The organism is Embleya sp. NPDC050154 (genome assembly GCF_044460165.1).
GTDB lineage: Bacteria > Actinomycetota > Actinomycetes > Streptomycetales > Streptomycetaceae > Embleya.
On sequence record NZ_JBITJP010000010.1, the window covers coordinates 54,766 to 167,844 of the forward strand.

At 71.6% G+C, this 113,079-nt stretch carries 105 protein-coding genes and 1 pseudogene (1 of these 106 only partly in view); 51 read left to right on the top strand and 55 right to left on the bottom strand.

Annotated elements, in window-relative coordinates:
* From ACIBSV_RS21740 to ACIBSV_RS21750, 3 genes are all read right to left on the bottom strand, one after another.
* Window positions 1–94, bottom strand: the start of a protein-coding gene (locus ACIBSV_RS21740; RefSeq protein ID WP_395865398.1) for a VOC family protein. It extends 263 nt beyond the left edge of the window; the window shows 94 of its 357 coding nt (coding positions 1–94); its start codon is at window positions 92–94; the stop codon falls past the left edge of the window.
* A gap of 58 nt (window positions 95–152) precedes the next feature.
* Window positions 153–851, bottom strand: coding sequence for a hypothetical protein (locus ACIBSV_RS21745; RefSeq protein WP_395865400.1), 699 nt, complete (start codon window positions 849–851; stop codon window positions 153–155).
* Window positions 852–1,005: 154 nt separating this feature from the next.
* Window positions 1,006–1,773 carry an SDR family oxidoreductase gene (locus ACIBSV_RS21750; protein ID WP_395865402.1) on the bottom strand — a complete coding sequence of 256 codons (768 nt, stop codon included), beginning with the start codon at window positions 1,771–1,773 and terminating at the stop codon, window positions 1,006–1,008.
* A 204-nt stretch (window positions 1,774–1,977) separates the two neighbouring features.
* Here ACIBSV_RS21750 and ACIBSV_RS21755 point away from each other — a divergent pair, with 204 nt between their 5' ends.
* Window positions 1,978–2,808, top strand: a complete 831-nt coding sequence (locus ACIBSV_RS21755; RefSeq protein WP_395865404.1) for a helix-turn-helix transcriptional regulator — start codon at window positions 1,978–1,980, stop codon at window positions 2,806–2,808.
* A gap of 44 nt (window positions 2,809–2,852) precedes the next feature.
* On the opposite strand, the gene ACIBSV_RS21760 is transcribed toward ACIBSV_RS21755, so the two are convergent.
* Complete coding sequence (locus tag ACIBSV_RS21760; protein WP_395865406.1) at window positions 2,853–4,022, bottom strand: winged helix DNA-binding domain-containing protein; 1,170 nt, start codon at window positions 4,020–4,022, stop codon at window positions 2,853–2,855.
* A 150-nt stretch (window positions 4,023–4,172) separates the two neighbouring features.
* Here ACIBSV_RS21760 and ACIBSV_RS21765 point away from each other — a divergent pair, with 150 nt between their 5' ends.
* Window positions 4,173–4,715, top strand: coding sequence for a hypothetical protein (locus ACIBSV_RS21765; protein ID WP_395865408.1), 543 nt, complete (start codon window positions 4,173–4,175; stop codon window positions 4,713–4,715).
* On the opposite strand, the gene ACIBSV_RS21770 is transcribed toward ACIBSV_RS21765, so the two are convergent.
* From ACIBSV_RS21770 to ACIBSV_RS21785, 4 genes are all read right to left on the bottom strand, one after another.
* Window positions 4,652–6,001, bottom strand: coding sequence for an acyltransferase (locus tag ACIBSV_RS21770; protein ID WP_395865410.1), 1,350 nt, complete (start codon window positions 5,999–6,001; stop codon window positions 4,652–4,654). The genes ACIBSV_RS21765 and ACIBSV_RS21770 overlap by 64 nt on opposite strands.
* Window positions 6,002–6,383: 382 nt before the next feature.
* Window positions 6,384–7,433 (bottom strand): hypothetical protein, encoded by a 1,050-nt coding sequence (locus tag ACIBSV_RS21775; RefSeq protein ID WP_395865412.1) that lies wholly within the window; start codon window positions 7,431–7,433, stop codon window positions 6,384–6,386.
* Entirely contained in the window at window positions 7,430–9,124 is a 1,695-nt protein-coding gene (locus ACIBSV_RS21780) for a prenyltransferase/squalene oxidase repeat-containing protein (protein ID WP_395865414.1), read from the bottom strand. The genes ACIBSV_RS21775 and ACIBSV_RS21780 overlap by 4 nt, the downstream gene beginning before the upstream one ends.
* A gap of 274 nt (window positions 9,125–9,398) precedes the next feature.
* Window positions 9,399–9,692: a YciI family protein gene (locus ACIBSV_RS21785; RefSeq protein WP_395865416.1), complete on the bottom strand. Its 294-nt coding sequence runs from the start codon at window positions 9,690–9,692 to the stop codon at window positions 9,399–9,401.
* Between the two features lie 372 nt (window positions 9,693–10,064).
* On the opposite strand from ACIBSV_RS21785, the gene ACIBSV_RS21790 reads away from it, so the two are divergent.
* From ACIBSV_RS21790 to ACIBSV_RS21800, 3 genes are all read left to right on the top strand, one after another.
* Window positions 10,065–10,331 (top strand): hypothetical protein, encoded by a 267-nt coding sequence (locus ACIBSV_RS21790; protein ID WP_395865418.1) that lies wholly within the window; start codon window positions 10,065–10,067, stop codon window positions 10,329–10,331.
* A 378-nt stretch (window positions 10,332–10,709) separates the two neighbouring features.
* A complete protein-coding gene (locus ACIBSV_RS21795) occupies window positions 10,710–11,189 on the top strand; it encodes a MarR family winged helix-turn-helix transcriptional regulator (RefSeq protein WP_395865421.1) in 480 nt (159 codons plus the stop codon).
* 179 nt (window positions 11,190–11,368) lie between these two features.
* Window positions 11,369–11,902 (top strand): DinB family protein, encoded by a 534-nt coding sequence (locus ACIBSV_RS21800; RefSeq protein ID WP_395865423.1) that lies wholly within the window; start codon window positions 11,369–11,371, stop codon window positions 11,900–11,902.
* A 242-nt stretch (window positions 11,903–12,144) separates the two neighbouring features.
* Here ACIBSV_RS21800 and lipB read toward each other — a convergent pair whose 3' ends face one another.
* Together lipB and ACIBSV_RS21810 are read right to left on the bottom strand one after the other, a co-directional pair.
* Window positions 12,145–12,816 (bottom strand): lipoyl(octanoyl) transferase LipB, encoded by a 672-nt coding sequence (lipB, locus tag ACIBSV_RS21805; protein ID WP_395865425.1) that lies wholly within the window; start codon window positions 12,814–12,816, stop codon window positions 12,145–12,147.
* 12 nt (window positions 12,817–12,828) lie between these two features.
* On the bottom strand, window positions 12,829–13,533 hold the full coding sequence (locus tag ACIBSV_RS21810; RefSeq protein ID WP_395865427.1) for a methyltransferase domain-containing protein: 705 nt from the start codon (window positions 13,531–13,533) through the stop codon (window positions 12,829–12,831).
* Between the two features lie 264 nt (window positions 13,534–13,797).
* On the opposite strand from ACIBSV_RS21810, the gene ACIBSV_RS21815 reads away from it, so the two are divergent.
* From ACIBSV_RS21815 to ACIBSV_RS21840, 6 genes are all read left to right on the top strand, one after another.
* Window positions 13,798–14,601, top strand: coding sequence for an enoyl-CoA hydratase (locus ACIBSV_RS21815; protein ID WP_395865429.1), 804 nt, complete (start codon window positions 13,798–13,800; stop codon window positions 14,599–14,601).
* Window positions 14,602–14,913: 312 nt separating this feature from the next.
* Complete coding sequence (locus ACIBSV_RS21820; protein WP_395865431.1) at window positions 14,914–17,736, top strand: AAA family ATPase; 2,823 nt, start codon at window positions 14,914–14,916, stop codon at window positions 17,734–17,736.
* A 722-nt stretch (window positions 17,737–18,458) separates the two neighbouring features.
* Window positions 18,459–19,364, top strand: coding sequence for a hypothetical protein (locus ACIBSV_RS21825; RefSeq protein ID WP_395865433.1), 906 nt, complete (start codon window positions 18,459–18,461; stop codon window positions 19,362–19,364).
* 216 nt (window positions 19,365–19,580) lie between these two features.
* Window positions 19,581–20,330: a response regulator transcription factor gene (locus tag ACIBSV_RS21830; protein WP_395865435.1), complete on the top strand. Its 750-nt coding sequence runs from the start codon at window positions 19,581–19,583 to the stop codon at window positions 20,328–20,330.
* On the top strand, window positions 20,327–21,883 hold the full coding sequence (locus tag ACIBSV_RS21835; RefSeq protein WP_395865437.1) for a sensor histidine kinase: 1,557 nt from the start codon (window positions 20,327–20,329) through the stop codon (window positions 21,881–21,883). The genes ACIBSV_RS21830 and ACIBSV_RS21835 overlap by 4 nt, the downstream gene beginning before the upstream one ends.
* A 451-nt stretch (window positions 21,884–22,334) precedes the next feature.
* Window positions 22,335–22,583: a hypothetical protein gene (locus ACIBSV_RS21840; RefSeq protein ID WP_395865439.1), complete on the top strand. Its 249-nt coding sequence runs from the start codon at window positions 22,335–22,337 to the stop codon at window positions 22,581–22,583.
* A gap of 360 nt (window positions 22,584–22,943) precedes the next feature.
* On the opposite strand, the gene ACIBSV_RS21845 is transcribed toward ACIBSV_RS21840, so the two are convergent.
* The 3 genes from ACIBSV_RS21845 to ACIBSV_RS21855 form a co-directional block, all read right to left on the bottom strand.
* Window positions 22,944–23,588, bottom strand: a complete 645-nt coding sequence (locus ACIBSV_RS21845) for a response regulator (RefSeq protein ID WP_395865441.1) — start codon at window positions 23,586–23,588, stop codon at window positions 22,944–22,946.
* A gap of 195 nt (window positions 23,589–23,783) precedes the next feature.
* Window positions 23,784–25,076, bottom strand: coding sequence for a sensor histidine kinase (locus tag ACIBSV_RS21850; RefSeq protein WP_395865443.1), 1,293 nt, complete (start codon window positions 25,074–25,076; stop codon window positions 23,784–23,786).
* 337 nt (window positions 25,077–25,413) lie between these two features.
* Window positions 25,414–26,721, bottom strand: a complete 1,308-nt coding sequence (locus ACIBSV_RS21855; RefSeq protein ID WP_395865445.1) for an aminotransferase class I/II-fold pyridoxal phosphate-dependent enzyme — start codon at window positions 26,719–26,721, stop codon at window positions 25,414–25,416.
* Window positions 26,722–27,061: 340 nt separating this feature from the next.
* Here ACIBSV_RS21855 and ACIBSV_RS21860 point away from each other — a divergent pair, with 340 nt between their 5' ends.
* Entirely contained in the window at window positions 27,062–27,718 is a 657-nt protein-coding gene (locus ACIBSV_RS21860; protein ID WP_395865447.1) for a pyridoxamine 5'-phosphate oxidase family protein, read from the top strand.
* A 102-nt stretch (window positions 27,719–27,820) separates the two neighbouring features.
* Here the strand turns inward: ACIBSV_RS21860 and ACIBSV_RS21865 are convergent, their stop codons facing one another.
* The 5 genes from ACIBSV_RS21865 to ACIBSV_RS21885 form a co-directional block, all read right to left on the bottom strand.
* On the bottom strand, window positions 27,821–28,498 hold the full coding sequence (locus ACIBSV_RS21865; RefSeq protein ID WP_395865449.1) for an ABC transporter: 678 nt from the start codon (window positions 28,496–28,498) through the stop codon (window positions 27,821–27,823).
* A complete protein-coding gene (locus tag ACIBSV_RS21870; RefSeq protein ID WP_395865451.1) occupies window positions 28,495–29,322 on the bottom strand; it encodes an ATP-binding cassette domain-containing protein in 828 nt (275 codons plus the stop codon). The genes ACIBSV_RS21865 and ACIBSV_RS21870 overlap by 4 nt, the downstream gene beginning before the upstream one ends.
* Window positions 29,323–29,614: 292 nt before the next feature.
* On the bottom strand, window positions 29,615–31,201 hold the full coding sequence (locus ACIBSV_RS21875) for an alpha/beta hydrolase (RefSeq protein WP_395865453.1): 1,587 nt from the start codon (window positions 31,199–31,201) through the stop codon (window positions 29,615–29,617).
* A gap of 624 nt (window positions 31,202–31,825) precedes the next feature.
* Window positions 31,826–32,587, bottom strand: coding sequence for a group II truncated hemoglobin (locus tag ACIBSV_RS21880; RefSeq protein ID WP_395865454.1), 762 nt, complete (start codon window positions 32,585–32,587; stop codon window positions 31,826–31,828).
* A 1,808-nt stretch (window positions 32,588–34,395) separates the two neighbouring features.
* Window positions 34,396–35,322, bottom strand: a complete 927-nt coding sequence (locus tag ACIBSV_RS21885) for a zinc-binding dehydrogenase (protein WP_395865456.1) — start codon at window positions 35,320–35,322, stop codon at window positions 34,396–34,398.
* A gap of 218 nt (window positions 35,323–35,540) precedes the next feature.
* On the opposite strand from ACIBSV_RS21885, the gene ACIBSV_RS21890 reads away from it, so the two are divergent.
* The gene (locus tag ACIBSV_RS21890; protein ID WP_395865458.1) at window positions 35,541–36,140 is read left to right on the top strand and encodes a TetR/AcrR family transcriptional regulator; all 600 of its coding nucleotides are present in this window, start codon (window positions 35,541–35,543) and stop codon (window positions 36,138–36,140) included.
* Between the two features lie 49 nt (window positions 36,141–36,189).
* Here ACIBSV_RS21890 and ACIBSV_RS21895 read toward each other — a convergent pair whose 3' ends face one another.
* On the bottom strand, window positions 36,190–36,837 hold the full coding sequence (locus tag ACIBSV_RS21895) for a nitroreductase family protein (RefSeq protein WP_395865459.1): 648 nt from the start codon (window positions 36,835–36,837) through the stop codon (window positions 36,190–36,192).
* A 650-nt stretch (window positions 36,838–37,487) separates the two neighbouring features.
* Here ACIBSV_RS21895 and ACIBSV_RS21900 point away from each other — a divergent pair.
* The 3 genes from ACIBSV_RS21900 to ACIBSV_RS21910 all read left to right on the top strand — a co-directional run bounded on the left by ACIBSV_RS21900 (window position 37,488) and on the right by ACIBSV_RS21910 (window position 38,918).
* Window positions 37,488–37,955 (top strand): MarR family winged helix-turn-helix transcriptional regulator, encoded by a 468-nt coding sequence (locus ACIBSV_RS21900; protein WP_395865460.1) that lies wholly within the window; start codon window positions 37,488–37,490, stop codon window positions 37,953–37,955.
* A gap of 82 nt (window positions 37,956–38,037) precedes the next feature.
* Window positions 38,038–38,409: a VOC family protein gene (locus ACIBSV_RS21905; protein ID WP_395865461.1), complete on the top strand. Its 372-nt coding sequence runs from the start codon at window positions 38,038–38,040 to the stop codon at window positions 38,407–38,409.
* Window positions 38,406–38,918 (top strand): GNAT family N-acetyltransferase, encoded by a 513-nt coding sequence (locus tag ACIBSV_RS21910; RefSeq protein WP_395865463.1) that lies wholly within the window; start codon window positions 38,406–38,408, stop codon window positions 38,916–38,918. The genes ACIBSV_RS21905 and ACIBSV_RS21910 overlap by 4 nt, the downstream gene beginning before the upstream one ends.
* 593 nt (window positions 38,919–39,511) lie before the next feature.
* Here the strand turns inward: ACIBSV_RS21910 and ACIBSV_RS21915 are convergent.
* On the bottom strand, window positions 39,512–40,534 hold the full coding sequence (locus tag ACIBSV_RS21915) for a helix-turn-helix transcriptional regulator (protein ID WP_395865465.1): 1,023 nt from the start codon (window positions 40,532–40,534) through the stop codon (window positions 39,512–39,514).
* Between the two features lie 62 nt (window positions 40,535–40,596).
* Between ACIBSV_RS21915 and ACIBSV_RS21920 the strand changes: the two are divergent.
* A pseudogene (locus tag ACIBSV_RS21920) lies at window positions 40,597–41,049 on the top strand (nuclear transport factor 2 family protein); the annotation flags it as partial.
* Window positions 41,026–41,607: a nuclear transport factor 2 family protein gene (locus ACIBSV_RS21925; RefSeq protein ID WP_395865905.1), complete on the top strand. Its 582-nt coding sequence runs from the start codon at window positions 41,026–41,028 to the stop codon at window positions 41,605–41,607. The pseudogene ACIBSV_RS21920 and the gene ACIBSV_RS21925, both read left to right, overlap by 24 nt.
* A gap of 146 nt (window positions 41,608–41,753) precedes the next feature.
* Here ACIBSV_RS21925 and ACIBSV_RS21930 read toward each other — a convergent pair whose 3' ends face one another.
* Window positions 41,754–42,512 (bottom strand): dienelactone hydrolase family protein, encoded by a 759-nt coding sequence (locus ACIBSV_RS21930; protein WP_395865468.1) that lies wholly within the window; start codon window positions 42,510–42,512, stop codon window positions 41,754–41,756.
* 226 nt (window positions 42,513–42,738) lie between these two features.
* Here ACIBSV_RS21930 and ACIBSV_RS21935 point away from each other — a divergent pair, with 226 nt between their 5' ends.
* Entirely contained in the window at window positions 42,739–43,680 is a 942-nt protein-coding gene (locus ACIBSV_RS21935; RefSeq protein ID WP_395865470.1) for a helix-turn-helix transcriptional regulator, read from the top strand.
* 167 nt (window positions 43,681–43,847) lie between these two features.
* Here the strand turns inward: ACIBSV_RS21935 and ACIBSV_RS21940 are convergent, their stop codons facing one another.
* On the bottom strand, window positions 43,848–45,605 hold the full coding sequence (locus ACIBSV_RS21940; RefSeq protein ID WP_395865472.1) for an amidohydrolase: 1,758 nt from the start codon (window positions 45,603–45,605) through the stop codon (window positions 43,848–43,850).
* Window positions 45,602–47,143 carry an APC family permease gene (locus ACIBSV_RS21945; RefSeq protein ID WP_395865474.1) on the bottom strand — a complete coding sequence of 514 codons (1,542 nt, stop codon included), beginning with the start codon at window positions 47,141–47,143 and terminating at the stop codon, window positions 45,602–45,604. The genes ACIBSV_RS21940 and ACIBSV_RS21945 overlap by 4 nt, the downstream gene beginning before the upstream one ends.
* A 244-nt stretch (window positions 47,144–47,387) precedes the next feature.
* On the opposite strand from ACIBSV_RS21945, the gene ACIBSV_RS21950 reads away from it, so the two are divergent.
* Together ACIBSV_RS21950 and ACIBSV_RS21955 are read left to right on the top strand one after the other, a co-directional pair.
* Window positions 47,388–48,089 carry a TetR/AcrR family transcriptional regulator gene (locus tag ACIBSV_RS21950; RefSeq protein WP_395865907.1) on the top strand — a complete coding sequence of 234 codons (702 nt, stop codon included), beginning with the start codon at window positions 47,388–47,390 and terminating at the stop codon, window positions 48,087–48,089.
* A 124-nt stretch (window positions 48,090–48,213) separates the two neighbouring features.
* The gene (locus tag ACIBSV_RS21955) at window positions 48,214–48,924 is read left to right on the top strand and encodes a lysophospholipid acyltransferase family protein (protein ID WP_395865476.1); all 711 of its coding nucleotides are present in this window, start codon (window positions 48,214–48,216) and stop codon (window positions 48,922–48,924) included.
* Window positions 48,925–49,041: 117 nt separating this feature from the next.
* Here the strand turns inward: ACIBSV_RS21955 and ACIBSV_RS21960 are convergent, their stop codons facing one another.
* Both ACIBSV_RS21960 and ACIBSV_RS21965 read right to left on the bottom strand, forming a co-directional pair.
* Window positions 49,042–49,758 (bottom strand): hypothetical protein, encoded by a 717-nt coding sequence (locus ACIBSV_RS21960; protein ID WP_395865479.1) that lies wholly within the window; start codon window positions 49,756–49,758, stop codon window positions 49,042–49,044.
* A gap of 92 nt (window positions 49,759–49,850) precedes the next feature.
* Window positions 49,851–50,750, bottom strand: coding sequence for an NAD(P)-dependent oxidoreductase (locus tag ACIBSV_RS21965; RefSeq protein ID WP_395865481.1), 900 nt, complete (start codon window positions 50,748–50,750; stop codon window positions 49,851–49,853).
* 155 nt (window positions 50,751–50,905) lie between these two features.
* On the opposite strand from ACIBSV_RS21965, the gene ACIBSV_RS21970 reads away from it, so the two are divergent.
* Window positions 50,906–52,027: a GlxA family transcriptional regulator gene (locus ACIBSV_RS21970; RefSeq protein WP_395865483.1), complete on the top strand. Its 1,122-nt coding sequence runs from the start codon at window positions 50,906–50,908 to the stop codon at window positions 52,025–52,027.
* A 108-nt stretch (window positions 52,028–52,135) separates the two neighbouring features.
* The gene (locus ACIBSV_RS21975) at window positions 52,136–52,531 is read left to right on the top strand and encodes a nuclear transport factor 2 family protein (RefSeq protein WP_395865485.1); all 396 of its coding nucleotides are present in this window, start codon (window positions 52,136–52,138) and stop codon (window positions 52,529–52,531) included.
* Window positions 52,532–52,726: 195 nt separating this feature from the next.
* Here ACIBSV_RS21975 and ACIBSV_RS21980 read toward each other — a convergent pair whose 3' ends face one another.
* On the bottom strand, window positions 52,727–53,614 hold the full coding sequence (locus tag ACIBSV_RS21980; protein ID WP_395865487.1) for a spermidine synthase: 888 nt from the start codon (window positions 53,612–53,614) through the stop codon (window positions 52,727–52,729).
* A gap of 144 nt (window positions 53,615–53,758) precedes the next feature.
* Between ACIBSV_RS21980 and ACIBSV_RS21985 the strand changes: the two genes are divergently transcribed.
* The gene (locus tag ACIBSV_RS21985; protein WP_395865489.1) at window positions 53,759–54,418 is read left to right on the top strand and encodes an MBL fold metallo-hydrolase; all 660 of its coding nucleotides are present in this window, start codon (window positions 53,759–53,761) and stop codon (window positions 54,416–54,418) included.
* A 54-nt stretch (window positions 54,419–54,472) separates the two neighbouring features.
* Here the strand turns inward: ACIBSV_RS21985 and ACIBSV_RS21990 are convergent, their stop codons facing one another.
* Together ACIBSV_RS21990 and ACIBSV_RS21995 are read right to left on the bottom strand one after the other, a co-directional pair.
* Entirely contained in the window at window positions 54,473–55,129 is a 657-nt protein-coding gene (locus ACIBSV_RS21990; RefSeq protein WP_395865491.1) for an enoyl-CoA hydratase-related protein, read from the bottom strand.
* A gap of 6 nt (window positions 55,130–55,135) precedes the next feature.
* Window positions 55,136–55,807, bottom strand: a complete 672-nt coding sequence (locus ACIBSV_RS21995; protein WP_395865493.1) for a helix-turn-helix domain-containing protein — start codon at window positions 55,805–55,807, stop codon at window positions 55,136–55,138.
* Between the two features lie 140 nt (window positions 55,808–55,947).
* Between ACIBSV_RS21995 and ACIBSV_RS22000 the strand changes: the two genes are divergently transcribed.
* Window positions 55,948–57,057: a hypothetical protein gene (locus ACIBSV_RS22000; protein WP_395865495.1), complete on the top strand. Its 1,110-nt coding sequence runs from the start codon at window positions 55,948–55,950 to the stop codon at window positions 57,055–57,057.
* Window positions 57,058–57,297: 240 nt separating this feature from the next.
* Here the strand turns inward: ACIBSV_RS22000 and ACIBSV_RS22005 are convergent, their stop codons facing one another.
* Window positions 57,298–58,443, bottom strand: coding sequence for a winged helix DNA-binding domain-containing protein (locus ACIBSV_RS22005; protein ID WP_395865497.1), 1,146 nt, complete (start codon window positions 58,441–58,443; stop codon window positions 57,298–57,300).
* A gap of 61 nt (window positions 58,444–58,504) precedes the next feature.
* Between ACIBSV_RS22005 and ACIBSV_RS22010 the strand changes: the two genes are divergently transcribed.
* Window positions 58,505–59,533, top strand: coding sequence for a helix-turn-helix transcriptional regulator (locus ACIBSV_RS22010; RefSeq protein ID WP_395865499.1), 1,029 nt, complete (start codon window positions 58,505–58,507; stop codon window positions 59,531–59,533).
* 113 nt (window positions 59,534–59,646) lie between these two features.
* Here the strand turns inward: ACIBSV_RS22010 and ACIBSV_RS22015 are convergent, their stop codons facing one another.
* Entirely contained in the window at window positions 59,647–60,006 is a 360-nt protein-coding gene (locus tag ACIBSV_RS22015; protein WP_395865501.1) for an MmcQ/YjbR family DNA-binding protein, read from the bottom strand.
* A gap of 227 nt (window positions 60,007–60,233) precedes the next feature.
* On the opposite strand from ACIBSV_RS22015, the gene ACIBSV_RS22020 reads away from it, so the two are divergent.
* The 3 genes from ACIBSV_RS22020 to ACIBSV_RS22030 all read left to right on the top strand — a co-directional run bounded on the left by ACIBSV_RS22020 (window position 60,234) and on the right by ACIBSV_RS22030 (window position 63,388).
* Entirely contained in the window at window positions 60,234–60,818 is a 585-nt protein-coding gene (locus ACIBSV_RS22020) for a TetR/AcrR family transcriptional regulator (protein WP_395865503.1), read from the top strand.
* Between the two features lie 150 nt (window positions 60,819–60,968).
* Window positions 60,969–62,549 (top strand): MFS transporter, encoded by a 1,581-nt coding sequence (locus tag ACIBSV_RS22025; RefSeq protein ID WP_395865505.1) that lies wholly within the window; start codon window positions 60,969–60,971, stop codon window positions 62,547–62,549.
* A 77-nt stretch (window positions 62,550–62,626) separates the two neighbouring features.
* Window positions 62,627–63,388, top strand: coding sequence for an SDR family NAD(P)-dependent oxidoreductase (locus ACIBSV_RS22030; protein ID WP_395865507.1), 762 nt, complete (start codon window positions 62,627–62,629; stop codon window positions 63,386–63,388).
* Window positions 63,389–63,684: 296 nt separating this feature from the next.
* On the opposite strand, the gene ACIBSV_RS22035 is transcribed toward ACIBSV_RS22030, so the two are convergent.
* Complete coding sequence (locus tag ACIBSV_RS22035; RefSeq protein ID WP_395865508.1) at window positions 63,685–64,302, bottom strand: TetR family transcriptional regulator; 618 nt, start codon at window positions 64,300–64,302, stop codon at window positions 63,685–63,687.
* Window positions 64,303–64,414: 112 nt separating this feature from the next.
* Here ACIBSV_RS22035 and ACIBSV_RS22040 point away from each other — a divergent pair, with 112 nt between their 5' ends.
* A complete protein-coding gene (locus tag ACIBSV_RS22040; protein ID WP_395865510.1) occupies window positions 64,415–65,350 on the top strand; it encodes a zinc-binding dehydrogenase in 936 nt (311 codons plus the stop codon).
* Between the two features lie 97 nt (window positions 65,351–65,447).
* On the opposite strand, the gene ACIBSV_RS22045 is transcribed toward ACIBSV_RS22040, so the two are convergent.
* Both ACIBSV_RS22045 and ACIBSV_RS22050 read right to left on the bottom strand, forming a co-directional pair.
* Complete coding sequence (locus tag ACIBSV_RS22045) at window positions 65,448–66,272, bottom strand: alpha/beta fold hydrolase (protein WP_395865512.1); 825 nt, start codon at window positions 66,270–66,272, stop codon at window positions 65,448–65,450.
* A 328-nt stretch (window positions 66,273–66,600) separates the two neighbouring features.
* Complete coding sequence (locus ACIBSV_RS22050; protein WP_395865514.1) at window positions 66,601–67,320, bottom strand: SDR family NAD(P)-dependent oxidoreductase; 720 nt, start codon at window positions 67,318–67,320, stop codon at window positions 66,601–66,603.
* A 68-nt stretch (window positions 67,321–67,388) separates the two neighbouring features.
* On the opposite strand from ACIBSV_RS22050, the gene ACIBSV_RS22055 reads away from it, so the two are divergent.
* Window positions 67,389–68,015, top strand: coding sequence for a MarR family winged helix-turn-helix transcriptional regulator (locus tag ACIBSV_RS22055; protein ID WP_395865516.1), 627 nt, complete (start codon window positions 67,389–67,391; stop codon window positions 68,013–68,015).
* Window positions 68,016–68,067: 52 nt separating this feature from the next.
* Here the strand turns inward: ACIBSV_RS22055 and ACIBSV_RS22060 are convergent, their stop codons facing one another.
* Window positions 68,068–69,057, bottom strand: coding sequence for a helix-turn-helix domain-containing protein (locus tag ACIBSV_RS22060; protein ID WP_395865518.1), 990 nt, complete (start codon window positions 69,055–69,057; stop codon window positions 68,068–68,070).
* A 139-nt stretch (window positions 69,058–69,196) separates the two neighbouring features.
* Between ACIBSV_RS22060 and ACIBSV_RS22065 the strand changes: the two genes are divergently transcribed.
* Window positions 69,197–69,736, top strand: a complete 540-nt coding sequence (locus ACIBSV_RS22065; protein ID WP_395865520.1) for a VOC family protein — start codon at window positions 69,197–69,199, stop codon at window positions 69,734–69,736.
* A 57-nt stretch (window positions 69,737–69,793) separates the two neighbouring features.
* Here the strand turns inward: ACIBSV_RS22065 and ACIBSV_RS22070 are convergent, their stop codons facing one another.
* Together ACIBSV_RS22070 and ACIBSV_RS22075 are read right to left on the bottom strand one after the other, a co-directional pair.
* Complete coding sequence (locus ACIBSV_RS22070; RefSeq protein WP_395865522.1) at window positions 69,794–70,201, bottom strand: VOC family protein; 408 nt, start codon at window positions 70,199–70,201, stop codon at window positions 69,794–69,796.
* Window positions 70,202–70,289: 88 nt separating this feature from the next.
* Window positions 70,290–70,823: a DUF6817 domain-containing protein gene (locus ACIBSV_RS22075; protein WP_395865524.1), complete on the bottom strand. Its 534-nt coding sequence runs from the start codon at window positions 70,821–70,823 to the stop codon at window positions 70,290–70,292.
* Between the two features lie 264 nt (window positions 70,824–71,087).
* Here ACIBSV_RS22075 and ACIBSV_RS22080 point away from each other — a divergent pair, with 264 nt between their 5' ends.
* A complete protein-coding gene (locus ACIBSV_RS22080) occupies window positions 71,088–71,633 on the top strand; it encodes a hypothetical protein (RefSeq protein WP_395865526.1) in 546 nt (181 codons plus the stop codon).
* 135 nt (window positions 71,634–71,768) lie between these two features.
* Here ACIBSV_RS22080 and ACIBSV_RS22085 read toward each other — a convergent pair whose 3' ends face one another.
* Complete coding sequence (locus ACIBSV_RS22085) at window positions 71,769–72,986, bottom strand: cytochrome P450 (protein WP_395865528.1); 1,218 nt, start codon at window positions 72,984–72,986, stop codon at window positions 71,769–71,771.
* 135 nt (window positions 72,987–73,121) lie between these two features.
* Here ACIBSV_RS22085 and ACIBSV_RS22090 point away from each other — a divergent pair, with 135 nt between their 5' ends.
* Window positions 73,122–74,018 (top strand): helix-turn-helix domain-containing protein, encoded by an 897-nt coding sequence (locus ACIBSV_RS22090; RefSeq protein WP_395865530.1) that lies wholly within the window; start codon window positions 73,122–73,124, stop codon window positions 74,016–74,018.
* 18 nt (window positions 74,019–74,036) lie between these two features.
* Window positions 74,037–74,531 (top strand): GNAT family N-acetyltransferase, encoded by a 495-nt coding sequence (locus ACIBSV_RS22095; protein ID WP_395865532.1) that lies wholly within the window; start codon window positions 74,037–74,039, stop codon window positions 74,529–74,531.
* Window positions 74,532–74,615: 84 nt separating this feature from the next.
* Here the strand turns inward: ACIBSV_RS22095 and ACIBSV_RS22100 are convergent, their stop codons facing one another.
* The 3 genes from ACIBSV_RS22100 to ACIBSV_RS22110 form a co-directional block, all read right to left on the bottom strand.
* Window positions 74,616–75,131, bottom strand: a complete 516-nt coding sequence (locus ACIBSV_RS22100) for a hypothetical protein (RefSeq protein WP_395865534.1) — start codon at window positions 75,129–75,131, stop codon at window positions 74,616–74,618.
* A gap of 429 nt (window positions 75,132–75,560) precedes the next feature.
* Window positions 75,561–75,752 (bottom strand): DUF397 domain-containing protein, encoded by a 192-nt coding sequence (locus ACIBSV_RS22105; RefSeq protein ID WP_395865536.1) that lies wholly within the window; start codon window positions 75,750–75,752, stop codon window positions 75,561–75,563.
* A gap of 12 nt (window positions 75,753–75,764) precedes the next feature.
* Window positions 75,765–76,625, bottom strand: a complete 861-nt coding sequence (locus tag ACIBSV_RS22110; RefSeq protein WP_395865538.1) for a helix-turn-helix domain-containing protein — start codon at window positions 76,623–76,625, stop codon at window positions 75,765–75,767.
* Between the two features lie 409 nt (window positions 76,626–77,034).
* On the opposite strand from ACIBSV_RS22110, the gene ACIBSV_RS22115 reads away from it, so the two are divergent.
* Complete coding sequence (locus ACIBSV_RS22115; RefSeq protein WP_395865540.1) at window positions 77,035–77,325, top strand: hypothetical protein; 291 nt, start codon at window positions 77,035–77,037, stop codon at window positions 77,323–77,325.
* A gap of 241 nt (window positions 77,326–77,566) precedes the next feature.
* Complete coding sequence (locus tag ACIBSV_RS22120; RefSeq protein WP_395865542.1) at window positions 77,567–78,355, top strand: phosphotransferase family protein; 789 nt, start codon at window positions 77,567–77,569, stop codon at window positions 78,353–78,355.
* Window positions 78,356–78,929: 574 nt separating this feature from the next.
* Here ACIBSV_RS22120 and ACIBSV_RS22125 read toward each other — a convergent pair.
* The 3 genes from ACIBSV_RS22125 to ACIBSV_RS22135 form a co-directional block, all read right to left on the bottom strand.
* Window positions 78,930–80,234: an MFS transporter gene (locus tag ACIBSV_RS22125; RefSeq protein WP_395865544.1), complete on the bottom strand. Its 1,305-nt coding sequence runs from the start codon at window positions 80,232–80,234 to the stop codon at window positions 78,930–78,932.
* Window positions 80,231–80,803, bottom strand: coding sequence for an ArsR/SmtB family transcription factor (locus ACIBSV_RS22130; RefSeq protein WP_395865546.1), 573 nt, complete (start codon window positions 80,801–80,803; stop codon window positions 80,231–80,233). Before ACIBSV_RS22130 ends, ACIBSV_RS22125 begins: the two co-directional genes overlap by 4 nt.
* Window positions 80,804–80,915: 112 nt before the next feature.
* Window positions 80,916–81,185, bottom strand: coding sequence for a hypothetical protein (locus tag ACIBSV_RS22135; protein WP_395865548.1), 270 nt, complete (start codon window positions 81,183–81,185; stop codon window positions 80,916–80,918).
* Between the two features lie 96 nt (window positions 81,186–81,281).
* On the opposite strand from ACIBSV_RS22135, the gene ACIBSV_RS22140 reads away from it, so the two are divergent.
* The 4 genes from ACIBSV_RS22140 to ACIBSV_RS22155 all read left to right on the top strand — a co-directional run bounded on the left by ACIBSV_RS22140 (window position 81,282) and on the right by ACIBSV_RS22155 (window position 86,865).
* A complete protein-coding gene (locus tag ACIBSV_RS22140; RefSeq protein ID WP_395865550.1) occupies window positions 81,282–82,787 on the top strand; it encodes a sensor histidine kinase in 1,506 nt (501 codons plus the stop codon).
* A 79-nt stretch (window positions 82,788–82,866) separates the two neighbouring features.
* Window positions 82,867–83,544: a response regulator gene (locus ACIBSV_RS22145; RefSeq protein WP_395865552.1), complete on the top strand. Its 678-nt coding sequence runs from the start codon at window positions 82,867–82,869 to the stop codon at window positions 83,542–83,544.
* 193 nt (window positions 83,545–83,737) lie between these two features.
* Window positions 83,738–85,447, top strand: a complete 1,710-nt coding sequence (locus ACIBSV_RS22150; RefSeq protein ID WP_395865554.1) for an FAD-dependent oxidoreductase — start codon at window positions 83,738–83,740, stop codon at window positions 85,445–85,447.
* Window positions 85,444–86,865: an ATP-binding protein gene (locus ACIBSV_RS22155; RefSeq protein WP_395865555.1), complete on the top strand. Its 1,422-nt coding sequence runs from the start codon at window positions 85,444–85,446 to the stop codon at window positions 86,863–86,865. Before ACIBSV_RS22150 ends, ACIBSV_RS22155 begins: the two co-directional genes overlap by 4 nt.
* 69 nt (window positions 86,866–86,934) lie before the next feature.
* Here the strand turns inward: ACIBSV_RS22155 and ACIBSV_RS22160 are convergent, their stop codons facing one another.
* Window positions 86,935–87,252, bottom strand: a complete 318-nt coding sequence (locus ACIBSV_RS22160; protein WP_395865557.1) for a type II toxin-antitoxin system PemK/MazF family toxin — start codon at window positions 87,250–87,252, stop codon at window positions 86,935–86,937.
* 412 nt (window positions 87,253–87,664) lie between these two features.
* Between ACIBSV_RS22160 and ACIBSV_RS22165 the strand changes: the two genes are divergently transcribed.
* The 3 genes from ACIBSV_RS22165 (at window position 87,665) to ACIBSV_RS22175 (ending at window position 90,246) form a co-directional block, all read left to right on the top strand.
* Window positions 87,665–88,888 carry a sensor histidine kinase gene (locus tag ACIBSV_RS22165; protein WP_395865559.1) on the top strand — a complete coding sequence of 408 codons (1,224 nt, stop codon included), beginning with the start codon at window positions 87,665–87,667 and terminating at the stop codon, window positions 88,886–88,888.
* Entirely contained in the window at window positions 88,888–89,559 is a 672-nt protein-coding gene (locus ACIBSV_RS22170; protein ID WP_395865561.1) for a response regulator, read from the top strand. Before ACIBSV_RS22165 ends, ACIBSV_RS22170 begins: the two co-directional genes overlap by 1 nt.
* Before the next feature lie 264 nt (window positions 89,560–89,823).
* Window positions 89,824–90,246: a hypothetical protein gene (locus ACIBSV_RS22175; protein ID WP_395865563.1), complete on the top strand. Its 423-nt coding sequence runs from the start codon at window positions 89,824–89,826 to the stop codon at window positions 90,244–90,246.
* Window positions 90,247–90,310: 64 nt separating this feature from the next.
* On the opposite strand, the gene ACIBSV_RS22180 is transcribed toward ACIBSV_RS22175, so the two are convergent.
* The 4 genes from ACIBSV_RS22180 to ACIBSV_RS22195 all read right to left on the bottom strand — a co-directional run bounded on the left by ACIBSV_RS22180 (window position 90,311) and on the right by ACIBSV_RS22195 (window position 95,040).
* Entirely contained in the window at window positions 90,311–91,186 is an 876-nt protein-coding gene (locus tag ACIBSV_RS22180) for a hypothetical protein (RefSeq protein WP_395865565.1), read from the bottom strand.
* Between the two features lie 231 nt (window positions 91,187–91,417).
* The gene (locus ACIBSV_RS22185) at window positions 91,418–92,074 is read right to left on the bottom strand and encodes an ester cyclase (RefSeq protein ID WP_395865566.1); all 657 of its coding nucleotides are present in this window, start codon (window positions 92,072–92,074) and stop codon (window positions 91,418–91,420) included.
* Window positions 92,075–92,449: 375 nt separating this feature from the next.
* The gene (locus ACIBSV_RS22190) at window positions 92,450–93,337 is read right to left on the bottom strand and encodes a TIGR03854 family LLM class F420-dependent oxidoreductase (RefSeq protein ID WP_395865568.1); all 888 of its coding nucleotides are present in this window, start codon (window positions 93,335–93,337) and stop codon (window positions 92,450–92,452) included.
* 380 nt (window positions 93,338–93,717) lie between these two features.
* Complete coding sequence (locus tag ACIBSV_RS22195; RefSeq protein WP_395865569.1) at window positions 93,718–95,040, bottom strand: nitrate/nitrite transporter; 1,323 nt, start codon at window positions 95,038–95,040, stop codon at window positions 93,718–93,720.
* Between the two features lie 292 nt (window positions 95,041–95,332).
* Between ACIBSV_RS22195 and ACIBSV_RS22200 the strand changes: the two genes are divergently transcribed.
* Window positions 95,333–96,772 (top strand): FAD-binding oxidoreductase, encoded by a 1,440-nt coding sequence (locus tag ACIBSV_RS22200; protein WP_395865572.1) that lies wholly within the window; start codon window positions 95,333–95,335, stop codon window positions 96,770–96,772.
* A 58-nt stretch (window positions 96,773–96,830) separates the two neighbouring features.
* Here ACIBSV_RS22200 and nirD read toward each other — a convergent pair whose 3' ends face one another.
* Together nirD and nirB are read right to left on the bottom strand one after the other, a co-directional pair.
* The gene (gene nirD / locus ACIBSV_RS22205) at window positions 96,831–97,232 is read right to left on the bottom strand and encodes a nitrite reductase small subunit NirD (RefSeq protein WP_395865574.1); all 402 of its coding nucleotides are present in this window, start codon (window positions 97,230–97,232) and stop codon (window positions 96,831–96,833) included.
* Window positions 97,229–99,739, bottom strand: a complete 2,511-nt coding sequence (gene nirB / locus ACIBSV_RS22210) for a nitrite reductase large subunit NirB (protein ID WP_395865909.1) — start codon at window positions 99,737–99,739, stop codon at window positions 97,229–97,231. The genes nirD and nirB overlap by 4 nt, the downstream gene beginning before the upstream one ends.
* Window positions 99,740–100,055: 316 nt before the next feature.
* On the opposite strand from nirB, the gene ACIBSV_RS22215 reads away from it, so the two are divergent.
* Together ACIBSV_RS22215 and ACIBSV_RS22220 are read left to right on the top strand one after the other, a co-directional pair.
* Entirely contained in the window at window positions 100,056–101,183 is a 1,128-nt protein-coding gene (locus ACIBSV_RS22215; protein WP_395865577.1) for a uroporphyrinogen-III synthase, read from the top strand.
* A 474-nt stretch (window positions 101,184–101,657) separates the two neighbouring features.
* Window positions 101,658–101,882, top strand: coding sequence for a hypothetical protein (locus ACIBSV_RS22220; protein ID WP_078974137.1), 225 nt, complete (start codon window positions 101,658–101,660; stop codon window positions 101,880–101,882).
* 827 nt (window positions 101,883–102,709) lie between these two features.
* On the opposite strand, the gene ACIBSV_RS22225 is transcribed toward ACIBSV_RS22220, so the two are convergent.
* Window positions 102,710–104,260 carry a PucR family transcriptional regulator gene (locus tag ACIBSV_RS22225; RefSeq protein WP_395865579.1) on the bottom strand — a complete coding sequence of 517 codons (1,551 nt, stop codon included), beginning with the start codon at window positions 104,258–104,260 and terminating at the stop codon, window positions 102,710–102,712.
* Between the two features lie 232 nt (window positions 104,261–104,492).
* Window positions 104,493–105,446 carry a helix-turn-helix transcriptional regulator gene (locus ACIBSV_RS22230; protein WP_395865581.1) on the bottom strand — a complete coding sequence of 318 codons (954 nt, stop codon included), beginning with the start codon at window positions 105,444–105,446 and terminating at the stop codon, window positions 104,493–104,495.
* Between ACIBSV_RS22230 and ACIBSV_RS22235 the strand changes: the two genes are divergently transcribed.
* Both ACIBSV_RS22235 and ACIBSV_RS22240 read left to right on the top strand, forming a co-directional pair.
* Window positions 105,440–105,772, top strand: a complete 333-nt coding sequence (locus tag ACIBSV_RS22235) for a TetR-like C-terminal domain-containing protein (protein ID WP_395865911.1) — start codon at window positions 105,440–105,442, stop codon at window positions 105,770–105,772. The two genes, ACIBSV_RS22230 and ACIBSV_RS22235, sit on opposite strands and share 7 nt — an antisense overlap.
* Window positions 105,773–105,925: 153 nt before the next feature.
* On the top strand, window positions 105,926–106,774 hold the full coding sequence (locus ACIBSV_RS22240) for a helix-turn-helix domain-containing protein (RefSeq protein ID WP_395865583.1): 849 nt from the start codon (window positions 105,926–105,928) through the stop codon (window positions 106,772–106,774).
* Between the two features lie 71 nt (window positions 106,775–106,845).
* Here ACIBSV_RS22240 and ACIBSV_RS22245 read toward each other — a convergent pair whose 3' ends face one another.
* From ACIBSV_RS22245 to ACIBSV_RS22255, 3 genes are all read right to left on the bottom strand, one after another.
* Window positions 106,846–107,529, bottom strand: a complete 684-nt coding sequence (locus tag ACIBSV_RS22245; RefSeq protein WP_395865585.1) for a L,D-transpeptidase — start codon at window positions 107,527–107,529, stop codon at window positions 106,846–106,848.
* 437 nt (window positions 107,530–107,966) lie between these two features.
* Window positions 107,967–109,415: an MFS transporter gene (locus ACIBSV_RS22250; protein ID WP_395865587.1), complete on the bottom strand. Its 1,449-nt coding sequence runs from the start codon at window positions 109,413–109,415 to the stop codon at window positions 107,967–107,969.
* On the bottom strand, window positions 109,412–109,828 hold the full coding sequence (locus ACIBSV_RS22255; RefSeq protein WP_395865589.1) for a cupin domain-containing protein: 417 nt from the start codon (window positions 109,826–109,828) through the stop codon (window positions 109,412–109,414). The genes ACIBSV_RS22250 and ACIBSV_RS22255 overlap by 4 nt, the downstream gene beginning before the upstream one ends.
* Window positions 109,829–109,975: 147 nt before the next feature.
* Between ACIBSV_RS22255 and ACIBSV_RS22260 the strand changes: the two genes are divergently transcribed.
* Both ACIBSV_RS22260 and ACIBSV_RS22265 read left to right on the top strand, forming a co-directional pair.
* A complete protein-coding gene (locus tag ACIBSV_RS22260) occupies window positions 109,976–110,668 on the top strand; it encodes a TetR/AcrR family transcriptional regulator C-terminal domain-containing protein (RefSeq protein ID WP_395865591.1) in 693 nt (230 codons plus the stop codon).
* 465 nt (window positions 110,669–111,133) lie between these two features.
* A complete protein-coding gene (locus tag ACIBSV_RS22265; protein WP_395865593.1) occupies window positions 111,134–112,915 on the top strand; it encodes an LCP family protein in 1,782 nt (593 codons plus the stop codon).
* Window positions 112,916–113,079: the final 164 nt, after the last annotated feature.

The following is a 113,079-nucleotide window of genomic DNA, read 5'->3' on the forward strand; positions in this document are numbered from 1 at the left end:
CGGTGAGGTTCCAGCCGAGCACTCGGCGCCAGAACTCGGCGATGGCGGGCACGTCGTGCGCGTCGACGACGAGTTCGGAGAACACGGCGGGCATGACGACTCCTCGGTGCGGGCGGGGAGGGAGGGGTGGGAGGGGTGGGACGCGTCCCCAGTCACTGGGGCGGCAGTGCGCGGACCACCTGCCCGAAGCGGGCGGACCCGGTCAGGGACGCGTGCTCGGGTCCCCGCCAATTGACCTCGAGTTCCTCCAGGATGCCCTCGTGCCACCAGAACATGCCGGTGGACAAAGGCTGCTGATCCCGCGTCAGGCCCTGGGCGGTCTTCAGCACGAAGCCCGCCATGCCCAGTGTGCGCTGCGAGTTCAGCGGCAGCGCGAGCAGTCCGTTGTCGATCGGCGGGACGACCAGCGCGCCCGCGCGCAGCGGGTCGCCGAGCGCCTCACCGAGCCGGAACAACTGCGCGGAGCCGGGCCAGCTCTGGCCGAGCAGCGAGTGCAGGGTCGTGCCGGTGGAGATCTCCATCGGCGTGCCGCTGAAGCTCTCCATCCGCAGGTTCGTCGCGGCCTGGAGCCAGACGTCCTCGACCGCCATCCCCCAGTGCTGCACCATCGGCGTCTCGATCGTCACGGCGGTGCCGTCCGGGCCCTTGACGCACGCCACCGCGAGGATCTCGCCGCGATCGCCCAGCGGCCACACCATGCCCTGCGTGCCCAGGTGCGGACCGGGCCGGCTGATCATCAGCCGCAGGTCCTGCCGAATGCGATCCGGCGGCGCGCTCATCAGGACGCCGCGCACGTCCTGCCCCCAGGCGGCGTTCTGCTGGTTGCGGGACTGGCGACGAAACAGCGCCACGGAAGGCTCCTCGTACGGGGTGGCGGGCGGGCCTGACAAGTCATAGTCAACACCCCCCGGCCCGCGCAACATCACGCCGTACCGCCGGCGTCCGTACGACGGGCCGGACCGGGGTCACCGCCCGGGTGCGCGGGCTCCGTCCGCGCCGTCCGGCTCACGCCTGGCGGGTCGGCAGGATCACCATCTGGCGCAGGTTCACGTGTCGCGGCCGGGTCGCCACGTACGCCACCAGGTCGGCGACGTCGGTCGCGGCGAGGCTGCCGATCGTGTCGAACATGGCACCCAGTTGGCCGGCTTCGCCCAGCTCCGCGTTGTCGATGTGCGAGCCCAGCTCGGTGTCGGTCAGGCCCGGCTCGATGTTGGTGACCCGGACGTCGCGCGGGCCCAGTTCACTGCGCAGGGAAGCGGACAGGTGGGTCAGCGCGGCCTTGGTCGCGCCGTACACGGCGTAGTTCGGGAAGGTCACGTGTGCGCCGATCGAGGAGATGTCGACCAGGTCGGCGGTGCGTCCGTCGGCCGCGGCGGCCACCAGGTCGGCGGTGAACGCGCGGATGATCCGCAGCGCGCCGGTGATGTTGGTGTCGATCATCCGGGTCCACTCGTCGATCCGGCCGTCGTCGACCGGGTTGGGCAACATCACCCCGGCGGAGTTGACGACCAGGTCGACCCGGCCGAGTTCGGCGTGGATCCGCGCCGCGCCGGCGTCCACCGAAGCCTGGTCGGTGACGTCGACCGCGACGGCGAGCGCGGTGCCGCCGGCGGCGGTGATCTCGGCGGCCAGTTCCTTGAGCCGATCCTCGCGGCGGGCGAGCAGCGCGACATGCGCGCCGTGGGCGGCGAGCAGGCGCGCGGTCTCGGCGCCCATGCCGCTGGCGGCTCCGGTGACGACGGCGATCCGACCGGCGAGTGCGGTGTAGCTCATGGGAGGACTCCTGTGGAGGCGGTGCGCGAAAACCAGGCGCGGAAGCGATGCGGGGAGACGATCCGGGGCGGGTGCCCCGTCGACGGCACCTACCTTGCCCGCGTTCGGCGAGGGCACCCAGAGCTCACGTTTTCCTGGGTCTGCCCGTACCACCTTCGGGCGGTCCGCGCCGGCCGCCGATACGTCGGCGGCTAGAGTCCGGGCATGAGTGACGCGTCCTTCGAACAGCTCGGCGACTTCCTCCGTGCGTGTCGGGCTCGGGTCGGGCCCGAGGATGTCGGGCTGCCGGTATTCGGTCGCAAGCGGCGCGTGGCCGGGTTGCGGCGCGAGGAGGTCGCGCAGCTCGCGGGGGTGAGCGTCGACTACTACGTGCGACTGGAGCAGGGTCGGGGGCAGCATGTCTCGGACGCCGTCCTGGACGCGATCGGACGCGCGCTGCGGCTGGACCCCACCGAGTACCAGCACATGTGGGATCTGGCCCGGCCGACCCGGACGAGTGCTCGGCAGGTCGCGCCCTCGACGGCGCGGCCGGGCGTACAGGTGCTGCTGGACCGGATCGACGCGCCCGCGTTCGTCCTGGGCCGGTGCATGGACGTGTCGGCATGGAATGCGGCCGCCGACGCGGTGATGGGGCTGAGCGCGATGGCACCGCACGAGCGCAACATGGCGCGGCACACGTTCCTGTCCGCCGACGCGGCTCGCTTCTACCCGGATTGGGAGCGGGTCGCCGCCGACACGGTCGCCTTCCTGCGTCTGGACGCCGCGCGCCACTCCCCGGACACGCGGATGGCCGCGCTGGTCGAGGAGTTGTCCGCCGGCAATCCGCGCTTTCGGCCGCTGTGGGACGCCCACCAGGTGGCCGAGAAGACGCACGGCACCAAGCGGCTACGCCCCGCCGACGGCAGCGTGCTGGACACCGCCTACGAGACGTTGTCCTTTCCGGGCGACCCCGATCTGCTCCTCGTCGTCTACACCACGGCCCCGCGGGTCCGGACCGCGCCCGCCGAGTTGTCCGCGACGGCCGCCCGGAACTGAGTCCCGCCCGGCCCCGAAGGCCCGCGCGAATCCGTGGATCCGCTTCACTCGCTCAGCTCCCGTTCCAGGGGGACCCTGAAGCGCGGCGTCACGCACGTCCCGGACAACCACGACGTATGCCGGGCCGCCTCGGCCTCGATCGCCTTGACCGCCTCCGGCGGGAGGTCGACCAGCGCGCGCCAGACGACTTCACCGTCGGCACGCGTGGCCCACCCGCCGACGACGCGTCCGTTCCACCACACGGTCGGGCCGATGTTGCCCATCCGGTCGAACAGGCGCTCGCGCAGTTCGGGGGTGATGTACCAGTCCCGTTCCTTCCAACCCATCGGCGTGGCGTCGAGCGCGGGCAACATCACCGCCCACGGCTCCGGTGTCGGGCCCGGCGCCTCGTCGCCGGGCAGCACGTACCCGACGCTTCCGTCGTCCAGGCGCACCTCCGTCGCGCGCACCGCGGCGAGCGCGTGTCGGGTGTCCGTGAGCGTCCATCCGGTCCACCACTTGAGGTCGTCCAGCGTCCCGGGCCCGAACGCGGCCAGCCATCCGCGCACCAGTTCGGCCTTGGCCTCGGTCTTGCCGATCTCCGGCAGCGGCGGCGCGATGGTGTATCGGAACCGGCTGGACAACCACGACCCCTGCGGCCTGGCCCGCACGATCCTGCCCTCGCAGGAGAGCGTGAACAGCAGCCGTGTGGACACCCCTTGGTTCGCCTCGTACGGCTTGCCGACCGCCACTCGGATCTGGGTGCGCAACAGCGGGACCACTTCGCCCAGTTGCATCGCGGTGGCCTCGCCCATCCCGGTGAGCGCGGCCACGGTGTCGGCCTCGACCTTGTCCAACCACGCCTCGTCGTAGCCGCCGGACGCCAGGAACTGGAGCATCACCCGGCGCTGGGTGATCGCGACCGCGTCGGTGCTGGAACGCTGGACCACGTGCACGATCTCGCGCGGAACCACGTAGACCGTGCGCCGCATGCCGGGCATCCGCACCAGCGTCCGGTCCTCGTACAGCGCGCGTTCCACCTCGGCCGACGACGGCTCGACCAGGCGCGCGCAGGTGGACACGTACACCGTCGCGGGGTCGGTGGCGTGCAGCAGGAGCACGGCGCGGGCCGCGTCCTCCGCCCTCGCGGCTCGCGCGCCGGGCGCCAGGCGATGCCGAATGCCCAAACGCGCTCGTCGTTCGTCGTCGGTGATCCGTGGCAGCGCAGAGGTCATGCGCCGACCATAGGGGTCCGAGACGACATGTGGCCGGGAATCATACGGCGCGGCGATTCGGGATCGCTTTACCGTGACGGGGTCGATACACGGAAGAATCGAGTATCGGGTTCCGCCCGTACCACCGCACGTTTGCGTGAAGGAGTCACCATGCCCTCTGGGGGATCGTCCCGGTTCGATTGGCGTCGTATGACGCTCGCCCGTCGGGCGGCGAGCCCGGGTGGTCCGCGCCCCCCGAAACCCGGGAACGGGCTGGTGATCGGGGCGGTGATCATCGGGGCGATAGTGATCCTCGCGTGGTGGCTGCTCTCCTCCGACGGGAGCGACAACGGCAAGAAGTCCGCCTCGGCGACGGCGCTGCCCAACGCGTCCGGATCGGGGAACCCGTCCGCGAGCGGCAGTGGCACCGCGGTGCCCTCGCCCACCTCGACGGCCAAGCTGGCGGTCATCGCACGCCAGGCGATCGGCCTGGAGATACGCGAGAAGCCGGGCAAGGGCAAGACCATCGCCGAGGTGAGCGCGGGCACCGAACTGACCGCCACCTGCCGGGCCAAGGGCTCGAACGTCTACGGCTGGCGTGGCGGCAAGAGCGATCAGTGGGTGCTGGTGACCACCGGACAGGGCGCCGGCTATGCGCCCGAGGCCTGGTTGGAGACGACCGGCTCGGCGAAGGACCTGCTGCCCGTCTGCTGACCCGAGGGTGCCGGTACGGACCGCCGGATCCGGTGGGCCGGCCGCCGACCCCGCGCGCGCTCGCGGCCGATCAGCCACGGGCTCAGCGGGGTCCGCGAGACCAGCCAGGCGAATCCGGCGGATCCGATCGCGACCACGGCGACCAGCGCGGCGGTGTCGGCGACGGGCGACCACGGCAACGCGGCGGCGAACCCGCTCAGTTCCAGCAACCGCAGGATCATCGGGTGCACCAGGTAGACCCCGAAGGCCAGTTGCGCACCGAGCGCGGCGGCAGCGCGTCCCGGGAACGGGGTTCGGGCCCGCTCCCAGCGGGTGGCGACGGCGTACAGCGCGAGCACCGCGAACGGCCCCCACAACAGGCTCACCGGCTGGGTGGCGATCGAGGCGGTCGCGGTGTCCCGACCCGCGGCCACGGTGTGTCGGTACCACGCGTAGGTCAGCGCGAGCATCGCGAGCGTGCCGACGCAAATGGTCCGGGTGTGCCCCAGGATCCACGCGTGGAAGGCGTCCAGGTGCACCGCGGCCAGCGCGCCGGCCATCACGAAGAAGCCGTAGGTCGGCAACAACATGCCGCCGTGCACGCGATACCACTCCAGCGGCCCGCTCAGCGGCATCTCGTGGAACAGCACCACCAGCGCCGCAAGTTGCACCACGCCGGTGACCGCGAGCAGCAGCACGTGCCGGCCCGCGCAGGCGCGGACCAGTTTGACGAACAGCGGCAGGAGCACGGCGATCTGGAGCGAGACGAGCAGGAAGTAGAGGTGGTACCAGGATCCGCCCCAGACGATGCCGCCGCGCAGGTCGGTCAGCGCGCCGGGCAGGTCGTGCCGGATCCGTTCGTGGTCGCCCAGCACCCAGTAGGCGGTGGACCACAGCAGGTACGGGACGCCGAGCAGCTTGAACCGCTTGGTGAGGAAGGCGCCCACCCGCAGCGGGCGTCCGTAGGCGCTGTGGAAGAGCACGAACGTGCTGACGAAGAAGAACACCGCGCGGGTCGAGTGCAGCACGAGCTGGGTGAACGCGGGGCCTTCGCCCGGGAAGGGGTACGTGACGCCGATGACGTGCACGACGATCACGCACAGGAAGGCGATGTCTCGCATCAGGTCGACCCGGTGCAGGTGCGGCCGACGGCCGGCGGCGGCGCGCGGGCCGGTGCGGGACGACGGGGTCGGATCGGTCCCGCCGGGTGCCTGCTCGCGCCCCGGGGTCTCGGCCGCGCGCGCCGGCGCGGGAGCCGGGCGCAGGTCCGCTGTGCGCTTGTCGGAGGTGCCGAAGGAGAGTGCCATCACCGGGCGCCTGCCCCGAAATCGGCGACCACCTCGCCGTCGGCCCGTCGTTTTCTCGGCGGTGCGACGAGGGTGACGAGGGCGACGGGCGGTCGCACCGTCCGTACGGGGGTCGAGCCGGATCGAACCGCAGGACGCGGGGTGCCACAACGCGGAAAGTCCATGTAGGCAGCATGGACGCGCTTCATGAGTGAATGATTAAAGCCGCCCCGGAGCAGGATTGACGTTACGTCAGGTTCCGGCAAAGCCCGCCGGCGCACCGAGGGGTGCGCCGGGCGGTGGGAGGGGCGGTGGGTCGTGCGCGAGCCGGGACGCGTGTCGGGTCGCGAATCGGGACGGGTACCGGGTCGGTAGACGGGTGGAGTACCGGATCGACCGTCCGCTATGTGACGGATTGCGGGTCGGGAACGAAGACCGCGCGGTCCCGGTGGAAGGTCATCGTGCCGGCCGTCGAGCCGTCCCAGCCCAAGCCGCCGGGTTCGTAGCGTTTGCTGACGGTGGCCCACCACAGGTTGGACGTCATCACGTGGCCGACCTCTTCGAGGTACGCCCGCATCCCCGGCTCGCCGCCGTGCGGGCCGGCCATGATCCGGTCGCGCAGGTCGAGGAACTTGCGTTCGGTGGCGTCTATCAATCCGCAGATCTTGTTCATCGCGCCTTCGAGGTCGAGCCCCTCCGCCTCGCCGAGGTAGTAGACCAGGTTCACCCGGTCGTCCATGACCAGTTCCTTGCGATACGAGACCAGGTCGTTGATCAGCGTGTAGCCGTCGATCGCGGTGTCGTGGATCGCCACCATGTCGGCGGTGCGGAACGTCTCCTGGGACAGCGCCACACCCGGAACGCCCTCCTCGGCGAAGCCGAACAGCCAGCGCACGCCCAGGCTGTGCCGGCGGTCGTCCATGTAGGTGTCGTAGTCCGATATCCCGGCGTCGCGCCAGTTCTCCAGTTCGGTGGTGAAGCCGTGGGCGAAGTCCTCCATGTAGGACACGAAGCGGATCCAGCGCGCGGGCGGCATGCGCTCGCGCAGCCAGGAGAAGTCCTCACGCAGGGGGGTCGAGCCGTCCCCCCAGCCAAGCAGATCGGACATGAATCGACCGAACACGTTGCGGGTGGCGAACGAACTGCCGCCCAGGCCCGCCTTGTCGACGAGGCTGTTCTCGATGCCGATCAGATAGTTCATCACCTTGGCCGTGGTCAACGCGAGTTCGTAGTCCGCGTGCGGAACGGACAGCGAGACCAGCAGCGTGCCGTCCACGTTCTTGTCGATCCGAGCAGCGTCGCCGCCGTACGCGAAGCCCAGGTGCCGGTGCGCCCACCAGCGGGATTCGCGCATCAGGCGATCGGTCTCGGGATGGAACGTCATCGGCAACAGGTTCGCGAGCTTCGGCAGGTGGAAGCTGATCGGGAGGTCGACGACGGTGGGAGTGCTCACGCCGGGCTCCTTTCGCCGGTCTGCGTCGGATGGTTCCTGCCCCCACGCGTTCCGGCGGTGCCGGGCGCCGGGGCGCGCAGAGGTGCGGGATGCGCCGCCGAGGCGCCCGGGCCGGGTGGCACACCCGGCCGGCGGTGCGATCGGGCGGTCAGTCGATTGCCCAGATGACCGAGGGCCAGCAGGGAGAAGTGGTCGGCCAGGCACGGGATCACGTACAGGAACGGTCTGGTGCCGAGCATGTCCGGTACGGACTCGATACCGCCGTCCGCGCGTTGGGCCCGCAGCAGGTGTTCGACGCCGCGTGCGACCGGGCGCGGGTCGTTCTGTCGGCACAGCGCGATCAGGGCGTACGCGGTACTGATCGCGTCGCTGGGGTCGCCGGGTTGCTGGCCCCAGCCGCCGTCCGGGTTCTGCCCCTCGCGCACCGCGGTCAGCGCCCGTTTGACGGTGGCCCGGTAGGCGTCCGGGCCGAACGCGTCGGTCGCCAGCAGGGCGCGGAAGATCGCGTGGTAGCGGCTGCGGCTCCAGTCCGGGTCGAACGTACCGTCCGGGTGCTGGGCGCCGGCCAGGAACCGGCGTGCGGCGGTGATACGTTCCACGTGCCGCGGCGCACGCACACTGAGCGCGTTGACGGCGGCGGCGGTCATGCACGCCTCGGACGGCGCGCCCGCGATGTAGGTGGGGAACCCGCCGTCGGGGGCCTGGTAGGACCATAAGGTGCGTAAGCCGAAGTCGATGTTGCGCCGGTAGCGCACCGGGTCGGTGGCGTGCAGGAACTCGATCGCCACCGACGTGTCGTCCACGTCGGCGAGCGCCGCCGCTTCGGTGTACGACCAGCCGCCCTCCGCGCGTTGGCCGGCCGCGAGGTAGTCGGCGATCCGCCGGCGGACCTCGTACGGTGCACCGGCCGCGTCCAACGCGACGCCCGCGGTGACCGCGCACCATGTGTCGGTGTCGGTCACGAACGGTACGCCGCCGTCCGCGCGTTGGTGGGCCAGCACCTTGGCCACGCCGTTGACGATCAGGCCGTCCAGGTACGGCCGGTCGGCAAGCGCGTGCAGCACCAACAGGTGCACGAGGAGGTTGCCCTCCCAGATTCCCGACGCCTGCTGGGTATCCAGGAGCAGGCGCAGGTCGGCCGGGTCGATCTCGTCCGCATGACCGGTGAGGTCGGCGAGGGCGACCTTGAGCGCGACGGTCTGCACGTGCGCCCACGGGTGCAGGTTGCCGGTGTCGAACGCGTCCGGGTCGAACGGCCGGCGGGCGGCGCGACGCGGTGGGCCGAGCAGCGCGAGGACGGTCTCCAGCATGACCCGCTTGCGGGCGTTCAGAAACGCCGGCGCGCGCTGGAGGAACCGGTCGAGCAGGTCACCCGAGGCGTGCTCCACGGTCTCGCCGGAGTGGCGTAAAGCGATCGTCGCGAGCAACCGATCCAGAGGTTCGACACTGTCGAGGCGATCGGCCAGGAACCCGGCGAGCCGGCGGTGGTGATCGGCCTCGAGACCGGCCCGCTCCAGCAGCCGCAACAGCAGTGCCGATTCGAGCACGCGACTGCGGCACGGGCCGCGGACGGCTCCGTCGGGACGGACCGAATCGGCGACCCGCCGACGCAGCCTGGCGGTCGCCACGGGCAGTTCGGGCGTGAACATTTCCGCAGGCCACGGCGGCATCCGGGTATCTCGCACGCGCATCGGTCAACGCCTCCCCACACGTCCTGTCGCAAGCTGTGCCGTCGTATCCGGTGTCGCCGGGTATGGCGCCGAGCGGGGAATGGGTGCTGCGGTTGGGGTACCCGGCGTGCGATGCACGTCCCGGCAGGTGAGCGACCCCCATCGCCCGGACCGGTGTGTTCCCAACACGAAATCACCCGAAGGCGTGAATGCGGAAGCCTGTACTCGTTTGTTGTCTGAATTAGTGAGTAATCGCCATCAAATGTGCTGGAAATGAACGGCTATTGACGGCACTTCAGACCGTCGGGAGCAACCCTTCCAGCCCGGGAGCGGTCCTGGTGGGTGCGAATTCGACAACGTCGTACGTTGCCACGCCCTCGCGCCGGAACGGGTCTTCCGCGAGCACGGCGTCCAGTGCGGCCCGGTCGCCGGCATGCGCCAGGATCACCCCGCCGGTACGGGGGACGCGGCGGCCGGAGGCGAGGAGGGTGCCGGCGGCGTAGTGCCGGTCGAGCCATTCGAGGTGGCCGGGCATGAGTGCGTCGACGTCCTCGATGGGGGCCACGTAGGTCAGCGTGATCACGAACATGCCCCGATCGTAGGGCGTGCCGGGGGTCGGGGGTGGGGGGTTGTGGTCACCGGGCCGACGGGGCTGGTCAGGGGTGGTCCGAGGCGGTCGGGACCGGTCGGGACCGGTCCCGGGACGGGGTGGGGCGGGGCGGGGCGGGTCCGGGCGTTGGATCCGGGGGTTGGGTTCGGGGGTTGGGTCCGGGCGTTGGGTTCGGGGGTTGGGTCCGGGCGTTGGGGTCGGCGGTCGGGTTCGGGCGTCGGGTTCGGGGGCGGGTCTCGCCGATCGGGGCGACGAAGGTAGCGGCCCGGGGTTGAGGTTCTCAACTTTGGTCGGCGGAATATGACCGCTTGGCCGTGTCGCGGGTCAATTGCTGTCAGTAGATTGACGAATATGCGAAAGATCCTCGACATATTCGGATTGCTCCTGGTTCTCCAGGGCGTCGGGGGCATGATCCACCACTTCTTCGGCTGGTTCCGTCTGTGGACACTGCTCACCCGGCAGTCCTTTCTGCACGGGCACGATGTGGCCGCGAGCATCGCCCTGATCGTCCTGGGCTTCGCGGTGTGGATCGTCGCCGAGAAGCTTTTGCCCACCGAGAAGGAGGAGAACAAAAGAGGCTCGATATCCGGAGCACAAGCCGAGCGGGACAAGCGATAGCCGACCGGCGGGCTCGGGCGGCGCCGGGCCGGTTTCGTTGGGCCGGTTTCGTTGGGCCGGTTTCGTTGGGTCCGTTTCGTTGGGTCGGTTTCGCGAGGCCGTTCCATTAGTCGGTTTATCGACCTGAGTGCGGGGCGGGATTTCGGGATTCGACCACCGCTCGCCGAGGCTCGCCCGGCCCGGTCGTCGGCGAGGTCGAGTGCGCGGTCGCGGTCGCGGCTCCCGCCCCGGTTCCGGCTCCGGCTCCGGCTCCGGCTCCGGCTCCGGTCGAGCGCACACGTGGTTCTACGGATTCGGTCCTCTCCCCTGCGGCCTAGCCTGATGATCACCACCGGATGATCAACACGATGATCGTCAACGGCCGGAAGGGAGCCTCCGATGACCACCGAAGCCACGACCACGACCGCCACGGACGCCGAACTCGCCACGCAGCCCGTCGGCTACTGGACCGGTCTCGCGCACCGCGAGGTCATCGCCTACATTCGCGGCCGACAGGCGGAGCTCGGCATCACCCAGCCGCAGTTCTGGCTGTTGCGTCACCTCTCCACCGACGACCTCTCGGTCGACGGCAAACCCCGATCCGTGGCCGAACTCACCGAGGCGATGAGCGAATACCTGCTCCCCGAGGATCGGCTCGGCCCCGAGTCGGCCGCGCTGGTCGACCGGGGTTGGCTCGCCGAAACGCCTGATCACCGTCTACGGATCACTGCCGAGGGCGAAGCGGCGCGGCTGCGGGTGAAGGCCATCGGTCCATCCGTTCGTGCCCACCTCCACGACGGCATCTCCGACACCGACTACGCCACCACCGTGCGCGTCCTGCAACGCATGATCACGAACGCCACCGCCGCCGGGCACTGAGCCCGGGTCGGGGGCTGATTTCGGGGGCCTGGTTTCGGGGGCCTGGTTTCGGGGGCCGGCGTCAGGGGCGCCGGCGTCCGGGGCGCCGATGTCGGGGGCCTGATGTCGGGAAGCCGTTGTCGGGGGCTTCGAGCGGAAATGCCTTGTTGGGGCGGGGGCGGGTGGGCCATTCTCGGCGCATGATCACTCCCGAGACCAAGAGCTGGACGTGGGTCCTGGACACGGCGTGTCCCGACTGTGGGCTGGACACCCCGACCGTCCCGCGTACCCGGATCCCCGCGATGACTCGCACGAACGCCGCCGCGTGGCACGAGTTGCTCGTCTCCGGCGGCGACGAGCTGCGCATCCGGCCGACCCCGGACACCTGGTCCCCGACCGAGTACGCGTGCCATGTGCGCGACGTGTTCGTCCTGTTCGACGAGCGGCTGCGGCTGATGCTGACCCAGGACGCCCCGGAATTCGCCAACTGGGACCAGGACGCGACAGCGATCGAGTCCCGCTACGCCGAACAGGACCCGGTACGGGTCGCCGCCGACCTCGCGGCGGCGGGCGCCGAACTCGCCGACCACTTCGCGGCGGTGACCGAGGACCAGTGGGCGCGTACCGGCACCCGCAGCGACGGCACGGTCTTCACCGTCGAGTCCTTCGCGCGCTATTTCATCCACGACCCGGTCCACCACCTCTGGGACGTCACCGGCCTTCGCGCGACCTGACCCGCCCGCGACCGCCGACCGTCGACACCCCCGGCCGACGCGGCGGCCCCGGCCGTACCCGATCGGGCACGAGGCGATCCGAGACGCACACGAGGCCGCCCGCCGGCCGGACGGCCGGGTGCGCCTCGGTGCGCCCCGGCGAGCCGAGAACCGCGGCGGCCACGCGAGCACTCCGTGTCGCGTCTTCCCACCTCGCCGGGAGACGCGGCGCGTTGCCGGATGTACCCGATGCGCCCTCGCGTCTAGCGGCGGGTGAGTTGCTCGGTGAGGGCCGTCGCCACCGCGTCGCGGACGGCGGCTTCGGTGGGGGTCGCGCGGCCGGTCTCGGCGGCGAGTTCGGCGAGTGAGGTCATCGTCGTGTCCGGGAGGGCGCAGGCGGTGAAGGTGGTGAACGCGCTCAGGTCGGGGTCGATGTTGAGCGCGAAGCCGTTGCTGCTGACGCCTCGTCGTATCCGCATGCCGATGGACGCGAGCTTGCGGTGGTCGGGCGTCCAGATGCCGACCAGGCTCGGTGCGCCCGTGGGGGTCTCCCGCCGGATCGCCGGGAAGCCGAGCGTGTCCAGCGCGGCGAGTAGGCCATCCTCCACCCGGCGGATCAGGTCGCCGGGGCCGAGCGCCCGTACGTTCACGATCGGGTAGCCGATCAGTTGACCCGGCCCGTGATAGGTCGCGTGGCCACCGCGGTCCACCTCGACCAGCGGAATCGGCGACGCCGGATCCGGGAGGTCGGCGAGCGGCGTGCGCGCGCTGTACGTGATCACCGGCGGGTGGGTGAGCAGGAACAGCCGGTCGGGCGCGAGATCCTGTTGCCGCTCGGCGACCCACCGCGCCATGTCGGCCTGCGCCGCCGGGTACGCCACCGCACCCAGGTCGACCCGCACCGGCGCGCCGGGATTCGCGGTCTGCTCGCGCACTCGTCCGCTCCCCTACCCGACCGGCAGGCCGTCGGCGCGGCGCCAGCGCATCGCGGTGGCGAAGGACAGGTCCACGAATTCGGCGTCCGGGAAGACCTCGGCGTAGCGGGCCCGGTACTGCGCGCGGGTCAGGTAGTGGTCGGACATCAGATGGTCCAGCCACGCCGCGCCGGTACGGAAGCGGTACAGCCACCACGCGTCCCGGATCCGCAGCCGGCGCACGTCACGACCCAGTTCACGGGCGGCGCACACGATGTACTGCCGGCGCGTCGCGGCGGGCACGGTGGCCACGTTGTCGACCAGCACGATCTCCCCGCCCGGTCGGAGCAGCGACTTCAGGTGCGCCAAGGCCGCGCCCAGGTCCGGGAGGTGGTGCAGCGTGCCCATGCTCAGCACCAGGTCGAAGCCCTCGGCGTCGTGTACGTCGGTGAGCGAGGCGACCTCGTAGCGCACCCGCTCGTGCGGGCGCCGTACCCGCGCGACCTCGATCAGCGGCGCGCTCACGTCCGCGGCCAGCACCTCGGCGTAGGAGCCGGCCAGGGCGAGTGCGTGTCGGCCGGAGCCGCACCCCGCGTCCAGCGCTCGGTCGCCGGTCAGTTCGAGTTCGGCGAGCCACTCGCCGAGGGGGTCGCACAGTCCCGCATAGCGGTCGTAGTCGCCCGCGAAGGCGTCGAAGAGTTCCGGGGCGGCCTTGAGCGGTTTCGTTGACTTGGTCAAGAATGGCTTGCGTGTCCCGAACCACGTACGGGTACCGAACCAAGTGCGCGCCGCGGACCAGGCACGCGCCCCGAACCACCGACGCGGCACCGAACGTTCCCCGTCGGCCGGCGCGCGGCCGGTCGCCCGATCGACCATTGGGCGATTCGTTCCGATTCGCGGTGGCGGGACCGGATTCGCGTTCTTTGGTCCCCCGGTCGCCCGGTCCGACACCGTGCGACTCGAAGCCCTTCGCCCCTCAATCATGCCGAGGATGACGCCCCCATGTCCTTCGTACTCGTCGACAAACCCCGCCCCCATGTCACGCTCATCACCCTCAATCGTCCGGACCGCATGAACGCCATGGCCTTCGACGTCATGGTCCCCTTTCGTGAGGCTTTGGAAGCCGTGAGCGCGGACAACGATACGCGTGTCGTCATATTGACAGGTGCCGGGAGTGGATTCTGCTCCGGTGCGGATCTGGAGAATTCCGGTCGGATCCCCGGCATCAAGGGCCTGACCCGAACCAGCATCGCCCGCCGATCGATGGAGATCCTGGACGACGTGATCCTGGGGCTGCGCCGGATGCACCAACCGGTGATCGGCGCCATCAACGGCCCGGCGATCGGCGGCGGCTTCTGCCTCGCCACCGCCACCGACATCCGAATCGCCGCCGACACGGCGTACTTCCGGGCCGCCGGCATCAACAACGGGCTCACCGCGAGCGAGCTCGGAATCAGCTATTTGCTCCCCCGGGCGATCGGGTCGTCTCGGGCATTCGAGATCATGTTGTCCGGGCGGGACGTGGACGCGACCGAGGCCGAGCGGATCGGACTGGTGTCGCGCGTGGTGTCGGGCGAGAAGTTGCTCGACGACGCGTACGAACTCGCCGAACGGATCATCGGGTTCAGTCGAGTGGGGGTGGAAGTGACCAAACGGTTGCTGTGGTCCGGCATGGAGGCAGGCAGCATGCACTCGCACATGGACCACGAGGGGCACGCCCAGTTGTATGTGCGACTGACGACGGAGAACTTCGAGGAGGCCATTCGGGCCCGCAAGGACAAGCGGCGACCGGAGTACAAGGACTGACGGACTTTCAGACGGATCCACGGACCTACGGACCCATGGGGCCACCGGCCTTCGGGGCTTTGGAGCGTTGGAGTCACGAAGCTTCAACCGAAAGACTGACGGATATTCAGCCGGATGCCGGCGTGATGTCGACGCGATGCCGGTGTCACATGTCCGTAATTACTTGGTCCGGACTTCACACGTTGAGTGAATGTTGAACATGTGTTGACCGGGAACGGGCAAGCTCAGGCTCATAGTGCGGCGGTCCGGCCGGATCCGGCGGGGCCGCCGGCCACACCACGGGGGTGTGAGCGAGATGCGAGGAGAGTTTCCGTGCTGCACGGAAGGAACGACGAACTGGCCGCCGTCACGGCACTGCTGCAACGGACGCGCGCCGGTGACGGCGGAGCGGTCGTGCTGCGTGGGGCCGCGGGGGCGGGCAAGACGACGCTCCTGGCGGAGGCGGTGTGGGAGGCGAAGGGCATGACCGTCCTGCGGACGGCGGGCCCGCGCGGGGGCGGTGCGCTCCCCTATACGGCGCTGCGCCAACTGCTGGCGACGCTGCACCCCCGGATCGGCCGCCTGCCGCACACCCGGGCCCAGGCCCTGCGCATCGCGCTCGGCCTGGCTCCCGGCGCGGCGGACCGAGGCGTGGTCGCCGCGGCGGCCTGCTCTCTCGTCGTGATCGCCGCCCGGGAACAGCCGGTCCTGATCCTCGTGGACGACGCGCACTGGCTCGACGCGGCCTCGGCGGCGGTCATCTCCTACATCGCGGGCCGCGCCGAGGGCCTCCCGATCGCGGTCCTGCGCGCGACACGGGAACGCGTCGACGCGTCTGCGAACGGGGGGAATTCGGCGTCGGGGGCCGGAACGGGCCTGGCGGGCACGGGTGATGTGGGCGGCACGGACGGGGTTGCCGGCGTTGCCGGGGCGGAAGCCGCGGATGTGGCTCCGGCTCCGGCTGCGGATGTCGCCGTCGCGTCGGTCGAGGACGAAGCGAGCGTGAAGGCCGCGAATGCGTCGGTCCACGGCGACGAATCCGTGGCGCACTCGACCGAGTGGCCTGCCTCGGCGGGCGTGTTCGAAGACGGCGCGGCGGCGGAAGCCGCCGGTACCACCACCGACCTGTCATCGAACACCGCGGCCGACGCCGACTCGACCACGAACGGGCAGGGTCGTCATGGCGACCTCCGGCCCGACGCCACGAACCGGGCCGCGGCGGAGGCCGCCCGGTTCGACACGTCGGCCCAGGACGCTACCCGAGTCGCCCACGTCGACGGCGACTTCGGTACGCCCACCACACACGAACCGGTGGCGCAGACCGGGCGAGAGGTGGGAGTCGGCGAAGGCATCGGCGAGTTCGTCCGCGAGGCGTGCCCGGCGTCGGCGGCCGAGCGTGATGCCTGGTCGGCGCGGGCGGGTCTCGGCGATGCCGACGCGGGTGTGAGCTACGCGCGATGCACACCGACTGCCGGCGAGCACACGAAGCCGGAACATGCTTCCAACGAACGCGAGTTCGACAACCTTGACGAAACGGCTGCCGCTGAGCGCGCATCAGCGCACGCGAACGCCTTCGACGTCGGACCGGGACGCTCCCGGGGCACCGCCGCGTCGGGTGCGCGTCGGGCGGGTACGGGTGCCGCCGTCGCGGGTGGGGACGTACCGTTCGCGGCGTTGCCGGAGGACGCTCGCCGACTGCTCGCGTTGGCCGCGCTCGAACCTGCCGCCGACCTGGACCAGTTGGCTGTCGCCGGGCGCCGGGTGGGCATCGGACGTGGCGCTCGGCTCGCGGTGTTGCGGGCCGGTCTCGTCGACACCGCCGAACACCGGGTGCGGTTCCGGAACGCGTCGGCTCGCGAGGAGGTACGCCGCTCGCTTACCTCCGCGGAGCGCCGCTCGCTTCACGGAGCACTGGTCTACGCCGCGAGCGGTGCTCTCGCCTACCGGCGACCGTGGCACCTGGCCGCGCTCGCCACCGGGCCCGACGCGGAACTCGCCGCCGCCCTCGAAGCCGGGGCCGGCCGCACCCGCCGCGAACTCGGCGCGGGCGCCGCCGCCGCGACCTGGGAGCAGGCCGCCCGGCTGACCGCCGACCGCCCGGCGGCTCGCCGCCGCTACGTCGCCGCCGCGTACGCCGCGTGGGAGGCCGGCTTCCCGACCCGCGCCCGCACCCTGCTCGACACCGCCGACGCCGCCGACCTCGACGGCGTCGCCGACGAAGGCACCTCGGCCCACTCCTCCGGGACCGCGATCCGCCTCCGCGCCGCCCTGCGGCACGCGGAAGGGCACCGCTCCGAAGCGGGAGCACTGCTCTTGGACGCCGCCCACGGTCGCGCCGCGCTCCTGCTCGCCGCGACCGGCGCCGCGTGGGAGGCCGGCGACCGCGCCCGTACCACCCAGGCCCGCACCGCCCTGGCCGCTCTCCCCCTGGCCGACGACGACCCGCTGCGCACCGTCGTGGCCGCGCTGGGCGCCGACGGCGTCTCGCCCGCGATGGTGGCGCCGGCCACCCGGGCCCGGCTGTACGGCCTGGGCATCGCGCTGTGGGAGGTCACCCCGCTGGCGGTGCACGCGGCGGCGACCGACCAGGCCGCGTACGACGTCCTGCTGGACGAGGCCGCGGTCCTTCGCACACACGGCGCCCGAGGCGCCCTCGCCGCGGCCCTGATGCCACTCGCGGTCGCCGGCGCGCTGTCCGGACGGGCCGTCGAGGCCGAGACGCACGCCGCCGAGGGCCTGCGCCTGGCCCGCGCCACGGGACAGGGCACGCTGGCCGCCTGGTTCCTGGCCGCGCTCTCGATGGCCGCGACCACCCAGGGCCGAATCGCCGAAGCCCGCGACGGCGCCTGGCAGGCCCTGCGCCTGACCGGCACCAAGGGCCTCACCCCGGTCGGCGCCTACGCCCTGTACGCACTCGCGGTCGTCGAACGCGCCGAGGGCCGCACCGAAGCCGCCTGCGAACTCCTCGCCAAGGCGCTCGCCGCCCCGGCCGGCGCCCTGATGGAGGTACGCATCCGCGCCGAACTCGCCACCGCCGGCCCGAACCGCTCCGGCGTAGCCGCCCTCCCCCCACGCCCCACCCACCCCCAACTCCCCACCCTGGCCCTGACCGGCCGCATCACCCGAACCCCCCAGCTAGCCGCCGGCACCGCCTGAACCCCACCCACGCGCCCGCCACCCAAGGTGCACACCACTCACGACATCGGCATCGGCACAGCGCGCCCCGCCACCCACCCTCCCCCGCCGATCCCGCCCACCACTGACGGCGGGGGCGACACGTGACGCGCTCGGCCGCCGAAGGGGACACCTCATCGGCGATCGCCGACACCCCTCCCGGCTGCACACGACATCGCGTCCTACCCACACCCCCCGGGCTGCACACGACATCGCGTCCCACCCACTGCCCTCCCGGACCACACGCCGCGTCGATCGAGTCCTCGATACTCCCGGGCGTCCCTACACCCCGGCCGGATCGGGCGGCCACGCGAGGCTTGGGCGGCGGTGGCATCGGCGCGGCTCACTCGGGGCGGGCCGCGATCCGGCGCCCGCACCTCGGCATGATGACCAGGCCGGGCCACCGTGCCTCCGCGCGAGGACCCGGCCTGACCACACGGCCCACCGGGCGTGGCGCCGGGTGCCCGATCAGGCCGAACCACCCGGCCGCGCAAGGCAGAGGGTGCCTGTGGCGCGGGGTCTCGACGAAGCGCGGGGTGAAGCGTGCGCGCTGGGCCCGTCCGGGTCTACGCAATGGCGCGGGATTACGTACAGCAACCGGACGATCACCCTGCCGTCATGGGTGGCTTCGATGGGGGGATTCGGTGGGCGGGCCGGGGGATGGCGGACTTGTTCGGGGGACTCCTGGGTAGATCGTCGGCGTGATGGAACGCGGCGCGATCGAGGACTGGGACACCCGGCTGGGCTGGATGCGCGCGCTCGTGTCGGACGACGAGATCGCACATCGGCGCGCCCTGGACCGGTATCTGCGGGTGACCCGGGACACACGCGAAGCGCGCGAGGCGTACGACACGATCGTGTTGCGTGTGCCGCGCTCGGTCTCCGCCGAGGAGGCGGCGTGGCAGCGCTTCCGTGCCGCGTGGCTGCGTACGCCCGCCGCGGCCCTGCTCACCGAGCAGCTCGCGCCGGCCGACGTACCCGATTGGGGCGGACTGCCGTACGCGCTGATCTATCTGGAGTGGGAGGCCCATTACCCGATCGAGTGGACCCGGCACGCCAAGGTGTGGAGCACCAAGCAGCGGCTGATCCGGCTGCTCGCCGTGCCCGGGCACCACGACGAGGTCCGGGCCCGCCTGGTGGACCTGGTCGAACTCGTGGTGTATCGCCGGCACCGGTGCAAGGACCGCGAGTACTCGCGGATCGCCCGTGCGGTGGACGGCGATGACCTGCGCGCCCGACTGGCGAAGGCATGCGACTCCGGCGAGCCCTGGACCCGGGACCAGGCCGGGCACGTGTTGTGGCTGCTGCGCAACCCGCAGATCCCGATCAACCGCACGAACTGGTTCCGCTGGCTGTCCGCGAAGCTACCGACCGGCGACCCGCTCGATACGGACACAGGCACGGACAGAAGCACGGGCACCGACACGGACACGGACAGGGACACGGACACGGACACGGACAGAGACTCGAACGCGAATGTAAAGGCGAACGCGGACGCGGACGCAGAAGGCGCGGACCCGGATGCGGACACGGATTCGAACACGGGCCCCGACGGTGGCCCCCACAAGCCCACCACCACTCCCGCCGACCCGCTCCCACCCGGCCCCTGACGAGCCGTCATTCCGCGTACAACACACCGCCTCCCGCCATAGGTTGTGCACCGACAACGCCGACGGCGACACGCACGCACGTCGGCGACTTCGCGACATCGGCAGCAGCCATCCGGGGGACGACATGGGTCGAGCCGACGACATGATCACCACAGGGAAGTCGAGCCGGTTACGGATACCGCGCCCGCCGGTCCCGGAGCCGGAGGCCGCGATCCGGTGACCGCGGAACCGGAGACCGACCGCCCCCCGCACGTGCTGGTCGTGGACGACGACCCCTCGATCCGGCGTGCCCTGGAGCGCGGCCTGCGCCTGGCCGGCTACCACGTCACCCTCGCCGCCGACGGCACCCGCGCCCTCGAACTGATCGCGCCCGCCGAGCCGATGACGCCCATCGCGCCCGCTCCGGCCCCGCAGGTCGTGGTCCTGGACGTGGCGATGCCCGGCGTCAGCGGCATCGACGTGTGCTCCACGCTGCGCGCGCGAGGCACCGAGACGCCGGTCCTGATGTTGTCCGCTCGCGACGAGACCGCGGACCGCATCGCCGGCCTGGAGAGCGGCGCGGACGACTACCTGGTGAAGCCCTTCGATCTGCGCGAACTCGACCTTCGATTAAGGGCGTTACTGCGCCGACGACCTAGCGCGGGGGCCGGCGAGCCGCTGCTGCGGGTCGGCCCGGTCGCGGTGGACGTGGCCGCGCACATCGCGACCTGTCACGGCGTCGCACTGGATCTGACCCGTCGCGAGTTCGCGCTGCTGGAGGTGTTCGCCCGCAATCCGGGGCTGGTGCTGACCCGGGATCAGTTGCTGGACCGGGTCTGGGGCTACGACTTCGACGTGCGCACCGACGTGGTCGACACGTTCGTCTGCTACCTGCGCCGCAAGTTGGAGGCGGGCGGGCGCCCCCGCGTACTGCACACCGTGCGCGGGATCGGCTTCGTGCTGCGGATCTCGGGCGGTCCCGGATGAAACTCTCCACGCGGGTCGCGCTGTCGGTCGCCGTCCTGGTCCCGCTGCTCGTACTCGGCGCGGGCACGCTCGTGGTGGGTTGGGCCCGGCACGATCTGACCCAGCGCCAGGATCGGCAGTTACAGGAGCGGGCCGAGCGACTGACGCCGCCGGCGCGGGCGTTGGTCCGCACCGATCTGGACGACCGCCAACAGGCCATCCGCACACGGCAGTACCGGATGCTCGGGATGGCCCTGGACGTCGGCGTGCGGGTGGACACCCCGGACGGGCCGCTGCGGATGGGCCCCCAACCGCCGGACGGAACGCCCCTGCCCACGCACGCGCCGTACCCGGTGACCGTGCACACGGACAGGCGTTCGTGGCGGATGGTGACCCGGCCGCTGCCGACCGGCGCGCTCTACGTGTTCGTGCCTTCGGGCGAACCGGACGCGCAGGCGGCGCTGTTGCGTCGGCGCGTGTATGTGGTGACGGCGTTCGCGGTGCCGCTGTCCGCACTGGCCGGTCTGGTCGCCGGTACCGCGGCCACCCGGTCGCTGCGCGTGTTGCGCCGCCGGGCGGCCCGGCTGGATCCGGACGGCGGCGCGCACAACGCGGTGCACGTACCCTCCGGCGTGGTCGAGGTGGACGAACTCGGCCGCACACTCGACGACGTGCTGGGCCGGTACGCCGCGCAGACCGCGCGCACCCGCGAGGCGTTGGAGACCGCACGTTCGTTCGCCGCCACCGTCGACCACGAACTGCGCGGCCCGCTCACCGGGATGCGTACCGATCTGGACGTGCTGGCCACCTATCCGGACCTGGCCTCGACCGAGCGCGAGGACGTGGTCGCGGACCTGCGGATCGGCCACGAACGGGTGTTGGCGGTACTGACCGCGCTGCGCGCACTCGCCCAGGGCGACCTGGTGGACGCGGCGGCGTTCGGTCCGGTGGAGCTGGCCGAGGTCGCGCACGCGGCGGTCCGGGCCGCGCCCGCCCGCCGTCCGGGCGTCGAAGTGCGGGCCGCGGTACGGGTCGAGGCGCCGCACGAGGTGGTCGTGTACGGGCTCGCGGCGGGGCTGCGGCTGCTCGTGGACAACCTGATCGGCAACGCGCTGGTGCACGGCGCCAATCGGGTGCTGGTGAAGGTGCTGCCCGGGCTGGATTGCGGCGTGGTGTGCGTGGACGACGATGGGCCCGGGATCGCGCCGGAGTTGCGCGAGGTGGTCTTCGAGCGCTTCCACCGCGGGCCGAACAGTCCCGGCGCCGGGCTGGGACTGACCCTGGTGGCCCAACAGGTCGCGCTGCACGGCGGTCGGGTCACCGTGGGCGTGCCACCGTCCGGACGCGGCACTCGGATCGAGGTGGTGCTGCCGCTGCGCGCGGATCCCCAGGCGGCGCGCGAGCGCGCGTGGCTGGGCGTCCGGGCCCAGGAACCGCCGAATACGCCTGCCCGGGCCGCACCGGTGCCCTCGGTGCGCGCCGACGTACCGAAATCCCGCGCGGCGCCCCGCCCTGTCGGGAAAATCCCTTCCCAGGCCGCCCATTCACAGGAAACCCACAAGGATCGTCCCTAGCCTCCCGGTACGCCGTGCCCGCCCGGGGTGGGGCGGGCCCGGCGTTTTTTGGGGGGAGGCCGTGCATGCGTGTGTCCGACCGCATGGGGGGCGCGGACCTCACCGACCCGGTGTCCATGGGGGTACGGCTTGCCGCGCCCCTGGCGTATGCGGGAACGCCCGGTGGCGGCGGCCACCGGGCGCCCGCCCCGTGCCCACGACTGTCGCGGCGGGACCCGCGGCAGGCCGAGGCGCCGACTCGATTCGACGGCGACCGTAGCGGCACGGGTCACATGGCGCGCATCCGGCGGCGGAGCGCGACGGACGAGCGGCACATCCGGCCGGAGGTGGCGACCCGCCTCGGGAACAACCGGGCCACGCCTGGGTATCCGACGCCGGAGTGGCGGCGGCGGAGCAGCCCTTCGACGGTGCGCCGGGCGTGGCGTGCCGCCCGACCGGAGAGACCGATCGGGTGAGCCGCGGACTCGCGCTGCCCGGAGCGGCGGCGGGCGTCCTGGCGGCGGTGGTGTCGGCGATCGTCGCGCTGACCGCGTGCGGTGCCGACGAAAACGACCCGGGCACCCACGAGTTGGGCACGATGGCCCCGGCGGCCGCCCCCGGACCGACCACACCGGGATCGCCGTTCACGTCGACTGTCGTCGGCACACGGAACACGATTCGGCACGCGTGCGTGGACGTGGAGAAGCCACTACAACCCTGAACCGAGCCGCGCCGGGGGCCGATGCCGTGGTCGGCCCCGAGGAACCGGTGTGGGATGTTCGGATCACGGAGGGGGCGATCCGAACATCCCACACCGGTCCCACCTCCCACCTCCCGCCGGCCACACCAGGCACCGGACCACCGCTGGCCACCCGCAATCGGCAGCGCCGCAACCACCGCCCCCGCCGCGTGACGCCGCACCCGCAGCCGCGCCACGGCACGGGCCGGACCCGCCTCACGCGCCCATCCGCGCTCCCGCACCGACCCGGCCGGCGCACCACGAAGCCGCGCCACGGCCACAGTGCGAACCGCCTCGCAAGGCCGCACCGCGAACCCGCATCGCCTCGACCGCTCCCCCGCCTCAGAGCTCGAGGAAGCGCAACACCGCCATCACCCGCCGGTGGTCGGTGTCCGAGGGCGGCAGGTCGAGCTTGGTGAAGATGTTGCCGACGTGCTTCTCCACCGCCCGCTCGGTGACCACCAGCTTCTTCGCGATCGCCGCGTTCGTCCGGCCCTCGGCCATCAGCCCGAGCACCTCGTGCTCGCGCGGGGTGAGGGTGCTCAATCCGCCGCTGCGCAGTCCCGCACCGAACAGTTGGGTGACCACCTCGGGGTCCAACGCGGTGCCGCCGGCCGCGACTCGCTCCAGCGCGTCGGTGAAGTCCCGCGTGTCCACCACACGTTCCTTGAGCAGGTAACCGACGCCCGCCGCGTTGCCGCCGAGCAGTTGTGCCGCGTACCGGGTCTCGATGTACTGCGAGAAGACCAACACCCCGATGCCGGGGTAGTCCCGGCGGATGTCTATCGCGGCGCGCAGGCCCTCGTCCGTGTGCGTCGGGGGCATCCGGATGTCGACCACGCAGACATCCGGCTTGTGTTCGGCCACCGCCGCGCGTAGCGCGTCGGCGTCCGCGACGGCGGCCGCGACCTCGTGGTCGCGGTCGAGAAGCAGTTGAACCAGGCCGTCCCGCAGGATCGCGGCGTCTTCGGCAATGACGATGCGCATGGGCCCGATCGTCCCATGATCCGACCGCATCTCGGACCCAATCGTCTCGGGCCTGATCCTCTGGGCGCCGATCCTCTCGGAACATATCGTCTCAGACAAGATCGTCTTAGGTCAGATCATCTCGGACCAGCCCCTCCGGCCGCTCCCCCCTACCCCCAACGCCTACCGGCGCCCACCGCGCTAGCATCCCGACCCTCACTCCCGGATCGGCAGTTCCACCGTCACCTCGGTCGGCCCACCCAACGGGCTGACGATGCGCAGTACGCCGTCCACCGTGCGCACCCGCTCGACCAGACCGGTAAGACCGCTGCCCTTGCCCGCGTTCGCACCGCCGCGCCCGTTGTCGGTGACCGACAGCCGCAACCGGCCGTCCCGGACCAGCACGTCGACGGCCGCCGATGTCGCGCCCGAGTGGTGTGCGACGTTGGTGAGCAGTTCGGCGGCGCAGAAGTACGCGATGGTCTCGATCGTGGCGGGCGGGCGTACGTCGATGTCGGTGCGGACCTCGACCGGGACCGCGCTGCACGCGGCCAGGGTGGCCAGCGCTGCGTCCAGGCCCTGGTCCAGGACCGGCGGATGGATCCCCCTGGCCAGGTCGCGCAGTTCCACGATCGCCTCGCGGGCGTTGCCGAGCGCGCTGTCCACGAGGGTGCGGGCACGGTCCACGTCCATCGGGCGCTCGACGTCCTCGGCGTCCAGCTTCTCCTTGGCCATGCTGAGGTTCATCGCGAGCGCGACGAGCCGGGCCTGCGCGCCGTCGTGCAGGTCGCGTTCGATCCGGCGCAGCGTCGCGGCCGAATCATCGACGGCGATCGCCCGGGTCTCCTCCAGATCGGCCACCCGCTGCGCGGACTTGGTCGGCCCGAGCAGGGCCGGGATGAGCAGCCGGTCCAGGTATACGACGGCGCGTACGGCCCAGGGCGCGAGCAGGACGAGCAGGATTCCGGACGCGGACGCCGCCAGTTTGAGCGGCCAGGTGTCGAAGTACACGTCGCCCATCTGCATCCCCGAGTGGCGCACGACGCCGTGCGAGTCGGTGACGGTCGGGTCGAACACCGCCACGAGCAGCGGATAAACCACCATGATCAGCCCGTAGCTCCAGAACGCGCCGGTCACGACGGCCATGACGACGCCCAGCGGGAACTTGATCACGTGGTACGCGATCGCCCGCCAGCCCTCGGCGTTGCCCAGCGAGGAGCCCAGCAGTCCGAGCGGGCCGCGCTTGGGCCGGAATTTGCGCAGTGGCGGCGTCTCGACCCCGAGCATGGCGCGCGCCAACCCCCGATGGACCCCGCCCCACGCCCGCGCGCCCATCACCGTCAGGGCCAGGATCGGCAGACCGATCAGCGTGATGGTCAGTGCGACGCCGAAGGCCGTGAACACGAAGGTCACGCCGAAACCGATCACCGCGAGCGGGAGGGTGAGGATCGCGTAGCCGGTCTCGGCCCACGTTCGTCTCGTGAACGGCGCCTTCAGGAAGGGATGCATGGGGGACGTCCTCGGGGCAAATCGGGTGCGGCGGTGGACTGGTCACGACGGTGGAGCGTCACGGCGGTTGGGCCGTACCGGCGGATTCGTCATGGTCCGGTCGAGACCGTATCGGTGGAGTGTGTTCATGCTCCACGCGGCGGGGGTGTGCGGGCGAGGGTGACACCCCCCGACCTCACGGTTCGGCTAGCCCCACCTTTCCGCCACCCCTGCCCGCCTCTCCCCCGCCTTTCCGCCGCCCCTCCCCGCTTCTCCGCCTCTCCGCCTCTCCGCCGACACGACGAGCCACGACGAGCCACGATGCCTCCCAACCCACCGCTCGAAATCCCGGGACGCATCACCGCGTCTGCCGCGCGGCTCCCACGCGCATCGCGGCGGCCACCGCGTCGGCCAGTCGCTCGGTCTCCTCGGCGGTGAGGGTGGCCACGGTGATCCGCAGGCCGGGCGGCGAGCCGATCCGGTAGCGCGCGCCGGGCGCGACCGCCCAGCCGCGCGCGAGCAGGGAGGCGACGGCGGCGGTCTCGTCCGGGGCCGGGACCCATACGTTGATGCCGGTCCGGCCGATCGCGACGACACCGCGTGCGCGCAGGGCGTCGATGAGTCGGGTACGGCGTAGCCGGTAGGTCTCGCGCGCGACGTGGATGCGCTCGGCCACGTCCGGGTCGGTCCACGCGTGGGCGACCGCGAATTGCAGGATGTGGCTGACCCAGCCGGGGCCCAGCCGTTGCCGGCCGCCGATCCGGTCGATGGTCACCTCGTCGCCGGTCGCCACCGCGCAGCGCAGGTCCGGTCCGTACGCCTTGGCGGCCGAGCGGATGTGCGCCCAGTGAGTGGTGACGCCGGTGAGGGTGTGCAGGTCCAGGCCGGAGATGTCGTTGCCGTGGTCGTCCTCCAGGAGCACCACGTGCGGGTGGGCGGCCAGGATCGGGCGCAGCGCGGCGGCCCGTTCGGCCGACACCGAGGCGCCGGTGGGGTTCTGCGCGCGGGTGGTGACCACGAACGCGCGGGCGCCCGCCCGTAGCGCGGCCTCGGTCGCGGCCGGGTCGGGGCCCTCGTCGTCGACCGGGATCGGCTGCGGGGTCAGATTCAGCGCGGCGAGCAGGTCGAGCAGGTTGGCCCAGGTCGGGTCCTCGACCGCGACCGGATCGCCGGGGCGCAGGTGTGCGACGAGCGCGCGTTCCAGGCCGTCCAGCGCGCCGGAGGTCGCGGCCAGGTGCGCGGTGTCGATGCCGCCCGCCCTCAGCACCGTGCGGGCGGCATCGGCGAACGGTTCGTACAAGGCGCCGTGTTGGTAGAGAGTGCGCCATTCGGCCGGGTTCGGGAACGCCGGCGACGGCAGCAGATCGGGGTCGGGTTCGCCGGTGGACAGGTCGCGGGTGCCGGGCGGCATGGACGGGCCCAGGTCGTTGCGCCGGATGGTGGCCGGTCGGGCTCGGATCCGGGTACCGGCCCGGCCGTGTGTCTCCACGATGCCGCGTTCGCGCAGGGTGCGGTACGCGGCGGCGACGGTGTTGGCGTTGACGCCCAACTCGGCCGCGAGTGTGCGCACGGGCGGCAGTGCGTCGCCGGGGGCGAGTTCGCGGGCGTGCAGGTCGCGCTCGACGGATGCGGCGATGTCGGCGGCGGTGCGACCGGTGGTGGCCATGTCTCTCCTGCATCCGGGCACGTTCGGTGCCTGCTGCCCGGCGGGGTCGGTGGTCGGGGCGTCGGTGGTCGGGGCGTCGGGGACTGGGGCGTCCGGTGCGGGCCGTGCTCGTTCATGGGCTGCGGGGCTGCGGGTCTGTGCGGCCACGCCGAACTCGCCGGTCTCGCGGCGGGCCGGGTGGCTCATCGGTCGGGCGGTCGGGCGGTCGGGCGGTCGGGCGGCAGATCGGTCGGCGGGTTGAGCGACAGGTCGTCGGATTATGCCGTTGACAGCCTCCCCGACCTCGCCTCTATCGTACTACTCCAATGAGTTCTTTGAACTAGTACAAAGGATCTTCGCGATGACCGAGTACCCCGCAACCACCGCCACCACCCCGTATCGGCACCGCGACCGGATGCACTACGACGTCGCAGCCGTGCACGCGATCCTGGACGCGGGCTTCCTGGCACACGTCTCGTTCACCATCGGCGGTCGCCCCCAACTCATCCCTCTGGCGTTCGGTCGCGACGGCGAACGCCTGTACCTGCACACCTCCAGCGGCGGCCAACTCGCACTGGCCGCGCGGGCGAGCGGCACCGAGGGCCTCCCGGTGGCGGTCTCGGTCACCCACGTGGACTCGGTGGTGCTCTCCCGCTCGGCGATGCACCACTCGATGGACTACCGCTGCGTGATCGCGCACGGCCCGCTGACCTACGTCGCCGACCCGGACGAGCAACTGCACGCCTACCGGGTGATCATCGACCACCTGGTCCCGGGCCGCGCCGACGACGTGCGGCAGCCCTCCCCGAAGGAGAACGCCCAGACGGCGGTGCTCCGCCTGGAGTTGGACCAGGTCGCCGCGAAGATCCGCGACCACGGCCTGGCCGAGGACCCCGACGACCTCGACCTGCCGACCTACGCCGGTGTGGTACCCCTGACCACCACGCGGGGCCCGATCCGCCCGGACCGAGAGCAGGAGATCCCGGCCTACCTCGCCAAGTGGCTCGGCGCGTCCTGAGCCGACCCCGGTGTGCACGGCCGGCACGGTGCCCGAGGGGTGTTCCGGCTCGGTCGTCCTGGTGGATCAGGGGCGTTGCGGCTGCTCGGTCGACCTGGGGGGTCAGTCGTGTTCGACGCGGGCCGCCAACCGACAGACCGCGGCGACCGCGACGACGAACACGCCCGCCACGATGGCCAGTTGGGTGGTCGGGAGGTCCACGCTGTCGTTCCTGGCGGCGTCGGTGACCACCTCTAGGACGCGCGCCGCCGGGCTACCCGGGACGATCAGGGCCGCCAGGGTGGCCAGCGCGGCGAGCGGGACGGCGTACGCCGGGCGACGCAACAGCGGGCGGTTGGTCAGCGCGCCGATCGCCACGCCGGCCAGGATGGTGACGAGTTGGGCCACCGCTCCCGCGGCGATCGCCTCGCCGCGATCGACGCCGTGCGTCGCGTGGTCGGCGATACGATCGGTGGAAGCGGCCAGCACGCCGGTGCACAGCGCGGCGAGCACGCCCGACAGGACCAGCGCGACCAGCAGCGCCGCCAGATGCGAGCGGCCGGGTCCGACCGCCGCCGACGCGGTCTGCCGGGCCGCGGCGGGCTCGACCGTGACCGACACGCGGGTGAGCCACACCGCGATCGGCATGATCGCGGCGGCGGCCCACGCGAACGAGCCGAGCAGCGGATCGCCGCCGGCCACGCCGATGGCCATCACCGCGGCGTAGACCAACACCGGCGGCACCCACCGGTAGGAACGCAGCACCAGGGCCGCCTGATAACGCACCACGGCGGAGATCACGCGCCGTCTCCTTCCCGGCGGACCGAGCGCACGCCGACCCCGGGCACGCTGGTGAGCAGATGGCGCAGCAACGCGTCGGAGTGCGCCGTGGTGGTGTGCAGCCGCAGGACGCCCGGGCGGGTCTCCTCGCGGTCGGGATCGCCTGGGAGGCGGTCGAGTTCGGGGCGGTGGCCGCTGTCGATGTCGATCACCACGCGGATCGCGTTCACGGCGGAGATCGCCGGGGTGACTGCGCCCGACTCGACCCGATACGTGTCGGTCACCTCGTCGGCCAGCCGGCGCGCGTCGTGGTCCACGAAGACCACCGTGGCGCCGGCCTCGACCCGTTCGACGACACAACCGTCCAGGACGTCCCGCGAGCGGCCGTCCAGTCCGGTCCACGCCTCGTCCAGGACGAGCAGGTCGGGTTCGGCCATGAACGCCTGTGCCACGGCGACCTTTTGACACGTGCCTTTGGACAGTCCGCGCAGCGGCGCGCGGGTCTTGTCCGCGAAGTCCAGGCGTTCGGCCCACTCCTGGGCGCGTCGCCTGCTCTCCCGTCCGGTCAGGCCGTGCAGCCTGCCCAGGTGGGTGAGGTAGCGCAGGGCGGTGAGCGGGAGTTCGGGCGGGAATCGTTCGGGGACGTAGGCGGCCGAGCCGCGTTCGGTGACGCTGCCGGTGGTCGGTTCGCAGACCCCCGCGAGGACCCGGAGCAGGGTGGACTTGCCGCTGCCATTGGCGCCTTCGACCCGTACCAGGCCGCCGCGCGGCAGGTGCAGGTCCACCGCGCGCAGCACCCATGGTCCGCGCAGGGCGTATCGCTTGCCGACACCCGTCAGGTGCACCGCCGTCCCCCTTCACCGGAACCTCGGCAGCAGACCTTACGGCAGGACGAGATCGCGCACACGGCGCCCTCGGTCGGCGTCGGGTACGAACTGCCATGCCGCATAAGGCTCCGAACCGGCTCAGGGCTTCGAACGTGATCACGGCTCCGGACGGGCAGACGGCTCCGGACGGGCTGACGGCTCCGGACGGGCTCATCGCCCCGGACGGACGCGCAAGGGCTCGAACACGCGCAAGGGCCCGCCGCCGAGGCGACGAGCCCTGCGTACGTGCTTGTGGTGCGGTTGCGCGGATCTACATGGCGGTCTTGGACGTCTTGGGCGCGGCGGCCTTCAGCTCGGCACCGGCCGCGTTCGGCACCGGGTCGGGGAGCTTTTGGCAGACCGCGTCGGCCGGGCCGTGGCCCCTGCCCTTCGGGGTCTTGCCGGTGACCAGGTACTCGTTCAGGTAGTTGTCCAGGCAACTGCTGCCGCTGAGCGAGATGCCGTGGTTACGGCCGCCCTGCTCGACCACCAGGGCCGAGTCGCGCAGCAGCCGGTGCATCGTGACGCCGCCCTGGTACGGGGTCGCGGCGTCGTTGGTCGCCTGGAACAGCAGCGTCTTGGGCAGCTTGTCGTTGGCGACGTTCACCGGCTTGAGGCCGGACGTCGGCCAGAACGCGCAAGCCGCGTTGAACCAGACGTTGTTCCAGGTCAGGAACGGTGCCTTGGCGTAGGTCTTGACCGCGTCACGGTGCCAGGTCGCCCAGTCCTTGGGCCAGGACGCGTCCCGGCACTGGGTGGCCAGGTAGCCACTGTTGACGTTGTCGTTGGCCGGGCTCGGCGCCGCCAGGTCCTCGTACGCCGTGCGCAGCGGACCCGTGACGTTGTCGACCACGTAACCCGAGAAACCCTCGGCCAGTTCGGCCCAGGTCGAGTCGTTGTAGCCGCCCTGCGCGAATGCGTCCTCGAGTTCCGAGCCGCCGACGACGCCCTCGGCCGGGTTCTTGCTCAGCTTCTCGCGCATCGTGTACCAGGCGCTCTCCACCTTGGCGGGGTCGGTGCCCAGGCGGTAGTTCGCGTCGTACTTGGCGACCCAGGCGAAGAACGCCTTCAGGTTGCTGTTGAAGGCGACGTCCTGGCTGAGCTGGCTGCCGTACCAGATGCTGTCCTTGCTCGGGTCGACGATGCTGTCCAGCACCAGTCGCTTGACCCGGTTCGGGAACAGCTTGGCGTAGACCGAGCCGAGGTAAGTCCCGTACGAATAGCCGAAGTAGCTGATCTGCTTGGCCCCGAGGGCGGCGCGAATGGAGTCCATGTCCGCCGCCGAGGCCGGCGTGTTCATGTGCTTGAGGAAGTCGCCGTACTTGGCGCCGCACGCCTGGGCGTAGTCGTACACCCGCTTGATGTTGGTCAGTTCGTCCCCGAAGTTGTCCGGGACGGTGTCCGGACGGACCGGGTTGTTGAAGCCCGGTACGCAGTCCAGGTGCGGTTCGCTGGCGCCGGAGCCGCGCGGGTCGAACCCGATCACGTCGAACTGCGCGGCCACCTCGGGGCGCAGGTTCTTCGCGACGTAGCCGGCCAGACCTCGGCCGGGGGCACCGGGACCGCCGGGGTTGACCAGGAGTGGGCCGAGCGACTTCGCGGCGGTGTGCGGAATCCGCGACACCGCGATGGTGATCTGTCGGCCGCCGGGGTTGCTGTGGTCCATCGGGACCTGGAGTGAACCGCATTCCAGCGTCGGATAGTTCGAGCTGCCGCAGTTCTTCCAGGCAATGGGGGTGGATGCGGACTCGGCCGAAGTTGCGGGCGAGTCGTCCGCCAAAGCCGGTGGGGCGAGGGTCAGAAGCCCGCCCACCAACGTCGTGGCGGCTGCGAACGCGACGAGAGTGTGTCTCTTCACGTGGGTGTTCCTCCATGTGACGGAGCTGTCACGAGTGACATCGACGCCGGAGATGCTGCCGTGCCGACGACGGGTGCGACGAGGGGGCGGTCGGGTCGGAGTGTGAATCCTTGCCAAGGGGAGAGGTAACCATTACCCAAATTTTGGGTTTGGCATACGCGAAAGCCGTTTCATCGCATTTGCACCCGATCGATCGGAAAACCGGATGATCGCACTCCGTAGCCGACGCGCGTAGTTGACGCCACGTCAGCCCAGCACGCGGCGCGGTGCGCGCGGCGGCATGTGGCACGAGTGGTGATGCGGCGATACCGGGGCGGGGCGGTGAAGTAACGGCGGCCCGGCGGAGGCACAGCCGTGGCGAAACGCTCGGGCACATCGGCCTACCGGGAGGAGGCAACCGAGGCAAAGCGGCGGCGCGACCGTGGCACAACGGCAACGCGACGCTCGGGCGCCCCGACGGCCGGAACGAAGTCAGCAACCGCCGCGAGGCCGGGGCGAAGCCGCGAGGCCGGGGCGAAGCCGCGAGGCCGGGGCGAAGCCGCGAGGCCGGGGCGAAGCCGCGAGGCCGGGGCGAAGCCGCGAGGCCGGATCGGGCCGCGGCGCGGGCCCGATCCGGTGTGTCGCTCAGCCCAGGTAGGGCGGGGTCTGGCCCCAATCCCAACGCGGCATCGGAGTCTCCGGCAGCGGCGGCGGGTTGGGGCCGGAGTAGATGATCGCCATCCGGGTGCCCCACTCCAGGTAGTACGCGAGCACGCCGCGGAATTCCGGGTCGGCGGGCAGGCCCACGTCGTCGGCCGTCTCCAGCAGCAGCGCGACCCATCGGCGCCGCTGCGTCTCGGTGATCCCCCGGCCGAGGTGCTTCGAGGCCATATGCCGATGCCCGCCCAACTCGGTGCTGTAGCGGGACGGCCCCCCGAACACCTCGCCCAGCCAGGACGCCACGTGCTCGGCGTGATGCGAATCCATGTCCGCGAACACCGGAGCGAGGATCTCGTCCTTGGCCACCCGCTCGTAGAACGTCCCGAAGAGCCGCTCGAACGCGGGCGCCCCGCCGGCCCACTCGTACAGCGATGGAGTCGAACCGCCCTTACCCACCACGTCGGTCACCGCGTAGTGCCGCATCTCCTCGATCGCGGTGACGTACGGGCGGATCGCGGCGAAGAACGCGGCGAAGTGCTCACCCTTGCGGAAGCCGTTCAGATGCGCGTCCGTCGACGTCCAGCGAATGCGCAGGATGTACGCGGACGGCTCCTCCTGACATCGGCTCAACTCGTAGTCCACGCACTCCGGCGCCGCCGCGAGCGACTCGGCGGCCCGCGCGTACGCGGCCTCGAATTCGGTGCCGTCCGCTTCGGCGATCGTGTAGCGGATGTATTCGACGATCATGAACGGTCCCCCATGCAAGACGCTGGTTCGATCGCGTCAACCATAGGCATGATCGCCCGCCCGGCGATCATCGACGCCAGCCGATTTCGCCATCCGCGTAAGCGAATCCACTCACTCAACCAGACACCACCGAGGCCCCGACCAGGGAAGCCCACCCGGGTGGCATCGGGCGTCGGGCCAAGCGGGGACGGGGGGGTCGGGCCGAGCGGAGACGGAGACCCGGCCCGGTGGAGGCCCCGCCCGAGCGGCGGCACGGGTCCGCCGAGCGACTACGGAAGTCCGGCCGAACCCGGCACAGGAGCCCGGCCCGATGGAGGCAGGAACCCGCCCGAGCGGCGGTAGGGGTTCGGCCGAGCGAGTACGGGAGCCCGACCGAACCCGGCACAGAAGCCCCGCCCGATGGAGACAGGAACCCGCCCGAGCGGGAGCGGTTCGGCCGATCTGGCGTGGGAGCCCGCCCAAGCGGGGAGCAAGAACCCGGCCGAGCGGGAAAGCCAGAGCCCGCAACAGCGGGTGCAAGTACCCAGCCAAGTACGGGAGTCCGCCGAGCGGGGGCAGGAGCCCGGCTGATTGGAGGCAAGAACCCGCTGGAATGAGGGCAGGAGCCCGCCCCAATACCCGCAAGAGCCCAGCCGACCGGGTACGGGAGCCGGAACTCGGCCAAGCCGAGGGCAAAAACCTATCCGAGCGGAAGGCAGGAACCTGCCCCATCAACGGCAGGAGCCCACCCGAACAGGTACAAGATCCCAGCCGATCGAATGCGGAAGTCCGACCGAGCGGGAGCACGAGCCCGGGCCGGGGGCAAGAACCCACCCCCGCCGATGGCAGGAGCCCTCCCGAGCAGGAGCAAGAGCCCGGCCGAGCGGGAGGAGGAGCCCGGGCAAGGCGGCCAAGACCCGCCGGGCCAAGGACAGGAGCCTGCCGCCGTATCGGTGAAAGAGCCCGACCACGCGAAGGCAAGAGTCCAGCCGGGCGGGAGCAGGAGGGGCCCGGGCAGATCAGATGGCAAAGCCCGGCCAAGCTGGGGCTTGGGCTCGTCCCACCAAGAACAAGAGCCGCCCCAGTCAGTGCAAGAGCCCAGCCGACCCGCGGCGGGAGCCCGGCCAAGCCAAGCAGGCGCAGGAATCCGGTAGACCAGGCACGGCAGCCCCGCCAGGCAGGCACCAAGAACCCACCGGACCGAGGGCAAGAGCCTGTCCGAGCGGGAGCAGGGGCCTGCCCGACCAGGTGGCAAAGCCTCGGCCAGGCCAGGGGCGAGGACTCGCCCCACCGAGAACCAAGAGCCGCCCGAGCGAGAGCAAGAGCCCGCCGAGCGAGTGTGGGAGCCCGACCGAGCGGGCGTGGGAGTCCGGCCAACTCGGAGGCAAGAACCCCCCGGGCCAAGGACGGGGAGCTTGTTCGCGTCGGTTCAAGAACCCGGCCGGGCGGGCGTGGGAGCCCAACCAAGCGCCCGGGCGGGCGTGGGAGCCCGACCGGGCACCCGGACGGATGTGGGAGCCCGACCGGGCACCCGGGCGGATGTGGGAGCCCGACCGGGCACCCGGACGGGCGTGGGAGCCCAACCAAGCACCCGGACGGGCGTGGGAGCCCGACCGGGCACCCGGGCGGGCGTGGGAGCCAACCGAGCCGGCCGGGCGGGCGTGGGAGCCCAACCGAGCAGCCCGGGCGAGTGCAATCCGGCTCGCGCCGCAGCCGGTGTGCACTCCGTCCGGTGAGCGCCGTCCGGCCCGCACCGACAGTCGGTGTGTTCCCCGGCGCCCTCGCCGGCGGGCCGAACTCCGTCCAGCGCGCGGACGGCCGGCGAGGCTTCAGTCCGTCGCGCTCGGCCCGACGTCGAGCACCACCTTGCCCGCGACGCGTCGGCCCGCGAGGGCCTCGAACGCTCGCGCCACCCGCTCCCACGGCTCGCGCAGGCCGACCTCGACCACGAGTTCCCCGGTGGCCACCAGCGCGACCAGCGTGGCGAGATCGGCTCCCGGACTGCTCGCGTCGCCGAACGAACTCAGCGTCCGGGTCGCCCCCAGCGCGAACGTCGAATACGGCGGGAACACCGCAGGCTCCCCCGAAGCCCAGCCAACGCTCCGGATACCGCCTCCGGGCGCCAACAGCCCCCACGCGGCAACCAGTTGCGGCCCGCCGACGTTGTCGAGCACCAGGTCCAACGGCTCCTCGACACCCTCCAGGCCGGTGACGACCTCGGACGCGCCGAGGTCGACCAGTCCAGCGGCACGCTCCGGCGCACCGACGGAGGCGATCACGTACGCACCCGCCCGTGCGGCGAGTTGCACCGCCATGCGCCCGACACCGCCCGACGCACCGGTGATCAGGACACGTCGACCCGCCACCGGACCGCTTTCCCGCAGCACCCGCAACGCCGTGACGCCGGCCACGGGCAGTGCCGCGGCGGTCGCCGAGGCCACCGAGTCGGGCAGTTCCGCCAAGGCGTCGATGTCGACCGCCACCCGCCGCGCCCAAGCACCCGGCACACAGGCCACGACCCGCCTGCCCACCTCGGGCCCACCGCCGTCGGCCGCCGCCCGCACCACCACGCCCGCCGCGTCGAAGCCGAGCACCGTCCCCGCCGGACGCACATCCGTACGCAGATCGCCATGGTTGACCGACACGTGCCGCACGTCGACCAGCACCTGCCCGGGCCCCGGTTCCGGCTCGGGTATCTCCGCCGCCCGGACCCCGGCCGGCGCCTCGGGATCCACGACCAGCGCTCGAACAGTCATATCCGCTCCCTCGATTGATCGATCCGGCGGCCGTGCCGGATGAGCCCGGCGCTCGGGCTCGGGCGCTCGGGCAACCGGGCAACCGGGCAATCGGGCAACCAAGCGATCGGTAATCGGCTCCGGCCGCACACAGCACGCCACTTCGCCATACGGACCGCCAGTCCGGATGGTTCTCGGGTAATATACGGACCGTCAGTCCGATTGTTCAAGGAGGCCCCGTGTCGTCCCAGCCGGTCCACGAACGCGCCGATGCCACGCGCAACCGCCGTGCGATCCTGCGTGCCGCCGAGGACCTCCTGGCCCAACACGGCTTCGAGCACGTATCGCTGGACAAGGTCGCGGCGGCGGCGGGCGTCGGCAAAGGCACGGTGTTCCGCCGCTTCGGCAACCGCACGGGCCTGCTCCGCGCGCTACTGGAGGAACGTGCCCGCCTGCTCAGCGAGGCGATCGTCACGGGCCCGCCGCCCCTGGGCCCGGAGGCTCCCGCCGAGGTACGCCTGCCGGCCTTCCTCGACGCCCTCGCCGAACTCGCCGCCGGCAACATCGTCCTGCTGGCCGCCCACGAACGCGCCTGCGCCGAGGACAAGTACGCCGACCCCACCTACCTGCGCTGGCACGACCACATCACCGGCCTGCTCGCCCAATCCCACCCCGACCTGGACGTCGACTTCGTCGCCCACACCCTCCTGGGCATGTTCGACGCCGACCTGGTCCGCCACATCACCGACAACGGCGGCCCGGCCCGCCTCACCACATCGGTCCGCTCCCTAACCGCAGCCCTCCTGCAACCGGCCACCCACGCCGCCCGGCCGGATTAGCTCCGAGTCCACCCACCTCCGACCCCGACTCCGGCGAAGCCCGGGCTTCTCACCACGTGTCCCAATGCAGCACCTCCGAACTCGGGACTCGCGGGCCCCGCTTGAAGTCCGTCCCGATCGTGTGCGCCAGCGGGATCAGCGCCACGGGCATCACGTCGGCCGGCAGCCCGAGCAGTCGGGTGCCCTCGGGGCCGTAGAAGAGGTCGGGCGTGGTCCACGTCGTACCGAGCCCCCGGGCTCGCGCCGCAAGCATGAAACTCCACACCGCCGGCAGCACCGAACCCCACGTCCGGGCCTGCTCCGGCACCCCGACCGCGTCCGTACGACCGGTGATGCACGGAATCACGTGCACCGGCACCTCGTGCAGGTGGTCGAACAGGTAACCCGCACCCGCCATCACCCGCTGCATGGACTGCGGATTCGCCCAAGCCCGCGCCGCGTCCGCCGCCGGCACCGGCGTACCCGGCACCTCGCGCAGGCCCTTCCACACCAGGTCGGCCACGGCCTGCCGCCGCTCGGGATCGGTGACGACGACGAAGCTCCAGCGCTGTCGGTTTCGACCGTTCGGGGCCTGGAGCGCGAGTTCGACGCACTCCTCGATCAACCCCCGATCAACCTCGCGCCCCAGATCCAACCGAAACCGCACGGCCCTTGTGGTACCGAGCAGTTCGTCGGGCGAGAGAGGAAGAACGGTCATGATCAAACTCCTTCGAGAGGGAGCCAACCTGCACGGGAGAGCGCTTCGCCCATGAGTTGGCCACAGATGATTCGGGCAAAGATGGTTCGGACGCAGACGAGTTGAGGGCAGCCAAGTCGAGCGCAGAAGAGTCGGATCCAGATGCTTTGCACCCAGACGATTCGAACGCAGATGCGCCGCACCCAGATGTGTTGAGCCAAGACGAGTCGGACGCAGATGCATTGAGCGCAGACGAGTTGCGCCCAGACGAATCGGACGCAGACGCTTTGCGTCCAGACGAGTCGGATGTAGATGAGTTGAGCGAGGACGAATCGGACGCGGATGCACTGAGCACAGACGGATTGGACGCATAAGGACCGAGTACAGATGATTTGCATCCAGACAAGTTGGATGAACATGATTCGGGCGCTGGTGCGTTGGGCCCAGACGAGTTGAGTGCAGACGAGTCGGACACAGATGCTCTGCACCCAGACGATTCGGACGCAGATGCGCGGCGCCCAGATGCGTTGGGCACAGACGAATTGGCCACGGACGAGTTGGGTGCAGAATGATTTTGTGCAGATGATCTGGGGCCAGATGATTGAAGGAAAACGTATGCCTACAGATCGTCTTGCGTCAAACAATCTTTCGGCGTGCGATAGCCTTGCGCCATGAAGAAGGCCGCCGTCGAGCACACCACCCAGGCCAAACCTCACTACTTCCCGCGGCTCGCCGAGGAGCGCGTGGACATCGCGCTGTGTCGCGCCGCCGCCGCGATGGCCCGCGCGGCCGACGCGCACGCCGCCGGTCAGGAGGTGGGTGTAGGTCAGCACCTCGTCCTGAAGATGCTCGACGCCGTCGGGCCGAGTGCACAGCAGGCGTTGGCCGAGGAACTGCGCATCGACCGCAGCGTCATGGTCGGCATCGTCGACTCGCTGCAAAAGGCCGGGCTGGTCCGCCGTGACCGCGACCCGGTCGATCGCCGCGCGTACGCCGTCACGATCACTGCCGCCGGCACCCGCGTACTCACCGAGGCAGAGCGCGACATCCCCGACTTCCTCGACAGCAGCTTCGCCGCACTGACCGCCGCCGAGCGCCGGCAACTCACCACCCTCCTCGGCAAACTCCTCGCGAAGTAGGACAACGAGTACCGGGAGGACGAGGAGCCCAGGACCGCAGGACCGGTAGGACCCAAGGACCGGACGGACCGGAAGGACGCCGATGGTCGGCAGGTTGCAGTGCGTCGTGTTGGACTGCCCGGACGTCCACGAACTCGCCCGGTTCTACGCGGCGCTTCTCGGCGGCGCCGTCGACCGACCCGATCCGCGCTGGGCGGTCGACTCCGACTTCGCGACCGTTCATACCGAGGCCGGGCTCGTGTTGGCGTTTCAGCGCGTCGCCGACTACCGGCCGCCGCAGTGGTCCGACGCCGCGCGTCCGCAGCAGTTTCACCTCGACGTGGACGTCCCGAACCTCGACGCCGCGCACGAGCAGGTCCTCGGACTCGGCGCCGTGTTGCTCCGTGTCGACCCTCGTGGTTGGCGGGTGTACGCCGATCCGGCGGGCCACCCCTTCTGCCTCCTCGGCCGATGACGACGAACCGCGCCGAAAACGAAGCGGGCACCGAGGCCGCCCTCGCGCCACTGACTTCCGCCGACCTATCCGACCTGCACGACTTCCTGGTCCGGGCCGACCTCACCCTCAGCGGGCTCGACGCGCCCACCGTGCGCCTGTGGTTGCTTCGGGACGCCGCCGGGGTCGTGCGCGGCAGTACCGGGTTCGAGTTGTCCGCTGCCGGCGAGCACGCCCTGATCCGCAGCGTCGCGGTGGATCAGGACGCTCGGCGGCAGGGACTGGGTCTCGATCTGGCACGCTACGCGCTCGACCGGGCCGCCGACGCCGGCGCCCGTCGGGCCTGGCTGTTCAGTCGCCGATCGGGACCGTTCTGGCGGAAGTTGGGCTTCGAACCGGCCGACCGAACCCGACTCGCGACCGTACTGGCCGAGACCCATCAGGTCTGCCTGTTTCGCGCGACCGGGCAACTCGACCGCGAGGTGGCCTGGTCCCGCGAGTTGAGCCCGGGGCGTACGCCCGCGCGCTGACGCCGGACACACCCGAGCCCGTCCCCCGATCCCGCCGGGCGCGACGCGGCGGGATCGGGAAGGACGGGCCCTGGCCCGGCCCGATCATCGGGCCGACTGCGGGACGCGGGCGAATCGGACGTGCGCCCCGCAGAGTCACTCGGACATTTGATCACCCAGGCGTCCAACCACGCGATCTGGTGACCCCTCGATCCCGTCGATCCCGTCGATCACGCGGTCACGTGCGCACCGCGTCCGGAGCCCTCATGATCCACGGCAAAGGCTCGATTCTGCCCGTCGAACTGTCATGCGATCTCCGAGATTCCTATAGCTACGGTGAAGAATGCAATTTCCGGAAGCCCTCCATCCGCTTGGCGGGCGTCGGCTATCCGGATACATCGTCACAAAAAGCACCATCAACCCCCGCACACATCCGCCCACATGCGCACGTGACCCCACCCAACCTCACTCGCCTCACCCGGCCTCACCCGCCCCCACGTGACCGAACACGACCCCACGCGCCCCCGCGTCCGCCCACCGCCGCACGGCCGCAGGCCGCACCGCCGCGCCTCCGCACCTCCGGACCACCGCAACAAGACCGCCCGGCCGCCCACTCACCCCCCGTCCCCGTACACCCGGGCCAACGCCGCCACCGCCGCCCGCATCCCGGCCCGCAGTTCCGCCGGTTCGAGCGCCTCCACCTCACCGCCGAACGGCAGCAGCGTCGTGATCGCCTGCTCGACCGACTCGATCGGGACGACCACCTCCACCCAGCCGTCCGCGTCGGGCCCGGTGGCGCTCGCCCGGGCCGCGTGCACCACGGCCGGTTCCGTCAGGTGCGTCAGCCGGTCCATGGCAATCGGCGACATCCGCACGGTCGCCGACGCGCGGAGCCGGCGGCGGTCGAACCGGTCCAGGTAGTCCTGCCAATGCGCCGCCAACGCGAACCCGGCCGGCCGCTCGAACGACCCCGATCGCACCTCGACGTCCAGGATCCGGGACACCCGGTACGTACGGATCGCCTCCCGTCCCCCGTCACCGTGCGGGCCGCCGCCCTCGGCCGACTCCGCGTGTGCGGCGACCAGATACCAGGCGCCCGCCTTGAGCACCACGCCGTACGGATCGACCACCCGCGTGGTCTCGCTCGGCTCGGCCCAGCGGAGATAGCGGATTCGCAACCGCCGGCGGTTCCACACCGAGTCCGCGACCTCGGCCAGGTGCGGTGTGGGGTCGGCGGCGCCGTACCAGGACGGCGCGTCGAGATGGAAGCACTCGGCGATCCGCCCGGCGCGGTCGCGCAGTTCGGCCGGGAGCGCCGCCATCAGCTTGAGATGCGCGGCGGTCAGCACCGAGCCCAGACCCAGGTCGGCGGCGGCGGTCGGCAGGCCGGTGAGGAACAGCGACTCGGCCTCGCCCGTGGTGAGCCCGGTCAGCCGGGTACGGAAGCCGTCGAGCAGTTCGTACCCGCCGCGATGGCCCGGATCCGCGTACAACGGCACCCCGGCCGCACTCAGCGACTCCATGTCCCGGTAGATCGTGCGCACCGAGACCTCCAAGGTGTCCGCGATCTCCCGAGCCGTGACCCGCCCCCGGATCTGCAACAACAACAGGATGGAGACCAGCCGACTCGCCCGCATGCGCGCATTCTGCCGAACTCCACTGACATAACGTGTCAGTGCAGTCCACCTACGGTCCGACCATGAACGCGACCCACACCACCGACATCGCCTCGGACCCCACCCCCGCGCCTACCTCCGCGCCCGGCACCGGCGCCGGCCCCGACACGAACGAGGCCCTCTTCCCCCTCGACAGAGACATCGACGTCGACGTCGACATCGACGAGTTCGTCGACCGCTACGTCGCCGTGTGGAACGAACCGGACCCGACCGCCCGCCGGGCCGCCGTGGTTGCGCTGTGGGCACCGGACGGAATCGAGACCATCGAGTCCGGGCGATACGTCGGGCACGAGGCACTGCTGGCTAGGGTCACCGAGGCGTACGAGCAGTTGGTCGCCGGGGGCGGGTTCGTCTTCCGCTCGGCCGAGGACGCGGTCGGTCACAACGGCACGATCACCTTCACGACGTACATGATCCCGGCGGCCGGCGGCGATGTCGCGTGGACCGGGCGCATGGTGGTCCGGCTCGGCCCGGACGGCCGGATCCGGCATGACCGGCAGTTCACCGTGCCGACCGATCCGACGCCCGGCACGGGCGCCGTGGTCGCCGAGTTCGTCCGCCGGGTCGGCGCGGGCGACCCGGACCGGATCGCCGAACTGTTCGCCGATCGGGTGGACTGGCTGCTCGACTGGCCGGCCGAGGGCCACCCGGCGACGCCGTGGATCCGGTCGCGCTCGACCCGAGCAGACGTCGCCGCGCACTTTCGCGAACTGGCCGCCGCGCACACCGACGACCACGCCCCGAACACGCACGCGGACACGGACACGGAATCGGATACGGATACGGATACCGACGTCGACGTCCCCACCGCCGGACCCGACCCGCGGATCCTGCTCGACGGGCCCGAGGCGGTCCTGCTCACCGAAATCCGCCGCACCGCAGCGTCCACCGGAACGGCCTACCGAGCCATGTGCGCGGTCCACGTCACCGTCGAAGCGGGCCTGATCAGCCGCTATCACGTATACGAGGACAGTCTCACCGTGGCCCGCGCCCACACCGTCGGCAACCGACCGACCGACACCCCAACGACCTGACGACCTGACGACCTGACGTCCCGCACCCGGTCGGCGGCACTCGCACCGCGCCCTGCCCCGCGACGCTCGACACCCGAGGCCCCGCCACGCACCCCACCGCCGACCGGCCGGGATCCCCGTACAAAACCGCGCCCTTGAGCCGGGCCCTAACCCTTCAGCGCCTCTCCCAACAACGCCGTGGCCCGCGACCAGGCATCCGCCGCAGCCACCGGACGGTACGTATCGCGCTCCGGGCAGCAGAAGCCGTGCGGCGTGTCCGGGTACACCACGAACTCGTGCCGCACGCCCGACTCGGCCAGCCGGCCCGCGATCGACTCCCGCTGGTCGGCCGTGTACAGGTGGTCGTCCGCGCCGATCAGCACCAGTACCGAGGTGTCGTGCCGGGTCAACAGAGGAGTCAGCTCCACCGTCGGCTCCGGCCGCCCCAACGCGATCTCGCCGCCGGTCAGCCAACCCGGATAGAACACGACCAGCGCCGCCAACGGCACCTGCGTCGCCGCGTAGTAGGCGATGTGCCCACCCGCGCTCAACCCCAACATCGCGGTCGGCGCGTCGTCGCCGAAGCGTCGGCTCAACTCCGCGATGGTCGCGGTGACATCGCCGCGGACGCCGGCCCGGGTCAGCCCGCCGACCAGTTCGAGTCCGCGAGCCCGCCCGTCGGGGTCGGCGGGCAACTCGATCCGGTGGCCCACCCGATGGTAGAAGTCCGGTACCAGGGCTCGGAAGCCGAGGCCCGCGAGCGTGTCGGCGACACCCCGCACATAGCCGGTGACGCCGAACATCTCGAAGCCCACGAGCACGTTCGGATGCGGTCCGGGTCCGCTGGGTCGGGCCAGATACCCCGACATCGGCGCCGCCGCGCCGGGTACGTCGATCTCGATCCACTCGGTGACGATTTTGCTCATGCCACCGACCGTAGATCCGTTCCACTCCGGCATCCATGCGTCGTCTTTACTGGTAACAGCAGTACCAGGACCCATCCGCACCAGGACCCATACCGAGATCGGCCCGAAGTCGAGACGGCCGCCGAAGTCGAGTCGCCCTCGAAGCGGCACGACCCCAGGCCGCCACCGACCTCCAGGCCACCACCGACCCCGCCACCGGCCGAAGCCCCACCAAGGAACCCCCGGAATGCCCGCAACGCCGGACGGCCACCCCACTCCCGACCGCCCCACTCCCGGCCACCCCACTCCCGATCGCCCCGCTCCCGACCGCCCCGCCCGCGAGTTCGCCGACTTCCTACGCTCGCGCCGCGCTCGGCTGCGACCCGCCGACGTCGGTCTGCCGCCGGGGACCCGCCGCCGCACCGGTGGCCTGCGCCGTGAGGAGGTCGCGGGCCTCGCCGCGATCTCGACCACGTACTACACGTTCCTCGAACAGGGCCGCGACGTACATCCCTCCCGCCAGGTCCTGGACGCGCTCGGCACCGCGCTGCGGCTCGAACCGGCCGAGCACGCCCACCTGATCCGGCTCGCCGAGGGCGTACCCGCAACCGCCCGCGCAGACGGGCCCGAAGGGCCCGACGAGGTTCTCGACCCCGCGGTGGCGGCGCTGGTCGACCGCCTCGACCCGCACCCGACCTACGTCACCGGCCGCCGCTTCGACGTGCTCGCCGCCAACGGCGCGGCCCGCGCCTTGTGGGCCGACTGGCCGCGCCTGCCGCCCGAGGAACGCAATATCGTGTGGTGGACCCTGGTCGCCCCGGAAGCCCGCACCCGCCTCGTCGACTGGGAGGCCGAGGCCGTCGGCGCCCTGGCCCGCTTCCGTGCCGCCGCCGACCGCCACCCGGGTGATCCGGCCTTCGCGGACCTGATCCGACGCCTGCGCGCCGCCGGTCCGGAGGCGGACGCGTGGTGGTCCCGACACGACGTGCGCGACCTGTCCTCCGGTCGAAAGCGCCTGTACCACCCGAGGTTGGGCCGCCTCGACCTGACTCACGTGGTCCTGCGGGTCGCCGACGACCCGGAGCAGAAGCTCGTCACCTTCACCGCCGACCCGCCGCACCAGGCCCGGATCGCCGAGCTCGTCCGCGAAGCCGAGCGCGACGCGCGGAACGCCGACGACGCGCGCTGACCGAGCCGGGGGTCGGCGCCGGCGCCGGCCTTGTCACTCACGTAAGTGACAAGGCCCGCCGGCGGTCACCCACGTAGGTGACAACCCCCGCCCCCGACCCGACCAACCGGCACCGCAACACCACCACCCCGCTACGCCACCACCCCGCCACGCCCCCCGCCACCCCACTACGCCCCGAAAACCCGCTCACCCCCCACAAACGTCTCCAACACCCGCGTAGCCCCGATCTCACTCTCCGGCGCCGCGAACGGATCACGGTCGAGCACCACCAGGTCCGCGTGGTTGCCCACCACGATGCTTCCGGTGTCGTCCAGGTGGTTCACGTACGCGCTGCCCGCCGTGTACGCCGCCAGCGCCGTGTGCAGGTCGAGCCGCTGCTCCGGGAAGAACACCGGCGAGTCCGACCCGTGGATGCGCCGGTTCACCGCGACGTGGATGCCCTGAATCGGATCCGGGCTGGACACCGGCCAGTCGCTGCCCGCGACCAACGTCGCACCGCTACGTGCCAGTTCGCCGAACGGGTACTGCCACGCGGCCCGCTCCGCGCCCAGGAAGGGGATGGTCAGCGTGTCCATCTGCGGCTCGTGCGCGGCCCACAGCGGTTGCATGTTCGCGCTCGCGCCGAGTTCGCGGAAGCGGCCGATGTCCGCCGGGTGCACCACCTGGAGGTGGGCCAGATGCGGCCGGGTGTCCTTCCACCCGTTCGCCGCGCGCATCGCGGCCACCGCGTCCAGCGCCTCGCGCACCGCGCGGTCGCCCAGCGCGTGGAAGTGCACCTGGAAGTCGTGCGCGTCCAGTGCCGTGACATACCGGCGCAGCGCCTGCGGCTCGATGAAGCTGATCCCGCTGTTGTCCGACGCGCATCCGCACGCCGTCAGATACGGGCTGAGCATCGCGGCGGTGAAGTTCTCCGCGATGCCGTCCTGCATGATCTTGACGGTCGTACACGACAACCGCCCTCGCGTGCCCGCCTCGCGTCGGGCCAGCAGGTCCTCGATCTGCTCGATCCCGCGGTCCCGCTGCCACCACAACGAGCCGACCACGCGCGCGGTCAACTGCCCTCGGTCCGCCGCCGTCAGGTACGCGGCGCTCGCGTCGGTGATGTTGGCGTGCGCGCCGAGCAGCGCGTCCTGCCACGCGGTGACGCCGAGCGAGTGCAACAACCGCTGGGCCCGGAGCAGGCCGGCCACCTGGTCCTCGGGAGTGAGCGCGGGCAGCAGCCGGCCGACCAGGTCCGCCGCGCCCTCTTGGAGCACCCCGGTCGGCTCGCCGTCCGCGTCGCGCTCGATCCGGCCGTCGGCCGGATCCGGGGTGTCCCGGGTGATGCCCGCCAGGCGCAGCGCCATGCTGTTCGCCCACGCGCCGTGGTGGTCCCGGTTGGGCAGGAACACCGGGCGGTCGGGGACCAGTTCGTCCAGCATCGACCGGTGCGGCAGGCCGCCCGGGAATGCCTCCATCGACCAGCCGCCGCCGGTGATCCACTCCAGGTCCGGGTGGGCGTCGGCGTAGGCCCGCACGGCCTGCCGGTATTCGGCGAGCGTCTCGTGCTCGGACAGGTCGCACTGACCCATCTCCACGCCGCCGCCCACCGGGTGCACGTGCGCGTCCTGGAAGCCCGGGATCAGCAGCTTCCCCGCGAGGTCGACGACCTCCGTACGGGCGCCGATCAACGCGCGCACCTCGTCGTGCCCGACCGCGACGATCCGCCCGTCGCGCACGGCCACCGAGCTCGCCCGGCTGCGCCCGGCGTCGACCGTGTACACCGCGCCGCCGGTGAAGACCACGTCCGCACCGGCGGACGCGGAAGCGGAAACCGCGGTCGAAGCAGTGGTGGACACCTCGGTCGAGACAGAAGCGGACACCGCGGTGGAAACAGCGGCGGACGCCCCGGTGGAGGTGTGAACGATGTGGTCGGTGGTGCTCATGCGTTTTCCTTGGACTTGAAGGCGTCGAAGTCGGCGGCGTCGTTGTAGCGGTCCATCGGCAGTTCGATCGAGTCGCCGTCGGTGCCCCGACCGGTCTCGAAGTAGGCCGACTTGCGCACGTACTTGGCGTAGGCGGCGAACCCCAGACCGGTGAGGATCACCACCATCGGCACGGAGAACATGAACCAGCCGTTGTCGGGGCTGAGTTCGAAGCTGTCGCTCATGGTCAGGTAGTCGTAGGCGAGGTACGCGCCGACGCCCAGCAGCGCGCATCCGCTCACCCCGGGGATGACCACGGCGCGCACCGCCTCGCGTCGGTCGGTGCGCAGCGTCGGCCGGAACCGCACCGCGCAGGCGATCGCGGTCAGACCGTAGTAGAACGCCACGATCAGGCCGATCGAGTTGACCGCGGCCAGGATCATGTCGTTGAGCTTGGGGATGCCGATCGCCAGTACGGCGGTGCCGGCCGCGATCGCCATGATCAGCACCGTGCCGATCGCGGGCGATCCGAAGGTCGGGTGGATCCGGGTCCACACCTTGCCGAGCGTCTGGTCGCGGCCCATCGCGAGCATGCCGCGCGCGGTGGGGATGACGCCGGACTGCAACGACGCGATCGCGGAGAAGATCAGCGCGAGCAGCGGCAGGCTCGCCCACGGGTCGGCGGCCAGGTGCGCGCCCAGGAAGGTCAGTCCCTGCGGTCCGTTCTCGGTCAGTTCCGGAACGGTCATCACCCGCTGGAAGGCGATCGCGCCGAGCAGGAACATGCCGAGCATCACGAACAGCGCGATCAGCCCGCCTCGGGCCGAGTCCTCGGGGTTCTTCGTCTCCTCCGTGACGCTGAACGCCGCGTCCCAACCCCAGAAGAAGAACACCGCAAGCACCAGGCCCTGGGCGAAGTCCGAGGCCGAGTCGATCTCGAACGGGTTGAACCACGAGAACGAGAACGGCTGGTCGCCGGAGGCGATCGCCCAGACGCAGAAAACCAGCAGTACCGCGTACTCGAAGACCAGCAGGAAGGTCTGCAGCCGGGTGGCCTGACGCACGCCGGTGATCGCGAGCACGGTGACCACCACCAGGACGATCAGGCCCAGGACGGTACTGAGCTTGGTCGAGTTCGGGTCCAGGGCCAGCCCCGCGAACTCGTGCCAACCGGCCTTGTTGGCGAATTGGAGCAGCACCGAGCCGGTGATCGCGCTGGTGTAGGCGAGGAAGATGATCGACCCGGCGAGGGCGACCCAGCCGGTGAGGAAGCCCGACCACGGGCCGATCGACTTGCCGACCCAGACATAGCCGCTGCCGCAGTTCGGCTCGACCCGGTTGAGTCGGGCGTACGCTCCGGCGATGCCGAGCATCGGCAGGAAGGCGATCAGGATGATCGCCGGCGTGGCCAACCCGACGGTGGCGGCCAGGCTGCCCATGCCGACGCCGATGCTGGTGGTGGCCGCCGTACTGGACGCGGCCACCGCAATGCCGTCGACGACACCGAGCGACTTGCGCAGCGCGGGCGGTTGATCGTCCCGGGGCAGGTTCGTGGACATCGGCGCTCCCAGGGAGGCTAAAGCGGACGGGGGGTGGACGCCGATGAAACAGCCTGCGTCAGAATTACGTCAATGGTGTTGACATAAGGTGTGGCGCGAACACGCCGGCACGCGGGACCTTGGCGGGCAGGCGGGGGCGGCCGGCCGGACAGCAGCCGGCCGGACAGCCGGACAAGCTTCGGAGGATCGTGTGGACGGAGCAGACGGAGTGGACCGGGTGGATCGCGCGGACCGCACGGACCACGTGGGCCGCACGGACCGCACGGACCGCGTGGTGGGTGAACGTCGCCGGCGCAGGCCGACCAAGTCGGGGAGCGTTTTGTCCGAGGATGTCATTGTCGATTGTGCAGTACGCCTGATCGGACACCACGGTGCGCAGGCGCTGACGGTCCGCAAGCTCGGCGCCGCGCTCGGGTGCGACCCCACCGCCATCTACCGATACTTCCGCGGCACCGACGACCTGCTGCTCGCGATCGCCGACTTCCTGATCGGCGAGACGCTGGCCGGCTACCGGCCGGGCCCGGACTGGGTGGCCTCGCTGCGCGAGCTGGGCCTGCGGGTCCGTGACGGCTACCTGCGGCACCCGCGCGTGGCCGCCGTCGCGGCGTCCCGGGTGACCCGGCGGCACAACGAGTTCCGGGCCGTGGAGATCGGCGTGGCCCTGCTGCTCTCGGCGGGCTTCTCCCCCGCCGACGCGGTGCGCTACTACCGGGTGTTCATCGACACCGTGCTCGCGCACGCGGCCCTGGAAGCGTCGTACGCCGCGCTCGCGCCCGAGGTGCGCGAGGCCGACGACCGCTCCTGGGAGGAGACGTACAACAGGCTGTCCGGCGCGGACTATCCGGCCATCGGCACGGTCCGTCGGCACCTGCCCCAGGGGATGGCGGGCAGCCCCTTCGAGGACGTGCTCGACCTGCTGCTGGAATCGCTCGCCCGACGGGTGTGAATGCGGTCGGACACAGCGTCACCGATCGCCACGATCGGTGCCGTGACGAACATTTGACGCTACGTCAACAATGCAGGCGGGTACGTGTGTCGTAGGGGGTGCCGCAGACTCGATAAGGTGGCGCGTGTTTCCAGACCTCACCCACTCCCACGGGGGATCCGTGCTGATCGACAAGTTCATGCATGGCGTCGTGGCGCCCACCGCGAAGGCGATCTACCGCCCGCGTACCGAGGGCCGCGAGAACGTACCGATGACCGGCCCGGTCATCATCGCCAGCAACCACCTGTCGTTCGTTGACAGCGTCGCGATCCCCGTGGTCATGCCGCGCAAGGTGTCGTTCCTCGCGAAGGCCGAGTACTTCGACGGCCCCGGGCTCAAGGGCCGGGTCAGCAATGCCTTCTTCTCCGGAATCGGCGCCGTCCCGGTGCCCCGAGGTGCGCACAGCGCGGCGAAGGCCGCCCTGGAGACGGCGCTTTCGGTACTCGAACGCGGCGACGCGTTCGGGATCTACCCCGAGGGCACCCGCTCTCGGGACGGCCGGCTCTACCGGGGCCGGACCGGGGTCGCGTGGCTCACGCTGGCCGCGCGGTGCCCGGTGGTGCCGGTCGGCATCATCGACACCGACCGGGTCCAGCCGATCGGCTCGAACATCCCGAGGTTGTCGCCGCGCGCGCTCATCCGCTTCGGTGAGCCGCTCGACTTCTCGCGCCACTTCGGACGCACGGACGTGGCCCGGGCGCGGCGCGAGATCACCGACGAGATCATGGAAGCGATCCAGAAGTTGTCGGGTCAGGACTACGCGGGCGTGTACAACGAGACGCCGGCGGAGGTCTGAGCGTCTGAGCCCGGGCCCCTCGGCCGACGCCGCGACCCGGCGAACCCGGCTGCGACCCGGCGATCCCGGCCGTCGCCTCGCCGAACCCGACCGCGCTTCGGCGAACGCGCCCCTTCCTCAGCGCAGCGAGCCCTGCCACTGCCATTCGCCGGCCGGAACCCGCGGCCGGCCCGGCAGGTCGCCCCGACCCGTGCACCACGACAACACGTCCGCCGGGGCGTCACCCGTCCCCGTCGGCGCGTCCGGGAACAGCCGGGCCAGCGCCGGGGCGGCGAGTTCGTCCGGCGGCGACCAGACCTGGCCGAGCGCGCGGGTGATGTCGTACGTGTGCAGGAGCAGTTCGACCACGCCCATCGCGGCGAAACCGGTGCGATCCGAGTGGCCCCAGGGGTGCCAGGCGCGGACCTCGGGTGGGGTGTCGCGCACGGTCGAGGCGAGTACGGTGCCGGCGATCCCGAGGCCGTCCAGACACGCGTCGATCGGGGCCGCCGGGTCGAGCGACGCGAACAGCGTGATGTAGCGGTCCGTCGGCCGGGCGATCAGCAGGCCCGTATAGCCGACCAGGCCCAACGCGAGGTGGTCGAGCAGTTGCCGGCAGGACCGCTCGCCGTCGGCGGGTCGGCCCCAGGCGGGGTCGACGACCGCGGAGTGAACGCCCGCGGAGTGAACGACTGCCGGGTGATCGACTGCCGTGGAGGCGCCCGCGGCCGCGGTCCCACCGGTCTCCGCCGCGGCTCGGGCGAGGGTCGCCACGCAGACCTCGGTCGCTCGGGTGACCAACGCGGGCCAGTCGTGGGCGGTCGCCGCCGTCTCCGTCGTCGTGGCGCCTCGCACGATCGTCCCCGTTCCCGTCCCCATCCACATCCCCGTTCCCGTTCCCGCCCCTGTTGTCATCCCCGCTCCCGTCCCCGCCCCCGCTCCCGGGTTCACTTGCGGAGTTCCTCGACCAGCCGGGCGTAGCCGTCCGAGCCGTGGCCGGCCGCGATCGCGCGTCGGGTGTACGTGCGGTACAGCTCCGGGAGGGCGGTGTCGACGCCGCGTGCCCGGGCGGCGTGGACGAGGTGGTCCATCGTCGCCAGGTGCACGTCGAGCGTGGCGTCGTCGCCGGGGTAGGCGCCCGCGTCGACCTGTCCCGCGTACAGGTCGATGAATCCGGTCACGGCGTGGGCCAGCCAACGGTTGGCGATCGGCGTGAATTCCGCCGCGCCCACCCCGTCGGCGCCGACCACGGCCGAACCGTGCAGCCAACCCGTCAGCGTCGCCCACATCACGCCGAGCAGCGCGGTGTCGTACAGGCTCGCGACGCCGGCGTCCGGGCCCAGGTCGACCGGATCGCCGAGTGCGCGCAGGGTCGCGGCGTGCCGGGCGAACGCGGCCGGGTCGCCGCTGTAGAGCAGCATCGACTCGGGCGAGCCGATTCCGGGCGGCGTGGACATGATCGCGCCGTCGAGGTAGGCAACTCCCAGTTCAGCCGCCCACGAGGCGGTCGACCGGGCCTGTTCGGGCGAGCCCGAGCTGAGGTTGACCAGGGTGCGGCCGGCGAGCGCCGCCTCGTCGGCCTTCAGGATGGTGTGCGTGCTGTCGTAGTCCAGCACGCAGACCACGATCACCGGACTCGCGGCGATCGCCTCGGCCACGGTGTCGGCGCGCACCGCGCCACGGGCGACCAGGTCGTCGGCCTTCGCGGCGGAGCGGTTCCACACCGTGGTGGGATGGCCGGCCGCCCGGAACGCCTCGGCCAGGGCGGCGCCCATCGATCCCAGACCGATGACCGTCACGGCTTCGTGGTTCATCTTCGTCCCTCGTTCGTGCTCTGTGCGCGGCACGGGACACCCGTGCTCACGCGTCGTCGTTCCGTGCTTCGTCGGCCGTCCTCCCGGCCGAACGTGGACAACCCTCGCAGCGCCGAAACCGCGCCGACAGTGGCAGGAATGCCTATCGGCGCAAAATTCGCGCCATCGATGATCTAGGCTGTCCACCCATGAACGACCGAGCGGGGAACACGCGGGCGACGGGACCGGGATCGGTGGCCGTCGCGGTGATCGACGACGGCGACATCCCGCCGTGGGACATGTACGAACTCTCGATCGCCTGCGCGGTGTTCGGCACTCCCCAACCGGAACTCACGGACCGCTGGTACGACTTCCGCGTCTGCGTGGAACGGCCGACGGGCGGCGCAACCGGTCCGGACGGCGGACCCGACGCCGCTGCCGACTCGGGCCCCGGCCCCGGATCCGGCCTCGGCTCCGGATCCGGCTTCGCGTTCGGCATCCGAACCCCCTACGGATGGGACGCGTTGGTCGACGCGGACACGGTAATCGTGGCGGCAGTGCCGCAGGAGTGCGTCGACCACGACCTCGAACTGCCCGCCGATTTCCTGGCCGCCCTGCGCGCCGCGGCCGACGCCGGCGCGCGGATGGTCTCGCTGTGCACGGGCGCGTTCGCCCTGGCCGCCGCCGGCCTCCTGGACGGACGCCGGGCCACCGCGCACTGGGCGCACACCGAGGATCTGGCCCGCCGGTATCCGAACGTCACCGTCGACGACAGCGTCCTCTACGTCGACGACGGCACCGTGCTCACCAGCGCCGGCATGACCGCCGGCCTCGACCTGTGTCTGCATATCGTGCGCGCCGACCTGGGCGCCCACATCGCCAACCTGCTCGCCCGCCGCATGGTCGTCCAAGCCCATCGCCCGGGCGGCCAGGCGCAGTTCGTGGCCCTGTCCATACCCGCCACCGACGACGAGGGTCTGGCCCCCGTGCTGGCCTGGGCCGGCGCCCACCTGGACCGCCCGCTCACCGTCGAGGACCTGGCCCGCCGCGCCCGGATGAGTCCGCGCACCTTCTTCCGCCGCCTCCAGGCCGCCACCGGCACCACCCCGCTGCAATGGCTGCTCACCCAGCGCCTGGCCCGCGCCCAATCCCTGCTGGAGACCACCGACCTCCCCATCGAGCAGATCGGCGAACGTTGCGGCCTGGGTACCGCCGCCAACCTCCGCCACCACTTCGCCACCCGGCTCGGCGTCTCCCCCGCCGACTACCGCCGCGCCTTCAACACACCCGCGCCCGCGCCGATCCGGATCGGCACCGACTCCGCCGCCTGACGCCCGCCCCGCGCCGCGCCGCCGGCGGGTGGACCGGCGGCGTACGGAGTGACAGGGTGGAGAGGTCAGCCATCCATCCATGTTCGTGGCGGAAGGTGGCGAAACGCCATGGCTGAACACCCACACGCCGCCCTGGTTCGCCGGGGCTACCAGGCGTTCGCACAGGGTGACCTGGGCACTCTGCGCGCGATGATGACGACCGACTGTACGCACCATGTCCCCGGCGACCACATGTTGTCGGGCGACTTCAAGGGTGTGGACGCGGTGCTGGGCTACTACGAGCGACTCGCGACGGAGACCGGCGGCAGCTTCCGCGTCGAGCTGCGCCACCTGTTCGTCGACGGTCGCGGCCATGTGGTCTCGGTGCACCGGGCCACCGGCGAGCGAGCGGGCAGGCACCTCGACCAGATGGGCGGCATCGTCTTCCGCCTCGTCGGCGAGAAGATCACCGACCTCGACGAATGCGTCGAGGACATGACGGCGGCAGCCGACTTCTGGGCCTGACACCCGAATCCGGGCCGGACACCCCGCTTCCGGACCCGGCTCCGACTTCCGGGCCGACCCGGCCCGGCTCACCCCACGTGTGGCTCACCCGAACCGTGACCCACCCGGCCCTTGGCGCACCCGACCGGGTGCCCCCCGACCCGTGACCCACCCGACCCATGGCACACCCGACCGATGGCACACCCGACCCGTGGCTCACCCGATCCGGAACGTCCCCCCGGGCGGAGCCGGCGACGGAATCGCCGTCCTGTCCGTGACGGCCGCCCCGTCGCGGGAGAACACCCGGGCCTCGATCCCGGAGAGCACGCGCGCCGGTGTCTCGTCGCAGGCGGTACGCCGGGCCAACTGGCTCACCGGCAGCGCGACCGTGGACGCCACCACGACGAGGTTGCCGAACCGCCGCCCGCGCAGTACGCCCGGCTCGGCCATCAACGCCACCTGGGGGAACACCGCGCGCAGGGTGGCCACTTGAGCGCGTGCGAAGTCGAGGTCGCCGCCGTCGGCGATATTGGCCGCGTACGCGCCGCCGGGCCGCAACACCCGGGCCACCTCCGCGGCGAACTCCCGCGACGTCAGATGCGCGGGCACCTGCGCCCCGCCGAACACGTCGGCGATCACCAGGTCGGCCGAATCGTCGAGGCGCGCCGCCAACTCCTCCCGGGCGTCGCCGGTGCACACCTCTATCGCCGCGCCCGCCGGCAACGGCAGATGCTCCAGGACCAGCGCGATCAACTCCCCGTCGAGCTCGACGACGGTCTGCGTCGAACCCGGCCGGGTGGCCGCGACGTAGCGGGGCAGGGTCAGCCCACCGCCGCCCAGATGCAGCACGTCGAGCGGCTCGCCGGGTTCGGCCGCGAGATCCACCACATGGCCCAGGCGCCGCGTGTACTCGAATTCCAGGTGCTCGGGCCGGTCGAGATCCACGTACGACTGCGGCGAATCGTTGAGCGTCAGCAACCACGCGCGGGGCAGGTCGATGTCGGGCATCAGCAACGCCGCACCGAGATCCGTCGCCCGCCCCACCGGAATGGACTCGGTCGGTTCCTGCTGGTCGTCGTACATGAATCGATTGTCTCGCAGCATGGGCGCCCTCCCCGCCGCCGCTCCGGGGTCGACTTGGCATGATCGACCCGGGAAGCGGCAAGAGACGCGGGGAGCGTCGCCGGCGACGGCGACGCCCCGGCACCCGATCGGCCATCACCAAGCGCAACCCCCGGGAGAACAGGCATGCGGTTCACCAAGCTCGGCCACGCGTGTGTACGACTGACCACGGACGCGGCCACCGTCGTGATCGACCCCGGCGCCTTCAGCGAGCCCGACGCGATGGTGGGCGCGGACGCCGTACTGATCACCCACGAGCATGTGGACCACGTGGTCCCCGACACGCTCCGGGCCGCCGCGGCGGCGAACCCGGACCTGGAGATCTGGACCAACCCGGCCGTCGCCGCCCAGTTCCCCGACCTGGGCGGTCGGGTGCGCGCCGTGACGCACGGCGACACGTTCGAGATCGGCGGCGCGCAGGGTCTGTCCGTGCACGTGTACGGCGAGAAGCACGCCGTGATCCACCCGGACATCGCCGTCATCGACAACGTCGGCTTCCTGATCGACGGCCGCGTCTTCCACCCCGGCGACGCCTTCACCGTTCCGGAGGAGGCCACCCCCACCCTGCTCGTGCCGGCCGGCGCTCCCTGGCTCAAACTCGGCGACGCCGCCGACTACATCCGCGAAGTGGCCCCGGAGCAGGCGTTCCTGATCCACGACGGGCTGTACAACGACACCGGCCTGGCCCTGGCCGAACGCCTCCTGACCCAACTGGCCGGCTCCGACACCCGCCCCATCCACCACCCGCGCCCCGGCTACACCACCACGCTCGCCACGAGCGGGTGAGCCGCGGCTGCGCGGCGGAGCAGCCGCGCTCCGCCGGCCCCGCTCCCGTCGACGTCAGCGTGTCGTGAGGGCGGTCACCGCGGTCGCGTACATGGTCGACTTGATCGCGCCGAGTGTGGCGCGGTCCTTGCCCGCCAGGGGGCGTACGCGGGTCGAGGCCGCGGCGACCAGGGCCGCTTCCTCGGCCGTGTCGTCCACCAGGCCGATCACCCGGGCCTCGACGCCGCCGAAGCGTCGGCCGGTGGTCATCGAGGCGACGGCCGCGGCGGGGGTCGTCTTGCCCTGGACGAGCGCGGCCATGCCGGGCGAGAAGGGGATGCGGATGTCGACCTCGGGGAAGCAGAAGTAGCCGCGGTCGGCCCGCATGATCCGGAAGTCGTGGGCGATCGCGAACATCGCCCCGGCGCCGAACGCGTGGCCGTTCACCGCGGCGATCGTGGGCACGGGCAGCGTGAGCACGCGGGCCAACAGGGCTTCCACGTCGGCGACGTACGGGCCGAACTCGTCGGCGTGTTCGGCCAACCAGTCCAGGTCGAGGCCGTTGGAGTAGAACTTGCCTCGTCCCGTGGTCACCAGCACCGCCGGTTCGGGGTGTTCGACGACGGTGTCGAGCAGGGCGTCGACGGTCTTCACCCAGTCCGGCGCGAAACGGTTCTCCCCGTCGCCGAGGTCCAGGACGAAGACGTGGTCCTCGTGGCGCAGTTCGGGCATGGTCGGTCATTCCTTTCCGGAACCCGTCGTCCGCCCGCCATGCGGCGGCAGCGGCGGCGGGAGGGTGAGGACCGCGCGGACCGCGGCCTCCAGTCGTGCGCGGCTGTCGGCGCCGATCCGGGGGCGGCCGTCGGTGCACGGCCCGGTCAGTTCCCGGCGGAACACGGCCGTCGGCAGGTCGACCACGCACAGCGTCACCACTTCGACGCTCGGCCCGTCGGCCCGCCCCCACAACGCCCGCGCCAGTCGGGTGAGCAGCGCCAGAACCCGCTTGTCCAGCGCGAACATCGCCTCGGCCGATTCCTGCGGCAGGTCGGGGCCGAGCAGCCGATCGCGGTGGACGCCCATGAGCATCCGAGCCGCCTCGGGTCGCCGGTCGGCGAACGCCGCCGGCGCGCTCGCCGCGGCCAGCACCGCTCGGACGCCGCCGTCCGGGTCGTCGAGGCGCACCGCGTCGACGAGTTCGACCTGAAAGTCCAGGAAGTCGCCCGCGGCGCGCAGCCACACGCGCCCGAGCAGGACCGGCAGCGACCCGAACGCGTGATAGATCGCCCCGTTGGACACCCCCGAGGCCGTCGCGAGCCCCCGCACGGTGAAGCGCTCCGGCCCGACGTCGGCCACCAACCGCTCGGCCGCGTCCAGCAGCAGATCGAGATCGTGAACCCGAGGACGAGGCATGCCGGAACAATAACAGAGCATCTGCTCCATAACAGCTCTCCGCCGCCCCACCGCCCTGCCGGACGGCACACCGTGATCTCATGGCGACAGGCTCGGAGAACGGAAGTCACGACACGGAAACCAAGACGGAGAGTCGGCCCGTGGCCCACGCCCCCTTACCCGCGACGCCACATGTCGACCCGGCCGAAGCCCTCCCGCCGGCGCGGCCGTACAGCGCCCGCGACCTGGACGAAACACGGCAACTGCGCGAGCACAACGCCCACATCGTCACGCTCGACACCCGCCACGGCGCCGGGGCCATCCTCGAATCGGCCGTGCGCTCGGCCCGATCGGCACTGCGCGCCACCCTGATCGGCCCGGCCTCCCGCGACCGGCTGGCCGCCGTGGCCGAGGCACAACAGGTGGCCGGGTGGCTGGCCTTCGACGCCGACCGGCAGGACCTGTCCCGCCGCCTGAGCACCGACGCCGTGCATACCGCGCGCCGCGCGGGCGACCGCTCCGCCGAACACTTCGCGCTGTCCCAACTCGCCATGCAGGCCATCCACCTGCGCCGCCCCGACCAGGCACTGGGCATCTGCGCGACCGTCCTGGCGGACGACCTGCCGCCCGGCGTACGGACCCTGTTCGTGATGCGCCGGGCACGGGCGCTCAACCAATACGGGGAGCACGCCAAGGCGCTCGACCTCATCCACGAGACCCACAGCCGACACCTGCAAGGCGCCGGTCCCCGCGATCCGGCCTGGGCCTGGTGGCTCGACACGGCCGAGATCACCTGGCACCACGCGATGATCCACGCCGACAACGGCCACTGGACCCGCGCGATCCCCCTGTTCGAACAGGCCGCCGCCGGACGCATCCCCGGCAGCCGCACCGCCCTCAACGACCACGCCTACCTACTGCACGCCCTCGCCCGAACCCGCACCTGGCCCGAGGCCGCCACCCTCCTGCACTCCCGCATCCTCCCGGCCCACTCCACCATCGCCTCCCCCCGCATCACCCACCTCCTCACCCGAACCGCCCGTTCCCTCACCACCCCACCCCCGGCCCACGACCTCTCCCACACCCTGACCACCACCCTCGGCCTCACCCCCGCGCCCGCGCGCGCCGTCGGCCGCACTCGGCGCGACCCAAAGCCCGATCTCTCTCGCCTCCAGCGCCTGCGCCCGGTCCACCGGACCGTAGGTCCCGGGGAGCCGGCATTCGAAGCCGACGCCGGTGAGGGCCCACCACGCACGCACGTCGGCGGGTAGCTCCACGCCCGCCTCCCGCGCGAACGCGTCGAGAAGCTCGGCATCCGCGGCGGGCCGGGCCGGGGCTCTCCGAATATGGCTCTCGAGCCATGCGTCGATGCGGTCCCACGATGTCCGAACGCCATGCTCGATCAAGGTCACGGCCCGGCACCTTCGCAGAGGGTCCCGACAGCCGCGTGACGGGCGTGCCTTCGGGGGTCGGCGCCGGGGCGGACTCCGGGGTGGTGGGAGGGGTTCGGGTCAGACGACGCGGATGTCGTGGTTGTTGGGGGTGGTGAAGGTCATCAGGTCGGCGGCTTCCGTGGTGAGGGCGGACTCGGTGGCGGGGGTGAGGGGGCGGAAGGGTTGGATTTCGAGGGTGAGGGGTGGGCCCGCGGGGTTGGTCGTGGCGGCCGGGGAGCCGGGCGAGACCGGTTTGCCGGCTCGGGTGAGGCGCCACATGCCGGCGACGAAGCCGTCCACGAGGAAGGTCGCGCGGATGATGCCGTTGACGGTGAACAGGCGCTTGCGGTCCTCCTCGGACATGATCCGGGTGCGGTTGGCGTGGGAGAGCAGGATGTTGTCGAACTCGGGGAGGAACCGGACCGCGGCCGGGGTGTCTTCGGGTGGGAGCGGGGCGTCGGGAAGGTCGTAGAGGTCACGGCCGGACTCGTCCCGGTACACGAGCAGGCTCGGGCGCAGGCGGTCGACCACCTCGCGCAGCCCGCCGAGGCCGGACCAGGCCTGCATGTCGGCCACCGTGGCCGGGCCGAAGGCGGCCAGGTAGCGCAGCAGCATCGCGTCGGGTGTCGATGTCGTCGACAGCGGGCGGCCCAGCCAGTGTTCGGCGGTCGTACAGGCGGATTGGCCGCTGCGGCCCCACAGCGCGCGAGGCGGGACCTGGACCAGCGGCGCCTGGCTGCGCAGCGCGTGTGCGAGCGCCTTCGGGTTCTCGCCGGGGAACAGTTCGCCGAGCGCGAGGCCCAGTCCCTTCGCCGTCAGCGCTTGCTTTTCCATCAACTCGCGTCCGGCGGCCACGAGTTCGCGAACGTCGACGGTCGAGTCGCCGAGGCCGTGCAGGACGTTCCGGTACAGGTCCGCGTCGTAGATCGACTGCACGACGGGCCGCAGCGCGAGGCAGTCGTCGGCGGTCACCAGGTGCACCGTGCCGCGCATCAGGCCGAGCCGCACCACCCGGCGCTCGGTCAGCAGGTCGGCCAGTTCCGTCGGCCGGAAGTCGGCGAGCCGGGTCCACAGGCCGATGTACGGCGGGTGCGGCGCCTGCGCCTGCATGCCGACCAGGTGCGTGATCGCCGCCTCCGCCGAGAGCGCGTGCCGCCGGGTCAACAATTGGCGTTCGAGCAGCACGCGGTTGAGCCGGCGGGTGCTGAGGGTGGTGATCTCCATGCGCCCAGACTAGGAGCGAATGCGGTCGGAAACTTGCCTCATTCGACGTCACCCTGAAGACATGGACTCGTTGGAGAGTACGACCCGCCTGCTTCGTCTGTTGTCCCTCCTGCAATCCCGACCCGAGCCGCACGAGCGCGCCGACGACCCCGATCGCACCGACCGACCCGACCCCGCCGGCCACTCCGAAGCACCCGTCTGGACCGGCCCCCGCCTCGCGGCCCGCCTCGGCGTCAGCCCGCGCACGCTGCGGCGCGATGTACGGCGACTGCGCGACGCGGGTTATCACGTCCGCACCGCGGGCTCGTCCGGCGGCTACCGACTCGACCCGGGCGGCCCGTTGCCGCCGCTGCTGGACCACGACGAGGCGGCCGCGATCGTCTCCGGCCTGCGTACCGCCGTCGGCGGCACCGTCGCCGGGATCGAGGCGACCTCGGCCCGGGCGCTGGCCAAGCTGGAACAGGCGCTGCCGACCGGCCTTCGACAGGACGTGGGCGCGCTCGACGCGGTCACCGTGGTGCTGCCGGTGGCCGGTGAGACGGTGGCGCCCGCCGACCTGAGCACGATCGCGACGGCGTGCCGGTCCGCCGAGACGCTGCGCTTCGACTACCGCACCCACGACGGCCGTGAGGGTGTGCGCAGCGCCCAGCCGCACCGGCTCGCCTGTACCGGACGTCGCTGGTACCTGCTGGCCTGGGACCTCGACCGGGACGACTGGCGGACCTATCGCGTGGACCGGATCCGGCTGCGCACGCCGAACGGCCCGCGGTTCGAGCCGCGTCCGCTTCCGGACGAGGACGTCGTCGCGTACATGTCGGCGGGCATCTCCACCCGCGCCTACCCGCACCGCGCGAGCGTGCTCCTGCGGGCCGCCCCGGAGGTCGCCGCGGCACGGATCGGCGCGACCGACGGTGTGCTGGCGGCGATCGACGCGAACACGTGCCGGTTGACCACGGGATCGTCCTCGATCGACACGTTGGCGTTCCGCCTCGTGCTCCTCGACCTGGACTTCACCGTCGAGAGCCCACCGGAACTCGTGTCCCGGATCGCCGAGTTGGGCCGACGCTGGACCCGGGCGGCGGCCGGCTGAGCGCCGAAACCCGGGACGGCCACAGGCCCGAGGTGCCCGGTCACCCGACGACGGCCGCAGGCCCGACGGGCTCCGGCCCCCGCCCGGAAACCCGCCCGAGCCCGCGGCTCGCCTCAGGAACCGACGCCCGGCTCACCGTGCTCCGCCGCAAGTCGCTTGGGCGCGGTGAGCCGCCACGCGTCCACCACCATCGCGCGCAGTTCGTCCTCGTCGTCCACCGCCGACAGGTGCACGCGGATCCAGTTGCCCGTGTCGTCGTGCCCGTCGCGCAGGAAGAACTTCTCCGGCTCGGCCCGGATCAGCTCGGCGCGCTCCTCGATCGGGCACTTCATGCCCATCGACGCGTCGTCCTCGCCCAGCCAGACGAAGATCTTGCCGGCGACCCGAAACGTGGGCATGCCCCACGCGAGCTTCTCGGTCGTCGAGGGCAACGCGAGCGCCAGTCGACGCACGTCGTCCGCGGTGGCTGCCATCGCCTTACCTCCATCAACCCGTTCCCCCGGCCCGCCCGCCGCCGAGGACGCCGACTGCCGCCCGGTCCGGGCGGGTCGGCCGTGCCCGCGACAGGGCCGACGGCACGCGACGGTCGCTCCGACGACCGACTCGCACCCTATGTAAACGACCCGACACCGGCCCGCCGAGCGCAAGAGGTGTCGCACTTTCTTGACCACTCGTTCTCGAATGTTCTAGAGTCGCCCTCGTGGCCAGGACCAAGGAATTCGATCCCGACGCCGCCTTGCAGGCCGCTCTCGAACTCTTTTGGGAGCGCGGCTACGAGGCGACCTCGATGGCGGACCTCGTGGCTCGCCTCGGCATCGCCCGAGCGAGCATCTACGCGACGTTCGGCAACAAACACGACCTCTACCTCGCGGCGCTCGACCGCTACCGCGAGAGCCGCAACCCGGAGCTGTTCGAGGAGTTGTCCCAGCCGGGCCCGGTACTGCCGGCCGTCCGGGCACTCGTCGAGCGGTTCGCCCGGCAGGCGTGCGAGGAGCCGACCCGGCTGCGCGGCTGTTTCCTCACCAACACCGCCGCCGAGCTGGCCGCGCACGACCCGCGCGCGGCGCGGATCGTCGAGCACGGCTGGAGTCAGATGGAGACCAATCTGACCGTCGCGCTCACCCGGGCCAGGGCGCAGGGCGAGCTGGGTCCGGATCGGGACCCGCAGGCCCTCGCCCGCTTCCTGCTGGTACTTCTGCAAGGAATGCGCGTGGTCGGCAAGGCCGGCCCCGACTCGCTGCGCCTGCGGGACGCGACGCAGCAGGCGTTCGCCCTGCTCACCTGAACAGCCCCCGAACGGCGCGGCACTCGTCGCACCACCGGACACGCACGCCTTGATTCCAGAACGATCGATCTGTAAAAGCTGACGGCGACGGGGGGTACCGGCATGACAGGTCTGACCGGAATGGCCGGAAGCAGAGGCACGGACAGGGAAATGGACACGGAAACGGCTACGAGAACGGCCCCGACCACGGGCCTCGGCTCAAAGAGCAACACGAGCACACTAGCCCCCGCCCCCGTCCCCTCCCCCGCCCCGGCCCCACGCGCCACCCTCGCCTTCGTCCTGCTCGGCACCGTGCAGGCCACGCTGATCTCCACCATCACCATCATCGGTGTGCCATTGCCCGACATCGGCCGGGAATTCGGCCTGGGGTCGGCCGATCTGGTGCTGGTCAGCGCCGCCTACGGGTTGCCGTTCAGCGGACTGCTGTTGTTCGGCGGTCGGCTCGCGGATCGGTACGGCGGGCGCCGGATGTTCACGACGGGCCTGGTCGTGTTCGGCCTCGCGTCCATGGTCGCCGCGTTCGCGCCGGGCTTCGCGGTGCTGGTCGCGGTGCGCTTCGGGCAGGGCCTGGGGGCGGCGTTGACCGCGCCGGCCGCGATGGCGGTGCTGCGCGCGGTGTACCCCGAACCGGGCGCGTATCGGCGGGCGATGGCGACCTGGGGCGGCCTGTCCGTACTGGGCGCCGCCGCCGGCAACCTGGCCTCGGGCGTGCTCACGACGTGGGTGTCCTGGCGCTGGATGTTCGTCGTACCGGTCGCCGTGGCCGTCCTGGGTCTGCTCCTGACGCCGCGTCTGCTGCCGGCCGGGCGCGCCCCGTTCGGCGAGGCCGCCGACGGGACGGCGGCCCCGTCCGGCCGTCGCCCCGGGCTCGACCCGATCGGCGCGATCCTGGCCACGGTCGGCATCACCGTCACCGGGTACGGCCTGACCGTGACCGGCGACCACTCGTGGGCGTCGGCGGCCGTACTCGTCCCGCTCGGCGTCGGCGTGAGCCTGCTCGTCGCGTTCCTGACAGTCGAGCGCCGGGTGACCGATCCGCTCCTGCCGCCGGGCTTCGTCGGCGATCCGCGTCGGATCCTGGGGCTGGTCGGGGTACTGCTCGCGGCGACCGGCACCGGCCTGATCAGCTTCCTGATCTCGCTCTACCTCCAGCAAGGACGGGACTGGTCGCCGCTCGCGACGGCAGGCGCGTTCGTACCGTTCACCCTCGCGCTGATCGCGACCGGTCGCGCCGCCGGCCCGCTGATCACCCGGTACGGCCCGGGCCGCGTCACCGTGCTGGGACTGCTGATCGGCGGCGCGGGCCTGCTCCTGCTCGCCCGCCTGGACGACCGCAGCCGTTACGCCCTCGACCTCCTCCCGGGCCTGGTCCTGCTCCCCGTCGGCGCCGCCCTGATCTTCGCCGGCACCGCCGTCCTGGCCACCAGGGATATACCCGTCCACCAGGCGGGCCTGGCCGGCGGCGTGCTGAACACCGCGATGGAACTGGGACCCACCGTCGGCCTGGCCGCGCTGATGTCGGTGGCCGCGACCCGCGGCGACGTGATCGTCGGCTACGCGTGGGCCTTCGGCACGGCCGGAGCGGTCTTCCTCGTGGCGGCCCTGGCGGCCCTCGCAGCCTTCCGCCCGGCCCGCGGCCGGGACCACGACCGGGCCCCCGACTGGGACCACGACCGGGCTCCCGACTGGGACCACGACCACATCCCGGAGCCCGACCCGCAACGCACCTGACCGGCGGAGCACCCGCACCCGTCGACTCCCCGACCCACTCACCACCCACACAACCCGCAAGACTCTGGAGACCCACCATGTCCGCACGTTTCACTGCCAAGACCGTCCTCGTCACCGGCGCCGGCTCGGGTGGCGGCCGGGAGGTCGCACTCGCCTTCGCCCGGGAGGGCGCCGCCGTCGTGGTCGCGGGCCGCGGTGCCGCGCCGCTGGCGGAGACCGTTCGCCTGATCGAGGCCGAAGGCGGCCGCGCCGCGGCCGTCACCGCCGACGTCACCGACTCGGCGAGCCTGGCCGCGCTCGTCGCCCGCACCGTCGAACTGTTCGGCGGCCTCGACGTCGCCGTCAACAACGCCGGTGTGATCCTGGGCATCGGCCCGCTCGGCGACGTCGACGAGGCGGACTTCCGGGCCGTCCTGGACGTCAACGTGACCGGCACCTGGTTGTCGATGAAGCACGAGATCGGCTACATGCGGGCCAACGGCGGCGGGGCGATCGTGAACATATCGTCCAACCTCGGTGCGCACTCCCGGCTGGCCAATGTCGGCGCGTACGTCACGTCCAAGGCCGCCGTCAGCGCGCTCACCCGCAACGCCGCGCTGGACCACATCGGTGACGGTATCCGGATCAACGCGGTCAGCCCGGGTCCGCTGGACACCACCATGTCGCTGCGTCCGGGTGAGACCGAGGCCGGCCGGGCGGACCGGATGAAGGTCGAGAACCCGTCCGGTCGGATCGGCACGCTGACCGAATTCGCGGCGGCCGTCCTGTACTTGGCCTCCGATGAGGCCGGCTTCGCGGTCGGCACCGACCTCGTCCTCGACGGCGGCGCATCGGCCTGACCCCGCTCGCCCCCGCCCGCTCCGAGCTCCGGCCCGGCCGCCGTCCCACCGACCCGGCCGGGCCGCCTCGGCACGCTCCGGCACTGCGCTGCGCTCTGCACCCGCGATCGCGCGCGCCCACACGCGACCGTCCCCCTGCCCGCGCCCATGCCCGCGACCGTGCCCGCGCCGTGAAAATCTCCCGCGCTCCGGCCGTCGAAGACCCGAGAGCGCCACAGGGCCGAGGGAGACCGTACGCCCGAGACGCCACGCCGGCCATGCCGGCCACAAACCGTCCCCGCGGGCCGGGCGGCGCATCAGCCCGCCGCCGGCACCACCAGGTCCAGACTCGGCCGGATCGCCGCGAACGCCCGCTCCACATGCTCCGCCAAGCCCGGCCCCGCCCCCTGCTCGGTCCATGCGCGCTGCGCCCAGTGCCACGCCGCGATCATCGTGTCGAGCGACAGGTGCACCAGGATCCGGTCCGGCGCGGCCGGACCGAGCCGGTCGATGACCGTGTCGACGGCGGCGTCGCTGGTGTCCGCACAAAAGCGCAGGCTGTGCGCGTTCAGGGCGGGCGTCGCCTCGGCGATCCGTCGACTGGCCGTGAACCGGTCCGCCCAGTCGTCGGGCATGGTCGCCAGGGTGTCCGTCAAGGCGGCCTGGTGGATCGCCAGGAGAGACCCTCGCAACGGGCGTTCGGCCAGGTCGGCGAGATAGGCGGACCACAGTTCGCGCTCCGGGGCGAGCGCCACGTCCTCCTTGGACGCGTAGGTGCGAAAGAACGTGCGCTTGGAGACCTCCACCGCGCGCACGATCTCGTCGAGCGTGGTCGCGTCGAAGCCCTTCTCGGTGAACAGTTCCAGCGCGGCTTGGGCCAACGCCTGCCGCGTGCGCAGCTTCTTGCGTTCCCGGAGCGGCAGTTCGGTGGTCATGCGGGCCAGCCTACCTCGATTCGCCTATCGGCCGCTAAAGCCACTTGTACGCAAACGCCACTCAGTGGCACAGTAGGCGTCTCCCGTCCACCTCCGCACAGGAGCCATCACCATGCGCGCCCTCGTCATCGACCACACAGCCCCCGGTCACCTCACCCTCGCCGACGTGCCGGACCCCGAGCCCGCACCGCACGAGGCGCTCGTGCGCGTGCGGGCGATCTCGCTCAACGCGGGCGAGGTCCACTTCACCGTGCCGTTGGGCGAGAACGGCACCGTGCCCGGCTGGGACGCGGCCGGCGTGGTCGAGCGCGCCGCCGCGGACGGTTCCGGGCCCGCGGCGGGAACGCCCGTGACCACGCTCGGAGACGGCGGCGCGTGGGCCGAACTGCGCGCGGTGCCGACGAGTCGGCTCGGTGTGCTGCCCGAGGGCATGCCCGCAGCGTTGGCCGCGCCGCTGCCCGTGGCGGCACTCTCCGCGTTGCGGGCGCTGCGGCGGATCGGTCCGATCCTGGGTCGACGGATCCTGATCACCGGCGCGGGCGGCGGGGTGGGCCGGTTCGCGGTGCAACTGGCCGCGCTCGGCGGCGCCGAGGTGATCGCGGCCACCGGGAATCCGGCCCAGGCCGACGATCTGCGCGCGCTCGGCGCCGCCGAGGTGCTCACGGACGGGCTCCCGTACACGACCGCGCCGGTGTACGGCGTCCTGGACAACGTCGGAGGACCGCACCTGACCGCCGCGTACGACCTGCTGACGAGTGGCGGAACGCTGGTCGCGCTCGGCCACGCGTCGGGAGTGGGCGAGGAGTTCGCGTTCGGCGCGCTGTTCGGGAACGAGGGTCGGCACAACCGCTCGCTGGTCACCTACTACCTGCTCGACGACATCGAGGGCATCGACGCCGATCTGGGTTGGCTCGCCGCCCGGACCGCGCGCGGCGACCTCGACCCGCAGATCTCCTGGCACGACTCCTGGACCAAGATCGCCGAAGCCGCCGAACTGCTCGCCGACCGCAGGCTCGGCGGCAAGGCGGTCCTCGACGTGACTTCCTGAGAGCCGGCGGCCCGGCCCGTGACTTCATGAGGGCCGGCCGGCCCCGTGACGACCGGCGGCCCGACCCCGTGACGTCGTGCGGCCCGGAGCCCGGCCCCTACTTGCGCTCGAGGATCGGGGCCAGGGCTTCGGCGGTCTCCTCCGGCCGCATCGCGTAACTCATGTGATCGCCCGGGAACTCGGTGACCGGCAGGTCCAGGCGCTCGGCGAGCAGCGCCGTGGTGCGGTAGAGCAGCGTCTGGACTCCCTCGGCTCCGACCGCCGTCACCAGTGGGGCGCCGCGCAGAGCGGTGAGGTCCGGTTCGAAGCGGCTGAACGCGCGCAGTTCGCAGGAGAAGTTGAACTCCACGTTGGCCTGCACGCGTTCGAGCAACTCCCGGATCGACGCCGGCATCTCCGCCGCGGGCTCGGGCGGGGCAGCCACCCCTAACAACGCGCAGAGTTCGTCCATCGCGGCCCTCGCACCGGCGGTCACGAACAGGTCGCACACGGCGTCGAACCTCGCGTGCCACTGCTTCGGTTCGGGCAACATGCCGAGCACGAGCGGCTCGTGGGCGACCAGCAGTTCGACGCGCTCGGGATGACGGGCGAGCAGGTCGAGCCCGATGGCGGCGCCGGTGCTGCTCCCGAAGATCGCCGCCGGTTCGGCGGTGAGCTCCCGAAGCAGCCGGAACGCGTCGTCCGTGTGCTGTTCGACCCGCAGCTCGACCCGCTGCTCCTCGGGCGGACCGGTGAGCCGGCTCCGGGAGTTGCCGCGTCGGTCGTAGGTGACGACCGTACGGCGGTCGGCGAAGCGATCGGCCAGCCCCGCGTACAGGGCGGTGTCACCGTTGCTGCCGTTGATCATCAGCAGGACCGGCCCGGAGCCGCGCACCTCGTAATAGAGGTCGGCTCCAGGAACGGCCAGGGTGCCGGAATTCATCAGATCTGCCTTCCGTACGAGAACCCCTTACAGACCAACGCTACGGATGCCACCGACGCCCCGTCCGGCGAACCGACTTTCCCACCCGGGCCCGATCGCGGCCCGCTCCCGGCCGATTCCTCACCACACCGGGACCTGTCGAGGCTTGTGCCCAGAGCTCGTCCAGGCCCTCCACTCCACAATCAGGCTGCCGTCGTCGATACTGCTTTCGCCATGCCGGCTCCTTGCGGGTGAGAGTGGCTCAAGGCTCGCCCGGCACGGTCGGGGCGCTCGGCGGGATCGCGGGCGCGGCACGTCGTCCGTCGCCCACGACCAAGGACCGCCGACTTCAACGGCTCTTGTACGCACCGCCGTTGACGTTCAACACCTGGCCCGTGACGTGCCTGGCGGCGGGTGAGGCGAGGAACGCGACGGCGCCCACGATGTCCGCGGGCGAGCCGGCCCGCCGGACCGACGTCGCGGCGACCAACCGGCCGCGCCGCTCGTCGGTGAGGTTGTCCCGGAAGAACTCGGTGTCCGCGATGTAGCCCGGGGACACCACGTTGGCGGTGATGTCGCGCGGGCCGAGGGCGTCCGCGAGGCCGACGTTCCAGGCGGCCAGTCCGGCCTTGGCCGCGCCGTAGGAGCCGGACCCGGTGTCGGCCGCGATCGAGCCGATGCCGATCACCGCGCCGCCGGCGGCCAACCGGTCCTCGACCGCCCGGGTGGTCAGCGCGGCGCCGACCAGATTCGCGTCCAGATTGGCCCGGAACGCCCGGGCGAAGCCGGCCAGGTCGTCGGTCGCGCCGTGGTCGAAGTCGGTGTTGCCGCCCGCGTTGTTGACCAGGACGTCGATGCGTTCGGGCAGTTCGGCCACCAGTCGGGTCAGCGCCTCGGGGTCGGTGTGGTCGCAGACCAGCGCCCGAGCGCCGGTCTCCTCGGCGGCGGCGGCCAACGGTTCCGCCCGCCGACCGGTGATCGTCACGGCGTCGCCGAGTGCGGCGAAGTGCCGAGCGACCGCGAGCCCGATACCGGTGCCGCCACCGGTGACGAGGATGTTGCGTGCCATAGGATGACCTCCACGTCGTTCGTTTAGATCTAAATTCAGGTCTGAACGTAACACCCGAAGGAGGCCCGATGGCAACCGAGAATCCCGAGGACCTGCCCGACGCCCGCACCGAGGCGGGCGTGTCGGCGGGTACGGCGAGCGTCCGGGACGGCGAGGAACGGGTCGGACACAGCGTCGAGGAGATCGCCGCCGCGTGGGAACGGGAGCGGCCCGGGACGCCGGTGTCCTCGATCGGGATCGTCACGCCGATCTGGCGCCTGGCCAAGCTGCTCGGGGACGACCGGCGCCGGGTGCTGGCCCGGGCCGGGGTGGACACCGCGACGCTGGACCTGCTCAGCGTGCTGCGCCGCAGTGGGCCGCCGTACACGTTGGGCACCCGCGAACTCGGTCGACGCTCGCTGGTCACCGCGGGCGCCGTTTCGCAGCGGGTCGCCCGCGCCGAACGCGAGGGGCTGGTCGTGCGGCGGCCCGGGCCCGGTCGTGCCCGGTCGGTCGAGATCGAACTGACCGAGACGGGGCACGCGTTGGTCGAGGCGACGGTGGATCGGGTGCTGACCCGCGAGGCCGCGCTGATCGACGGGCTCACCCCCGATCAGCAGACGCAGCTCGCGGGTCTGCTGGCGATCCTCTTCCGTGATGTACAGCACCGGCTGGGCGACGACCGGCTCAGCCAAGTGGGTGACGAGCACGCCTGACCGGACCGCGCCCTCGAACGCCGCCGCCCCGCGCGCGGCGCCGTGGATCCGCCTACCCCCGCGCCCCTGTCGCCGCCACGCGCGCTCCCGGAGTCGTCGACGCCGCGTCCACCGGTCGCGTATCGGTCGACCCTCCCGTCACGTACGCGATCGTCTCCACGTCCGCCGGCGTGCACACCAGCACCGTGGTCTCCGGAGCCTCCGCCGGCACCAGCAGCGACATCGCGAACCGCAACGGCACACCTCGCGGATCCCGAACTCGGCCCGCCCGGCCGCCGTCGACCGCGCCGGACCGCTCGGCCTCCGCGAGCGCGGGTACGCGACCCGCCGCCCGCGATCCGCCGTCGGCCCGCGCCGCAGGCCCCCACACCCGCACGGTCCGGGCCGCGAACACGCCCACCGCGCGGCAGTGCCACCACGCCGCCAGGTCCGGGCGCGCGGTGCGCAGGTCCGCCGTGATCGCGCGGTCGCGTGCGTCGTCGGGGCGGGTGCGCAGGTGCCGGACCAGGTCGAGCGCGACCGTCTCCCGCTCGGGGAACCCCGGCTCGTACGCCGGATCGGTCAGCAGCATGAGCAGCAGGTTGCGGCGCTCGGTCGGCACCGCGCGCGGGTCGGGCCAGGTCGCCCGCCAGGCGTCGTTCCAGGCCAGTACGTCCAGCGCCCGGTCCAGCACCAGCGCCGGGGTGGCCGGCCAGCTCTCGACCATCGCTCGGAGGCCGGCGGCCGGGGTCGTGCTCGGGCCGGCCGGTACGTGGAAACCGGCGAGTTCCAGGACGTGCCGACGCGCGTCGGCGTCCAGGCGCAGCGTCCGCGACACCGCTTCGAGGACCTGGCGCGAGGTGTCCACCCGGCCCTGTTCGAGCCACGTGTACCAGGCCACCCCGACCCCCGACAGCGCCGCGACCTCCTCGCGGCGCAGGCCCGGCGTCCGGCGGCGCGGCGATCGGGGCAGTCCGACGGCTTCGGGGGTGAGCAGTTCGCGATGGGCGCGCAGGAACCCGCCCAACTCGCGCCGGCGATCCGGCTCGTCCTCGGTGGCCATCGGCCCAGCCTATGACCGTTGGTCACCGTATGAACCGGAGCCTGCCCCGACCGCGGCGACGCCGCGAGGGTGGTGGACGTACCGATGAACGCCGCCGGCGCCGATCGGCCCGGCACACAGCCAAGGGACCCCGATACCGATGACCACCGAACCGACGACCGGACCGACCACGGGACCGACGACCGGATCGGCTGCCGGACCGGCTGCCGAACAAACAACCGGACAGACGACCGGACCGACCACCGAACCCGACCCCGCCGCCGCCGACATCATGTGGCGCCGCAGCAACGACTCGTCCACGCTCGCCACGCCCCGCGCGTTCCTGCGGGTCTTCGTGGAACCCGGCGACCTGGAGCGGGCGACCACGTTCTACGAGGAGCTCCAGGGCGTCGAGCGCGACATGTGGTTCACCTTCCGGGAGTTCGGCATCGCGCTCTCGGCGGTCGGCGGCTTCCTGCTGATCGAGGGCGAGGCCGAGACGGTCGAGCGGTTCCGGTCCACCACCGGCACCCTGCTCGTTCCCGAACTGGCCCCCTACCTCGAACGCCTGACGGCGGCCGGCGCGGAGATCACCGAGCCGCCGCGCCGCGTACCCACCGGCGCGGGCCTCACCGCGCGGCACCCCGACGGCACGATCGTCGAGTACGTGGAACACCGCCCGACGCCGGAAGGTCGCTGAACCACACCGGGCCGTCCGGGATCCCCCGCACGTGGTCTCGGCATCCGGATCCCGGCGTCACACCACCGCGCCGGCCTGCGGATCGGTCGGATACACCGAGATCTCCACCAGGTTCCCGTCCGGATCCCGCACGTACACGCTGTCGATCGGCCCCAGCGCGCCCGTCCTCCGCACCGGCCCCTCCTCGATCGGCACTCCGGCGCGGAGCAGGTCGGCGGTGATCGCGGTGAGTGGGGGTTCGGCGACGAAGCACAGGTCCGCGCTGCCCGCGGTGGCGGCGCGGGCCTTCGGCTCGAACTCGGCGCCCGCCCGGTGCAGGTTGATCTTGCCCGCGCCGAACCGCAGAGCGTGTCTGTCGTCGCCGAACGTCACCGGCTTCATGCCGAGCACTCCGGCGTAGAAGTCGATCGTGGCGCCGATGTCGGCGACGGTCAGCACGAGATGGTCGAGCCGTTCGATACGCATGATTCTCCCTCGACACCGTTCGCCCGTCGGGCCGGCGACCCGACGCCGGACCGGCGGGCTCCCCATCACTACCATCCGGTCGCCGGTCCTACCGGCTGCCGGCCTTCGTGTTCGCGAGCACACGTTCGCACTCGGCCCACGCGGGGGCGCTGAGCAGCGGGCGGAAGCCGGTGAGCAGGTCGAGGAGGGCCGCACCCCAGCGCGCGTGGGCCTGCGGGTCGATCTTGACGATATCCAGTTCGTTGGCCGCGGTGAGCTCGGCGAAGTCGCGGCGCTCGGCCTCGGTGGGCCGGTAGGTCCGGCCGGTGAAGCGATCCCGGAAGGTGCCGTCGACGAGCGTGCCGTGGCTGGCGGCCCGGTCGCAACTGGCGTAGAAGTACACGATGCGCTCGGCGTCCACGCCGATCCGGCCGGCGAGTTCGGCCCGGCGGTCGAGCGGGAGCAGCGCGGTCGCGAAGCCGTCGGTGCCGTAGAACGCGTGGCACTGGCCGGCGCTGCGCAGTTCGGGGCGGGCGCCCCAGGTCTCCAGCAGCGCCTCGACCCGGCTCAGATGGGCGAGCAGGGTTCCGCCGGGATGTTCGATGCGGTCCCCACCGAGCATGCGGATGTAGTCGACGATCATGTGCCACCCCTTGCCATGTAATGGGTCGGCGCCGATGGTTCGGTGGCCGCCCGATGACCTCGGGTTCACGATAGCGCTGACGGACCGTCAGATCCCAGGGGCTCCGGAATACACCTTGCGAGGTGTTCGGGTTCGGCCCGGCGATCACAATGCGGGGAATGACGGCATGGTCGTCCGCTTTGTGGATAGCGTCGAGGTCTGCTGCGAACGAGTACGGAGAGCACCGTGGGACCGGATCAATTCTGTCTGGTGTTGTTGCGACGCATGAGCGATTACCAACCCGACCTGGTCGCCGACGCCGTCCGCGAGTTGGAGTTCACCCGCACGCGGATGCGCGAGGTCAACGCGCAATGGCAGCGCATGGTGCGCTCCCGCTCGGTCGGCGGCTCGGGCCGCGCGTACCGGGCCGCGCTCGGCGAACCGGCCGGCCGGGCCGAGCGCAGGATCGGGGATCTCACCGCCGACGCCCAGTGGTGGGTGTTGCCACTGTGGCCGGGGCTGCGTTTCGAGGTGCTCACCGGCCCCGACGGGCGGGTCTGGCAGGAATGGCTGGTCAGAGCCGATCCCGCCGGCATTCCGCCCGTCGAGAAGGTGGCCGACCTGCGGCCGTGGGAGTTCGTGATCGGCGACGTCGCCCTCGCGTTCCCGCAACTGCGCCATGTGGAGGGATCGGCGCCGAGTCGGTGGGGGAGCTTGATCACCGAGGGTGCGGCGACCTACCGCCTGGACTTCGTCTGGGGCCTCCTCCAAAACGTCACCCGCCTCGACGCGGCAACCGACCCGACAACCCCGGCCGAGCAGGCGGTTTAGGTAGTCGGCGGACTACCTCGTCGTGTCGGCGGCCGTCGTCACGACGAACGCTCTCCCCGGCGGGGCCGGGGAGGTCGCGGCGCCGGTCGGGTGGGACGGGGTACCGACCGCCGCCGTCCGGGGCCCGCGCGCGCCTCAGCGGTCGAAGCGCACCCGTAGCGACTCCGGGCCGCGGAGCGCGGTGCCGAGCAGGCCCCGGATTCGGGTCGGCTCGGCGAGTCGCATCGTCGGCAGGCGTTGCAGCAGCACCTTGAGCGCGGCCCGGATCTCGGCGAGCGCCAGCCAGGTGCCCAGGCACACGTGCGGACCGTCGCCGAAGGCGAGCGTCGGCCGGACCCGACGGCCGATGTCGAACACGTCGGGGTCCGGGTAGTGCGCCGGGTCCCGGTTCGCCGCCGTGATCGCGAAGATCAGCGGTGTCTCCGCCGGTATGTCCAGTCCCAGACCCTGCCAGTCGCGGACCGGCGCGGGGCAGATCCGGGGCAGCAGTCCCACCGGCGGCTCCCAGCGCAGCGACTCCTCGACCGCCCACTCCAGTTCCGTGTCCGGGTCGGCCAGCACGCGGGCCAACTGCTCGGGGTGGGTGAGCAGTGCGTACAGGGCGTTGCCCAGGGCCAGGTAGGTGGTGTCGGCACCGGCCGGGAAGAGCAGCCGCAGGAAGGACAGGATCTCCTCGTCGGTGAGCCGGCGGCCCTCGGCCTCGGTGCCGGCCAGCGTCGAGAGCAGGTCGTCGCCCGGGTCGATCCGGCGGCGCGCGACGATCGGCGTGACGTACTCGGTGAACTCGCGCGACGCGCGCTCGGCCGCGTCCGGCGCCATCGGGAAGTGGAACAGGTCGACGGCCCAGCGGCGGAAACGTTCCTCGTCGTCGACCGACAGCCCGAGCAGCCGGGTGATCACCTGGACCGGGTAGCCGTGCGTGAACTCGGTGACCAGGTCGGCCTCTCCACGCGCCTCGAAGCGGTCGACGAGTTCATGCGCCAGGGGTTCCAGGATCGCCTCGACCTGGTCGGTGACGATCTTGCGACGGAAGGCCGGCACCACGAGCTTGCGGTTGATCCGGTGCTCGGCGCCGCGCATGCACTGGATGGTGTGCCCGAGCACGGGTTCGGTGGTCGCGGAGTAGATCGCGGCCGCGGGGAACGACTCCTCGTCCTTGAACGCCGCACTCACCAGATCGTGGGTCAGGAACATCACCGCGCGCGTCCCCAGAAACGGCACGAGCGCGTACGGCTTCCGCGCCCGAGCCGCCGCGATCAACTCGTGCGGGTTCGGAATGTCGTCGAAGGCGAAGTCGTATCCCTCGATGTCGAAGGGCGCGTCCAAGTCACGCACCACGGGCACATCGCTCATCCGGACTCCCCGGTCAGCCCTCGGCGTCGCATCGCAACCACCTGTCGTCGATGAGTGGTTGACGAATATTCGTCGCCGAAGTGACGTATATTCATTGACTCTAGGCATGACGTCGAGCGCGGACAAGAGGTCCTCATGGTTGCTTCGCCACCCACCGATCGGGTCGTGGCCGTCGTCGAGTTGATCGCCGCCGCCGCGCCGGTCGGGTTGAGCGTGTCGGAGGTGGCCGCGCGCCTGGACCTGAACCGGTCCACCGCGACCGCCGTGCTTGCCGCCTTGGAGTCGCCGGGGTGGGTGCAGCGTGGGGCCGATCGCCTCTACACGCTGGGGCCGGGTCTGCTGGCGGTCGCCGACGCGGTACACGCGCGGGTTCGGCCGCCGGACGATGCGGCGGAGGTGTTGGCGGGGCTCGCGGAACGGGTCGGCTGCGGGGCGGCGTTGTCCCTGGTCGGTACGGACCACGTGGTCTTCCTCGTGGTGGAGCCGGGTCCGGGACTGGTGCCGGCGGGGATCGAGGTGGGCACCCGGCTTCCGCTGCGACCACCCGCAGGCGCGTCGGTGATGCCGTGGCGGCCGGCTGCCGAACGGGCCGCGTGGCTCGCCCACGCACCGGAGTTGGCGCCGGCCCTGGACACGATCCGCTCCCACGGGGTCGCCGCGTGGCGCCCACGCACCGACTCGACGGAACTGCTGGCCGTCCTGCGGGACGTGGTGGGCCTCCTGGACGAACACCCGGGCCGAACCGCCCTCCGCGCACGCGTCCGCACCCAACTCGCCTCGATCAGCGCCCACCCGTACACGGACGCCGACCTGACCTCGGACGAACCCCTCCCCCTGAGCTACCTGGCCGCCCCCGTCCGCGACCCCCGGGGCCGCCCAACGCACGAGCTGCAAATCGGGCCCCTACGCAATGCCGTAGGCCCGACGGAGCGCCATACATACATCACGGAGCTACGCGCGACAGCGGCCCACCTCTCCACGATGGCCCACCCCCGGCACGTCGACGCCTCGGACTCGGGCCCACGCCGTTGAACGCTCGGTGACACTGCCATGATCCTCGTCATGGGTATCCGCATCACACCGGCCGAGGTGGGCGACTACCACCGGGTCCTGGCCGACCACCCCCGCTATTGGGGCAAACGCGATCTCCGATCGCTGCATCTACTCGCACTGGTACAGGAGTTCGGTGCGACCTGCCTGGTCGCCCGAGCCGAGGACGGTATCCGTGGGTACGTCTTCGGGTTCGTCACCCCGGAGGGCACCGGGTACGTGCACCTGATCGCCACGCGAGACGATGCTCGCGGAAGCGGTCTCGGACGTCGTCTGTATGCGGCGTTCGCCGAAGCGGCGGAACGTCAGGGTGCACGGCGGTTGAAGGCGATCACGTCGGTCGGGAACACCGGCTCGATCGCCTTCCATCGCAGCCTCGGCTTCGAAGCGAGGATCGTCGACGACTACAACGGCCCCGACCAGCGGATGGCCGTCTTCCACCGAGACCTGCCGTTCGACGCCTCGCGCTTCCGACCAGTCGGCCCTCGCTTGTAGTTGCTCGCTGGTACTTCGGCCGTTGGATCACGATCTTGCCGCGCCTGCCAGTAGGGCAGTCGCTCAACGCGCGGGGCGTGACCTTCAGAGCCCGTAGGCGAGGTCTGTACCGCCGCTGACCTCGATCAGCCAGGACAGCGAGTCGCTACCGAATGGCCAGCCGGTGGTGGCCACTTGCACCCAGCTGCCCGATTCATCGGTTCCCGCGTGCCACCACCACCAGCTGCGATCGACGCGGGCCCGTTCCTCGGTCGGGTCGAAGTAGTCCAGCCAGCTCAAGAGTGACCACGGTTCCTGGCATATGGCCACCTTCTGCTCCGGCGTCATCGCCCGCCACTGCCGCAGCCAGGCGTCGACATCGAAGGACTCGTCATGCTCGGGCGCACACTGCTCGACGAACCACGCCAGCAGCAACTGCGGCCACCGCTCATCTGCAGGCCAGTCACTCATCTGCTCGAGCACACGCGTCAATACCTCACGCGCATTCGTGATGACCTGGGCCGGATCCTCGGCGGCGAACCGGACACGCACAAGAAACTCCCGGTGCTGGTTGTCCTCGACTCCCGGTCCGGATCGAAGGCGCCGTAGCTCGCCCTTCATAGGGTCCATGGTGAGGAAGTGTGCACCACCACCGGCTCGTCGCACCTCGGCGCCGCCAGACCCCAGGGGCCATGAACTCCATGACCGGGTGGCTGCCTGTCGTCGGTAGCGGGATGTGCGGGCGCGGGGCTGATGCCGCTGCCACTGTAACCAGCGCAGATGGTGCGCGAAGTCGTGGGCCGGTTGACCGGTGCCGCGAACAGGTACTGGATCCCATTGACGGTCAAGGGCATCAGGCCGTGTGAGCCGGGCGGTCGCGGCGCTCGGCGGCTGCGGTGACGCCCACCGGCCGGGGTCGTCGGCCCAGGAACGTGCCCTCGTTGTCGTGCAGGTGCCCGACCACAATCGGGTCGGGCCACTTCGCTTTCCCCGGGAGAGCAGGACACCCCGTCACTCGCGGTCAAGGCGACGGGGCGCCCGAAGCGCGAATCAGGCGCGCAAGGATGCCGTCAGGGCTTTCCAAGAGGATGCATCGACAATAAGGTGCCCAACGCTCGGATCCTTACTATCGCGCACTGCCGCACCACCCTTGATCGACCCTGCCGCTTCGACACATTCATTCGTGGCACCGCTATAGCTACTCTTGCGCCATGCGCCGACCACGGCATCGAATGAGAACACGATTCACCTCTATTAGAGTTTCGCGATTGCTTGTCGGATTGCATTTTGCGACGCTTCCGGATCCAGGGCCGAGGACCGGAGCTTATCGTAAACCAACGTGTAGAAATCGGTTTCGGCCTGCTTCTCTACGTACAGAGAGCTTGTCAGGTTCTCCAGAAACACGACGTCCGTATCCCCTACCATCGGGAATCCGAAGATGATGAACGGCCCACTCATCCCCGCATGAGCTCCGGCACTCATGGGCAGCACCTGAACATCGACATTAGGTCGCACCGATAGATCCAGAAGGCGATCGAGCTGGGCCTTCATCACACTCGCACCACCAATAGGGGCAAGGATCGCGGGCTCGCAAATGATTGCGCTCACGCGGACAACCGGGTCGGTCTTTTCCAAGACGCCCTGTCGTGCCATGCGGACTTCGAGAAGCGTCTCCGTCGTCGCCGGATCAATGGCGGCCGGATTAGCGGAGTGAACTGCTCGGGCGTATTCTTCAGTCTGAAAAAGACCGGGAATTAGCAAAGTCTGGAAACCTCGAATATAACTCGCCGCTGCTTCCAGCTCGATTACGTCCGCATAAGACGAGGGCAGCGTGTCGCTGTAATCCTGCCACCAACCACGCTTGGCACCTTCCCGAGCAAGCGCTTCCAGCGTCGTCCGGATATCGGCATCGTCTACGCCGTATAGGTTGAGCAGTTCCCTGACATCGCGAGCCCGAACACCGGAACGCCCGTTCTCAATGCGGCTGATCTTGGTCTTGTGGCACTCAAGGACCACCGCGGCGTCGTCCAGCGTCCGCCCCACCCCTTCCCGCAGCCGTCGTAGCTCTGATCCCAGACGTCGCCGACGCACTGTCGGGTTCTGCTCAATCGGCACGCACTCACCTCCATGTGCGGATCAGTCTGCCGTCTCGCAGACGGAGGAGACAGCGAGAAGTGACATAGGACGTTCTCAAGTACACCTGTTGCACTTCAGCACTGATTCAGTGCACGCTACGTACAGCGACATCACCGACACTCACTGGTGATCTTGGGAGTCGCGCGCCCTGTCGCGCGGCCGATCTGTCGCGCCTTGAACTGCCCCGGCGTCGGTCTCGGTCGCGCGTGGTCCCGGCGCCGGGGCGTGTGCTCTTGCAAGGGAGTGGCATGACGAAGTCGATGCATCCGCCCGGTGGGGTGCGGACGTTGAGCGTGGATCAGTACGCCATTCGGCGATGGATCATCCGTCGGATTCGTGCTCGGTATCCCCGGTTGGTCGTTCGGGGTGCACCTTGGGGGCGGTCGTCGTGAGTCGTGGGGCCGGGTTCGTGGTCGGTGCGGACGGGGAAGCCGTGCCGATCGTCGTGGCACGGGAGTTGCCTCCACGTGAGCGAGCCGAACCCTTGCGCCACTCCGTCGGCGACTGGGTCGCACCGCGTCCCGGGCTCGGCCACGACGCCCATCCCGCCGGATGCGTCGAACGGGCCGAACACTCCGCCGGGCTCGACAACGACCAAGTGGTCATGGTGTGTCCGCCGACCGGCACGCCGTACCTGCTGAAAGCCTCCGAGTTGTACCGGATCAAGTCGCCACGTTGACCCCCACGTTCGCCCCGCCCGAATGTTTGGGAAGGACACCGGGCGGGGTCCGCACCATCCGAGCACTACCGACGCGCAAGGTGGGGCACATGGCAGACGACGACTACGAAATCACAGGTGGGAACGAGAACTGCTCGCACGAGTGGTGGCACTGGTCGGGGGAAGACCGCTGCCGAAAGTGCCCGGCGGTCCGCAGGAAGAAGTAGACGATCGGCCCCGTGACCGAAGCGAAAGGCAACCCATGGAACGCCGCTGGACATGGACCGAACTACCCGACACGGTCCGGGCGGACATCGAGACGGTCACGGGGCCCGTACGCACCGCGGAACCACCCGGCGAGGGCCTGACATCACCCTTCACGGCCGTGCTGCGAGCCCCCGGACGCCGGGTGTTCGTCAAGGGCACGCCAACCACGAACGGCAAGGCTCTCGACCACCAACGACGAGAGGCATTGGCCGCCCCCTCGGTCGGCGGACGTGTCGCCCCGACCCTGCTCGCCCACCTCACGCCGCCCGGCTGGGACGTACTGCTTTTCACGCACGTACAAGGCCGCTACGCCGACGTCTCCCCCGGCGGATCCGACCTGTCGCCCCTCGCCTACGCGTTGAGCCGAGCCGGCCGCGTACGCCCGCCGCACGGACTCGCCCTGCCCTGTCTCGCGGACCGTTGGGCCGAACACCTCACACCGACCGAACGCGCCCTCCTCGGCGGAACACACCTGCTGCACACCGACCTGAACCCCTGGAATGTGCTCATCGAAGACGACAGTGCCGGCGGACGCGCCTACTTCGTGGACTGGGGGATGTCCGCCATCGGTCCCGCCTGGGCCGAACTCGCGTACGTATACCTGCTGTTGCTCTGGTCGGAACACACCACCGAATCCGCACACGCGTGGCTGCGCGAATTCCCGGCATGGCGCGCGGCATCCAACGCCGGCATCCGCGCATTCGTCACCGGGGCGACGGCGGAAGCCAACGCCCGAGACCTACCCGACCAAGCCCAGCGATGGAAATCGCTACTCGCCCGGTAACGACCCCGTCGTGACCCACACATGAAAGAGCCCCGGCGACCGCTGGAACGGTCCCGGGATCGGCCGACAGCTTACGAGGAGCTGACGACGTGACCCACTTTATCGCTGCCGTTTTCGGATGGCTGCGCCGACGACGCACCCCGCCGACGCCGGACGGGCAGCCCGCCCGACCTACCGCGCCGAAGCGCCCCCGACCGAGCCGTCCCGCCAACCCGAAGCCGCAGACCCACCCCCAGTGGCGCACCTTCGTACCGCCTGCCCTTTCCCCCGCCATCGACGACGGCCCGCCCGTGCAGGACTCGGCGACGGTCGTCCCGCCGTACCTGATGACGCCCCGAGAAGTCGCCGAGCGCAGGCGCAGGATCGCCGAAGCCGGACAAGCGCACCTCGCCGACGCAGTCCCCGAATGCCACCCCCGACCCGCGTCCCACCGCCGCCCCCGCCCGGCCCGTGGCGCGGGGGCAACAGCCTGATCCCCGCCCCGCCCTACCGCTGACACGACGGACGCGCACGCCGGTCCCGAGTCCCACCCGGGACTCGGGACCGGCGCCGCGTTCCGGACCGACGCGCGATCTCACGCGACCCGCTGCGCCACGCGCGTGTCGACGTCGTCCTCCCTGGCCGTGGGCAGATCACGCTGGTGGGCCATCGGCGAGAAGAACAGGATCAGGGCCGCGGCCGGGATCGCCGCCGCCATCACCCAGACCGTGGGACGGACCCCGATCGTCGAGCCCAGGGTGCCGGCCAGGACCGCGCCCAGCGGGATCGTGCCGTAGTTGACGAACTGCATGCTCGCGGTCATCCGACCCAGCAACCGCGGCGGGCAGTAGCGCTGTTGGAAGCCCGCCTTGATCACGTTGCCCGCCACGACGCCGGCCACCATCGCGAAGTTGCCCACCATGAACAGCACGAGCCGTACGCCCCCACCGGTCAGCGGCACCAGCAGGACAAGCACCGGCAGGCCCAACTCGAACACGATCGTGGCCCGCGCGGTGCCGATCCGCGCCGCGACCCGGCGCCCGACGAACGCCCCCGCGACGCCCCCGAGCGAACCGATCGCGATCAGGCCGCCGACCACGCCGGGGCTGACCCCCACGGTCCGGACCAGGAAGACCACTTGGATCGATTGCAGCCCGACCAGGCCGAGATTGGACGCGCCACCGAACAGCGCGAACGTACGCAACCACCGGTCGTGCGCGACCAACCGCAGGCCCTCGCCGATCTCGCGCACCAGCGAACGTCCGGTCCCCGAGTCGGCCGCCCCGGCCGCTCCGGCCATCCCGCCCGGCTCGTGCGGCGGTTCGCGGTGCCGGATGCCCAGCAGACACGTGAACGAGGTCAGGAACGTGCCCGCGTTGACGAACATCCCGTTGACCGCGCCCACCAGTTGCGCGATCAGGCCGCCCGCACCGACCCCCGCGATCTGCGCGGCGGACGCGCTGCCGTGCAACTTGCTGTTGCCCTCGGCTTGGTCGGCGGGCCCCAGCAGGCTCGGCAGGTAGGCGGTGTACGCGGTCTGGAAGAAGACCGCGGACACCCCGGTCGCGAGCGTGATCGCCAGCAGCAGGCCGACACTCGACAACCCCGCGAAGTGCGCCAGTGGAACCGCCAGGAACAGCGCGCAGGACGCCGCCGCGGCGCCGAGCATGATCGGACGTCGCGCTATTCGGTCCACCCACACGCCCACCGGCAGCCCGATCAGCAGCCACGGCAACCAGGCCGCCGCGCTGAGGAGGCCGACCTGGAACGTGCTCGCGTCCAGCGTGGAGACCGCGATCAGCGGCATCGAGACGCTGGTGACCGAGGCGCCGAACTTGCCCGCGGTCTCACCGAACCACAACAGTCGGAAGTCGCGGTGTCGGCGCAGCAGTCCACTCATGTCGGTTCCTGGGATCGGCGCGGAAGGGCCTGGTACTGCAGCACCACCGTGATCGCGCCGGGCTGCTCCGGTGCTTGCGTGTACTCGCTCACGAGCGCGACCACACGATCGTTGAGCTCGGCCATCTGATCGGCCGTCAGTCGCGCGCCGCTCCAGTCCGAGACGGCTCGGGCCCGCACCCATTCCGGGCCCATCTCCTGGGCGTCGGCGTATGTGGCCACCATGCGCTCGGCCTGCTGCCGCAGGGCCTCGTCCTCGTAGACCGCCAGCGCGCCGCTCGTCTCCGGGTCGTCCCGGAAGTCGCTGGTGTTGAGCTGGCGCGGGTTGTAGACGGCCCGCCACCAGCGCTCGCGCTTGGTGCCGCGGTCCGGGTCGTCCTCGATGAAGCCGTGCTCGGCCAGGGTGCGCAGGTGCCAACTGACCGTGCCGGTGCTCTCGCCGAGTCGCGCGGCGAGCCGGGTGGCGGTCGCGGGGCCGTCCAGCTTGAGAAGTTCGACGATGCGCATGCGTAGCGGGTGGGCCAGGCCACGCAGGCTGCGGGCGTCCATCCGCGGAAGTGGATTGGGCATGGCTCGACTCTAATATGCAGAGACTTCTCTGCAAAGGACTCTTGGCAAAGAAGTCTCTGCAAATGGTTCTCTGCAAACGCCACGGCGGGTCGGCCGAGCAGGTTGCCCGACCTCAGGGCGCGCCGTCGTCCAGAGCCACCGGCCCCGGCGGCGGCGTGCAACACGACTCCCCCGGCACCGCCGGCTCGCCGGGCACCTCGCTCGACCCCGGCACCGCGGGCGCCGTGGGACTGATCGGCACCGGGACCGGGGTCGGCCGCGGCCCGTCCGAGTCGTGGGTGAAGTGCAGGACGAGGGTCGCCACCAAGCCGATCACGATCACGGCCACGCCGACGAGGGCCTGGACGGTCTCGCGGTGCGGGCGGCGTCGTTTCTCGGACATAGCGCCACGTTAGGCATGTTCGGCGTGCGCCGGCAGACATGGCACACGACTTTCGACGGAGGTGTCGCGACCCTGCGGGTCGATACCGTCACAACCATGCGCACCACCCCCGCCGCCTGGGCCGCCGACCTGGCCCTGTGGACCCTGCTCGGCATCGGCATGCTGACCGTCAACGCACCACTGCCGCTGTCCGCCACGCACGCCGCGACGCTCGCGATCTGCCTGGTCGGCGGCGCCGTGCTGGGCCGGACGTATCCGCCCGCCGCGCTCGCGCTGACCGTGTTCCTTGCTCAGCAGGACGCCCGTTGCTACGCCGCCGTGGCCCTCGCCGCGTTCCTGGCCGGGCGGCGCTCCGCGGACGGACCGGGCCTGCCGTGGCGACTGGTCTCGGTGCTGGTGCCGGCCGCGCTCGGGGCCTGGCTCGAGTCGCCGAACACGGCCGAACTCTCGGTGCTGCCCGCCGAACTGCTGGGCCTGGCGGCGATGCCCTGGCTGATCGGTCGCTACCGCTATCAGTGGCTCGCGCTGCATCGACGCGGCTGGGAACAGGCCACACGGCTGCAACGCGAGCGGGACCTGGTAGAGGAGCGCACCCGGCTGCGCGAACGGGCCCGGATCGCCCAGGACATGCACGACTCGCTCGGCCACGACCTGAGCCTGATCGCCCTGCGCGCCGCAGCCTTCGAACTCGACGCGACGCTCACCGACGCGCAGCGCGAGCGGGCCGGCGAACTGCGGGCGGGCGCGGGCGCGGCGACCGAGCGGCTGCACGAGATCATCGGCGTGTTGCGAGAGAGCGACGAACCGGCGCCGGTGGACCCGGTGCACGAGGACCTGGACACCCTCGTCGCGCGCTGCCGCGCCTCGGGCATGGTGATCCGCCACACGGTCGAGCCGACCGCCGAGCCGGTCGCGCTGCCGCCGATGGTCGATCTCGCGCTGCACCGGATCGTGCGCGAGTCGCTGACCAACGCGGCCAAGCACGCGCCGGGCGCGGTGGTGCGGATCACGGTCACCCACGGCCGCGAGCGCACCACCGTAGAGGTCGCCAACGGGCCCGCCCCGCGTCCGGCCGAGTCCGCGCCGGTCGGCAGCGGCCACGGCCTGGTCGGGATGCGCGAGCGGGCCCGACTCCTGGGCGGCACGTTGACCGCGGAGCCGGACGCGGACGGGTTCCGGGTGCTGGCCCACCTCCCGCACCACGCCGCGCCCGCCCGTCCGGACACCGCCGGCCACGTGGAACAGGGTCGGCGCATCCGCCGCCGGTTCGTCAAGGCGCTGGTGTGGACCGGCGCGGGCGTGCTGCTCGCCGGATCGGCGTACGCGCTGACCACCCAGGGCGAGGCGGTGGCGCCGGGCGACTTCGACCGGATGCGGATCGGCCAGACCCGCGCCGAACTGGCCTCGATGTTGCCGGACGACCCGAGCGACCAACGCCCGGAGCGGGAACCGCCGATCCCGACCGGCGCCGCGTGCGAGTACTACACGAACGGCGACTTCCTGCCGAGCCGGCTGTTCCGCCTGTGCTTCGTCCGCGGTGTGCTGGTCGCCAAGGACGACGTGCCGCTCGAACAGCGACGCGACCGGGACGACACACGCTGACGACCGGGCCGGCCCGATCCATCCCATCCCACGCACCCCACCGCACCCCGTCCACGCACCCACCCGAGGAGCCACCGCGTTGAGCACCACCGAGCAGTCCACTACCAGCATCCGGGTCCTGATCGCCGAGGACGAGCGGCTGATCCGCACCGGCGTGCGGATGGTGCTGACCGCCGACCCCGGGATCGAGGTGGTGGCCGAGGCCGCCGACGGCCGTGAGGCGATCGAGCAGGCCCGGCGATGGCGCCCGGACGTGGTGCTGATGGACATCCGGATGCCGAACCTGGACGGCCTGGCCGCGACCGCCGAACTGCGCCGCGCGGTACCGGGCACGGCCGTGGTGATCCTGACCACGTTCGGTGAGGACGAGTACATCGCGACCGCGCTGGACAGCGGCGCCACCGGTTTCCTGCTCAAGTCCGGCGATCCCCGCGAACTGATCGCGGGGGTGCGGGCGGCGGCCGAGGGCGGCGCGTACCTGTCCCCGAAGGTGGCCAAGCGGGTGATCAGCGGGATCGTCCCGGGCCGGCCCGCACGCGAGGTGGACGCCGGGGCGCGTGTGGCGCTGCTGACCGCGCGCGAGCGGGAGGTCCTGGCGCTGGTCGGCGCCGGCTTGGCCAACGCGGAGATCGGCCGTCGACTGCACCTGGTCGAGGGCACGGTCAAGACGCACGTGAGCGCGATCCTGGCCCGCCTGGGGGTGCGCAACCGGGTTCAGGCCGCGATCGTGGCCTACGAGGCGGGCATGGTCGACTGAGCCGCGGGGCGACACCCGCGGGACCGCCGCCTTCGCGCACCGCATCGCCCGGCGCCGGGCCCACCCGGTCGCGGCGGACCCGCGCGGACACTCTCCACCTGCGGGTTTCGGCGAGAGGATAACGTGGCGGGCGCGCTGTCCGGGGCATGGTCGAGGCCGGTTCCGGGCAGTGGCTCCCTTCCGTCTTCCGCCCATGCCCGTGAGGAAATCCGTGGACAAGCCCGTCCTGCTCACCGTCGACGACGATCCGGCCGTGTCCCGCGCCGTGGCCCGTGACCTGCGGCGACAGTACGGCGACCGACACCGCGTCGTGCGCGCCGAATCCGGCGCACAGGCCCTGGAGGCGCTGGCCGAACTGCACGAGCGGGGCGAGCAGGTCGCGGTGCTGATCGCCGACCAGCGCATGCCGCAGATGGACGGCGTGGCGTTCCTGGAACAGGCCGCACACCTTTACCCACGCGCGAAACGGGTGCTGCTGACCGCCTACGCGGACACCGGCGCGGCGATCCGGGCGATCAACGACGTGGACATCGACCACTACCTGCTCAAGCCGTGGGATCCACCGGAGGAACGCCTGTACCCGGTCCTGGACTCGCTGATCACCGCGTGGGAGACCGCGCCGGTGCCGGACGAGAGCTGGGCCACGGTGATCGGCGCACGCTTCTCCGCGCCGTCCTTCGAACTGCGCGACTTCCTCGCCAACAACGGCGTGCCCTACCGCTGGTACGACGTGACCCAGGCCGAGGCGCGGCGGTTGATGCGCGAGACCGGTACCACCGAGGCCGACGTGCCGGTGGTGATCGCGCCGGACTCGACCGTGCTGCGCGGCCCGTCCAAGGGCGAACTGGCCGAGTACGTCGGCCTGTCCGTGACCGCCTCCGGCGACCTGTACGACGTGGTGATCGTCGGCGGCGGCCCGGCCGGCCTGGGCGCCGCGGTATACGCGGCCAGCGAGGGACTGCGCACGCTGCTGGTGGAGCGCCAGGCCACCGGCGGGCAGGCCGGCCAGAGTTCGCGGATCGAGAACTATCTCGGCTTCCCGGACGGCATCTCCGGATCGCAGTTCATCGGCCGGGCACGTCGTCAGGCGCTCAAGTTCGGCGCCGAGATAGTCAGTACGCGCGATGTGACCGAACTGGGTGTGGACGGCGAGGTGCGCACCATCTCGTGCGACGGCGACGTGGTCGCCAGGGGCCACGCGATCGTGCTTGCCACCGGTGTGTCCTACCGCACCCTGGAGGCGCCCGGATTGGCCGAGCTCACCGACCGCGGCGTGTACTACGGCGCCGCGCTGACCACCGGCCCGGATACCCGCGACCAGGACGTGTACATCGTCGGCGCGGCCAACTCGGCGGGTCAGGCCGCGGTGTTCTTCGCCCGCTATGCCCGCCGAGTGATCATATTGGTGCGCGGCGCGGGCCTGGAGGCGTCCATGTCGCACTACCTGATCGAGCAGTTGGCGCAGATCCCCAACGTCGAGGTGCGCGTGCGCACCGAGATCACCCACGCGCACGGCACCGGCCGGCTGCGCGAACTCACCCTGCGTGACCGTGACTCCGGCAAGGAGGAGACGGTGCCCGCGTCGTGGTTGTTCGTGTTCATCGGCGCCAGCCCGCGCACCGCGTGGCTGGACGGCAGCGGCGTGCGCCGCGACCGGGACGGCTACATCCTCACCGGCGGCGAACTCCTCGACGACTGCGACGGCGAGCTCGACGGCTGGAATCGACCGCCGTTCGTCCAGGAGACCGCCGTGCCGGGCGTGTTCGCCGCCGGCGACTCGCGCGCGGCCTCGGTCAAGCGGGTCGCCTCGGCGGTCGGCGAGGGCGCGATGACGGTGATGCTGGTGCACCGCTACCTGGACACCCTGAACACCCGGATCCCGGCGACGGAGGGCTCGCGATGAGTGTGTGCGACGTGTTGCCGCCCGAGGAACTGCGCACGCTCTTCCTGTTCGAGAAGCTCGCCGACGAGCACCTGGACTGGCTGTGCGCGCACGGCAAGGTCAAGGCGTTCCCGGCGAACACCACGCTGTACCACGAGGGCGACCCGGGCGAGTGCTTCTTCGTGCTGCTCTCCGGCGAGGTCACCATGAACCGGATGGTGCGCGGCGGCGAGTTGGAGGTGCACCGCTCGTCGATGCGCGGCGCCTACGTCGGCGCCGCGCTCGCGCTGGACGGCGACGACGACGCGACACCGGCCGTGCACGCGTACGGCAACACCGCGCGCACTCACGTCGACTCGACCTTCTTCGTGCTGCCCGCGGCCGAGTTGGCGCAAGCCTTCACCGAGTGGTTCCCGATGGCCGCGCACCTGGTCGCGGGCATGTTCCTGGGCGCGCGCCGCAATGGCTCGGCGGTCGGGCAGCGCGAGCGCATGGTGGCCCTGGGCACGCTCACCGCCGGGCTCACCCACGAGTTGGGCAACCCGGCCGCGGCGGCCGAGCGGGCAGCCGCGAACCTGCGCACCCGACTGGGCGAACTGCGCTCGGCCCGGGCCGAGTTGGCCCGCACGGGCGCGAGCGCCGAGGCGCTGGCGGCGCTGGAGCGCCTACAGGAGGAGGTACTGGCGCACCGGGCCGGCGAGGCGCCTCGGCTGCGCCCGCTGGAGTTCTCCGATCGGACCGACGAAGTGGCCGAGGTCTTCGAGGACTTGGACATCGCGGACGCGTACGAGACGGCGCCGTCGTTCGTGAACGTGGGCCTGTACGAGGACTGGGCGCGGGACGCGGGTGCCGCGCTCGGCCCGGCGGCGCGCCCGGGGTTGACCTGGCTCGCCGCCAACCTGGAGGGCGAGGCGCTGCTCGACGAGGTCGCCGACGCGCTGGGCCGGATCACCGAACTGCTGGCCGCCGCCGGGCAGTACACCCAGATGGACCGGGCCCCGTACCAGGAGACCGACCTGCGCAAGGGCCTGGACAGCACGGTGGCGATGTTGGCCGGCCCGCTGCGCGACATCCGGGTCGAGCGCGAGTACGCCGCGGACCTGCCGAAGATCCAGGCGTACCCGGCCGAGCTCAACCAGGTGTGGACCAACCTGATCGACAACGCCGCGGACGCGATGGGCGGCAAGGGCACGCTGACCCTGCGGGCCCACGCGGACGCGGCGTCGGTGGTGATCGAGATCGAGGACAGCGGGCCGGGCATCGCGCCCGACATCCAGGACCGGATCTTCGAGCCGTTCTTCACCACGAAGGCACTCGGCGAGGGCACCGGCCTGGGCCTGGACATCTCCTACCGGATCATCGTCCAGCGGCACGACGGCACGGTCACGGTCGACTCCGAACCCGGGCGCACCACGTTTCGGATCACGCTGCCCAGATAGCGCGGCCCGGCCGCGCGCCGTCCCGGGTGGTGCCGGCCGTCGGATGCGCCGACGACGTCACCGACTGCCTCACAGACCCAGGACGGCGCGCAGCGCGACGTCGACCCGCTCCATCTCGTCCGGCGCGACATCGCCGAGATAGGTGCCCTGTTCGAACCGGCGATGCCGGGACGTGTACAGGTCGGGAGCGAGCACGACGCCGTTGACCGGCGTGGTGATCCGGACCGTGACCAGCGACTCCTGCCGGTCGCCGATGGTGTCCACCAGCGCGCACAGGGCGGCGCCCGGGTGCAGTGCGGCGACGTGGTCGTTCTGCACGATCATGAAGGTGCGGTCGCGGCCGACGGTGGGGATCGTCCACACCTGGCCGCGCCTCAGCGGCCGCACGGCTCCGCCCCTGTCCGGCCCGAGACGGCGATGGCCGGCAGGCCGCGACGCGCTGCCGGCGTCGGACGGTCGGGGTCGGGGACGAAGCGGTTGCCGGTAGCCATGGCACCAGTCGTACCAGACGCGACGCCACCGGAATTGCCAACGGGGTGCGCGTTCGCCGCCGGCGGAGCGATTCGCCCGATTCACCGGGGGCGCGGCGCACTTGGGTGGGCATCGGCCGAACGGGCCGGGCGGGGTCCGGAGGAAACGCTCGCGGACCTCGCACGCACACTCGGCGGGCCTCGTGGGAACACTCGGCGGGCCTGTCGCGAGACGCTCGCGCCTTCCGCGCGTATCCCTCGCGCGAGCGAGGCGGCGATGGACGATCACCCGCGACACTGTCGGTACACACCACCCTGGAGTAGGCCGCATGTCCGACCATCCCGCCGATCGCGGCGCCGACCGGCACGTCCGTGACCGGGCCAAACACACGCTGGACATCCTGCGGCGGACCGATCCGCGACTCGTGGACATCCTGATCGCGCTGATGGTGCAGTTCATGGTGTCGCTGCCGTTCCTGGTCGCCTGGCGCTCGCCGTATCGGATCGGGTTCTTCCTGCTGTCCGGTACGGCGATCCCGCTGATCTGGCGGCGCCGGCGGCCGTTCGTGGTGGCGTGCGTGGTCGCGATGTTCGCGGTCCCGGCCTCGTTGCACCATCGCCCCGGGCAGGCGTTCCAGTTCGGCATGACGATCGCGATCTACACGGTCTTCGCGCTCGGCCGGCGCTGGGAGCGGATCACGGTCGCGGCGATGATCCTGCCGATCACGCTGACCGTCGAGTACGCCAAGCATCAGCCCTCGCAACAGGCCACCTTCGACGTCCTGGCGCTGACCGCGGCCGCCGCCTTCGGCCTGGCCACCCGGCACCGCACCGCGTACATCGCCGGGATCGAGGAGCGCACCCGGCGGTTGGAGCACGAGCGCGACCTGGAGATCCGCCGCGCCGACGCCGAGGTGGCCCGCGCCGCCGCGCGGGAACGGGCCCGGATAGCCCGGGACATGCACGACATCCTGGCGCACGCGGTGAGCCTGATGACCGTGCAGGCCGAGGCCGGCCCGGTGGTGGTGCGCAGCGATCCGGCTCGCGCGGAGGCCGCGTTCGACGCGATCGCCGACGCGGGGCGCGACGCGATGGTGCAGCTCCGCCGAATCCTGGGCACGCTCAAGGAGGACGCCGAGGCCGGTGCCCGGGCCCCGCAGCCCACCGTCGCCAACATCGCCGACCTGGTCGCCGAGGTCGGCCGGACCGACCTGCGGGTGGTGTACGAGAGCATCGGCGAGCGCCGACCGCTGCGTTCGGACGCGGAGATCGCCGCGTACCGTGTCGTCCAGGAGGCACTGACCAACACGGTCAGACACGCACAGGCCACCACGGTGACGGTGCGGCTCGAATGGGGCGAGGACACGATGAGGATCACCATCACCGACGACGGCCGGGGCGGGCGGCCGCGTCCGGGCGGCGGACACGGGTTGGTCGGCATCCGCGAACGGGCGAGCGCGTGCGGTGGCAGTGTGACGGTCGGGCCGCGGGTGACCGGACCGGGCTTCGAGGTCGCGCTGCGGATCCCGCTCGACGCGGTACGGGCTCCGTGATGTCGATCCGCGTGGTGGTGGCCGACGATCAGGGCCTGGTGCGCAGCGGCTTCGCGATGATCCTCGACGCGCAGTCGGACATCAGCGTGGTGGCCGAGGCGGGCGACGGCGTGGAGGCGATCGAGGCGGTTCGCGCGCACCGCCCGGACGTACTGCTCCTGGACATCCGGATGCCCAGGATGGACGGCATAGAGGCGGCCCGCACGGTCTCCGCCGAGGCACCGGCGTGTCGGATCGTCATGCTCACCACGTTCGACGTGGACGAGTATGTCTACGACGCGCTGTACGCGGGCGCGGCCGGCTTCCTGCTCAAGGACGTGCGGCGGGACGACCTCGTCCACGCGGTGCGGATGGTGGCGAGCGGCGAGGCGTTGCTCGCGCCGTCGGTGACCCGGCGGCTGATCGCCGACTACACCCGCCGGCTGCCCCGTACGGAGGCCCCGGCCGAACCGTCCGAGCGGCTCGCGGTGTTGACGACGCGCGAGCGGGAAACGATGCGCTGCCTGGCCCTGGGCATGTCCAACGCGGAGATCGCCGAGGCGCTGGTGGTCAGCGAACACACGGTGAAGACGCACGTCAGCAGCATCCTGGGCAAGCTCGGGCTGCGGGATCGGGTGCACGCGGTGATCTGCGCGTACGAGACCGGGCTGGCCGTTCCGGGTACGGCCTGAAGGCTCTGTACCGGCGGCGCGGGCGGCGCGCCCACGGAGTCCGCCCGACCGTTTCGGACACGACCCGCATGCTCGCGCGAACGGTGCGCGGGCCGGTCACTCGCTCGCTCGGGTGAGGCGGGAAAGGTTTCTCCGTCCTACAGAGGGAGTACGCGAGGCGGCGGAAACGGTTCGTTCAGTGGATGCGCGGGACCGCCCCCACAGCGAATCCTGGTGGGGCCCGAGGGACTGTCCCATCGGGCGCTTCGAACGGGGGAGCGCGCCATGAGCGATGTCCTACAGCAGTCGAGTACCGAGCTCTACCTGCGGTTGAGCGACTGCACGATGCGCGTGGGCAAGGGGTCGCGCGGGCGACCGGCGCTCGAGGTCTACACGGGGTACCGGCTGATCGACGTGGCCGTGGCCGGGACCACACTGGGTCGCACGCTGCTGCGCGGCGCGCTGCGTTCCGGGCGCGGCGAGCCGTCGTGGGCACTCGCGTGGGGTGTGCTGCCGAACGACGGCGTACCGCCGCGAGTCGAGTTCCGGCGTGGCCGGTTCACACTCCCGGCCCCGGCAACGATCTTCGCCGAACGCTTCTGGGTGGCCACCGTCCCCGGCACCTACCGCTCCCTGACGGTCGACACCGGCGACACCACCCCCACCGAGGGCGGCCGCCTCACCCGCATGCGCACCCCCCGCCTGTAACCCGCCAGACGAGCCCACCGACGGCTGACGGTGCGCTCGACTCCCGACGCCAATTCGTGACCAGTCAGGTGTGCGGGTGCGATTGCGACTCGGGTCTCGTGAGTTGCCAGTCACCGGTGGACGGGTCGTGCCGTATCGACAGGTCGGCATGGGTCGGGACGGGTACGCCGGGTCGCCACTCCCCTGCCGCAAGGTCGAGCCGAACCGTGCCGTCGGGGTCGGATGCGCCGATCGGGCCCCACCAACGCGGGCTCCGGGCCAGGATCGTGTCCACGAACGCGCGGTGCGGTTCGACCACTGTCACGGCTTCGCCGTCCGCGACGAGGGCCGAACCGACGGCGAGGGTCAGCAGTCGGGCGAACACCCGGGCCGGCAGCGCGGGATCGCGGCTCTCGATGTGGAAGTAACAGTCGTCGTGGCCGGAGAAGTGCAGGTCGGCGCAGGGAAGTTCGGCGAGCACGCCGCCGTCGGAAGCACGTGTGCCGACGGCGAGTGCCAACTCGTCGGCGGCTGCGGCGGACACGGGCCCGGGCGCGTCGACGATGTCGATGTTGTACGGGTACAGCTCGGCCAGGAAGCGGCTCAGGTCCGTTCGGCGCAGCGCGAGCAATTCGGTGTGGCCCGCCCAGGTGACGTCATGCCCCACGGCCTCGACGCCCTGCTCCCGGGCAATCTCGGCGGCCCTCCATACCCGAAGGTCCTCCGAATCGAACCAGTGGTGCCCGAGGCTCTGCACCGTGACGACCGGCTGCGCGAACGGTTCGAGAACATCGACCAGGTCGACCACGCGCGCCGCAACGCCGCCGATCACGTGCACCCCGTTGTACTCGGACACCCATGCGGCGAACGGGAAGCCGGCTCTGCCGAGTCCGAGCGAGTTGACGCCGAAGGCGGCATCCGCCTCGACACGGAAGGCAAGCGGGCCGTGCTCGTCGGTCATGGCCACCCCGGTTCGTATCTCGGCCGTCGTCGGCAAGCGATGGTCGGACGGGCAGAGGCGACCGCCGGGTCGGTGCCCACGGAGGTCAAGGTATCGGGGGCGGGGGCGGAGGTCGGGTGAGGCCCGCGATGAGGCCCAGGCTCGGGTGCCGGGTGGGGGTTGGGGAGGGGCTCGGCACCCGGGCGCTGGTGGGGTGTGCTTCGGCTTCGGTGTCCGGCGGGTCGGGTGGGGTCAGCTTCCGTGGGCGACCGGGCAGCCGCCGGTGAGTTGGGCGAGGAAGCTGTTGGGGTCGTAGTAGTGCTCGACCTCGACGAGTTTGAGGTCGTCGCTGACCTTGGCCACGCTCATGCCGAACATCTCGATGGTCTCGCCGTTCGGCCGGAAGCCCTTGTACTCGCCGGTGTAGCTGCCCCAGTGCCGCCATTTGAAGGCAACCACGGGCGGCGGGGACAGGACTTCGAGGACCTCCCAGTAGAAGCCCTCGGGGAACGCGGTGTGGAAGATGTGGTGCGAGGACTCGAAGCTCTCCCCGCCCGGCGAGTAGAAGATGCTGTCGCCGATCAGGATGTTGTAGCTGCCTCGGTCCACGATGTCCTGCGCGCTCGCCCACGGGCCGCCGTTGACGTTCGTGCGGAATCGCTCGGTAACCATGGAGACCCAGGTCTTGGGGTCCTTCTTGTGCGAGACCTCCATTTCGAAGACCTGCACGATGCTCTCGACGATCGCCTCCAGCGAGTCGGGGGCGTGCCGTGTGCTGCGCTGGCCCGGCATCACAGTGTGCGAGAGGTGGTAGTCGGGGGCCTCTTCGCGCCAGTCGCCGGGTGCCGCGGCGGCAACGACGGCGTCCCGTCCCTGAAGCCAGAGCGGAGTCGCGGGGGAAGTCGACACGTGTATTTCCATCCTTCGTTGCCGGCGGCAGCGCTCGGTGGCGCGCGCCGTCCGGAGGGGAACGGGGGCGATCCTGACTGACTGTCAGACCGGGCGCAACCCTCCGTCGCGGCGGCCGCCGCGCGACGGCCGGCCGGATTCGATCGGTGTCGAGGTACGGAATCCGGCCAATCGGAGGGCAGGACCGACTCCCGGGCATACGGGGACTGTTCACGTGTCGACCGACGCTGCGGTGCAGGTGGGCGCGAGGAGCAAGGGCGGCCGGTCGGCGGTCCGGGGTTCCCGACCGCTCGGCCGGCCGTACGATTCCGGCAGGCCCGAGTGTGCGCAATATTTTGCTTACGGAGCGTCAGTTCGCGGGTACGGCAAGATCGTTCACGTCTCCAGCGGCAACAGCTCGGTGGCGAATTCGTTCAGGAACGCGGTCCACGAGAGCGGTGGACCGGCCGGCCGCACCACGAACTTGCTCACCCCGACATCGGCGTACTGCCGGATCAGCTCGCGCGCGGCGGCCCAACCGGTGGGCACCAGCTCGGCGGGGTCCACGTCCGGTCGTTGCCGCCGCAAGGCCCCGAACTCGCGGCCCGGAGCCCCGTCGAACGCGACCACCAGGCTCATCCCGTAGTGGTCGTCGTCGACGGTACGCCCGGCCTCGGCCGCAGCGGCCTCGATCGCGCGCCGGGCCGCACCGGCCTCGTCGGGGGTGAGCGCGGCGCCCAGCCAGCCGTCGGCGAGCCGACCCACCCGGCGCAGCGACTTCGGGCCGCTGCCGCCGAGCCACAGGTCCAGTGGCCGGGTGGGTCGCGGGCGCACGGTGGCGTGTTCGTAACTGTGGTACTTGCCCTCGAAGGAGACGTCGTCGTTTTCGAGCAGGAGGCGGACCACGGTGAGCGCCTCGTCCATCACCTCGCCGCGCGGGCCCGGGATCGGGAACAGCGGCCGTTCGCGCGCGGTGGCGTGTTGCACGCCGAACACCGGCAGGATGCGGCCCGGCGCGAGCGCGGCCAGGGTGGCGAGTTCCTTGGCCACGGCGACCGGGTTGCGGCCGGGCAGCACGGTGACGCCGCTGCCGAGCTTGAGCCGCTCGGTACGACCGGCCGCGTAGCCGATGCCGACGAGGGGGTCGGGCAGGTCGCCGCCGATCAGATCGGGCAGCCAGAGCGAGTCGACGCCGATGTCCTCCATGTGCCGGACGAGTTCGCCGAACGTCGCGGGGTCGGCGGGGTTGCGCGGGCTCATGCCTACGCCGATACGGAGTTTCATGGAGTAAGTCTGTTCGGCGACTTCGTCGCCGGCTCCGCTTTTGTTGGGCGACTTCGTCGCCGGCTCGCGAGGCGCCGCTTTTTCTTTCCTCCGCTTCGCTCCTCCAAGAAAAAGCGGTGCCTCGCTCGGGGCTTCGTGTCCCTCCGCTTCGCTCCGGGTCACGAAGCCCGAGTTCTGCGGCTCCGCCGCTCTCCGCGCTTCGCGCGTCGATCACTGGGGTGGGCCGGGGTCGGGGGCGCTGACGCGCCGAGGGTGGTCCGGGGCGCGCCGGCTGGTGAGTCGGTGGGCAAGGACGTGGGTCGGGGGAGCCCCGCTCGGCACAGGGCTGGTGCCGGGGGCCGAGCGGGGCTTGGGGGCGAGTGTGGGAGGGGGCGGGGGCGTTACACCCCGGTCAGGTGCCGTGCCGAAGGCCGCAGGTAGACCGCCCAGGTGACCACCAGGCACAGGCCGTAGAAGGCGAGGAAGGCGAGGTAGGCGGCGTCGCCGCGGCCCGAGTTCAGGAAGGACTCGCGGAACGCGATGTTGACCAGGACTCCGCCCAGCGCGCCGATCGCGCCCGCGATGCCCATCAGCGCGCCGGACTTGCGCCGCGCGGCCGGGCCCGGGCCGAGTTTGGCCGCGAAGATCGCCGGGATCATCTTGTACGCCGAGCCGTTGCCCACGCCGCTGAACACGAACAGCAGCACGAAGCCGGTCAGGAACAGGCCGAGCGACTCCTGCCGCGACGCCAGGTAGACCACGAGCGCGGCGCCGGCCATCGCGACGAAGTTCCAGAAGGTGACCCGCGCGCCGCCCCAGCGGTCCGCGAGCAGGCCGCCGATCGGACGTACCAGCGAGCCGAGCAGCGGCCCCAGGAAGGTCAGGTAGGCGGCCTTGACGGGCGTGGCGAACTCCGCGTGGAACTGCACCTGGAGCACCTGACCGAAGGCGAACCCGAAGCCGATGAACGACCCGAACGTGCCGATGTACAGCAGCGACATCACCCACGTGTGCGGCTCCCGGGCGACCTCGCGCATCGCGCCCTTGTCGTTGCGCAACCCGGGGAGGTTGTCCATGTACCGCGCGGACAGCAGCGCGGCGATCACGATCAGCGGGATGTACACCGCGATCAGCAGCCGAGGATGCGCGGCGCCGGCGGTCGCGAGCACCGCGAGGCCGACCAGTTGCACGGCCGGTACGCCCAGGTTGCCGCCGCCCGCGTTGATGCCCAGCGCCCAGCCCTTGAGCCGCTGCGGGTAGAAGGCGTTGATGTTGGCCATCGACGAGGCGAAGTTGCCGCCGCCGACTCCGGCGACCGCCGCGACGAGCAGCAGCGTGTTGTAGGAGACGCCCGGCTCCAGCACGATCGCGATCAGCGCCGTGGGCAGCAGGAGCAGCAGCGCGCTGACCACGGTCCAGTTCCGACCGCCGAAGCGGGCCACGGCGAAGGTGTAGGGGATCCGCATCGCGGCGCCGACCAGGGTCGGCACGGCGGTCAGGGTGAACTTCTGCGCCGGGTCGAACCCGTACGCCGGGCCGAGGAAGAGCACGATGACCGACCACAGGCTCCACACCGAGAAGCCGATGTGCTCGGAGAGCACCGAGAAGATCAGATTGCGTCGGGCGATCCTGGCGCCCGCCTGCTCCCAGAAGATCTCGTCCTCGGGCTGCCAGTCGTCGAGGGGGCGCGTGGCCTGGGTCGGTGCGCTGACGGTTGTCGTCACGGGGACCTGCCTGTCCGGGAGGGCGTGCTTGCTGACGTTCCGTCACGCTAGGAATGCCAGATTTCCGCCCGGTGCGTCGTCCCGGTCGGTCGGGCTACATCTCGCTCAATCCGGCGATCGGGTGATGTGAGGAATCGGGCGTCAGGTACCCACCGGGCGACCCGAGGCCCCCGCGAACCCGCCGGAAAACTTGACGGCGGATGTCAAGTTATCGAGCGAGAGTGGGTCCCACGGAAGACGAGAGAGCGAACACGGGACGCACACGTGGCGTCCCCGAGGATGGGAGACACCGATGACCGCGAACAGCGCCGCCGGGAAGCCGGAAGACGACCACGCGTCCCGGGCCGCCGCGATCGCCGAGCTGGGCGCGCGGGTCCAGGGGGTCGTGTACGCACCGGGCGACCCCGGTTACGACGACGAGCGGTCCGGGTTCCAGACCGCGTTTCGACCGAGCCCGGACGTGATCGTGGGCGCGGCAAACGCCGAGGACGTCCGGCTCGCGGTCGAATTCGCCCGCGCGCACGGCCTGTCCATGTCGGTGCGGGCCACCGGACACGCCCCGGCGGACGCGTCCCCCGGCGGCGTGCTGATCTCCACCCGGCGGATGGCCGAGGTCCGGGTCGACCCCGCGGCGCGCACCGCGTGGGCCCAGGCCGGTGCCCGCTGGGAGCGGGTGGTCGCCGAGAGCACGCCGCACGGCCTGGCCCCGCTCAACGGCTCGGCTCCGCACGTGGGCGTGGTCGCGTACACGCTCGGCGGCGGACTGGGCCTGCTGGCCCGCGAGTTCGGCTACGCGGCCGACCACGTCCGGGCCATCGAGGTGGTCACCGCCGACGCGACCCTGCGGCGGGTCACCGCCGACGGTGACGCCGACCTGTTCTGGGCGTTGCGCGGCGGCCGGGACAACTTCGGCATCGTCACCTCGATCGAGTTCGACCTGATGCCGGTGGCCCGGGTCTACGGCGGCTCACTGGTCTTCGACACCGATCTGGTGGAGGCCGCCACCGCGGCCTACCTGGCCTGGACCGAGAACGTGCCGGAGCAGGTCACCTCGTCGATCTCGTTCATCGGCCTGCCCGACATCGAGCAGGTGCCGGCGCCGCTGCGCGGGCGACACACCGCGAGCATCAAGATCGTGTACACCGGCGATGCCGCCGACGGCGAGCGCCTGGTGGCCCCGCTGCGCGCGGTCGGACCACGCCTGGTCGACGACCTGGCCGATCTGCCGTACGCCCGGTCGCACACCATCCACAACGACCCGGCCCACCCGCACGCCTACCTCGGCGACAACGTCCTGGTCCGCGACCTGGATCCGGAGGCGTTGCGCGCGGTGTACGAACTCGCCGGTCCGAGCGCGCCGATGATGGTCATGCACGAGGTGCGTCACCTCGGCGGCGCGCTGTCCCGGCAGCCGGCGGTGCCCAACGCGGTCGGCGGGCGCGACGCGCGCTACATCGTCCGGGTCGTGGCGATGATCGACGGCGCCGATCTCGACGCGGCCCGCGCGCTCCAGGCCGACGTCCAGGCCGTCCTGAAGCCGCTGTCCCTCGGCCGCAACCTCAACTTCGTCTACGGCGACGGCGTCGCGCCCGGTCCGGACCGGGTCGCCGAGGTGTACGACCCGTCGACCCGGGCGCGCCTGGCCCAACTCAAGGCGGCGTACGATCCGGGCAACCTGTTCGCCGGCAATCACAACCTCGGCGGCGTCGACCCGGACCCCGCCTCGCGCTGAACCTCCGACGCCGGTGGGATCGCGGCCGATGCCCGGCCGTGATCCCACCGGTCGTCGGTCACCCGTGGGCGCGGACGGGCCACGTGCGCAGCACCGCGGGGGTGCCGTCCGGGGCGGTGCTCTCGTCCAGGCACTCCCCCGTGCGCAGGTCGAAGACCTGTTTGTACATCGGCGACGCCACGGTCGGCACCTCTCCCCGACGGCCGACGATGCCGCGCGACATCACGTACGCGCCGCTGAACGGGTCCCGGTTGGCGAGCGCGTACAGCGCGCCGGTGCGGTCCCGGAAGATTGCGACCTGCTCGCCGTCGATCAGCGCCGCGACGCCTCGGCCCGGGATCAGTCGGTCGTACGGGCAGACCGCGACCCAGCCGGTGCCGCATGCGATCTCCACCATGGTCCGCGTGCCCGTTCGGGCGATGTCGGTCTCGGTGGTGGTCTGGGTGATGGTGACGGTCATCGGCCGCGTACCTCCAAGGGCCCGAGCAGCACGGGCTTGATCTGGTCCCGCTCGGCGGTGAACCGCACGGTCGGGTCTGGGGTGCCGGGCGCGTTGGCGAAGGACACGAAGCGGCGCACCCGGTCGGGGTCGGCCAGGGTCGCGGCCCACTCGTCCGCGTAGGTCGCCACATGCCGACCCATCAACTCGTCCAGTTCGGCGCAGATCCCCAGCGAGTCGTCCATGATCACCGCGCGCACGTGGTCGAGTCCGCCCTCGATCCGCTCCAGCCACGGCGCGGTGCGCTCCAGGCGGTCGGCGGTGCGGATGTAGAACATCAGGAAGCGGTCGATCGTGCGGATCAGCGTGTCGTGGTCCAAGTCGCTCGCGAGCAGGTCCGCGTGCCGCGGGGTCATTCCGCCGTTGCCGCCGACGTACAGGTTCCAGCCCTCGGAGGTGGCGATCACCCCGAAGTCCTTGCTCTGCGCCTCGGCGCACTCGCGCGCGCATCCGCTCACCGCGGACTTGAGCTTGTGCGGCGAACGCAGGCCCCGGTAGCGCAGTTCGAGCTCGATCGCCAGGGCGACCGAGTCCTGCACGCCGTAGCGGCACCAGGTCTGCCCGACACACGACTTCACGGTGCGCAGCGCCTTGCCGTACGCGTGCCCGGACTCGAAGCCGGCCTCCACCAACCGCTGCCAGATGAGCGGGAGTTGGTCGACGGTGGCGCCGAACATGTCGATCCGCTGGCCGCCGGTGATCTTGGTGTAGAGGCCGAAGTCGCGGGCGATCTCGCCGATCGTGATCAGGCCGTCCGGGGTGATCTCGCCGCCCGGGACGCGCGGTACCACCGAATACGAGCCGTTGCGCTGGATGTTGGCCAGGAAGTGGTCGTTGGTGTCCTGGAGCGCGGCCTGTTCGCCGTCCAGGATGTGCCCGCCGGACAGGCTCGCCAGGATCGAGCCGACGGTGGGCTTGCACACGTCGCAGCCGTCCGCGTCCGGCCCTCGGTTGCTGCCGTGTTCGTCGATCAGGCGGGCGAACGTGGTGATGCCCTTGACCCGGACGATCTCGTACAACTCGGCGCGCGTGTACCGGTCGAAGTGCTCGCACAGGCCGCGCGCGGTCTCGATGCCGGCGGCGGCCAGTTCCTCGGTGACGATGGTGCCCACCAGCTTGACGCAACTGCCGCAACCGGTACCGGCCTTGGTGTGTCGGCGCACGGCGGCCGGGTCGAGCCGGTCCGGCGCGCACACCGCGGCGCGGATGCTGCCCTTGGTGACCGCGTGGCACGAGCACACCACGGCCGTGTCCGGCAGCGCGAACTTCACCGGCGCGCCGATCGCGGCGGGCATCAGCAGTTGCTCGGGCGGCACCGGCAGCGGGGCGCCGGTGAGCGGGCGCAGCACGCCGTACGCGTCCGGGTCGCCGACCAGGACGCCGCCCAGCAGGCTGCCGTCGGCGCCGATCACCAGCTTCTTGTACACGCCCGCCTGCGCGTCGGAGTAGAGCACCTCCACGCAGTCCTCGGCGGTGCCGTGCGCGTCGCCGAAGCCCGCCACGTCCACGCCGAGCAGTTTCAGGCTGGTGGACAGGTCGGCGCCGGTGAAGCACACGGTCGGGTCGGGCACCTCGTCCAGGATCCCGCGCGCGGCCACCTCGGCCATCGCGTAGCCGGGCGCGACCAGCCCGTACACCCGGCCGTCCACCGTGCGCGCGCATTCGCCGATGGCCAGCACGTGCGGGTCGCCGGTGCGGCAGTACTCGTCCACCACGATCCCGCCGCGCTCGCCGATCTCCAGCCCGGCCGCGCGGGCGAGCTCGTCACGCGGGCGCACCCCCGCGGAGAAGACCACCAGGTCGGCGGCCAGTTCCGTGCCGTCCGACAGCACCATGCCGGCGACCCGGCCGTCCCGGTCGAGGATCTCCCGGGTGCCCGCGTCGGTGTGCACCGTCACGCCCAGGTCCTGGATCTTACGGCGCAGCACCTTGCCGCCGCCCTCGTCGATCTGCAGCGCCATCAGGCGCGGCGCGAACTCGACCACGTGGGTGTCCAGGCCCATCGCGACGAGCGCGCCGGCGGCCTCCAGGCCGAGCAGTCCGCCGCCGACCACCACACCGATCCGAGCGGTCTCGGCGGCGGCCTTGATCGCCTCGAGGTCCTCGATCGTGCGGTACACGAAACAACCCGGCGTGTCGTGGCCCGGCACCGGCGGTACGAACGGATAGGACCCGGTGGCGAGCACGAGCGTGTCGTAGTCGACGGTGTGACCGGCCCGGGTGGTCACGGTGCGCGCGGCGCGGTCGAGAGTCTCCACCGGGTCGCCGAGTCGGATGTCGATCCCGTGCTCGGCGGCGAACTCCGCACTGCACATGGACAGGTCCTCCGCGCTGGTCCCGGAGAACCACGAGGTCAGGTGCACCCGGTCGTAGGCCCGCCGCGGCTCCTCCGCCAGCACCGTGATCCGTGGTCCCGGTGGTCCGGATCCGGTCGTGGTGAGCGCCTCCAGGAAGCGCTGCCCGACCATCCCGTGGCCGACCAGGACCACGTGCGTCTGCTTGGCGTCGGTCACGAGGGACTCCTTCGGGGTGGGGCGAGGGTGCGGGCACGGTCGGCGGGTCGCCGTGCCCGACGCGCCGGCCGGCGACCGCGTCACCGAAGCCTCCCGAGCCGCTGTTACGCAGCCTGGTCCCCGATGTTGCGCGAGCGGTACGGCCGGCTCACTCGGCGCCGCTGACGCGGTGAGCAATGCGACACGATCGGGCCCCATCCCGGTTCGAGGCCTTACCCCGAGGTGATCGCCCGGCAACATCGCCGTAACGCCGACCCGGCAACCTCACGACATGGTTACTCGTACAGGCGCGGCCGAACCCCTCGTCGGGCTCACGGTCGGCGTCACGGCCGCCCGGCGTCGCGACGAACTCGTCGCGCTGCTGGAACGTCGGGGCGCGAAGGTCGTGGGCACTCCGACGATGAGCATCGTCCCGTTGCGCGAGGACCAGGCGTTGCGCCGGGCCACCGAGCGCTGTCTGGTCGAGCCGCTGGACTATGTGGTGGCCACCACCGGCCTGGGCTGGCGCGGTTGGATGAACGCGGCCGAGGGGTGGGGGCGGGCGGACGCGGTGGGGCAGGCCTGCGCGGCGGCGACGGTGATCAGCCGGGGGCCCAAGGCCACCGGGGCGGTCCGCGCGTCCGGGCTGCGCGAGATGTACTCGCCGGGTTCGGAGGCCAACGACGAGTTGCTGCACTGGCTGCTGGCCCGGGACCTGCGCGGGCGGCGGATCGCGATCCAGGAGCACGGCGCGCCGCTGGAGGGTTTCGCCTCGGCGCTGCGCGAGCGTGGCGCCGAGGTGATCGAGTTGCCGGTGTACCGGTGGGGCCCGCCGGAGGACCCGGCCGCGGTCCGGCGCCTGGTCGAGCAGGTGATCCGCGGCGATCTGCACGCGCTGACCTTCACCAGCGCGCCGGCGATCGGCGCGTTCCTGGAGACGGCCGGCGAACTCGGGCGGCGTGAGGAGGTGTTGGCGGCGCTGCGGACCGACGTGTTGCCGGTGTGCATCGGTTCGATCTGCGCGAAGCCGCTGCTGGACGAGGGTGTGCCCGCGGTCTGGCCGGAACGCGGACGGCTGGGCTCGCTGGTGCGCACGGTCACCGAGACGCTGCCCCCACGGGTCCGGCGCGAGTTGGACACCGGTACCGAACGGCTGATCATCCAGGGCAACGCGGTGCTGGTGCGCGGCGGCGTGATCTCGCTGTCCCCGGTTCCGGCCGCGGTCCTGCGCGCGCTGGCCGAGAAGCCCGGCTGGGTGTTGAGCCGCGCGGAGTTGCTGCGTCGCGTCTGGCGCGGGGCCGGCGCCGACGAGCACGCGGTCGAGGCCGCCGTGGCCCGCCTGCGGACCGCGCTGGGCCCGCACAAGGGCCTGATCAAGACGGTTACCAAGCGCGGCTACCGGCTCAGCGTCACCGGCTGAGCGCGCCTCGCACCCGGCGGGCACACCGTCGCGTCCGTGCGATCGTGCGCCATCCACCGCCGTCCACGGCCATCCACGGCGCCACCGATCGCACCCCGAATCGGCGGGCGTCCCTACCGCCGATGAGACCAACCGGGTCACATGACGTCACGAATGGAGTCAACCAGGCTTGCCGTGGCGTATCTATGGCGCCATGATGGCGTCATGGACGTGACGCCATGGGCCGCACCCGAAATGTCCGGTGGCATCTGGCCGTTGCCGCATCCGGTACCACTGCCGCTGTTGTGCGCGGTGCTGATCCTGGCCGCGCTCGCACCCCTGGAGCGCCGGCTCCGACGCCGGACCGTCGAGCGTCGACGCGTCCCGCGGCGGGCGACACGCACAACGCGGCAAATGTCGGAATTCATGACAAGCCCGACGCAGCATGGGTGCCGAACGCGGATGTCAGCCGCCTCGATCCCACAGGGAGCACGCATGCCCGTGACCGCCGATCTCGACAAGTTGCTCGACAAGGCCTACGAGAACAAGACCCTGAGCGAAGTCCTCGCCGCCCCCGTCGCCGGACTGGCCGGGATCACCGACGCGCACGCGGAGCACCTGGCTTCGCTGAAGATCACCACCATCGGCGACCTGGGCCGCAACAAGTACTTCCGCTGGGCCGCGTCGCTCGCCGACCTCCAGGACAGCGGCGCCAAGTAACCCCCGACGCCACATCCACGCGGACCCGCGCCCGGCCGAACGGAGCCACCGCACGGGTCCGCGCCCAGGCCCGGCAGAGCCACCGCACTCGCCCCGACCCCGGCAACACCGCGACGCCCGCCCCGGCCCGCCCCGCCGTGCAGCCCCACTCGCCCTGCCCCGGCAGCATCGCGACGCCCGCCCCGACCCCCGCCGTGCAACCACGCTCGCCCCGGCCCCGGCAACACCGCGACGCCCGCCCCGCCCCCGCCGTGCAGCCCCACTCGCCCTGCCCCCGGCAGCATCGCGACGCCCGCCCCGGCCCCCGCCGTGCAACCACGCTCGCCCCGGCCCCGGCAGGAACCGCAGCCCCGTCACGGCCCCGCCGTGCCAGCGCGCTCGCCCCCGATCCCGGCAGTAGCACCGCACTCGCCCCTGGCCCCGGCAGCACCGCCACACCCGCCCTGGCCCCGGCAGTACCGCCGCACCCGCCCCGGCCCCCGCCGTGCAACCACGCTCGCCCCGGCCCCGGCAGGGACCGCGACCCTCGTCCCAGCCCCCGCCGTGCCACCGCACTCGCCCCGGCCCGGCAGCACCGCCACGCCCCCCGGTCCCCGCGGTCCCACCGCACCCATCCCACTCCCGACCGCGCCGCCGCACTCGCCCCGGCCCGGCAGCACCGCCACGCCCCCCGGTCCCCGCGGTCCCACCGCACCCGTCCCACTCCCGACCGTGCCACCGCACTCGCCCCGGCCCCGACAGCACCGCCACGCCCGTCCCGGTCCCCGCCGTGCAACCACGCTCGCCCCACTCCCGACCGCGCCGCCGCCCTCGTCCCGGGGCCGGTCTCAGCAGCCGGGGTCGCTCTCCAGGGCCAGCAGCAGATCCACCCGGTCCCGGGCCGAGAACAGGTCCCGGCCGGTCAGGTCCCGGACCCGGCCCATCCGCTGGTGCAGCGCGCTGACATGCACGTCCAGCATCGCCGCGCAGCGCTGCCAGGCCCCGTTGGCGGCCAGGAAGGCGGCGAGCGTGCCGATCAGGTCGGTGCCGTGTTCGGCGTCGTACGCCCGCAGGCCGCCCAGGACCCGATCGGCGAACGCGCTGCGCACGGGCCCGGGTACGGCCGCCAACAGCGCCGGGTACGCGTCGATCCCCGGGCCCGCGGCCACCGTGAGCCGGCCGGGGCGCGCCCACGCGATGTCCCGCGCGCCCCTGGCCTCGGCCAAGGCCGTCGCCCACGTGGGTGACGTCCCGGCAATGCCGATCGCGACCCGCTCGGACCCGAGCAGTGGTTCCCACCAGTGCGCCGCCCGCTCCAACTCTTCGGCGATCCGGGCCGCCGCGCCCGCCCCGGTCCCGGCCGACGCGAAGACGACCGACTCGGCCTTGCCGCAGGCCACCACCCATCGCGTCGCCGGATCCGCCGCGAACACCCGCTCGATCAGGTCCACGACCAGCCGCCCGACCGCCGGGTCGGCCCCGTCGCCCGCGGCACAACACACGATCGGCGCCGCGTCCGGTCCGATCCCCGCCGCGCCCAGTCGGGCCCGGACCGCGTCCGGGGCCGTGTCCGACTCGACCAGGTCGACGAGTTCCCACGCGTGCGCGCGCTCCACGGCGAGCCGCTCCGCACGCCGGGCGCCGCCGAGCAGCAGCAGGTCGGCGGCCTGCGCGAGGGCCTCGTCGTCGGTACGGTCCCCGGCACACACGAGGTATCCCGCGAACGCCGGCCCCCGACCGAGCGCGAACACCGTCTCGCCCTCGATCAGTGCCGGCAGCCGCTCCGCCGCGAGCGCGCCGCGCACCGTCTCGACCGCGTCCACCACGTCGCCCGCCACGGCCGGCCCCCGCGCCGGCCCACTCCCCGTCGCGCTCGCCAGGACGCGGCCGGCCGGCGTCGACACCCGGCAGGGTGCGCCGAGTTCGCGGGCGAGCAGATCCAGCAGGTCCTGGGTGTCCGCCCCCTCGGCCAGCGCCGTGATCAGCCGGCGCTGGCGACCGGACAGGTGTCCCGTGGTCGGCCCGCGTTCGACCGCGACCCGGTGCGCGACCACCTCGGCGATCCGCACCGCCGTGACCCCGATCGGGGCCAGGAACAGCGGGAGGCCGGCTTGCCCACAGACCTCGACCAGCGCGTACGGCACGTCGTCCGGAGCCGGTTCGACCCGATCCACCCCACCCCGCGCCTCCGGCAACACCACGACCGCCGCCGCACCGCCCGCCACGAGCGCCCGCACCGGTACCGCGCCGTCGACCCCGTATCCGTCCGCGCGCAGCACCACGAGTTCGCCGGCGATCGTGCCCCCGCCGGGGTCGACCGGATCGGCGGCCGACACCCGAAGCACCTCGCGAGCGAGTCCCTCCGTACCCGCCAACAGGGCCAATCGCAGCTCGGGCATGCCCAACAGATCCTCGACCCGCACCGCCGTGCCCCCAAGCCTTCGTTCATCGTGTTCCGATGATCGTATGAACACGGAGCGATGCGGACACGGCGCTTCCGCCGGTTCCCCACACCTCCGCCGCCGAAAAGGCGCCGACCCGAAGGGCCCGCACCCCCGCCGACCGAAGCGCGCGCGAGGCGTACAGGGCCTCCTCCGGGACCGGCCCGCGCCCGGGACGCGCGCGCGGATCTCATCCGTACGCGCCGACGATCGCCGCCGCCGTCTCGACCATCGCCGTGCGCGCCTGCGGCGGATCCAGGACCTCCACGTCGGTGCCGAACTGGAGCAGTTGGCGCACAGCGCTGAGTGCCGGGTACCCCAACTCGACCGTCACCCACTCGTCGTCGTGATCCGCCGGCGGCCCGGTCAGCCAGGCCCCGACGATCCGGACGAACATGTCGACCCGGGTCCGCCGCACCCGGGCCCGGATCCGCACCGCCACCGGCTGCTCGTCGATGCCTCGGCGCAACGCGTGCCACACCTCGGCCAGTTCGACCCCGGGCCGACGGCGCACCGGGTCCTCGGTGACGGTCAGCCCGGTGAGCCGATCGGTGTGGAACAGCCGCGGCGTCCCACCGCGATCCGCGACCAGGTACCACGTACCCGCCTTGGCGACCAGCCCGTAGGGGTCGACGGTGTATGTGCGCGGCGTGGTCGAGCCGCTGCGTCGATAGCGGATCCGCAACCGTCGGTCCGCGAACACCGCGTCCTGCAACGCGGCCACGTCCACCGCCGGACTCGGCCCGGACATCCACCGCTGTGGATCGATCAGCACCCGGCGGGTCATCTCCTCGGCGGCGGGCCGATGTGGCGCGGGCAGCGCGACCATCACCTTGCGCAGCGCCGAGCCGAGCGCGCCGTCCAGGCCCAGTGCCGCGTGCGTGCCCTGCTCGGCGAGCACGAACAGGGCACGCGCCTCGTCCGAGGTCAGCCCGGTGACGTCGGTCCGGAACCCGGGCAGCAGCGAGATCCCGCCGTGCCGACCGCGCTCGGCGTAGACCGGCACACCGGCCGTGGACAGCGCCTCGACGTCGCGGTAGATGGTCCGCGTCGACACCTCCAACCGCTCGGCCAACTCGGCCGCCGGTACCCGGCCACGAGTCTGCAGGAGCAACAGGATGGAGAGCAGTCGATCGGATTTCACACCACCCAGGATGCTCCCTCACCCGCTCGCCCGCGGCCGGCGCACCCCGTGCGGCGCGGGTCGCTCACCCCGCGAGGCGCCTGGACACCGTGCTGCACGGCACCCAGCGCCGGATCGGCACCGCCGTGCTGCGGGCCGCGGGCGCACGCGGCGAACTCCCGCCGGGCGTCGACGTCGACCTGGCACTGGACCTGATCGTCGGGCCGCTCTACTGGCGCCTGGCGGTCACCCGCACCCCGCTCACCGACGACCACCTGGACCGACTGACCTCGGCGACCACCGCGGCCCTGATCGGCTCGGCCACACCGGCGGCGGACCCGAACTGACCACCGGCCCGCGCGCGTCCGCCGATCGTCCGACCGGGACGCGGCCGACACCCCGCCCACCGTGCTCGGTCGGCCGGGGCCGAGGAAGCCCGTTCCCAGACGGGCAGCACCGGGGCCACGATCGGGGCTTGCGCGCGCCCTAGACTGCGGGCCGTGAGCGAGAACGAACTTGGTACCTACCTCCGCGACCGCCGCGAGGCGGTCAAGCCCGCCGACGTCGGGCTTCCCGACGGTGCCCGGCGGCGTACCCCGGGCCTGCGCCGGTCGGAGTTGGCGACCCTCGCCGGAGTCAGCGCCGAGTACCTCGCGCGGCTGGAGCAGGGCCGCGACCGCCGCCCGTCCGGCCACGTGCTGGCGGCGCTGGCCGACGCGCTGCGGCTGACCGCGGACGAGCGCGTGCACGTGCGCCTTTTGGCCAAGGCCGCCACCGGCGAGATGTTCCCGTGCACGGGCGGCGAACCGCCCGCCCGGACCGTGCGATCCACGGTGCGCGCGCTCCTGGACCGGCTCGAACCGGCCCCCGCGCTGCTGGTCAACCGGCTCGGCGACGTGCTGGCCTTCACCAACGGGTACGAGCGGCTCGCCCGTCCGTTGGGCATCCTGGACGAGGAGGAACCCAACCTCGCGCGCTACGTGTTCACCGATCCGCGAGCACGCGCGGCCTACCCGAACTGGGAGCGGATAGCCGACGAGCACGCCGCGATCCTGCGGTTCGCGTCCTCGTTCGGCGATCCCCACGTGCAGGACTTCCTCGACGGCATGGCCGTCACCGCGGGCACCGCGTTCACCGAGCGGTTGGCCGCGCCCGCCACGCCGCCGCGCCGGGTGGGCGTGGAGCACCTGGCCCACCCCGAGGCGGGCGAACTGCGCCTGGAACGCGAGATCCTCGACCTGGCCGACGTCGACCAGACCCTGGTCGTCTACCTCCCGTTCGACGAGCCCACCTCCGCGGCCCTGGACCACCTCACCGGCCGGCATCCGGGCGCGTTGCGCGCGGTCTGACCGCGCCCGCCGGGACCGGGCACACCCGCCCGGCCGACCGGCGACCGGGGCCGACGACCCGAACCGGCCCGTCAGGTACCGGGTTTGTTCCCGTACACGTACACCTCGTCGCCGGTGTGCAGCAGTCCCCAGTACGCCTGGGCGTCCGCCGGCCGCATGTTGACGCAGCCGTGCGAGCCGGGCGGCGACGTGACCGAACCGTCGATCGCGTGGAACGCGATGCCGCCGTCGAAGAACTGGCTGTACGGCATCGCCACGTCGTACAGCGTCGACCAGTGGTTCATCGCGCGGTAGTAGACCTTGTGCAGGCCGGTGCGGGTCTCGAAGCCGTCCCGCCCGGAGCGGATGGCGACCGGGCCGTAGACCTGCTTGGCGCCGTCCTGGATCCAACTGACCTGCCGGCCGAGGTCCACGCACGCGATCCGACCGACATCGGTCGGGCAACCGCCCTCCCCGCCGCCGGCCTTGCGCTTGATCACGCCGTAGGTGACGGGCCCGGCGTAGCCGGCCGCCGGGCGGATGCCGTTCTGCGCCTGATAGGTACGGATGGCGCGGCAGTCGGCGGTGGACTGCCGGCCGTCCACCTTGAGCCCCAACGCCTTCTCCACCTGGCTTTGATACGGCCCGGTCCGCGCGGTACACGCGGAGGGGGCCGCGCTCGCGGGCGCGGCCAGGGCGACGGTCAGCGGAACCGCCACGGCGGTCGCGGCCGCCACCGCCCCCGCTCGCCGGCACGTACGTGTGAATACACTCATCGGCTCTCCCCTTCGCGTCGTACGCTCGCCCGCAGCCTGGTGCGGCACGCCCGTACGCCGGTCGCCGGCGGGTACGCAGGCTTCCACGCTCGGTCGGTCCGGCGCGGAGTCGACAACGACGCACGCTTGTCGCCGTACCGGTTGGTCACGACGACCCGACGCTACCCGGTGGAAAGCAGCGATATACGTGGGAGGGCCGTCGAGTTCGCGGCCGGCCCGCGCCGACGAGCATCGCGCGGCGCGGCCGACCCCGCCCGAAAGACGTTATGCAGCCGACTGGTTCGCCTGTGACCGACGCAACAAGGCGTCCATGGAGTCCACTTGACAGGCCCGGGGCGGGGCCGAACGCCGAGGCCCCCTCGTGACCCCGGCCGGGAGCCGAGCGAAGCCGCCACCGACACACCACCGGGCGCCCGGCTCTGCTCCCGCCCCGGCGGCTATCCCCGCTCGCCGGCGGGCGCACCCCCGAGTTTGGCCGGCACCAGGACCAGCGCGACCACTGCGGCCAACACGAGCAGCCCGCCCGCCGTCTCCAGCGCGACCGCGTACCCGTGTGCGAGTTCGCGCTCGGACCCGCCGCCGTCCGGTCCGATCACCGACGCGGCCAGCGTGACCAGCCCGGCCAGGCCGATCGAACCGCCGATCTGTCGCGAGCTGTTGATCAGTCCGCCGGCCATCCCGGCCTCGTGCGCGGCGACTCCCGCGGTCGCGGCGGTGCCCAGCGGCACGAAGCACAGCCCCGCACCGATGCTCGCGACCAGCGAGGGACCCAGGATCGAGCGCAGGAAGGTGCCGTCGACGTCGAACGCGAGCCCGAACCAGCCGAAGCCCACCGCCGCGAGCACGGCGCCCAGTGCGAGCAGCCGTCCCGGGCCGATCCGGGCCATCGTCCGGGTGGCGAGCACCGAGCCGATCACGATCCCGCCGGAGAAGGGCACGAAGGCCGCGCCGGCGGCGGCCGGTCCGTAGTCGAGCACCTGCTGGAGATACAACGACGTGAAGTAGAACGCCGCGAACTGGCCGGAGAACAGCAGCATCATGAACAGGTTCGCGCCCAGCACCGGCCGATGGATCAACAACCCCATCCGCAACAGCGGCTCGGTGACCCGCAGTTCGACCAGAACGAAGGCGGCCAGCAGGACCGCGGCGGCGGCGAGCGTACCGATCGTCACGGCCGATCCCCAGCCCTGCCGCTCGGCCCGCACCACGCCCAGCACCAATGTGGTCGCACCCGCGGTGACCAAGAGCGCGCCGACCGGGTCGAGCCTGGGCGTGGCGCCGGGCACGGGTCGATCCGCCGGCAGTCCGCGCGCGGCGAACATGGCGAACGCGACGATCGGCACGTTGATGAACATGACCGCCTGCCAGCCCACCGACTCGGTGAGCAGCCCGCCGATCAGCACTCCGAAGGCACCGCCCGCCGCGGCCGTCGCACCCCACAACCCCAGCGCCCTGGACCGCGCGGGCCCGGCCGGGAAGGTCACCGTGATCAGCGCGAACGCCACCGGCGCGAGCGCGGCGGCACCGATCCCCTGCACCGCGCGGGCCGCGATCAGCGCGCCGGGCGTGGTGGCCAAGCCGCCGCCCAGACCGGCCAGGCCGAACACGGCCAGGCCCGCGAGGAGTGTGCGACGGCGCCCGACCAGGTCACCGATCCGGCCGCCGAGCATCAGCAGCCCGCCGAAGCTCAGCGCGTACGCGTTCACCACCCACGGCAGCCCGTCCGCGCCGAAGCCCAGATCGTCGCGGATGTCCGGCAGGGCCACGTTGACCACGGACATGTCCAGCGCGACGGTGAACTGCACGGTCAGCACCACGACCAGCAACATCCGGGTCGCACGCGGCATCCGGACCGGAACGGCCGCCGATTCGATCGTCCCGGTCATGCCCGCTCCCCCGCCCGCCCGGCCCGCCGCTCCAGGCGGGTGCCGGAGCGCCGGGAGATCGACATCAGATCGGCGGGCTCCTCGATCTCGAGTCGATGCCAACGCCCGCGCGGCACCACGAACGCGCCGCCGGCCCGCAGGGTGACCGGCGACTCCTCACCGGCGCCCTCCTCGGCGCGCAGCACGATCCGCAGCGCGCCCGTCCACACGCACACCACCTCGTCGGACTCGGGATGCATCTCCCAGTGGTCGGCGTGCAGGTCGGCGTCGGTCTCGACATGGAAGGCGGCCAACTGCCACCCCTGATCGACGCCGTCGGCACCGTCGGCGCCGCTCATCCGGCGCTCCCCGGCGCTGATCCGGCCGCCTTCGGCCAACCGGAGGGCGTCCTCGAACACATCGATGTGAGTCATCGAAGCTCCTTGCCACAAAAGGGAATCGGGCGCATCCGGGCGCGCCCGTCCGGCTCGGCGCGAGCCGCCGGAGCCGCGTTGACGTACTCTGTACGTGAACAACGCCCATCGAACACGTACGTTGTACGTAAGTCAAGGAGGAGCATCGTGCCCGCGCCCCGAAAGTTCAGCCGCGAGCAACTGCGCACGGCGGCCCTGACCCTGGTGGACGCACACGGCCTGGGTGCGCTGACCATGCGCAGCCTGGCCGCGGCGCTGGGCACCGGGGCGATGACGATCTACAACTACGTGGACGGGCGCGAGGGCCTGGAGGGGCTGCTCGTCGAGGCGGTGATGGCGGACGCCCTGCCGGCTCTCGACGAGCAGCACGCCGAGGACGACGACTGGCGGGTCGACACCCGCCGGCTCGCCGAAGCGAACTGGCGTGCCGTACGCGCCCATCCGGACGTCATCCCGCTCATCCTCACCCGCCGGATCACCGACGGGTCCACGCTGGCGCACGGCGAGGCGTTGCTGCGCGCGCTCGCCCGCAGCGGCCGGCGCGGGGCCGACCTGCTGTACGCGTTCCGCGCCGTGACCGGCTTCGTCACCGGCTTCGCCCAGGCCGAACTTGCCGGCCCGCTCTCGATCGCGCCGGACGAGGACGTCCGGGCGATCACCGACCGGGCCCGCGCGCTGCCCACCGACCGTTTCCCGTACCTGATCGAGATCGCCGGGGCCGCCGCCGAGAGCACGCCCGAGACCGAGTTCCACGCCGGTCTCGACCTGCTGATCGCGGGCCTGGACGCGCATTCGGCCGGCCCGCGCCCGAACCCGTCTTCGGGGCCGGAAGGGACGTGATCGAAGACGTGATCGGAAGATCAACCGCTATGTCCGGGAATGGTGGCCGGCGTTCGCTCGTTGTACCGAACAGTCGGTGAACGGGTGTCCCCGGGCCCAACCTTTGCCGCCGCGAATTACCGTTCGGCTGGAGTCGCGGCGTGCCCCCCGCCGAGAGGTGATCCCGCTCACCGACGCCTGAACGACGGCGCCGCCCCCTCCCCCCGAGGGCGGCGTCGTCCTTGTCGTTCGCCACCGCTTCCCGCCCCGCGCGGCACGCGCGCCGCGCCGTGACCCATGCCATACCCGAACCGATCGTCCGCGCCGCAACCAACCTGTGCGCGAAGCCGTCCGTTTCCGAGGAGGCCGCCGTCACGACGACGTGCGGCCGGCACCTGTTCGGTCCGTTCCGGCCGCCCGGTACGGTGTCGAGCCAGTCCGCGGCAACGCGGCATCGGTTCGACGACATCTTTCTCGGGGGTCGTTTTGAGTTCCGCACCGGAGTCCGGTGGTCGCCGTCGGCGCGCGAACGCGTCGCGACCACCCTCCTCCGACGCGGTCTCGACCGCTCCCGCGGCGGACGGCGAGGAACTCGGTGCCGAGCCCGCCGACGAAGCGCCCGCCGTACCGCGCGCCCGCCGAGGCGAGGACGCCTCGGGCGGTCGGGCCGCCCGACGGGCCAAGGGCACCGGGCACGGCAAGCCGCGCCGCTTCCGCAAGCTCAAGATCACCGCGCTGGTGATGTCGCTGGTGCTGGTCGCGCTCGGGATCACCGGCTACGTGATCTATCAAAAGCTCAACGCCAACATCAAGCACAGCAAGCTCAACACCAGCGACGTGGACGTGCCCAAGGAGGCGCCCGACGAGTTCGGCCGCACCCCGATGAACATCCTGATGATCGGCTCGGACGGCCGGAACGACCCGACCGACTGCAAGCTCGGTGGCGCCTGCGACGGCGGCGCGCCGCGGGCGGACGTGCAGATGTTGCTGCACGTCTCGGCGGACCGCAGCAACGCGTCGGTGATCAGCATCCCGCGCGACACCCGCGTGGCGATACCGGCCTGCACCGACCCGAAGACCAAGCAGAAGTTCCCGCCGATCAACGCCACGATCAACGAGAGCCTCGGTCGCGGCGGGCCCGGCTGTGTGGTCGGCACGTGGCAGTTGCTCACCAAGGTCCACATCGATCACTTCATGATGGTCACCTTCTCCGGCGTGGTCTCGATGGCCGACGCGGTCGGCGGGGTCGACGTGTGCGTGCAGTCGAACATCCAGGACGAGGCGGTCGAGTACGTCAACGGCGAACGGCACGTGATCGGTTCGCACCTGCGGCTGACCGCCGGCACGCACAAGATCCAGGGCGAGGACGCGCTCAAGTGGCTGCGTACGCGGCACGCCTTCGAGGACGGCAGCGACGTCGGGCGCACCCACGCGCAGCACATGTACCTCAACTCGATGGTGCGCACGCTCAAGTCGAACAGCACCATCACCAACCCGATCAAACTGTTCAAGGTCGCCGACGCCGCGACCAGGTCGCTGACCGTCGACGACGGCCTCAACGGGATCCAGAAGCTCACCTCGTTGGCGACCACGCTGAACAAGGTGAACACCAACCGGATCACCATGACCACGATGCCGCACGACGCGGATCCGCAGGCCCCCGATCAGCACCTGGTCCCGGCCGCGTCCGCCGAGACGTTGTTCAAGATGGTCCGCTCCGACGTCGCCTTCGACAAGAACGGCCCGCCGCCGGGCACCGAGACCACCGCGCCGCCCTCGGCACCGCAACCGCCCCCGCCGCCCGCGGTGGACAAGGCCGCGATCCGGATCACCGTGGTCAACGGCACGACCAGGACGAGCCTGCCCTCCGCTGTCACGGAGGGCCTGATCGCACAGGGCTTCACGAAGACCACGAAGGACCCGAACCCGATCAAGCGACAGACCAGCGCGGTGATCTTCCCGGCCAAGGACCAGGTCCAGGCGCAGGCCGTCGCCGACGCGCTCGGCCTGCCCGCCACCGCGTTGTCCCCCCAGCCGAACGCGACCCACGTGACGGTGCAGATCGGCGCGGACTGGGGCTCCGGCGCCACCTTCAAGGGCGCGGGCAAGAGCAGCACCCCCTCGGCACCGCCGTCCGCCCCGCCGCCCCCGCCGGCCGGTGAACTCCCCAAGGGCTCCTCCGCCCTGAACGCTTCCGAAGAGGGCGCGTGCATGAAGGTCTACACCGAGGCCAAGGACCGCAACGGCAAACCGATCTACACCTGGTAGCAACCGCCGGGGAGCACCGGCCCAGGCCGAGCGATTCGGGGCCTCGGCCGGCGCCGGTACCCGACTCGGCGGCGCCGGCACGCCCGAACTGTGGGGCGGATTAAGCCGGTTCACCCCCAATCGTCCCGACGCCGGGTCGACCGCCCGTCGGAAAGACGTCAAAA

Coding starts and splice junctions, on each gene's coding strand:
- ACIBSV_RS21750 (WP_395865402.1), bottom strand. CDS start 1,773: ATGAGCTACACCGCACTCGCCGGTCGGATCGCCGTCGTCACCGGAGCC.
- ACIBSV_RS21755 (WP_395865404.1), top strand. CDS start 1,978: ATGAGTGACGCGTCCTTCGAACAGCTCGGCGACTTCCTCCGTGCGTGT.
- ACIBSV_RS21760 (WP_395865406.1), bottom strand. CDS start 4,022: ATGACCTCTGCGCTGCCACGGATCACCGACGACGAACGACGAGCGCGT.
- ACIBSV_RS21765 (WP_395865408.1), top strand. CDS start 4,173: ATGCCCTCTGGGGGATCGTCCCGGTTCGATTGGCGTCGTATGACGCTC.
- ACIBSV_RS21770 (WP_395865410.1), bottom strand. CDS start 6,001: ATGGCACTCTCCTTCGGCACCTCCGACAAGCGCACAGCGGACCTGCGC.
- ACIBSV_RS21780 (WP_395865414.1), bottom strand. CDS start 9,124: ATGCGCGTGCGAGATACCCGGATGCCGCCGTGGCCTGCGGAAATGTTC.
- ACIBSV_RS21785 (WP_395865416.1), bottom strand. CDS start 9,692: ATGTTCGTGATCACGCTGACCTACGTGGCCCCCATCGAGGACGTCGAC.
- ACIBSV_RS21790 (WP_395865418.1), top strand. CDS start 10,065: ATGCGAAAGATCCTCGACATATTCGGATTGCTCCTGGTTCTCCAGGGC.
- ACIBSV_RS21795 (WP_395865421.1), top strand. CDS start 10,710: ATGACCACCGAAGCCACGACCACGACCGCCACGGACGCCGAACTCGCC.
- ACIBSV_RS21800 (WP_395865423.1), top strand. CDS start 11,369: ATGATCACTCCCGAGACCAAGAGCTGGACGTGGGTCCTGGACACGGCG.
- ACIBSV_RS21815 (WP_395865429.1), top strand. CDS start 13,798: ATGTCCTTCGTACTCGTCGACAAACCCCGCCCCCATGTCACGCTCATC.
- ACIBSV_RS21825 (WP_395865433.1), top strand. CDS start 18,459: ATGGAACGCGGCGCGATCGAGGACTGGGACACCCGGCTGGGCTGGATG.
- ACIBSV_RS21835 (WP_395865437.1), top strand. CDS start 20,327: ATGAAACTCTCCACGCGGGTCGCGCTGTCGGTCGCCGTCCTGGTCCCG.
- ACIBSV_RS21845 (WP_395865441.1), bottom strand. CDS start 23,588: ATGCGCATCGTCATTGCCGAAGACGCCGCGATCCTGCGGGACGGCCTG.
- ACIBSV_RS21850 (WP_395865443.1), bottom strand. CDS start 25,076: ATGCATCCCTTCCTGAAGGCGCCGTTCACGAGACGAACGTGGGCCGAG.
- ACIBSV_RS21855 (WP_395865445.1), bottom strand. CDS start 26,721: ATGGCCACCACCGGTCGCACCGCCGCCGACATCGCCGCATCCGTCGAG.
- ACIBSV_RS21860 (WP_395865447.1), top strand. CDS start 27,062: ATGACCGAGTACCCCGCAACCACCGCCACCACCCCGTATCGGCACCGC.
- ACIBSV_RS21880 (WP_395865454.1), bottom strand. CDS start 32,587: ATGATCGTCGAATACATCCGCTACACGATCGCCGAAGCGGACGGCACC.
- ACIBSV_RS21885 (WP_395865456.1), bottom strand. CDS start 35,322: ATGACTGTTCGAGCGCTGGTCGTGGATCCCGAGGCGCCGGCCGGGGTC.
- ACIBSV_RS21895 (WP_395865459.1), bottom strand. CDS start 36,837: ATGACCGTTCTTCCTCTCTCGCCCGACGAACTGCTCGGTACCACAAGG.
- ACIBSV_RS21900 (WP_395865460.1), top strand. CDS start 37,488: ATGAAGAAGGCCGCCGTCGAGCACACCACCCAGGCCAAACCTCACTAC.
- ACIBSV_RS21905 (WP_395865461.1), top strand. CDS start 38,038: ATGGTCGGCAGGTTGCAGTGCGTCGTGTTGGACTGCCCGGACGTCCAC.
- ACIBSV_RS21910 (WP_395865463.1), top strand. CDS start 38,406: ATGACGACGAACCGCGCCGAAAACGAAGCGGGCACCGAGGCCGCCCTC.
- ACIBSV_RS21915 (WP_395865465.1), bottom strand. CDS start 40,534: ATGCGGGCGAGTCGGCTGGTCTCCATCCTGTTGTTGTTGCAGATCCGG.
- ACIBSV_RS21925 (WP_395865905.1), top strand. CDS start 41,026: ATGGTGGTCCGGCTCGGCCCGGACGGCCGGATCCGGCATGACCGGCAG.
- ACIBSV_RS21930 (WP_395865468.1), bottom strand. CDS start 42,512: ATGAGCAAAATCGTCACCGAGTGGATCGAGATCGACGTACCCGGCGCG.
- ACIBSV_RS21935 (WP_395865470.1), top strand. CDS start 42,739: ATGCCCGCAACGCCGGACGGCCACCCCACTCCCGACCGCCCCACTCCC.
- ACIBSV_RS21940 (WP_395865472.1), bottom strand. CDS start 45,605: ATGAGCACCACCGACCACATCGTTCACACCTCCACCGGGGCGTCCGCC.
- ACIBSV_RS21945 (WP_395865474.1), bottom strand. CDS start 47,143: ATGTCCACGAACCTGCCCCGGGACGATCAACCGCCCGCGCTGCGCAAG.
- ACIBSV_RS21970 (WP_395865483.1), top strand. CDS start 50,906: ATGAACGACCGAGCGGGGAACACGCGGGCGACGGGACCGGGATCGGTG.
- ACIBSV_RS21975 (WP_395865485.1), top strand. CDS start 52,136: ATGGCTGAACACCCACACGCCGCCCTGGTTCGCCGGGGCTACCAGGCG.
- ACIBSV_RS21980 (WP_395865487.1), bottom strand. CDS start 53,614: ATGCTGCGAGACAATCGATTCATGTACGACGACCAGCAGGAACCGACC.
- ACIBSV_RS21985 (WP_395865489.1), top strand. CDS start 53,759: ATGCGGTTCACCAAGCTCGGCCACGCGTGTGTACGACTGACCACGGAC.
- ACIBSV_RS21990 (WP_395865491.1), bottom strand. CDS start 55,129: ATGCCCGAACTGCGCCACGAGGACCACGTCTTCGTCCTGGACCTCGGC.
- ACIBSV_RS21995 (WP_395865493.1), bottom strand. CDS start 55,807: ATGCCTCGTCCTCGGGTTCACGATCTCGATCTGCTGCTGGACGCGGCC.
- ACIBSV_RS22005 (WP_395865497.1), bottom strand. CDS start 58,443: ATGGAGATCACCACCCTCAGCACCCGCCGGCTCAACCGCGTGCTGCTC.
- ACIBSV_RS22010 (WP_395865499.1), top strand. CDS start 58,505: ATGGACTCGTTGGAGAGTACGACCCGCCTGCTTCGTCTGTTGTCCCTC.
- ACIBSV_RS22015 (WP_395865501.1), bottom strand. CDS start 60,006: ATGGCAGCCACCGCGGACGACGTGCGTCGACTGGCGCTCGCGTTGCCC.
- ACIBSV_RS22025 (WP_395865505.1), top strand. CDS start 60,969: ATGGACACGGAAACGGCTACGAGAACGGCCCCGACCACGGGCCTCGGC.
- ACIBSV_RS22030 (WP_395865507.1), top strand. CDS start 62,627: ATGTCCGCACGTTTCACTGCCAAGACCGTCCTCGTCACCGGCGCCGGC.
- ACIBSV_RS22035 (WP_395865508.1), bottom strand. CDS start 64,302: ATGACCACCGAACTGCCGCTCCGGGAACGCAAGAAGCTGCGCACGCGG.
- ACIBSV_RS22040 (WP_395865510.1), top strand. CDS start 64,415: ATGCGCGCCCTCGTCATCGACCACACAGCCCCCGGTCACCTCACCCTC.
- ACIBSV_RS22045 (WP_395865512.1), bottom strand. CDS start 66,272: ATGAATTCCGGCACCCTGGCCGTTCCTGGAGCCGACCTCTATTACGAG.
- ACIBSV_RS22050 (WP_395865514.1), bottom strand. CDS start 67,320: ATGGCACGCAACATCCTCGTCACCGGTGGCGGCACCGGTATCGGGCTC.
- ACIBSV_RS22055 (WP_395865516.1), top strand. CDS start 67,389: ATGGCAACCGAGAATCCCGAGGACCTGCCCGACGCCCGCACCGAGGCG.
- ACIBSV_RS22060 (WP_395865518.1), bottom strand. CDS start 69,057: ATGGCCACCGAGGACGAGCCGGATCGCCGGCGCGAGTTGGGCGGGTTC.
- ACIBSV_RS22065 (WP_395865520.1), top strand. CDS start 69,197: ATGACCACCGAACCGACGACCGGACCGACCACGGGACCGACGACCGGA.
- ACIBSV_RS22070 (WP_395865522.1), bottom strand. CDS start 70,201: ATGCGTATCGAACGGCTCGACCATCTCGTGCTGACCGTCGCCGACATC.
- ACIBSV_RS22075 (WP_395865524.1), bottom strand. CDS start 70,823: ATGATCGTCGACTACATCCGCATGCTCGGTGGGGACCGCATCGAACAT.
- ACIBSV_RS22080 (WP_395865526.1), top strand. CDS start 71,088: ATGAGCGATTACCAACCCGACCTGGTCGCCGACGCCGTCCGCGAGTTG.
- ACIBSV_RS22085 (WP_395865528.1), bottom strand. CDS start 72,986: ATGAGCGATGTGCCCGTGGTGCGTGACTTGGACGCGCCCTTCGACATC.
- ACIBSV_RS22090 (WP_395865530.1), top strand. CDS start 73,122: ATGGTTGCTTCGCCACCCACCGATCGGGTCGTGGCCGTCGTCGAGTTG.
- ACIBSV_RS22095 (WP_395865532.1), top strand. CDS start 74,037: ATGATCCTCGTCATGGGTATCCGCATCACACCGGCCGAGGTGGGCGAC.
- ACIBSV_RS22100 (WP_395865534.1), bottom strand. CDS start 75,131: ATGAAGGGCGAGCTACGGCGCCTTCGATCCGGACCGGGAGTCGAGGAC.
- ACIBSV_RS22120 (WP_395865542.1), top strand. CDS start 77,567: ATGGAACGCCGCTGGACATGGACCGAACTACCCGACACGGTCCGGGCG.
- ACIBSV_RS22125 (WP_395865544.1), bottom strand. CDS start 80,234: ATGAGTGGACTGCTGCGCCGACACCGCGACTTCCGACTGTTGTGGTTC.
- ACIBSV_RS22130 (WP_395865546.1), bottom strand. CDS start 80,803: ATGCCCAATCCACTTCCGCGGATGGACGCCCGCAGCCTGCGTGGCCTG.
- ACIBSV_RS22135 (WP_395865548.1), bottom strand. CDS start 81,185: ATGTCCGAGAAACGACGCCGCCCGCACCGCGAGACCGTCCAGGCCCTC.
- ACIBSV_RS22140 (WP_395865550.1), top strand. CDS start 81,282: ATGCGCACCACCCCCGCCGCCTGGGCCGCCGACCTGGCCCTGTGGACC.
- ACIBSV_RS22150 (WP_395865554.1), top strand. CDS start 83,738: ATGCCCGTGAGGAAATCCGTGGACAAGCCCGTCCTGCTCACCGTCGAC.
- ACIBSV_RS22155 (WP_395865555.1), top strand. CDS start 85,444: ATGAGTGTGTGCGACGTGTTGCCGCCCGAGGAACTGCGCACGCTCTTC.
- ACIBSV_RS22165 (WP_395865559.1), top strand. CDS start 87,665: ATGTCCGACCATCCCGCCGATCGCGGCGCCGACCGGCACGTCCGTGAC.
- ACIBSV_RS22170 (WP_395865561.1), top strand. CDS start 88,888: ATGTCGATCCGCGTGGTGGTGGCCGACGATCAGGGCCTGGTGCGCAGC.
- ACIBSV_RS22175 (WP_395865563.1), top strand. CDS start 89,824: ATGAGCGATGTCCTACAGCAGTCGAGTACCGAGCTCTACCTGCGGTTG.
- ACIBSV_RS22180 (WP_395865565.1), bottom strand. CDS start 91,186: ATGACCGACGAGCACGGCCCGCTTGCCTTCCGTGTCGAGGCGGATGCC.
- ACIBSV_RS22190 (WP_395865568.1), bottom strand. CDS start 93,337: ATGAAACTCCGTATCGGCGTAGGCATGAGCCCGCGCAACCCCGCCGAC.
- ACIBSV_RS22200 (WP_395865572.1), top strand. CDS start 95,333: ATGACCGCGAACAGCGCCGCCGGGAAGCCGGAAGACGACCACGCGTCC.
- nirD (WP_395865574.1), bottom strand. CDS start 97,232: ATGACCGTCACCATCACCCAGACCACCACCGAGACCGACATCGCCCGA.
- nirB (WP_395865909.1), bottom strand. CDS start 99,739: ATGGTCGGGCAGCGCTTCCTGGAGGCGCTCACCACGACCGGATCCGGA.
- ACIBSV_RS22215 (WP_395865577.1), top strand. CDS start 100,056: ATGGTTACTCGTACAGGCGCGGCCGAACCCCTCGTCGGGCTCACGGTC.
- ACIBSV_RS22220 (WP_078974137.1), top strand. CDS start 101,658: ATGCCCGTGACCGCCGATCTCGACAAGTTGCTCGACAAGGCCTACGAG.
- ACIBSV_RS22225 (WP_395865579.1), bottom strand. CDS start 104,260: ATGCCCGAGCTGCGATTGGCCCTGTTGGCGGGTACGGAGGGACTCGCT.
- ACIBSV_RS22245 (WP_395865585.1), bottom strand. CDS start 107,529: ATGAGTGTATTCACACGTACGTGCCGGCGAGCGGGGGCGGTGGCGGCC.
- ACIBSV_RS22250 (WP_395865587.1), bottom strand. CDS start 109,415: ATGACCGGGACGATCGAATCGGCGGCCGTTCCGGTCCGGATGCCGCGT.
- ACIBSV_RS22255 (WP_395865589.1), bottom strand. CDS start 109,828: ATGACTCACATCGATGTGTTCGAGGACGCCCTCCGGTTGGCCGAAGGC.